We start from the raw sequence: 115,343 nt of genomic DNA, 5'->3' as shown, positions 1-115,343 counted from the left end.
GCGTAGACAGTCCTGTCTTTAAGCGCATACTGCGGCAGGATTTCCACCATTTCCCCAGACTCTAGATCTTCTTGGGCTAATTGCCTTGGCAGCATTGCAATGCCATAACCTGAACGAACGGCGACCTTTACTGCTTGCACGCTGTTTACGGTAAGGCTTGGCTTTAGGTTTACATCAAGGAAAGCCCCGTCAAACTCGAACCGCCACACACCATCATTCTTAAGGTTTGGATCTTCAATTATGCGGTGATTCACTAAATCACTAGGAGTTTCGATCTCTGAGCGATTAGCCAAATATTTGGGTGAAGCACAAACCAAATTCTGATTAACAAAGATGGTGCGCGCGATCATTCCTAAGTCTTTCGAAACCAAATCACCAGACCGAATCGCAATGTCATAGCCGACCGTTGCGAGATCTTGAACGTCATCCGAAAGCATAAGGTTCATATTCAAATCTGGGTATTTATCAGAAAATTCTAAAATGAAAGGCATTAACATGATCTCAGTGAGACCTTTGGGTGCCATTACACTCAAAGCGCCAACCATTTCAGAGCTATCAAATCTCAACGAATCATTTAAATCTTCAATTCGGTCGACCAATCCATGAGCCTCATTAAAATAGCGACGGCCTGCCTCAGTTAAAGACAGTGACTTGGTAGATCGATTCAATAAGCGGGTATTGAGATAAGTTTCCAGTTCCCTAACATGTCGACTGACCAAAGATTTTGATACTCCGATCTTCTTAGCAGCACGCGTAAAACTGCCTTCCTCAACAGTCACAATAAATGACTTAATGGACGTTAGAACGTTCATGGTCTCACCCTGCTGTTTACATATTGTCGACAGACTATCCACTAAATCGGCTCTACTCAAGACAATGGGGTTCAATTAGATTGTTTGTACTCAACAAACATAAGGATAGAAGCCATGACAAGTAAGCAAGTTCAAACTGTAAAAGACTACTTTAAGTACTGTGTAGACGGTAAACAGACTCACCGTGTTGGCGAATACTTTGCTCAAGATACAATGATCCACCGACCCGATTGCAACAAGATAATAAACGGTCTCATTGAGTTCGAAGCAATGTTAAAAGTTCATGTTACTGACCGATATGAATCACTGGAAACAACGTTTCAAAAAATCGTAGAGGACGGCTATCAAGTTGTTGTTGCGCTCACTCATCGTGCAAAAGGTGCTGATGAGTGGAAAGGTTACCAACTGAATGGCGAGAACGTTACTTGGACTAGTCTGACTTACTTCCGATTCAATGATGAAGGCAAAGTCGTTGAGGAGATTGTTGAACGAAATGAGTTAAGCATGGCACTTCAACTGGGCTTAAAGCTAACCAACTAAACAATCACGGGAATGATAGCGACTTCGCTGTTATGCCCGGTTGAATAATACTAAGACGGAGGCATCTATTAGGTGCCTTTTAAGAACTGGCGTTTTCAAAGTCATGTGATTTCCTGATGCCTTTCATACACTTTAAATTGAAAGATAGACTCCCGTTCAAACCCTAAAGAACACGGTCACAAACTCGCTACATCACAGAAACATAACCACAACCGGAGTGTGGTCACACAATTCGTTATACCCCATAGGGAGTAGATGTTCTTCCCGTTAAAGTATGCGCGTCATTATAAATAATAAAAACCGACTACCCTATGCGCTCAACAATCACCGTCAAAATCCTAGTGGCTCTCGCCATCGTATTCACATTCCTGCTCGTCATATCGACGTATTTTCAATACTCACAGCAAAAACAACTGGTTAACTCCGTTTTAAGTGAACAACTTCATGATAAAGCCAGCAACTATTTCGATAGCCTCAATATGATGATGCTCACTGGCACGATGGCACAAAAAGAAACGTTACGTCAGAAAGCATTAGCTCAAGAAGGGATTGAAAACGTACGAGTACTGCGTGCTGATGCGGTCAGTAAGCTCTACGGCCCGGGTAACGAAAATCAGAAACCGGTTGATGATATAGATAAACGGGCACTGGCTGGTGAAACCATTATTGAGCCTTTCTCTGCCGAATGGGGTAAAGGCTTAGTTATCGCCCTACCGATGAAGTCGAGTGAAAACTACCGTGGAACGAATTGTGTCGCTTGCCATATGGCACCTGAAGGTGAAGTCCTTGGCGCAATACGCCTTGAATACAACCTAAACCATGTCAATTCATTGATTAACACTCAAACCATGGCGGCCATTGGCATTATGGCGGTGATTTCCTTCGTTGGTTTTGTACTGACGATAGGGTTAATTCGTAAAATTATTGTTCGCCCTCTCCAGCAGACTTCAAACTTCATGACACAAGTCAGCAAAGATAAAAATCTATCCACTCGACTACCTCAAAAAAGTAACGATGAAATAGGTACTTTAGCGAGTTCTATAAACTCTTTTATGGGGACGGTTTCAGACAGCTTAGTCAAAGTACAAGACACCTCGCATAAGCTCAATGCTTCTGCTAATCAGTTGACCAGTGTTGCCCAAATCACAGAACAAGCCGCCAGCGATCAACAGAACGAAACCGCTGAAGTTCAACACAATGTGGAGGGGATACAAGCGCAACAAGTGAATGTAGAGCAAGCAACGTCAACAGCATCAGAGTTGATTAATCATACCGCAGATGTTGCGTGTAAAAGTGCCAATCAAGCACACGGTGCAAGCAGCGAAATTAAAAACTTGGTGACCAGTATTGAAGAGGTGAAACACAAAATACTCACGCTCAATGAACAAACGGGCGAAGTGTCTTCTATATTGAGTGTTATTCGTGGCATCGCTGAACAAACCAATTTATTGGCGCTCAATGCTGCGATCGAAGCGGCACGAGCAGGAGAGCAAGGTCGAGGTTTTGCTGTCGTTGCCGATGAAGTTCGCAACCTCGCCTCACGAACGGCTGAAGCTACGGGCAACATTGAATCGATTATTCACCAATTCCAACAAGGCAGTGAAGAGTCTCTGACTTCTGCTGACCGTGTTTGTGCGCAAGCTCATCAAAGCTCAACAGATATTGATGCCCTGTCTCACGATATGAACGGGGTGGTCGAAGAGATGAAACAAGTGCTCGCTCATGCTCAAAATATTCAACAGCAAACACAATCCACAACACTCGCGACCAAAGATGTTCAACACAAAGTCGAAACCATTACTTCTCATGCCAATGATACCTCGCAGTCGGCAGGAGAAACACGCGGGATCAGTAACGATTTAGAAGAGCTGTCTGATCATCTCGAGTCGCTGATTAATCAATTCACGCTCGCCAACACTGGAAACCGTAAAAATTAGTATTCAATTGAGACTAAAGAGGCAACTTTTGGTGTGACAAAGTAGAAAATAGAGCAAAAAATCAGCCCTTATTGGCTTTTATCCTCGATAGACAAAATATTTCTTTCGCCGAGCAAGAATAAAGGTTGAAGCTGTCTGTATGACAGGTAATATGTTCAATCGATTTAAAAAGTTTATACAACTCAATGTTTCGGCTAATTATTGTTCAAATAACGGTTTATTTGCTGCAATGCTAGAGACTTTGAGTTGAATTTGTCCCTCAATGGAGAATGAAATCAACATGACTTACGCGCCTGTAACAGACGTACTTGGCGGCAAGCTAGCGGTAGACAGTGAAGTAACTGTTCGCGGCTGGATCCGTTCACGTCGTGATTCCAAAGCTGGAATCTCTTTCCTTGCCATTTATGACGGCTCTTGTTTCGACCCGATTCAGGCCGTGGTTCCTAATAATCTTAATAATTACGAAGACGAAGTATTAAAGCTAACGACTGGCTGCTCTGTTGAAGTAACAGGTAAGATTGTTGAGTCTCCTGCGAAAGGTCAAGACTTCGAACTAGCAGCAACTGACGTTAAAGTTGTAGGTTGGGTTGAAGACGCTGACACTTACCCAATGGCTAAGACACGTCACTCTATCGAATACCTTCGTGAAGTTGCTCACCTACGCCCACGTACTAACGTGATCGGCGCAGTAGCACGTGTACGTAACTGTCTATCTCAAGCGATTCACCGTTTCTACCACGAGCAAGGTTTCTTCTGGACTTCAGCTCCGCTTATCACTGCATCTGATGCAGAAGGCGCTGGTGAAATGTTCCGCGTATCTACGCTAGACATGGAAAACCTACCTCGCACTGACGAAGGCAAAGTTGACTTCAACGAAGATTTCTTCGGTAAAGAAACTTTCCTTACAGTATCTGGCCAACTTAATGCTGAAGCTTACGCTTGTGCACTAAGCAAGGTTTACACTTTCGGTCCTACGTTCCGTGCTGAAAACTCGAACACAAGCCGTCACCTAGCTGAGTTCTGGATGGTTGAGCCTGAAGTTGCGTTTGCAGACCTTGACGATGTAGCGAAACTGGCTGAAGACATGCTTAAGTACGTTTTCGCTGCTGTTCTTGAAGAGCGCCGCGATGACCTTGAGTTCTTCGCTTCTCGCATCGACAAGCAAGCAATCACTCGTCTAGAGCAATTCGTAGACGCTGATTTCGCACAAGTTGACTACACTGACGCAATCCAAATCCTACTAGATTCTGGTAAGAAATTTGAATTCGACGTTGAGTGGGGCATCGACATGTCTTCAGAGCATGAGCGTTACCTAGCTGAAGAGCACTTCAAAGCACCTGTTATCGTTAAGAACTACCCGAAAGACATCAAAGCTTTCTACATGCGCTTAAACGACGACGGCAAAACAGTTGCAGCAATGGACGTACTTGCACCAGGCATCGGTGAAATCATCGGTGGTGCACAACGTGAAGAGCGTCTAGACATTCTAGACGAGCGCATGATTGCTATGGGTATCGACCCTGAACACATGAGCTGGTACCGCGACCTACGTAAATACGGCACAGTGCCACACGCTGGTTTCGGCCTTGGTTTTGAGCGTCTAGTATCTTACGTAACAGGTATGGGCAACGTTCGTGACGTTATCCCGTTCCCACGTACACCACGCTCTGCGAACTTCTAATTCGAACCTTAGTCGAATTTAAAAGTTAAGAACAAATAAAAACCTCCGCATTTGCGGAGGTTTTTTTATATTCGGAATAAAACGAGACGACGGATACTTCTGCTTACCACCAGCTGAGAGTCGTTATTCAAAGGCTAGTCGACATCTTGGTCGATAGCGTATTTTATCGCGAGACCGCAGATTGCCATCATAACGAATGGGATTGCGGCAGTGGTGTATTCTGCCCAAGCCATATCAGCGAATGCTTTTGCCAGTAATACGTGGCCGAGGATTAACAGAAGTGCACACACAATAGCAACGATGATCAGCTTAACTTCGTTACCCATAGTCATTTTCAACATAACGGTATCTCCAATATTTGGTCTATCGTTATTGAACCACAACTATCTGGTCAATTAGGCGTACAGTTACGCCGGAAACAATCCGTACAGTTGCAATCATTGTCTTTTTTATGAGTGACTTAAGGTTTTACGAACAACTTCGACTTTTGCTCTCTCACAGTTAAACGAGATAAGCCGTTAGAGAATCTGTTTTAAGAGTGCATCAGTTGATGCGCGAGCTTGCCAAGTAGGATCAGCGCTTGCTCTTTCTCTGCAGTGAGTTCATAAGAGAAATTCAACCGAATCGCGTTGTCTACTCTGCCCTGCTCACTAAACAAATCGCCAGATGCGACACTAATACCTTGAGCAATCGCGAGTTGATGGAATTGTTGGCTATCGAAGTGAGGAGAGAAACGTATCCACACGAAGTAACCGCCCGCAGGCTCTTCAATCTCGATAGATTGGGGGAAGTATTGCTTGATAGCGCTAATAAACTTTTCTTTTCTAACCAAGAGATTTTTACGCAATTTACGAAGGTGATTATCGTAGCTTTCATGAGTGAGAAAGTGTGCGACCCCAAGCTGAACCGGCGCACTGCTCGATAAGGTAGAAAGAAGCTGAAGCTTTTGAATGGCATCATTAAAACGAGAACTCACCACCCAACCAACACGATAGCCAGGGCATAAGCTCTTAGAGTAAGAGCCGCATAACAACACTGAGTCTGTCTTATCAAAGGCTTTTAGCGGTTTAGGTTTATGCCCTTCGAAATAAAGGTCGCCGTAAACATCATCTTCGATAATATAAGTTTTGTATTGTTCAGCAATCTCTACCACGCGGCGCTTCGCTTCTTCAGACAAACTTGTTCCAGTCGGGTTCTGAAAAGTCGTCATCAACCAACACGCTTTTACCTGTTGGCTTTTAAGTGCTTCTACAAATTGCTCAATGTTCAAACCATCAATCGGGCAAACATCGACCTCAATAGGGATTAGACCTAGCCTCTCTACCGCCTGTAACGCGCCATAGAATGCAGGAGACTCAATCACAACGTAGTCACCTGGCTTGGTTACAGTTTGAAGGCTCAAGTTAAGCGCTTCCATTGCACCAGACGTAATCACGATGTCTTGATGATTTACCGTAATACCTTGCTGCAAATAGCGCTGTGCGATTTGTCTTCTAAGTGACTCACTACCCGGAGGAAGATTATTGATAACACTGGCACCGGTCATTTTTCTACCAGCACTGGCAAGGTTTCGAGTTAAAGTCGGTAAAGGGAACAAATCTGGGTCTGGGAAGGCAGAACCAAAAGGGATCACGCCTTCAGCCGAGCTGGATTTTAAGAAATCAAACAAACGATCATTGATGGCTTTCTTTTCGCGAACTGGTGCTAATTGATGCTCAACCCCATCGACTTTAGGCGCAACAAAATACCCCGATTGAGGCTTAGCGATGATCCACCCTTCACTTTCTAGCAATTGATAAGCTTGTAGAACAGTACTATTACTGACGTTGTAATTGCGACAACTCATGCGTACCGAAGGGATCTTCTCGCCTGAACGCCACGTGTTGTTAGCGATCTGAGTTCGAATATCCTTTGCAAGCTCTTCATAACGCGCCATCTAATTGTACTACCTAGAGAAATTCTAATAAGCCGGAGATTTTATCACTAACGTTAACAACTATTGCTGCTATCCATATGAATGAGCCTAATTTCTATAATAGTGTGAATCAGTTCACAGATAACTTTGTAAGCTTTGCTAAGTTTGTAACCAAGGCGGGAGCCAAGTTCGTTCTACGCCTCTATAATTTGATGTAACCCAAAAAACATGCGAGATAACAATGAAAAAAATAGAAGCAGATCAGTTAAGTTACAAAGGAGAGTCAAACGGTGTTCATAGTTGGACAACACCGAGTGGCCAGCCATATTACTGGCACCCAGACTGGCTACACATTGCTGAAGATGCGACAGGTTCACATCCAAAGCAAAAAATCGATGTAGATCAAGACCAAGCACCAACCGAGAAACACGCGGTATCTGCTATCTTGAAGCACCTGAACCAATGGGCAGCAGACAAGCTTGCGTCTCACCCTGACATTGAAACCAGCTCTATTGAAGCTGAAATCAATCTGAAAAAGTAATTTGATTTAAAGTAAGTAGCGACCTCAATTACTCGCGACTTTGCTCAAATATATCGACTGAATAGCCTCGAACCTCATTGAGGCTATTCATGTATCTTCATAGTAACGCTGCAATAACCTCCATCCAGTTAACAAATCACTCACGCAATCCACTTTCTTGTATCAATCAACGAAAGCTATCGATAGAATTCTCAGTCTTATTCATATTAGCTATACATTTAACTCGTAATTCCAAGCTCGTGAATCAATATAAGATTTACGTAAAACAAAAAGAGTTTCTTAAATCGGGCAAAAACCTGAGAAACCGGTGTGAATTACGTGAACCTAAAAAGAACTGAACCAAGGCTTATCGATGGATACTTCAAACTATAATCAATCGCTAACTACCCAGTTATACGTTGTCGCTGGCGTGCTTTTTGGCACCTACGGCAGTCGGGTATGCCCTATGCTCGAAACCCTAACAACTTTGGAAATTTTCACTCAAGTCAGTATCGTTTTTGTCTTGATTTGGCTAACTCGCCACTTCCTATTAACGAAACACGCATTAGTTGAACAAGGTCGATTCGCACAGCTCGATACTTTGCTATTTTTTGCAGCGAGTGTCCCTTTCGCGCTCTACTACAACCTAAGCTACGACTTCACCATCGATAGCAATTTGAAAGTGCTGTTCGGCATGAGCTTATTTGGTTTCTTCACCGGAACCATTCTCCAATTGAACGCCAAGTTGACTCAAATGGATAAAATGGAAGCGTCTGGAGAGTTTGATTTCCAACTGATTGGCGAGCGAAGTTCTTTAGTTAAACAGATGATTGGTTTGGTCATCGTGCTTCTTATCACCCTGACCACAATGTTAACGATGGTTGCGGTCAAAGACATCTTCTGGCTAGAGAACAACCCAGAGCGACTATTGGATGGGTCTGGCAAGATCAGCGTGATCAAAGAGTTCATTTATTTGGCTGTAGTACTTGGCGGATACGCGATAACCATCATGGCGCTATGGAGCAGGCTCGTTAAGCGTATTCTCCTTAGCCAAGAGTGCGCATTAAATAAAGTGACCCTAGGTGAACCTGGCGTGCGTCTACCTATTTTCGGCTATAACGAGCTTGGATCAATGGCATCAATGACCAACACCATGCTTGATAGCCTCGAAACAGCACAAAACGAAGTCAAAACTACCCGTGATGTTGCGATCGTAAGCTTGTCTGCGTTGGCAGAATCTCGAGACAATGAAACTGGTGCTCACATTCTGAGAACCCAAGAGTACGTTAAGGTGCTCGCACAAGAGCTCAGTAAGTCAGAAACTCACTCAAGCTTGTTAACACCAAACTACATCGAGTTGCTTTACAAATCGGCTCCGCTGCATGATGTAGGTAAAGTCGGTGTTCCTGACAGTGTCCTACTGAAACCGGGTAAATTGACCGATGAAGAGTTTGAGATAATGAAAGGTCACCCGGCTATCGGTGCTGAAGCCTTGTCTATCGCAGAAAAACAGCTAGGAAGTAGCTCTTTCTTAAGAGTCGCAAAGGAAATATCTCTGACTCACCACGAGAAATGGAACGGCAGCGGTTATCCAAATCAGCTGTCTGGTGAAGATATTCCAATCTCGGGTCGTTTAATGGCTTTAGCGGATGTTTATGATGCATTGATTTCAAAACGTGTCTACAAGCCAGCCTTTACTCACGAGCAAGCCAAGCAAATCATTTTGGAAGGCAATGGTTCTCATTTTGATCCTCAAGTCGTGCAAGCTTTCTTAGCCGTTGAACAGCAGTTTGTTAAGATCGCTGCCACCTATAAAGATGGAAAAAATGTAGTGAGTGAACTTGAGCGAGAAAGCTTCATTACACAGCCTGCATAATCCTTTCAAAAAGCACTAACTTCTTACACCCTATAGGTTAATCCGTAGGGTGTTTTGTTATCAAATACCCTCTTTAGTCAATTAATCTGATTGAAATAGATTTTTTTTGTTCTTTCTGTTCACTTCGTATTGTCTTAAAAATTCCATACAGGTATAACTACCCATAGATACTATCCCCTCTCAATTGACATGGATGAAGATTATGTTTGAAAAAGTGTTAGCTGCTCCCGCCGATCCTATCCTCGGCCTTACTGAAGAGTTTAAAAAAGACTCTCGCGCAGAAAAAATCAACCTAGGTGTTGGTATTTACAAAAATGAAGATGGTCAAACGCCGGTTCTTAAAACAGTAAAGAAAGCAGAAGCTGCACTTCTTGAAAACGAAAAAACCAAATCTTACCTAACGATTGAAGGTACAGCTGAATACGGTCTAGCGGTTCAGAAGCTTCTTTTCGGTGCAGATGCAGAGATCGTAACATCTCAACGCGCTAAAACAGCACAAGCTCCTGGTGGTACAGGTGCCCTTCGTGTTGCGGGTGAATTCATCAAGCGTCAACTTGGCGATGTAAAAATCTGGATCAGTAACCCAACTTGGGCTAACCATAACGGCGTTTTCGCTGCTGCGGGTATCGAAACAGCTCAATACAGCTACTACAACGCTGAAACAAAAGACAAAGACTTCGCAGGCATGGTTGCTGACCTAGAGAAAGCTTCTGAAGGCGATATCGTTCTTCTTCACGGCTGCTGTCATAACCCAACAGGTATCGACCCAACAACTGACGAGTGGGAAGTACTGGCTAAGCTAGTTGCTGAGAAGAAACTGCTACCTCTATTCGATTTTGCTTACCAAGGTTTTGCAAAAGGTGTTGAAGAAGACGCAGCTGGCCTACGTATCTTTGCTCAGTACAACAAAGAAATTCTAGTGGCGAGCTCGTTCTCTAAAAACTTCGGTCTGTACAACGAACGTGTAGGTGCATTCACTCTGGTTGCTGAATCAGCAGACGTTGCAACTACAGCATTCTCTCAAGTTAAGAGCATTATCCGCTCTATCTACTCTAACCCACCAGCGCACGGCAGTGCTGTCGTTACTCACATCCTTGGTGATGCTGATCTACGTGCTGAATGGGAAGCAGAAGTAGCTGAAATGCGCGACCGTATCCAAGAGATGCGTGAATTGTTTGTAACGACACTGAAATCTGAAGGTGTAGACGCAGACTTCACATTCATCGAACGCCAAAACGGCATGTTCTCGTTCTCTGGTCTAAGCAAAGAGCAAGTAACTCGCCTGAAAGATGAATTCGCTATCTACATTGTTGGTTCTGGCCGTATCAGTGTTGCTGGTATGACTAAGTCAAACATGGGTCCTCTATGTAAAGGTCTTGCTGCGGTTCTTTAATCGTAAAGCGAAACCTGTATTTGTAGACCTGTAGATATGCAAAAGCCAGCGACTAAGCTGGCTTTTTTGTGTCTGTCTTCTTTATATATAAGCGGTTAAGACTAGTCTCTGCGTTACTGGTTAGTACTCTAAGAAGAACTCTACACCTAGCTCGTTAGTGCGCTCACTGCGAATCTTACCTTCGCCATCTCTGTGTTGATAAGAGCCACCAATCGCAAACTTGTTGGTCACGAGATAACGTAAACCCACGTGGTAAATTTCTTCATCAAACAGGTCACTGCGGTTCACCTGAACACTGCCGTTAGCAATCCAACGTTTCGCAAAACCATAGTTGAGTTCGGCTTTGACCCCTTGAATAAACTCCGTGTCTGAAGATTCAGTTCGATTAGTGTCGTTGTCTTCAACTTCACCCTTAGTAACACCAAGCAGATAGTAAGCCACCACATCTAGATCTTTCTTAATGCTGTAGCGGTAACCAACACCCGGCATAAGCGTATCAATTCGAGTTGTGGTGTCATCTGGGTGGATGAAGCGTGCGCTATAGTCTCCTAGCAACAACCAATCATCGGTCATGGCGTAACTGACACCTAATCCAAACGACGAGGCGTTATTATTACCACCAGCGTCTTCATTCAAACTGCCCGAATGAGCGGTGGCGTATATATGGTCGTAATCAAGAATATCCACACCGTCAGTGGCTGCCCACAAACTTGGAGAAAACATAAAAACTGCAGATACCAAACTAAGCTTCCACTTCGACATTCCTATCATCCTTCAACTGCCACTCCATTAATTGAAAGGTTAGTCTATCCATAAGACTTTAAAAAGGTTTTAGCTCACAGATTGATTTGTGACGGCAAAATATTATCAAATGTTGTACCATGAATTCATACAAACTAATGGATGATCATTATGGATGCTGAGTTATTAGAGATTCAAAACTTTCTGGCACAATACCCCCCTTTCACTGAACTCCCTGAGGAGATGTTGGTGAAAGTGACCAGTAGCGTGGAAATTTCTTATTACCGCCAAGACACGCCTATCATTCACTTTGGTGACCAGATTAATGATCTTTACATTGTTCGAAGCGGCGAAGTAGAAGTCTATCGTCGTAAAGGTGAGCTCTATAACCGTCTCGATGAAGGCCACTTGTTCGGCCAAATGGGACTACTCACCAACAACAAAGTTCGCTTCCCTGTTAAGGCAACAGAAGACACCCTGCTCTACTGTATCCCTGAACCTATTTTCCAAGAACTTTATGACAACTATGATTCATTCGCTGACTTTGTCGAAGTAGAAGATAACGCGCGACTGCGTCAGGCTAACTTAGACAGCAACGACGCCAACGATTTAACGACATCCAAGGTTAAAACACTGCTCACCAGTGAAGCACCGATGATCGAGAAAACGCGTACGATTCAGCAAGCTGCCACCATGATGGCCGAAGATAACGTCTCTTCCCTACTGATTATCGACCCAGATATCGTTGAAGACGAAGAGGATGATTCGACACCCGTTATCGGTATTATTACTGACCGTGATTTATGCACACGTGTACTTGCTGAAGGTCTCGACCCATCGGATGAAGTCTCCAGCGTAATGACACCAGAGGTTATCTCACTCGACCATAATGCCTATGTATACGAAGCTATGATGACCATGCTTCGCTACAACGTGCATCACCTACCAGTACTAAAAGATAAGAAGCCGATTGGTATTATCGAAGCGACCGATATCGTACGTTACGAATCTCAAAACTCGCTGTTATTGGTAAGCAGCATCTTCCAGCAACAAAGTATCGAAGACCTGAGAGTGCTTTCCGAACAAGTGAAAGACAGCTTTGTACGCTTGGTTAATGAAGATGCCAATGCCCACATGGTTGGTACCGCGATGTCAGTAATTGGCCGCAGCTTTAAACAACGTATTATCGAGTTAGGTGAAGAGAAGTTGGGTAAATCGCCAATCCCATACTGCTTCCTTGCGTTAGGTTCGATGGGACGTGATGAGCAACTGCTGGTTACCGACCAAGATAACGCCATCATTCTTGATGACACCTACGACGAGAAAAAGCACGGCAAATACTTTGAAGAACTTTCAAAGTTCATTTGTGACGGCTTAGACCAGTGTGGTTATGTTTACTGTACTGGTGACATCATGGCGACGAACCCTACTTGGCGTATGACACGTCGACAATGGGAAGAATGCTTTGCCGATTGGATTGATGATCCAAACCCGAAAGCACTGCTGAACGCCTCTATTTTCTTTGATTTAGATGGCGTGTATGGCCGCTTGAAATGGGCTGAGCAATTGAATAGCTTTATTGTTCGACGTGCACGTAAGAACAATCGCTTCTTGGCGTGTCTTGCTCGTAACGCGCTCAACCGAACACCGCCTCTTGGTTTCTTCAAAGATTTCGTAATGGAGAAAGATGGCCGTCATAACAACTCGATCAACCTTAAACGTCGTGGCACTGCGCCACTCGCAGATTTAATTCGTGTTCACTCGTTAGCGGTAGCTTCTCGTTCGAAGAACTCATTTGAGCGTTTGGACGATATTATCGATGCCGGTATTTTGCCTAAAGGCAGAGCGCAGGATTTGAAAGACGCCATGGAGTTCATCTCTTTGGTTCGTATTCGTCACCAAGCGCATGATGTTGATAACAATATCGAGCCTGATAACAACATTGAACCAGAGAACTTATCTGACTTTGAGCGACGCAATCTAAAGGACGCATTCCAAATTTTAAGTAATGCGCAAAACTTCCTTAAGTTCCGTTATCAAGCTAGCAATAAGTTTAAGTAGGGCTTATGAACAAACTATTCAGATCACCTGCGGTCGATTGGCCATTTAAGTTTGCTCAGAAACTCGAACGCGCGCGCGACGACCGTTTAAAGCACTTTTATAGCCAGCCTCTTCCTGCGCCTGATACGCCACTTTCAGAAGTGACCTTCTTGGCTGTCGACTTTGAAACCACGGGGTTAAACCCAAACAAAGACGGCATCATTACCATTGGTTTAGTGCCCTTTACGCTCAATCGCATCTACTTGCGACAAGCAAAACACTGGACGCTAAGACCAAAACAGAAGTTGGAAGAAGAGTCTGTCGTGATTCATGGCATCACTCACAATGACATCATTGATGCGCCAGATCTTAGCGAAGTGCTAGGCGAGATCTTAGAATCAATGGCGGGACATATTCCTGTGGTTCATTATCGTCGTATCGAACGTGACTTCTTGGATAATGCATTGAAAGTGCGACTCGGTGAAGGGATTGAGTTTCCAGTCCTCGATACGCTCGAGATTGAATCTCAAATCCAGAACAAACTGGCTGGCGGCTTGTGGAATAAGTTAAAAGGTAAGAAGCCTGCTTCAGTGAGATTGGGTCAGAGTCGTCGTCGATATCACCTGCCCGACTACACGCCACACCACGCGCTAACCGATGCCATAGCGACCGCTGAGCTACTCCAAGCTCAGATCGCTCACCACTTTGACTCTGAGATGCCTTTGAAGAACTTCTGGCTCTAATTGCCAATTAAGACTGACGTTAAACTTAACGTATAAACATAAAGCCCACTAACTTCCATTAGTTGGCTTTATTGCTTTTGTCATCCCGGCTTATGATGCTGCTGTAGGACCAACTAAACGCATCTCCCAATCTTCGACTTCGCCGGTTTCAAGACGTCGTGCAACGAGCGCCCCCCAAGATTCGACTAACGGAAGGTCAGCCATCTGACTTAACTCTTCTCTATCAAGACTGCCCGTAAATACCGAGCCCATGATACGAGCGAGCGACCAATCTGGGTAAGGTCTTTCACACAGGATAATCTCGTCACCTGCGCCAATATCGCCTTCTTCCAAGACTCGGAAGTACCAACCAGTTCGAAGTGTATCTTGCAGTCTTCTTGCCATATCGCTTTGATCGAATCGTACATTGAGCTTCCAACAAGGCATGCGCCCCTGTGAGACTTCCAATAAAGTTGATCCGATACGAACCTTATCTTTCAAGCAAATGGATTGTTCTGTAATACCGCTTGAGCTTAGGTTCTCGCCAAATGCGCCTGCAGATTGGAAGATGTCTTTGTCGCCCAGTTCTTGCTGCCAAACTGGGTAGTGCTCGCTCGGGTAGATATGAAGAGCTTTTTGAATGCCGCCATGAAAACGAGGATCACCTTGTTCATCATTGGTAAAACCCAGTTCTGTGGCGTGCTGGCGCTCCGACAAAACCTGCTTATCAATAGCGCTGTTTGCACCGTGCGCAAAAGTAACGGTTTTGCCAGCCAATACACTATTTACTACGCCTAACTTCTTCATATCTCTTCCTTCTTACCTGAAACTTATTTGCTGTGTTATACAAGCTAAAGCCAACTTATTGCTCGCCCAGTGATTCAAATACCGGAATCGCCGCCAGTACTTCCATGGTGTGTTCTGTGCTTTTTAAGTAACGTGTTTCGCTGTCGGAAACCAATACATGACGCTGATAACCTTCAGTTTTCGGAAACTTAGTTAACACGGTTTCGAGCGATGTTTCACACTTGTTTTGGTTAATGCCTTCAATATCAACTTTGAATAGTAGTTGGTTTTCTTTCGATATTTCAACTTGATATCGCATACGCGTGCCCTCTCTACTTCATTAGCTCTGCCGGGCATGATAGCCTAGTCCCACAGCGTCAGAATAGGGACATAAAGACACTTAACCATGCCAACCCGCCAAATTAATTCTCACTCCGGAATCATCACCTCAAATGAGATGATGGTCGCTAATCCTAATTCACCAGCGTTAGTGAAGACCATCGATATGCCCAAGGGCTACGTCGATGCAATGCACAAACATACGTGGCATCAAGTGATCTTCCCACTCAAAGGCCTATTGCAAACGAAAACCGATCACTACCAACATCTTGTGCCCCATACTTCTGCTTTGTTTGTGCCTGCAGGGATTCAACATGAATCTATCGCATTGAGCCATACGACGTTTGTCGGTATTTACCTTAATCCAGCCTTTGGTATTAAGTATGAGCCTCAAGTACGAACCATTACCCTGACGCCGTTTTTGAATGAGTTATTGCAGGAAATTCGCAGACAGTGCGAAGGATTAGTGAGTGATGAAGAGGTATCGCGATTGCTCTCGGTATTGCACGATCAGATCATGAAAGACAACGTTCAGACCTATCAATTGTTGCTACCCGAAGACCGACGATTGAAGCTTATCTTTGAAGCGCTGACAGAGACACCAACGTTGGACTTTTCGTTGAAGGAATGGGGAGAGAAAGTCGGCGCATCGGAGCGAACCTTGTCGCGCTTATTCTCAAAAGAGTTCAACACGTCATTTCAGTTATGGCGACAACAAATCCGTCTGATTTACTCGTTGTCTTTGTTGGATGAAGAGTTCTCAATCCAAAGTATTGCTGACCAAGTCGGTTATCAAAACGACTCGTCTTACATTAAAGCCTTCAAGGCGTCTTTTGATGTAACGCCGCAACAGTTTCGCTTTAATGGTCGAAGACAGTAATTAGGTCTCTATATTTTCACCTTCTATGGGAAACAAAAAGAGGAGCATTAGCTCCTCTTTTCATTGGTAAACATCGAACTCGCTTATTAAGCGTATTTCTCTTCGAAGTCTTTCATGAAGCTAACTAGCGCCTGAACACCTTCCAGAGACATCGCATTGTAAAGTGAAGCCCTCATTCCACCCACCGCTCGGTGACCTTTTAACGATTTCAGACCAGCAACATCAGCCAATTCTAAAAACTTAGCATCGAGCTCTGGCTTCGCTAATTGGAATGGCACGTTCATTCTTGAACGGTTTGCTGTATGAACGTCGTTTTTGTAGAAAGATGAACTATCAATCGCATTATAAAGCAACGCCGCTTTCTCTTTGTTCACAAGCTCCATCGCTTCAACGCCACCTTGAGCTTTCAGCCACTTGAATACAAGGCCTGATAGGTACCAAGCGTACGTTGGTGGTGTATTGAACATTGAGTCTTTTTCAGCAAGTACTTTGTAGTTAAGAATGCTCGGCAACACGTCGTTTGCGAGTTCTAGCAGATCATCACGTACGATAGCAATGCAGATACCAGCAGGACCAATGTTCTTTTGTGCGCCCGCGTAGATAACACCGTACTGAGAGACATCAATCTGGCGAGATAAGATGTTAGATGACATGTCGGCAACGATAGGCTTATCAGTTTGAGGAAGCTCACTGATTTCGATGCCATCGATGGTTTCATTTGGACAAAAGTGCACGTACGCCGCTTCAGGGTCGATTTTCCAATCTTTAGCTGGAACAACAGCCGCTTTACCATCAATTGATGTCTTGGCATTGAATACATCGATTTCACAGTACTTACTTGCTTCAGTCACTGCACTTTCAGCCCAGTAACCCGCATCAATGTAAGTCGCTTTCGTCGCGTCACCAAGAAGGTTTAGAGGAACAGCAGCGAATTGAGCACGAGCGCCCCCCTGACAGAAAAGAACTTTATAGTTGTCTGGGATGTTCAGAAGATCACGTAGGTCTTGCTCAGACTCATCGGCAACTTGAATAAACTCTTTGCTGCGATGGCTGATTTCCATAACGGAAGTGCCTAAACCATTCCAATCAATGAAGTCCGCTTGTGCTTGTTTCATTACCGGTTTAGGCAGTGCCGCTGGGCCAGCACTAAAGTTGAATACGTTATCTAATGTAAGTTCCATGGGGATGATTGCTCCTGCTAAATAATAACTATGCAAGTAATACCATGTTTTACCCAACATAAAAACAACAAAAGAGGTCTTAAGACCTCTTTTGTTTCGTACCGTACAAAATGTTTAACTTAACCCGTTAGATCGCCCTATCAGTATTAAGTCCGACTCTTTTTATTGAACAAAAGCCGGCATAAGTAGTGCAATTAATGGAATTTCTTGTCCATTTTCAAACACTAGATTTCCATTCTTTAGGTCAGCAGTGATTTCATAACCACTTTCTGTTTGCTTGATCATTTCCATCACGATCAATTCGTCGATACCTTCACGGATGAATGGGTATTCTTCGACAAGCTCATTTGAGAAGCTAGATTGAACATTACCGGTTAATGCAGGAACAATCATTGAAGGGTTGCTGCTGATGTTTTCTGTGCCTTCCGGTACGCTCACCAACCATTTAGATTCAAACTGACCTTTACCTAGTTCTAGCGACATATTGTTCATTGAAAGGTCGAAGCCTTTAGCAAACAGTACGTCGATGAACGGAATGATCTCAGCCACGTCTTCCTGCGTCAAAACAGGATTCGCCTGGTAAATTTCAAAGATTTTCTCAAACGACTGGCTGTCCAGTTTCGACATTTCAAAATCGACATTTAGATTGTTCAACTGACCTTCGTTGGTCTCGATGTTTGCGATATCCAACTTAAGACTGCTGCTCAAGCGTTTAGTCGCTTCATCTAGATGCGATTCAAAATCGTACTTAGAATTTTCGATGGTCATGAATGGCTGCATTGCAGAATCTGAAATCAAAAAGCTATCAATAGTAAAGTTCTGTGTACCTAACCAGTAGCCTTTCGCTTGCTGGCCCGAACCAATACCTTTTAGGTTAGATAGAGTCACCTCTTCACCCGTTTCAAAATCAATTTGAACCGATGGGATAGAAAGCTCGTAATCAACCTGCCCTAATACAGTGGCATGGCCAGATAGATTCGACTTCGTGATAGATACCGAGGTACCATTTTCATCCGAACCTTGATGATTGAACTGACTTAACTCGAAGTTGAAATCCGTGTTGCCGTTTAGCTCAGTGCTGGTAGTCAGAGTAAGAGGCAGAATGTCAGTATTCTCAAACGTCGAAATCGCGTTTAAGCTAACCAAACCATGGCTGACCGCACTATTAATGACAAACTCACTAGGTAAGCCATCGAGCGCGAGTTGCTCTTTCAAGTTCTCATCCATCACAGTCACGCGAGTGGTTACATTAGAAGAAAGGTAACCTCTATCATATTCCACGATCTCAGCTTGAATGCTTGAATTGTTAAGCTTTGCAACGCCATCAGTAATCGCGTTCTGTCCAATTTGCCCAACCGCTAGTGGCCAACAAAGTGCCAATGAGATTGCTCCGCCGATTGCGCCAATTTTTCTTAACTGTTCCATGAGTTCTCTTTCTACACTAGTCTGTTTTTTTTAGTCTACCCCATCAGTAGCAAACAAGAAACATTGAGTTAAATCAGTCTATTGCTCGATACTTCAATTCCCTCAACAAATTAACGGCTAGCTCTCATCCTTACCAAGCACTTCTTGGTAGGCTAGAAGCGTCGCTACTACTAAGGTTGAGCCGTGAATCAATACGCTGTTATTTGTTTGGACAATAATCCGGTTAGCATAGAAAGAATACGCTCCGAACTGGCTCCGCTGTCTTATATATTCGACATTTATACTGCCGAGAACTTAGAAGACGCGCATCACGCATTAGAAGATATCCACGACAATCACCAAACCGTCGCCTTGGTGATCTCTCACCATCATTCTGAGTTCAATGGTGTGCAATTTCTGATTGAACTGGAACAACTGCCCCACAGTAATACCGCAAGAACGATATTGGTGAGCGCCTCGTCAGACATTCAATCCATTCTAACCGCAGTCAACGAAGGTAGGCTCAACCACTGCCTAACCAAACCGGTTCAAGATCAGGTTCTCTTCAAATCAGCACAGAAAGAGCTGACTTCTTTTGTTATCGAGTACGACCCAGATAACCTGTTGTCTTACAGTGATGCGTTGGATCAACAGCGTTTATTGAGAGCACACATCGAGCAAAAGATTCATTCGTTCCAATCTGGCTTCATCCACGATTACCACCAGCTTTCTGACAATGCCCTTGCTGAGCGTGTCGTCAGTGCTCTGCAGGATGTTTTCTCTAAAGATGATAAAACCAAAGCAATTCGTGATTATTCACCAGAGCATCTGCTGACGGTTGAGGGCGAAGATAATCGCTTTCTTTGGTTAATTATTGAAGGTGAAGCCGCTCTTTATAAGAAAGATGAACTCGGGCAACAACGTGAAGTTGTGCGTCACTCTAAGGGCAACATTGTCGGAGGGATGTCATTCGTGACGGGTGAACCTTCATTCTCTACTGCGATCACCCTAACCCAGACACGAGTGATTAAGCTTGATAAAGATAGCTTTGCTCAGGTTATGCATTCCAACGATACACTGCTGCCGCTATTTACTAACCTGCTGCTACGCCACTTCAATCGCCGTTTGCAACGCAGCATCACCAATAAGATCAAGCTGCAACAAACACTGGAATCATTGGAATCAGCCCATCAACAATTGATTGAGAAAGAGAAGATGGCGATGTTGGGGCAGCTTGTAGCCGGTGTTGCTCATGAATTAAACAACCCTATTGCAGCGATCTTACGAAGTATTGAAACCTTGTCTGAACATCTCGACCAGATACTCGAAAACTCATCACTCCCAGAATCGAATAAAGGAACTGAAGTATTAGCACACTCAAAGCTGGCTAAGCCTCTATCCACGGCACAAGAGAGACAACTCGTTAAACACCTCACATCGACTATCGATGATCGTACGCTAGCCAAAAAAGCGGTGAGGCTAAACCTGAGTCAAGATTCTAAGGTTTTAGATACCTTAAAAGACTCCCCTATTGCGGGCAAAGAACTACTCAACGACTTAGAGCATTACCACTATGTAGGAAACTCTATTCGCTCGATTCAAGTGTGCAGCAAACGCATTGCCGATATGGTGAAAAGTCTAAAAAGCTACGCCCGAGAAGATGATGAAGTTCGTCACTACGCTGATATTCACGAAGGACTTGAAGACACCTTAGTGATCTTTGAAAACAGATTGAAGCATCACCAACTTGAAAAACACTATGACACCGATTTGCCACCTTTATTGTGCCAGTCGCTCGCGTTACAACAAGTGTGGACGAACCTTATCTCTAATGCACTGGATGCGCTTTCAGAGCGAGGAACAGTCTCTATCACCACCTCTCAACAAATAGAGGGAGACGACACTTTTTTAGTGGTGCAAATATCAGACACTGGCCACGGCATCGCCAAAGAAAACATCCACACCATTTTCAACCCAAACTTCACCACCAAAAAAGAAGGCAACTTTGGTTTAGGGATTGGGTTATCCATTTCTCAACAAATCGTTTCGGCTCATCAAGGGTTTATTTTGGTGGAGTCTGAGGTAGGCAGCCATACTCACATGCAGGTGTGGCTTCCATTCAAACAAGAAGGAGCACCTCATGAATAAGTACCTAATTTTATGTGTCGATGATGAACCTGAGGTTCTCAACAGTGTCCTTCAAGACTTAGCGCCATTTGAAGAGAACTTTATTGTTGAAGGAGCCGAATCGGTCGATGAAGCTAAACAAGTGATTAAAGAGATGGGACAAGATGGTATTAAGCTCGCCTTAATCTTGTGTGACCACATCATGCCTGACAAAACGGGCATCGATTTTCTCATCGAACTCAACCAACACGATTCAACGCAGCCAACACGCAAACTGCTGCTCACCGGCCAAGCCGGGCTTGAAGACACCGTAACCGCTATCAATAATGCTGCGCTTGATTTCTATATCTCTAAGCCTTGGCGAGGCGACCAACTCAGAGACACGATTACGAAACAGCTAACCGACTTTGTGATTGCCAATGACAAGCAGTTATTAAACTGGACTTCTATCCTAGATACCGAACGCATCCTTACAGCGATGGCGAATAAACGGACTAGTTTTGGCGAATAACGCTTAATTTCAGCTGAATCGCCCGAAAACATGAGATCTCAGTTACAGAGTGATACATAATTTGTTCATTTTTTGGCTAATTGACAAATGATTCGCATTTTTATGGATTACTTTTCCGTGAGTTAGATTAAACTGTCTCAATGTTTATGGTTTGCCTGATTTTTCTCAAACCAAAGGAATTAACACTAATTAAAGGTTTACGGTCGTTATGCGCAAAATTCTACTTACTACCGCTATGCTATTGGCTTCTAGCCCAGCACTAGCTGTTGATGAACAACCACAAGTAATGAGTAACTTTAACTACGATTACTTTGAAGCACGTATCGGTGCTAGCCCAGTAACATTTGGTGGCGCGTTCAGTAAGTCAATTCACCCGAATGCTCACGCTATAGCACGTATCGATTCAGAATTTGAAGGCGATTACGACTCAGCTGTAGGTCTTGGTTTCCACGCTCCATTAAACAACTGGGCTGACCTAACTGGTGAAATGCTAGCGCGTATCGTTCAGCCTGAAAACTCAAGCTCTACTGATATCGGTATGGAAATCAACGTTGGTGTTCGCCAATGGCTTGGTCCACAACTAGAAGTGGGTGGTAAAGGTGGTTACGTTTCAATCGATGACAACGATGATTGGACAGGTTCTGTTTACGCTCGTTTCCACTCTACAGAGCTATTCTCTCTAGGTGCTGAAGCTCGTATCAATGACTTCTACGGTGATCAACTTATGTTCACTGCTCGTTTCAAGTACTAATACTTAGCGAAACAGCTCCCAATGAGCACTTAGTCTTTTAATACTTAATCTTTTAAGAAATGCGACTAAGAAAAACAAAAAAACCGAGGACATTCCTCGGTTTTTATTTATTAACAGTAATCTTAAGCATAGAGGGACGACTTCTTTAGTGGCAGCTCTTCAATAATTGCTGCTTGCGTGGTTCTTGCAATAGTTTCCAGTGGATACCATCAATTGCGCCCGCAAATTTCCAAAGTAATTTTAGGTCAACATCATTGCCGTACGCTTCGCGAACCTTGTTAAATACTTCAGGAGCGCCTAACTGCATAAACATTGAAACATCATCAACACCCGCTTTTTTCACCATGCGCTCTAATGTGAGTTGCATGTTTGGAAGATCTCTCAATCTACGGCTAGCTGATGATTTTTTGAAGCTACGTTGTTGAATTGAATTATCGATCGAAGTACGAATAATACTATCCAATTCAGGGTGTTCGCATGTAAACAGATCAGTAATGTCATAGTAATTTACGGTTGCTGTTGTCTGTTTTTTTACATGACGATACTTTTCACAATCAAGATCCGTCAGTTTCTTATCTAATGACTTTCCACCTCTAATGAATAAACAACCTTCACTCAACAAAGCGAACATAGCGTCATTTTGAAAGAGGCCAATACCTCCAAACATAGAACGTTTTTGATGCTCACCAAATTGATTCACGTAATTAATAAATGCTGTCTCGGTCATATCCGTTGATCCTTAATCAAATTACCCCGATTAGGTTGATCACCAGACAAGCAGCTTTTTTATGCGAAAAATGTTAAATCTATTTTTTATTGTTTAGGTGAATATTATGATTTCGTTTTTCACCTTTAAATAAATGATACTTCGAAAAGAAAAATAAGTCTGGACTTAGTTCACATCAATCAATTGAGTATTCTGGTTTTTCATGATTGACATCACAGTAAAACATCAAAATATGAATGGTTTTTGACGATCGCTGATACATCGGTTCAAGTTTTCTAGGGTTATGAGGCCCGATGAGTATTGCCTCACAGCATCACGGCTTGTAAAATAGGTCCACATACATTTTTTACTTTTTATATGAATCATTTATCGTTTTTCTGGCTACCACAAAATAAGGCTCTTCTCTTAAAGGGTCTAGAATCAGAGTTTGCCCAACTTGTTGGCCATTCTATCTCAGCGGGAAAAATAACCCTTCCTCCTATCCCTGAAGTCGTCTTAAAAATTCAAAAATTATGTACCCAAGAAACGACCGGCATTGCCGAAGTTGCTGAGTGCTTACTCGAAGACCCGGGCCTAACCGCTATCGTGATTCGCGTCGCTAACTCTGTGGTATTCAACAGACGAAATATCACCTGTGTCGACATTATGACGGCGGTATCTCGCTTAGGGATATTAAGAGTAAGAGACATCGTTACTGCCCAAGCTATCGAACAACTTAAGCATTCTGTGAATCTAAACCACGAATGTAACCAAGTTTTGGTTCAAAGCGCTTCTATTTCAAAAGAACTTGGCGCGACGATGGTACTGGTTACCAATAGCTTCAAAGAACTGTCCCCTATCGAATATCGCTACCTAGAGCATGAGAAATCTCTACTCGTCGGGCTATTAGCCGATATTGGTTTGTTCTGCTTAGTGAGTGAGTACCACCTCTACCTTGAAAATGGCAACTACCTAGACCACGACATCGCTCTGCAAATATTCCAAGGCCAATGCTCTGCAACCAGTAAGCTGGTTCTTAGACGTTGGGGATTCGACAGTGACTTCATTGATGTGTGTAGTAACACCATCAATCAGCAAGAAGAGCGCGAAGTGTCTTACCTTGATATTGCACGAATTGCCAATCACCTTTTGATGTTTAGAAACAAGGATGAAAACATCGATGAGCATGAAGTGGAGCTTAATGTTACGGGTGCCGAAGTTCTTTATAAATTAAGCAACTTGAGTAAAAATGATTTTAATGCAAAGCTAAGCGACGTTATCAACGCTAGCGGATTCTAAGTCACCGTAAAATTGCTAAGTAGTTGTAATAGTAAGTGAATGTAAAAGGGAAAGCATGTTTACAGGGATGATCTTTATATTTGCGCCACTCGTCGTGGGGTATCTTTTTTCTATATCAAACACCCAGACGTTAGAGTTCATTAACCGCTCGACGTCTAGGCTGATCTACGTAATCCTCTCGCTTATGGGGCTGAGCCTAGCCGCGCTCGATAACTTAGGCAGCAATCTACAGACAATCCTTCTTTATACTGTCACTTTCTTTGTCTGTTTAAGCGTATGCAACCTAATGGCGCTGCCAGCAATCGATAAATTACTGCCGCTTAAAACTGACAGCAGCCAGAAAAAGCTCCCCCTGTCTTCAATGGCGATGGAATCGGCAAAGTTGATTCTGGTGGTCGGTTCTGGCCTCATTGCAGGCTTGGTTCTCCCAATCGGGCTCGATTGGGTCGATACGGCAAGCGAATGGATTCTATTCGTTCTTCTGTTCTTTATTGGCATTCAACTGCGTAATAGCGGATTAACCCTTAGACAAATCTTACTGAACAAACACGGTATGGTGATCGCCCTTACGATTATTGTGACCTCAATGATTGGTGGTGTGATTGCCGCTTACTTACTTGATATTCCCCTCTTCAAAGCCTTAGCAATGTCATCTGGATTCGGTTGGTATTCTCTCGCTGGCATTCTAATGGGTGACGCTTTTGGCCCTGTTTATGGTGGTGCTTCGTTCATGCTCGAACTGCTGAGAGAGTTGGTAGCCCTAGTACTGATCCCTGTGCTGATTCGCAGTTATCCGTGTACTTCTATTGGTTATGCAGGTGCCACCGCGATGGACTTCACTTTGCCTGTGATTCAAACAACAGGCGGAGTTCGATGTGTCCCTATCGCCATCGTCAGCGGGTTTATATTGAGTCTTCTCGTCCCTATTATGATGTTGTTCTTTGTATCTCTTGCTAACTAGATCGCAGGAATAGCGATTGTTTTAGATTAGAATGCATCTCTGAATACCAAAGCCCAAGATACCGATACAGTTACCGAAATAAAAAGACACTAAGTGTCATTGCTCAACAAATAATGATCACGGTACTCTGTAACGACAAAGTCCTAAAAAGAATAAACTTACAAAAGGAACCACTATGAAACGCCTTTGCGTCGCATTACTGCTAGCTTCAACTTCTACTTTCTCTTTTGCAGCAGATTCAATGTCTGAAACAAACCAGTGCCAAGCAACAAAATACGATGCGTACATCGACGCTTCTTTGAATTGGTATGCTGATCTTGCTGCGTTAACCTCTGAGCAATATCCAGAGCTCGAAGAAGTCAGTGAGTGGTTCCTAGAAGGCCGTAAACACCACTTTGAACTCAACCGCGCGGCGGTAAACTACTACTTAGTGAATGATCCAAGCAAAGTTGCGACAGCTCAGTCTGTTGAAGGTTGGTTACAACTAGAACAGCACGATATTAAGACGCTATCAACCCGCGATGATGAGCTTGGGAAAATTGCGAAACAGACGTTCGACGACCGTCAATCAACACCTCACGCACAAAACTACGAGCTACGTTCAGCGTTTGCTGAGCTGCTTAGCCACCCTAAGCAAATCGACACTGCACTGCAGCGTTACAACCAGTCGATTGCTAAACTTGAAGCGATCAAGTGTAAATAACCCTTGATTTACTATGCTTTTGTGGGAAGTTGGATTTCATAATTAAGACGGGACATTGTTCCCGTTTTCGTTTAAATTGTCCCGCTCGCGTCAATATAAGAAAAATAACTCGCTTGCTATGGTTACGGAACAAAAAACAGCAGATGTTAGCTTCGACAGTCTTCTACGTATCTTTACAGTACCAGAAGGCCCAGACTCAACACTCACTCAAATCGAAGACAAACTTTCACGAAACCTGAATCAATTCTTACGTGAACACATTGTGGCTGAAGAAAAGCCATTGCGTGAGATTGAGAAAGATTTTTCGAATGCTCATATCCCAGAGCAGCCTGAGTTTGTTTCAGAACATACCGAGCATCTCCTCGATTCTCTTGTATCTCATTCTGTACATACGTCGTCGCCAAGTTTTATTGGTCACATGACGTCTGCGCTACCCTATTTCCTGATGCCGCTGTCAAAAATCATGATTGCGCTCAATCAGAATCTAGTAAAAATCGAGACTTCAAAAGCTTTCACCCCTCTTGAACGCCAAGTTTTGGGGATGTTGCACCGTTTGATCTACCAAGACAACGACCAGTTTTATTCTCGTTGGATGCACAGTGCCAACCACTCTTTAGGTGCGTTTTGTTCTGGCGGTACCATCGCGAACATTACTGCGCTTTGGGTTGCTCGTAATAATGCACTAAAAGCGCAAGGTTCGTTCAAAGGTGTAGAGAAAGAAGGCTTATTCAAAGCCATGAAACACTACGACTACGAAGGCCTCGCTATCTTGGTTTCTGAACGTGGTCACTACTCTTTGAAAAAAGCGGCCGATGTACTCGGTATTGGTCAAGAAGGTCTTGTTTCAGTAAAAACGGATAACAATAACCGTATTTGCACTGACGACCTGAGACTCAAGATCGCTCAGCTTAAGCAAAACAAAATTAAGCCTTTCGCCGTCATTGGCGTAGCGGGCACGACCGAAACAGGCAATATCGACCCTCTAAGAGAAATTGCAGAGGTGTGTGCCGAATCTGACTGCCACTTCCACGTGGATGCAGCTTGGGGCGGCGCAACGCTAATGTCGAATAATCACCGCCATTTACTTGATGGTATTGAGTTAGCGGACTCTGTCACGATAGATGCACATAAACAGCTCTACATCCCTATGGGTGCGGGTATGGTTTTGTTTAAGAAGCCAGACGCGATGACAGCGATTGAACATCACGCTCAATACATATTGCGTAAGGGTTCGAAAGACCTAGGTAGCCACACTTTAGAAGGCTCTCGTTCTGGTATGGCGATGCTCGTTTATGCTTCGATGCATATCATCAGCCGCCCTGGCTATGAGCTGCTGATCGACCAAAGCATCAACAAAGCACGTTACTTCGCTGACCTGATTAAAGAACAAAGTGATTTTGAATTAGTGTCCGAGCCAGAGCTGTGCCTACTGACGTATCGCTACCTTCCTGAATCAGTAAAAGCCGCCTTGTTAAAAGCTGGCGCTCAGCAACGTGTTGAACTGAATGAGTTACTCAATGAACTCACGAAATTTATTCAGAAGAAACAGCGTGAAACCGGTAAATCTTTTGTCTCCAGAACTCGCTTGAATCCCGAGGCTTGGTCACATCAACCGATTATTGTTTTCCGCGTTGTATTGGCGAACCCGCTTACGGGCAATGAGATTCTAACCTCAGTGCTTGAGGAACAGCGCGAAATCGCTAAGCTAGCGCCAAACCTGATGGGCAAAATCAACAAACTGGTTACGCAAATCAACGCATAGTCATTCAATTTTAGTTGCATCAATTTGAAAATTTATTTCTTTTTGATGTAACTAAGCTGTCAGTTCATACTCAATTTGCATTCTTTTTGCTCAAACCCTCTTCCAATTCTGTAGTTTTCTAAAATTTTGTTGAGGTTTGTCATATTCTTAAGCATTCATGCCCTGTTTTTGTATTAGTTAATAGTATGTTGGGTTTATACTGACTCTATGGTGCTAGTTAGCTTGATATCTATTTGACGCAGCAGTAATTACAAACCTCTCATTGTTTTAGGGTCTGTTTTACTGATATTTGCTTCAGCCATACCCCCTGGTAAACGATATTAACTAGCAAGTTGTTCTCTATACCCTCGTGAACACTATGAATACATTAGAAAAAATACAAAAAAACCTGGAAAATTTCAGCAAGTCTGAGCGTAAAGTAGCCGAAGTAATTATGGCTTCCCCTCAAACTGCAATTCATTCTAGCATTGCTACCTTAGCTAAAATGGCTGACGTAAGTGAGCCTACAGTTAACCGTTTCTGTCGTCGTTTAGACACTAAAGGCTTTCCTGACTTTAAACTTCACCTAGCTCAAAGCTTGGCGAACGGTACACCTTACGTGAACCGTAATGTTGAAGAAGACGATGGCCCTGATGCTTACACACATAAGATTTTCGAATCGACTATGGCTTGTCTGGATGTTGCTAAAAACAGCCTAGACGCGATGCAAGTAAACCGAGCGGTTGACTTGCTGACTCAAGCAAAACGCATTTCGTTTTTTGGATTGGGTGCCTCTTCTGCCGTAGCGAAAGACGCTCAAAACAAGTTTATTCGTTTTAATATCCCAATCACGTGTTTTGAAGACATTGTGATGCAACGAATGAGCTGCATTAACTGCAGTGATAACGATGTTATTGTTCTTATCTCTCACACTGGCCGTACCAAAAGCCAAGTTGAGATTGCGAACCTTGCTCGTGAAAACGGTGCGACCGTCATTGCTATCACAGCAAAAGATTCACCGCTAGACAAAGCAAGCTCGCTGTCTATTTCGCTGGATGTTCCAGAAGACACTGACGTTTACATGCCAATGGCAAGCCGCGTTGTTCAGATGACGGTTATCGACGTCTTAGCGACAGGCTTTACACTTCGTCGTGGTTCTGGTTTCAGAGAGAACCTAAAGCGTGTGAAAGAGTCACTTCGTGATTCGCGTTACGAGAAGTACTCTCAGTTCTAATCTGCTTAGTCATGAACTAAAAACAGATGACCAGAGAACAAGCGAAATTAAGAAACGGAGCCTAGTGCTCCGTTTTTATTTGTCCCGAGTTAGCTTAGCTTTCTCGTTATGTGTGCTTTCTGCTTTCTGCTATTAGATCGTCCAGCTATTACCTTTCTCTACTACATTATTTTCAGACGCATAAGAGTTGATAATGGTAAAACTCGACTCCGTAACCTGTTCTGGGGCACGTTGAGCACCTTGATTCATCGAGGCTGTCTCATGGTATTCACCTCCACAGTCACACTCCTCACAAACCTGCTGAAGAATATGTACAAGCCTCTGTTGATTCAACGGTAAAGGATTTCCTTTTATTGCAACAGACTTAAGCGCGTCACTAGACACCTCATCAAACTGAGCTTCACAGACACCAAACTCCAGTAAGCTTGGAAGCTTTAGCGTGTCCAACACTTCAGATAACCAAGCAATCGCGTCTTCCTCTTTCGCCTCAGAACTTCCCGTAACAATCTGAGCAATTCGTTGATAACGAGCCAGTATGTCACCTCTCTGCTGTTCTCTCGCAACAGCGATGTTTTCCATCATCACAAATGGCGCTAAGCGCGCTGTTATAACACTGTGTGGTGCGGATATCTTGCCACCTAACGCAGAGGCCAATCCATGCGCGGCACCAAGCTTAGCATTGGTAATTGCCATTCCACCGAGCATAGAAGCAAAGGCAAGATCAGAACGAGCTTGTGGCTCATCATAAACGCACGCTTTAACCACAGAGCCACTTAACTTACGTAACCCTTCCTCACAGATCATATCGGTGAGCGAATTAGGCTCACCACACACATAAGCTTCCATTAGATGCGTAAAGGCATCCATGGCTCCACGTCCTGATAAATACAAGTTGGTGCCGTACGTTAAGGTCGGGTCGACAATCGCGACGTCAGCTAGCATGTCTGGACTTCTAAGGCTTATCTTGACTTGATCTTGTCCAGACTTAAGCACCGCATTTTTAGTTACCTCAGCGCCCGTACTCGCCGTTGTAGGAATCGCAATGAACGGCAGTGGTTTAGCCTTGAGTGGTACATTACGCCCAACCACTTCAACATAGTCGTATAAATTACCTTGATTTGGTAAAACAGCAGCTAACGCTTTTCCCATATCAATTGCACTGCCGCCACCCATTGCCACCACCATATCGGGTTTAAATCGCCGAGCAGACGTGGCAGCTTCTTCGACCATTTTGATATTGGGTTCACCGGAAACGGCAATGTGTTGATAACGCATGTTTTGCGCATCTAGGTAATCGGTGACCAGTGAAGTGCGTTCTAAAGTGTTGCCAGTAACCAATAACACGCTGTAGCCGTATTGATTAAAGAGGGACAATGAAGCCTGAAGTGCTCCATCACCAAAGATGATCTTTGTAGGTGTCATAAATTGAAACATGGTGCCTCCTGCGCCTATGACCAAACAAAACTGCGAACTCTTGGTTATTGGAATTTAGCCTTTGTATCGTGCATCACTATTAAGATGCCTCGTTCTGTAGGCGCTTTTTTTGACGAGGTGCAACTTGTGGCATTAAAGATGGATTAAAGTCGTATTTTTAGGGGTAATTCACACTCTCAATTTGTGGGTACTCAACGATGGTGACGGGCAGTTTGCGAGCCCCTTTCTATTTATGGTGAATATTTGCGCTGATAGGTAAAAGCTATCGTATTAAGAGGCAATTCCATCTTTATTTCCCCATAGCATTGAGGCATAGTTGGTTTTAAGAAATTTTGAGTGGCATTCACTAAAGAATAGTTAACATAATAGAGTTAACGAGCCTCATCCCGTATTTAGGAGAAATTAAATGTTTGTAGTTATTTTTGGTCGCCCTGCTTGCCCATTCTGTGTTCGTGCAAAAGAGCATGCTGAAACTCTTAAAGCTAAACGCGATGACTTCAACTACCGTTACGTTGACATCCACGCTGAAGGCATCAGCAAAGCTGACCTAGAGAAGACTGTTGGTAAACCAGTAGATACAGTGCCACAAATCTTCATCGATCAAGACCACATCGGCGGCTGCACAGAATTTGAAGCATACGCAAAAGAAAACCTAGGTCTTTTCGACTAAGCTAAGATTTCTCTTACGAGATCCAAGGCTAAAGCCTAAAACAGCTAACCAATTTAAGCGTTAGACTGTACGATTTATATCAAGCCCGCTCACTGTAGCGGGCTTTTTTTATGACCAGTTTTCGTACGGAATAATAATAAAGTCAAAATCAAGTAAAATAGCAAAATATCGCTTATATTTTATTTATATTTAGATACAATTCACCTCTCAAACTTACCCTGTGTTTCACGCCAATTATTGAGCGACCACTGTGAATATCGACGTTGTTTTTCTGTTAGAACAAAACCCCATTCTCCTCATCTTTGTTGTTTTATCGATTGGATTAGCCATTGGTAAAATTCGTTTCGGTAGCCTCCAACTTGGCAATTCAATCGGTGTTCTGATTACTTCCCTTATCATGGGACATCTTGGTTTTTCGTTTAACGCTGATGCGCTCACGATTGGCTTCATGCTTTTCATCTACTGTGTGGGTATTGAAGCAGGACCAAACTTCTTTGGTATCTTCTTTAGAGACGGTAAGCACTATCTCATTTTGAGCCTTGTGGTGCTCTCTACCGCAATTGCTTTAACGTATTTCAGCAGCCATTACCTCGGACTGGGCTTTGGTTTATCCGCAGGCATGATGGCGGGAGCCTTAACAGCAACGCCGATATTAGTAGGTGCTCAAGATGCTCTGAATTCTGGGCTTGCAGAATTACCAAGAAACATGGATATAGGCCTGATCATCGAAAACCTATCAGTTGGTTATGCGATGGCTTACTTAGTTGGCTTAATCAGCATGATTATGTTTGCTCGCCTTATTCCAAAGCTTCAGAAAGTTAACCTACACGATTCAGCTGAGCAAATCGCCCAAGAGCGTGGCTTAGGTGCTTCCGGGCAACGTAAGGTTTACCTTCCAATCATACGAGCTTACCGAGTAGGACAAGAGCTTATCTCTTGGACTGACGGTAAGAACCTGCGTGAACTGGGTATTTATCGCCAAACAGGCTGTTACATCGAGCGTATTCGTCGTAACGGTATTCTTGCCCACCCTGATGGTGATGCAATCCTGCAAGAAGGCGATGAAATCGCATTGGTTGGTTTCCCTGATAGCCACGCGCGTCTCGACCCAAGCTTCCGTAATGGTAAAGAGGTTTTCGACCGTAACCTCCTCGATCTACGTATCGTGGAAGAAGAGATTGTCGTTAAAAGTGACAGCATCGCAGGTAAGCGCCTGTCAGACTTAAATCTGTCTGAATACGGTTGTTTCCTTAACCGTGTAGTACGTGCTCAAATTGAAATGCCGATGGACTTAAACATCGTGCTTTCTAAAGGTGATGTACTGCAGGTCAGTGGTGAAAAGAGTCGTGTTCACGGTCTAGCTGAGAAAATTGGTTTCATCTCGATCCATAGCCAAATGGCGGATTTGATGGCCTTCTGTAGCTTCTTCATTCTGGGCATTTTGTTTGGTTTGATCACCATGACCTTTGGTCAGGTGTCATTTGGCCTGGGTAATGCAGTCGGGCTGCTTCTATCAGGCATCATGCTTGGCTTCTTAAGAGCGAACCACCCTACTTTCGGTTATGTGCCTCAGGGGGCATTGAACATGGTCAAAGACCTCGGTTTAATGTTCTTTATGGTCGGTATCGGCTTGAGCGCCGGTGGTAAGATGTTTGAACACTTAACGCAAGTAGGCCCTCAGGTCATAGGTATTGCTCTAGTAGTGAGTGTTCTGCCGGTATTCTTCGCTTACTTAGTCGGTGCTTACATATTGAAGATGAACCGTGCTCTGCTATTTGGTGCCATCATTGGCGCGCGAACCTGTGCCCCGGCGATGGACATCGTAAATGACCACGCTCGCTCAACTATCCCAGCTCTGGGTTACGCGGGCACGTACGCGATTGCCAATATATTGATGACCTTAGCAGGTACTTTCATCATCATAATTAGCTAGCTTATTCAGCGTTATCGCGCTTTAGATTAGATATTTTAAATGCACTCATTCATCTTTGGATTAGTGCATTTTTTATGACTTCTTTTCTCTCACTTGTTCTTAGAGCTCTTCGAATCCCATATCTGCTCTTAAACCTTTTCGCATCCCGCCACTCAAGTCCCGCATCCGCTCTTAAATCTCTTCGCATCTCGCGACTCGTATCCCGCACCTGCTCTTAAATCTCTTCGTATCTCGCCACTCGAATCCCGTATCTGTTTTTACTTTTCCATATCTACTTTTAAGATAAAAAAATAGGCGCTCAGTGAGCGCCTATTTCGTTTTGATTCGATTGTTTGAATTAGATGTCAGCTACATCAAATTCAACAGCTGGGTTAACGTCAGCTTCGTAATCAACGCCTTCAACACCGAAACCGAACAGCTTCAAGAACTCTTCTTTGTACTCTACGTAGTCAGTCAGTTCTTTCAGGTTTTCAGTTGTGATTTGAGGCCATAGGTTACGACAATGCTCTTGAATGTCGTCACGAAGTTCTAGGTCGTCTAGACGTAGACGGTTCACTTCGTCAACTTCTGCTGCGCTACCATCTTCTTTGTATAGACGTTGGCTGAACATACGGAAGATCTGTTCCATACAACCTTCGTGAATACCTTCTTCACGCATCTTCTTGAACACCATAGCGATGTAAAGAGGCATAACAGGGATTGCAGAACTTGCTTGAGTCACAACAGACTTAAGAACAGCAACGTTTGCAGTACCGCCAGTTTGGCCTAGTTTTTCGTTTAGCGCTGATGCTGCACGATCTAGATCCATCTTAGCTTTACCTAGCGCGCCATCCCAGTAGATTGGCCACGTTAGCTCAGTACCGATGTAGCTGTAAGCAACAGTCTTACAACCGTCAGCCAGAACACCCGCTTCAGAAAGTGCGTTGATCCAAAGTTCCCAATCTTCACCGCCCATTACAGTAACAGTGTCTTTGATCTCTTCTTCAGTAGCAGGCTCAACGCTTGCTTCGATGATCGCATCTTTGTTTGTATCTACCGCTGTAGATGTGTACGTTTCGCCGATAGGCTTAAGAGCTGAACGAATTACTTCGCCAGTCTCTGGCATTTTACGCACTGGAGACGCCAGTGAGTACACAACCATATCGATCTGACCTAGGTCTTCTTTGATCAGGTCAATTGTTTTCTGTTTTGCTTCGTTAGAGAAAGCATCGCCGTTAAGGCTTTTTGAATACAGGCCTTCTTCTTTAGCTAGCTTGTCGAACGCTGCTGAGTTGTAGAAACCAGCTGTGCCAGTTTTTTTCTCAGTACCGGCTTTCTCGAAGAAAACACCGATAGTAGAAGCGCCGCCACCAAATGCTGCCGCAATACGTGAAGACAAGCCGTAGCCACTTGAAGAGCCAACAACTAGTACACGTTTAGGTGCGTTTGCGATTGGGCCTTGAGCTTTTGTGTAAGCAATTTGTTCTTTTACATTAGCTTCACAACCGACTGGATGTGTTGTAGTACAGATGAATCCGCGAATTCGAGGTTTGATGATCATATTCAACTTCCTTAAAAAATCAGGTTAAGGATAAGAGTTTCGTGCGCAAATGGCATCTAATTTCTGTAAAAATGTGGTGAAAATGCAAGTGGTTGGAGCACTCAACTAATATTTGCTGACTAAGTCGCCATTTGTTAACGCTTCTATTGAGACTTCGACGACAAAAACAAAAAAAGGCACCTTATTAGGTGCCTTTTATCGTTTCTTTATTTAAGCAACGCTATTTAGCTTAGGTTTTAACTCTTTTCGCGTCAAAGTTTCACTAAAGTCATGACTGAAGTGGTCAACTTGAATCGCTGTATAACGAAGTTTATCAGCTGCAACAATTTGGTCGACTTCTTCTTGCGTCAGTACATCAGCAGCAAGTGCTTGTGCCAGTTTATCTGCCAGCAAGCCTTTACGAGCCACTTTGCCTTCTTTCACTGCTTGGAAGATCTTACGCTCCAGAGGCTTAATACTGTACATCGCATTGAAAGCGTTCTCCATAAGGCCAACACTATCATCCTCTTCCTTGCCGATGTAGCAAAGGTGAGTCAGACGTTCACGGTGTGCTCCCGGAGTCATCAAGCTTTCTGCTAGTTGAACTGTTAGGTTATCACTTGGTTTTTCGAAGTGGTTACCTACAGGGAATACTAGGCCTTTTAGCACTTTCCCAACCATCTTGTTCGGGAAGTTACGGTACGCTTCTTGTAGTGACTTAGCCGCATTGTGGAAACAGTGTTGAACCGCGTAGTGTACGTAGTCTAGGTCAGCTTGTTGGCGACCTTCGTCTTCATACTTCTTAAGTGCAGCAGAAGCCATGTATAGGTAACTTAGACCATCACCCAAACGCGCAGAGATAAGCTCTTTACGTTTCAGTTCACCACCTAGCGTCAGCATTGCGAAATCCGCACTGACAGCAAGCGCACGGCTTAAACGAGTCAGGTCTTGGTAGTAAGGTTTAGTTGGGCCGCTCATGTCGGCTTTAATGAACTTAGAGCCAGTCAGTGCTGCACCAAATGCGCCAAACGTGTTTTTAGTTGCGTGTGAGATGTGCTTGAACAACAAGCTATCAAAGTCTTTTGCACCTTGCTTCTCGTCTGGATTCGCTGCCGCTTCCATTTCGCTCAATACGTATGGGTGACAACGTGTCGCACCTTGACCGAAGATCATCAGGTTACGAGTTAGGATGTTCGCACCTTCTACTGTGATAGCAACTGGAATACCTAGGTAAGGCGCAGCCAAATAGTTCATTGGGCCATCTTGAATTGCACGACCTGAATGGATATCCATTGAGTCATTCAGAATAGTACGAGCCATCTCAGTCATGTGATACTTCGCGATTGCCGTTACGATACCCGGCTTCTCTTTCATATCCAGTGAAGTGGTTGTCAGTGTACGAGTCGCTTCTAATAGATACGTTAAGCCACCAATACGGCCTAGGCTCTCTGCAACACCTTCAAATTTACCAATCGACATACCGAACTGCTTACGAACATAAGCGTATGCGCCAGTCGTTTTCGCTGTTAGGTGGCCCATCGCCGTGCCAAGTGCGGGTAAGGAGATACCACGACCTGCAGACAGACATTCCACCAACATACGCCAGCCTTTACCTGCGTAATCTGCGCCACCGATTAACCATTCCATAGGAATAAATACATCGTGACCGCGTGTTGGACCATTCATAAACGCAAGACCAAGTGGATCATGACGCTCACCGATCACAACACCTTCGTGGTCAGCTGGGATAAGCGCACAAGTGATACCAATGTCTTCTTTGTCACCCAGTAGCTTTTCTGGATCGTGCAATTTGAAAGCCAGACCAAGTACCGTCGCCACTGGTGCTAACGTAATGTAACGCTTGTTCCAGTTAAGCTTGATGCCTAGTGTCTCTTTACCTTCGTGCATGCCCATACACACAGTGCCGACATCAGGGATACCACCCGCATCAGAACCCGCTTCAGGGCCTGTTAGTGCGAAACATGGGATATCTGTACCGTCAGCAAGACGTGGTAGCCAGTAGTCTTTTTGATCTTGAGTACCGTAGTGAGACAGTAGCTCACCAGGGCCAAGAGAGTTTGGAACCATTACCGAAACCGCAGTACTGATACTACGCGTTGCAATCTTAGTTACGATTGTAGAGTTGGCGTGCGCCGAAAATTCACGACCACCGTACCCTTTCGCGATAATTAGCGAGAAGAAACGCTCTTTGCGTAAGAAGTTCCAAACTTCCTCTGGGAGGTCTCGGTCTTCTTTTACAATTTTGTGGTCATCAAGCATAGCGAGCAAAGTTTCAAGTTCATTATCCATGAACGATTGCTCTTCTGCTGTCAGCTGAGGTTTTGGGTACTGGTGAAGCTTAGTGAAATCTGGTTTACCAGAAAACAGCTCTCCGTCCCACCACACGCTACCCGCTTCCATCGCTTCTTTCTCGGTGCTAGATAGTGGTGGTAGTACTTTTTTAAAGAGTTTAAAAGCTGGGTCACTTACCCATTTTTGTCTTAGAGAGCTCATAGTTCAGATCCTTTTGTTCACTATATTGTTTGTGAATATTTTGCTTTTTATTGTTTTATTCTTTTGCTGACATGCCAGCGGCCAAAAATGGAATAAGAATATCGACCACTGCCTTCGCATCTATCTTTCTGTCATAGTCATTCTCTGCAATTTCTATTAGAGCTTGGCTAGATGCCATGGTGAATACACAAGTCCCTAGGGTGAAGTGCAATCGCCAAAATAACTGTTCTTGAGTGAGGTTCGGGTTGGCTTTCATTACTGAGCTGGTAAACAGTGTCAGTACTTCGCTGTAGCGAGTTGTAATGAACCAACGCAAGTGACCTTGCACATCCGTATAACCTCGGCCGATGAGTAACATAAATCGGCTCGTACCATTTGGCCTTACATCATTCAGAGCTCTTAGCGGCTGTCTTAAAGACTCAAACACGTCACTCATAGAATACGTTTCGTTCAAGTTTAAGTTCACTAAAGCGTCTTGCAGTGCAGGCATAAATGCTTCTAAGTATCGATTTAACACGGCACGAACCAGAGTCTTCTTATCGCCAAAGTGGTAGTTCACTGAAGCAAGATTGACATTGGCTTTACCCGTAATAGTGCGTAAAGAGGTGTCATTAAAACCGTGCTCAGCAAATAAGCCTTCAGCCACATCTAAGATTTTGTCTTTGGTTGTACTTCTTGGTGCCATTTCAATCACTCGTATTAAACAACTGTTTGAAATATACGCTTAGTACATTTATTTAACAAGCAAGCAACATCACATTTTCACAAATTGGTCGTACCAGTTAATTACTTTATTCACTAACCGATTGAATCGATGCATGTTTACAAAAAAAGGAAAAATTAATGAATTTTCTGGGAACTGAAATAGAAATGTCGGGTCATAAATTAAGTAGAAAACAGAGTATTTAGAAGTTTAACAGGCCGTCAAACTTGTCTCTCCCCTGCTTTCTTAATTACTGCATTTTCCTTATTAACTCCTATACTTGTATCCGCCCAAACCGTGTTGGTTTGGGCTTTTTTTTACCTATGATTCAGACAACTTTTCTTCGGCTACTACTGGGTACAAAAAAGCCCCCGAAACCGAGGGCTTTCATTACGTTAAGTCATAGAACACTTCACGATACCGACTAAGCTGCATCGTTTTTGATAAGTTCTCCCAATATCGCGAGATCACTACCAAGATCAACCGAAGCGCCCATTTCCGTAGCAATCCCTTCTACGACGATCGTTTGAACGTCGCCTCCACCATTGATTGGAATAGACAAAGCAATGTCTTCACCATCAACCGAGACTTCAATCATATCTAGCAATTCTGCCATTTTAGTTTCGTCTTGTGGGTCTTCAATGAGATCATTGAGGTCTATTAAATCACCAGAGCCGTTAGTATAAAGCTCGAAATCTTTAATGATGTCTGTTCCGTTGTCGAGCGCGGAGTCTAACCAAGTAAAGATATTGTCCTCACTATCACCAATCAATAAATCATTGCCAGCAGCAGCAAACAGCGGTTCGTTACTGGCAGCACTGATCACGTTGTATAGCTGTGGTTCTTCAGTATCAATTGTCACCGTTTCGACCGTACTTTCGGCGCCACTTGAATCTACTGCGACATAATCAAACTGAGGATCATCGGTTACCGCCTCGTTGCCTTGGACATAACGTAACTCCCAGCTTCCTCCCGTTGATGAAAGCTCCATTCCAACTATTGGGTTATTTGGTGAGGAATAACTAAATTCATAAAGGAGTTGGCTATTACCAGTGTCACCCGGATCTTTTTGATACTGCTCTGTGTGAGTAGAACCATCAGCGAAGGTATAAAGCACTTCAACATAAACATTACTATTGGTGTTAAACGAACCGCCCAAGCCATCTAAACCAAAATCAATAACATCTAATGGGTTATCCGTAAAATCAAGTATCAACGTCTCCTGTTTGTTCATACCTCTACCATCAGTATCACCAATCCCGTAACCAACATGAGGCTGCTCACCTTGATACTGCTTAAGTGGCTTATCATTATTATCTTCGATAGTTAATGTAATGGTATTGCCGTTGGCTAAGGTGATCAGTCTTTCTGTTGGAGATACCGCCACTCCCCAGTTATAGAAGCCATCTACAAGGTCAGGCATGTCCTCAGGATCGCCACTGAAGCCCATTTCAAACAGCTCTCCAGGCCCGGCAACGAAGCTAATATTGTTTGGAACAAACAGCACACCACTATCCACATCGGACTGTACTATTTCCTTCGTGTTTCCATTTTCATCTGTATAAAGAAGCGTGCCACTGGTTGGCAAGGTATCAATACGAACATTTAGAGGTATCTCATTGTGATCATCTTCTATATCTGAGATGTAGTCAGGCATGCCGCCATCTTCAGAGTCGAACAGAATAGGAATAACGGCGTCGTCATCATTGACCACCACAAAGCTTGTTGCTTCAGGGGCATCATTGACACCATTGATCGTTATCTCGATGACATGTTCAACACCATCAATTGCAGTGACCACATAGTTCTCAATAACGGTGTCGTCGTCACCGAGATATTGAACGGCATCATTATCAACAACATAACTCCATGCGCCCTCAGGGGTGATAGTTAACATCCCCAATGCTAGTGCATAAGTTGAACCTACAGGTGTGAATACACCATTAGGTTTAAAGGCAGGCATATCACTTGTGTCAACATCGGAAATAGTGAGCGTACCCGACGTCATGAGTTCGTTTGTCTCTAAGTCGATATTCAAGTCTTCGGTCACTTCTCCCGTATCCGAATCGCCTTCACCAACGGTGATTTCAGATGGGTCATCCGCACCATTGATGGTAATGGTCACTTCACTTGTGGTTCCGTCAATGGCAGTAACAGTGTAAACCTCGGTAACGGTTTCGTTTTCATCAAGATACTGCACAGCGTCATTGTCGACGGTGTAGGTCCACTCACCGTCAGACGTAATGGTCAGTGTCCCGAGAGGTATCGAATTAGTTGAACCGGAAGGTTTGAACGCACCAGATGGATTAAAGGCAGGATTATCACTGGTATCTAGGTCAATGATAGTCAGCGAGCCTGTTGTTTCAAGAGTGTTCGACTCGTCATCGACATCCACGTCTTCCGTAACACTACCCGTGTCACTGTCACCTCCACCAACCGTAATTTCCGATGGGTCTTCCGCACCGTTGATAATAATCGTTACCTCACTGGTGGTGCCGTCTGTTGCACTCACCGTGTAGATCTCAGTAACAGTTTCGTTATCATCAAGATATTGAACGGCATCATTGTCTACAGTGTAGGTCCACTCACCATCGGACGTAATCGTCAGCTTCCCGAGAGGTATAGCATTAGTTGAGCCGTAAGGTTTGAACGCACCAGATGAATTAAAGGCAGGATTATCACTGGTATCTAGGTCACTGATAGTCAGCGAGCCTGTTGTTTCAAGCGTGTTCGACTCCTCATCGACATCCACATCTTCCGTCACCTCACCCATGTCAGAGTCACCCTCTCCGACGGTAATTTCGGATGGATCATCGGCACCGTTAATGGTGATGGTCACTTCACTGGTAGTGCCGTCTGTTGCACTCACCGTGTAGATTTCAGTAACAATTTCGTTATCATCAAGGTATTGAACGGCATCATTATCGACAGTGTAGGTCCACTCACCATTGGACGTAATAGTCAGCGCCCCGAGCGGTATCGCATTAGTTGAACCCGAGGTGTTAAAAATGCCGTTTGGGTTGAAGGCAGGTGTATCATTGTCATCAACATCGGTAATGGTTAAAGTACCTGACGTCGTTAAGTTATTGCTCTCTTGGTCAACCTCGACATCCTCAGTTACTTCACCTGTATCCGAATCACCCTCTCCTACGATTATGTCAGATGGGTCATCCGCACCGTTAATGGTGACGATCACTTCACTTGCTGTGCCATCATCTGCCGTCACGGTATAAATCTCAGTAACGAACTCATCGTCGTCTAAATACTGAACGTCATCGTTGTTAACGACGTAAGTCCAAGCACCATCAGGGTCGATGGTTAACACGCCTAGTTGTGATTCATTCGTCGAACCTTCAAGGTTAAACTCCCCGTCAGGTAAGAAGGTTGGAGTATCACTGTCTACGTCGGTGATCGTCACTTGTCCAGAGGTGACGAGTTGGTTGGTTAATTCATCGACATCTTCATTCTCAGTCACACTGCCTGTGTCATCTGTGGCTACTGCCGCATCATCAGTACCAATGATGGTAACTGTGATAACTTGCTCGCCTCCATCAGAAGTTTGTACCGTGGTTGTATCTTGAATTTGCTCACCGTCGGCAAGCTCGTCAAATGGACTGTTGGCTACAAAGGTCCAAGTTCCATCCTCATTGACGACAAAACTCCCTAGCCCATTATCCCCTTCCACACCCTTAGCGATAAAGGTTACATCTGGATCCTCAATGGTTAAGGTCCCTGCAGTTTCAATAGGCTCGTCGCTTTCAAACTCAACAACGTTGGCTTCTCCTGACACAAGCGCAAAAGCTATGATGTCAAAAAGAGCAATACTTTGAGTTTCTGACAACCCTTGAGACTCAAGTCCGTCAGTTTCAAAGTTTGTCACAGCTTGAGTTTCAGCCCCGGTACGTTCAATCCTACCGCTGTTGGTTAAACTTGAGCCTTGCTCACCCGCCGCTGTATCAAACTCATCTCCTAATTCCGTTGGATCAAATCCTTCTTCGATAGCACGTTGTACTTGAGCGATTGCATCATCAGTATCTAGCCCATTTTGTTGGCCCTGGTTATCCACAAATAGTGCAGAAACACTTGGCACACTGGTTTCACTAGTATCAAAACTGATGACTACATCACTGGTAGCTGGTTGTTCGCCCGGAGACAAACGTCTAACTTGGCCTTGAGCGTTGAGCACAACACTACCGCTAGCAAGGCCTAGTATGTTTAGGTTGAAGTTTCCCATAGCTAAGTTCCCACTTCCTCTACCCAGAACAAGCCACACACTAGCTCACTCCCAGCTCTGCGTTATGGCTGTCGCATACAGTAAATTTAGTATCGACACTATTGATAATCAACTCACTAAGGTAGGCATGCGTATATCTATTTTTAAATTAGTCAATAGCAATAGCGACTTACCATCAAAAAAAACAAACAAACTTCGCATTTTTTTACAGATGTCCTAAGCTTCTTTAATACAGTCTGTGTCTCAATAAAGCAGAAAATACTGCTACGAGATTGGTCGAAACATATAAAAGTAGAAGGAGAGCTACTTTGAAATTGTTTAAGTTATCCATAGTATGCTGCTTCATTGCAGCGGCCCCAGTCGCCTCTCAAACTTTGGAACAAGCTGTTGCTATCACTTTGGCGACCAATCCTGAGATTAAAAGCATCTTCAATGAGTATGTGAGCGTCAAAAAACGAAATGACGCTGCTGGTGGTGCTTACCGACCGAGTATCGACCTTGATGCAGGTATTGGTTACGAAGGAATAAACCCTGCACCGAACAACGGCCCAGATACAGACCTTACAAGAAAGGAAGCTACAATTTCCCTGACTCAACTGTTATGGGATGGTTCATCAACTCTAAACGACATTGATCGTACCGCCGCAGAAGCAGAATCGGTTCGCTTACAACTGTTAGCGGATGCCGAGGACAAAGCGCTAGAGGTCACCCAGATCTATTTAGACGCAGTAAAAGCCACTGAAGTTTTAGCCCTTTCGGAAAGTAACCTTGCTATCCACAAGAAAATTTATAAAGACATCAAAAAGCGCGCTGTGTCAGGCATAGGCTCAACTGCTGATGTATCGCAGGTAGAAGCTAGGATCGCAAAAGCTCACGGCAACTTGTTAGCCGCACAGAACAATCTAATCGATACCCATACCCAATTTCGAAGAGTGGTCGGTCAAGAACCACTAGGCTTGGTTTACCCAAGAGCCGATATTTCTATGATTCCTTTATCATTAACCGATGCCCTTGTTGATGCTCTAGACAAACACCCAGTCATCAAAGTCGCTGCTGCAGATGTCGATTCAGCGCATTTCCAATACAAACAATCGAAAGGTGTTAACTACCCGACATTCTCTATTGAAGCATCTCAATCATGGCGTGATGATGCCGGTGGCGATGAAGGTTCGAGCCAAGAAACACTGGCAATGCTGAGAATGCGATACAACTTGTACAACGGTGGAACAGACAGCGCTAATTCTGAAGCCGCCGCTTACCAACTGAACAAAGCGAAAGACCTGAGAGATCGTGCTTATCGCCAAGTTGAGGAAGGCCTTCGTCTTTCATGGAGTGCCTTAGATCTAACACTGCAACAAAAGAACTTCTTATCTGATCACGTTGATTCAGCTTCGGAGACCGTTATCGCTTATGAAAAACAATATCGAATAGGTAAACGTACTCTGCTTGATCTACTCAACACCGAGAACGAACTATTTGAAGCCCGTAAAGATTATCTCGATGCGCATTACTCTGAGCAGTACGCTAAATACCGTGTAATGAACGCAACAGGTTCTTTATTGAATGCTCTACTGGTCGACATTCCAGAAGAGTGGACAACGGCCGTGGAGTATTAATGATGAAAATAACTTACTTACTACTTCCCGTATTATCGATGACTTTATTTGCCTGTTCGAGTCAGCAGGAAGACGACTACATCGAGACACCTGAAGCGGAGCAAATTTCTGACCTGCAAGACGATGACAAAGATGGTGTGGTAAACGCACGAGATACCTGCCCTGGTACACCCGAAGGTTCTCAAGTGGATAACGCTGGCTGCGGGGAAACTATTCGTTCGCAAGAAGTCAGACAGTTGAAAATTCTTTTTGCAAACGACTCTTACGAAGTTAACCCGATCTTCTCTGATCAAATCAGCACAATGGCGGAATTTTTAGAAACTTACAAAAGCGCATCAATTGAGATCCAAGGTTATGCAAGTAAAGTCGGCTCCAACGATTACAACTTAGACTTGTCTAAGAAGCGAGCTCACAATGTTGAAGATGAATTATTATCAAACGGTATTGAACCAGACCGAGTAAGAATCGTCGGCTATGGGGAAGAACGTTTAGAAAGTGATGGTGATGACCCGACTTCACATGCGTTAAACCGTAAAGTAACGGCAACTGTAGTCGGTCTAAGCGAACAGATCGTCGAGGAATGGACCATCTTTACTACACTAGAGAAATAGCGTGACATTGTCACAGCAGGTCTTGTGCTTAGGTTAAAGATTGTTTAGTTGAGGATTGTTGGTATGGATATGGAAGGACCCGTTCTGCTATCAAAGAGAGAACAACAAGACTCACTGTAGAAGCACAAGATCAATAAAGCCGTGATAGGGTTACCCATCACGGCTTTTTGTTCTTTGTCATCACATGAGCCTCAGTAGTAACTCATATGATCAATTCTTGTTGTTCATTAAGTGGGCTGGCTTGTTTAAGCGAGCCCATTACTGATTACAGTTTTACTTCTTGCTGCTTAGTCTTCGGTAGAGAAATACTTAACAGGAAGTAACCCAGTATTGCTGCAGTCGTAGAGCCCATCAAGATACCTAGTCGAGCGAACGTATCAAATTCTGCGTTCGTTGGACCAAATGCCAGTGAAGAGATAAAGATAGACATCGTAAAGCCGATACCACACAACACAGAGACTGCGAAGATGTTCATGAAGTTCACGCCTTCAGGAAGCTTAGCTATACCCATTTTTACTGCGCCCCAGCTGAATAAGAATATACCCAGAGGCTTACCAACCAGTAGACCCATCGCGATACCTAAAGGTAGCATTCCGGTTAGGCTTGATAAAGAAATGCCTTCCAATGATATACCTGCGTTTGCAAATGCAAAAATTGGCAGGATGGCAAAAGCAACGTACGGGTGCAATGCATGCTCTAGGTGTTTGAGAGGAGAACGTTCTCCTTTGTTACCCTTGAGTGGAATAGCAAAACCAATCACTACACCAGCCAATGTTGCGTGAACACCAGATTTCAATACTGCGAACCACAGAATTGCACCGACGATCAAATAAACACTCAGCTTAGTCATATGTTTAGCATTCATCATAAACAGGACACCTGTTGCGATAAAACCAACCGTTAGAGCAAGCGTTGAAAGATCACCTGAGTAGAACAATGCAATGATAACAACAACACCAAGGTCATCGATAATTGCTAGAGCCAGTAGGAACACTTTTAAGCTAACTGGTACACGATTACCAAGTAGCGCCATGATACCCAATGCGAATGCGATATCTGTTGCTGCAGGGATAGCCCAGCCTTGTAATGCTTCTGGGTTACCAGAGTTGAATAGCACATAAATAAGTGCAGGAGCTAGCATACCGCCCACAGCTGCAATAGCTGGGAAGATTGCTGTTTCTTTAGACTTTAATGCGCCTTCTAAAAGTTCACGCTTAACTTCTAAGCCGATTAGAAGGAAGAAGACAGCCATGAAGCCATCATTAATCCAATGAGATACAGACATACCAAGAACGTAGCTGTGTAGAACGCCTTGATACATTTCGTTCAGTGGTGAGTTTGCTACAAACATTGCGATCGCCGCAGCGATGACTAGTATGATGCCGCCAGCAGATTCCATTTTAAAGAAGTCACGGATGACGTCGGTCATGATTTCGCCCTTATATTTATTATTTAAATAAACGAATAACAAAGAATAACCACGAGTGTATAGACAAGCCCAATCGATAGATAATCACTTCTTTGGATGTTTAACTTCGGTTTTTCCTACAAATACTAAACAATACGTCGTATATTCCATAATGTTTTTACGTATTGTGAATTAAGTATAGATGAGAACCTTAAAGCTGTATGCAGATTTAATTCAAGTATGGAGGGTGCTACAAATATAAAAAAGGCTATCAAATGATAGCCTTAGGTGTATTTAGTAACCGGTGAGTTGCATGAAGCCTGTTGCTTCATGACTGCCACTTGCCATGATTGGCCCTTCCCAATACGGAATCACAAAAGGAAGCCACATATCTCGTCGTTTGATGCGTGTCGTGAGGTTGATATCGTGTTCAGGGACGTTAATTATCCATTGAAGAGGCATTCTTCGCCCATTAAGCAACGTTGTATTCTGCAAAGGCTTAATAGAAATGTCAGATTCAGTCAGCTGAAAAACCTTGCCTGAGCGAGTGGCGAGAGTACCAAATACATAAGGCATCTGCTGATTGTGGCGGTAACGATTGACGCTTAACGCTGTCCCGTCATCTAAATTAAAGACAAACCAATCCCACCCTTGTTGACCCACGCCAAGTAAGCCACTTCCCCACTCTTTATGTACCCATGCCGTTCCTTCAACTTCCTTGGCAACGCCATCGAGTTGCAATGTACCGGTCAAAGATAAGAAAGGTGCACTAAAATTGTAAGAAGCAACAGGCAATAAGTCGTGCTTTTTCTGATAACCATTGTCGCCATTGAGCACATAAGGCCCTTTAGCAACCGTATCTAACTCAAGGCCAAAGGTATCCGTATTCACTTGAAGTCGCCCCGGAAACGGCGTGTTACCAAGCGCTCGCCAATTCCAGTTATCAATCCAGATTCTAAAGGGACTGTTGGTCATTCCCGCCTGACCAATACCGCCACGCGCTAAACGCTGCTCTTTCCATACTTTAGAGTCAGAAGAAATGACGACATTGGAAATATAGATTTGTGGGCTTTGCCATCCCGGCGTTTCGCGTTCATCTGTCGCGATGCGGAAAAAGCTCCACTGCACCGAATACTTCTTTCCATCACTCCCTTTTAAAGAAGCGAAGTAATGCCACCACTCATGTTGGAACTCAGGGTGGAACTGGAAATCATGTGGTAGAGAAACACTTCTGTCAGGCAATACAGGCTCAAACACATTAAAGTGCTCACTCACTAATACAGAATTAACTTCGTTAATACCCTTATCACCTACGTCAACAAAATAGGAATAATAAGCCCACACGCCTAGGAGTGCACCGAAGAAGCTGATCAGTAGAATAGAAGAGACAAAACGATGTCTTAGTTTTTTTGAGCCATTGCGTTGAAACATAATTAAAGGGCATCCCTCAATGACTTCATCGGCGTATTTCGGATCATTCTCATCACTGGTAAAGCACCAGCGAGCATTAATGCTGCCATCGCCCACGCAAAAGTCACTAAGTAATCCCATGGAATCACCTGTAACTCGAGTGACCACCCAAAAGATTGCTTAATAACAATATCAACGATCAAACTTGCTAACGCTAAACCTAATGGCACTGCAATCAAAGATGAAATAAGCCCGAACACAAACAACTGTAGGCTTCCGGTAAATATCAGCTCTTTGGCTGAGACCCCTAAACAGCGTTGAAGTGAGATATGCCTTTGGCGAGAGACTTCACCCGCGACGGTCGCGAAGAAGATACCAAATACAGCAATCACTAAGGTAATGTTACCCAGCGTATCAGCAATCGCAAAGGTTCTATCGAAGACACGCATTGCTTGGCTGTGAATATTGTTGTTATCAAAGATACGTTCAGACCCTAGTCTGAAGACACTTTCCAAACGACTGCGTAAACCAATGGCATTCACGTCGTCTTTTAATATAACGCCTAATCCAACATTGCCCCGGCCTGCAAACCCATATAGCCAATTGCGATGCGACATCATGACTTGATGGTATGGATTACCATAATCATAATAAACGCCGACAACCTGCCAACCAGAGCCAAGACTGTCGTGCAGATCGATATAGTCGCCCGGACGAATACCCAACTTGAGAGACATTGATTCGCTGATCAATACCCCTTTAGAATGATGTAAATGATACCAATAGTTTGGAATGCCGAGCTTGATGGTCAGCGCTTCTAGCTCGCCTTCTGAAGGCCCTGTACTGACTACTTGGATGCTACCCTTAGCTGATGAGACATCTTTTTCCCAACGCCACCACACTGAATCAACTTCAGGCTGTTCTGACAACCAGTTACTCATGCGAGCAGCCGCGTTGTTGGTCGGATAGATGTAAAGGTCTGCGGCCAAACGTTGAGTTAACCATTTATCGGTGGTGTCTCTAAAGCTACCGACCATGGTTTCAACGCCAATATTCGCTGATAACGCCAGCATAAAGGCCATGGTAGCAACGCCACGGTAACTCATACTTGATGCTGCATCAGCGAAGAACCAACGAGCACGAACCCAACGTAATGAATAGGACAAGCTATTGAACAGCTTCCACATCAAGAACGGTGTAAACAGAGCCACACTCACAAGCATCAACGCGATGATAGCAAAGCCAGACTCTTGCGTTTGTGGCGCTTGATAAACGGCTACAGCAGCGACTAAGAAGCCACAGCCAATCAATGCCTGCCAAGTAAATTCCGTACCCGCAAAGCGCATCAAAGATAAGCGTGATGACAAACGAATAGGTTGAGATTTGAGTAAGCGAACCAACGGCCAAGCGCAAGCTAGGAAGGCACCCAGTAAGGCCATCATTAAGCTATAACCGCTCCAGCGCCAATTCCAATTGATGGTCAAACCCACATTGGCGTCATAAAGGTCGCCTAAGCTTGAAGACACGGCAGGTAACAGTTGGTTAGCAAGCATGACACCGAAGATATTGCCGCACACCCAACTCACTAGCACTAAAATTAAGAGTTCTAAACATAGAGCTTTAGCCAGTTGCCAACCTGACACACCAGTCTGCCTTAATATTCCAACCAGTGGCTGACGTTGAATAAATGACAATGACATCGCTTGATAGAAGATAAACAAGCCCACGACAAACGACAGCATACCCATCGCGGTTAAGTTTAGATGGAAAGCACTGGTTAGAGATTCCAATTCAGCTTTTGAACTGCGAGAAATCGTCAGTCCATTAGGCAACATGTTCTTAAGACGTTCTAACTTCTCTGGTGGCATATCTGAACAAGCAATAACAGACAGTCCAGCGCTACGTTTCAACATTCTTAGTAGCGAGATATCTGCGATCAATCGCGTGCCGTTAATGAGGTCGTTTTGATCAACAACAACGGGCCCAAGTTCAGAGCCGTCGAGAAGAGGAATATAGTCACCATTCTTCCATTCCATATGTTCAGCAAGATCATCGCTGACAAGGATTGGATACGGCGGCTTCATTAGGTTTAATGTTGTGAGATCTTTTAGCGCAACGCCAGGATGCAACTGAAGCATAGACACTGGGTCCAAGCCAATAAGCATAAAGTTTGCGCCATTTTCATCAGTGATACGGTGGTGATCAAAAGGAGAACACTGTTGAAAGCCTTCACGGCGTAGCTGGATATAAAAACCTTGAGGGATCTTATTGGCGTTATGTTTGGGACGAATACGATATGGAAGAGGATTCGAAAACAGTTTTTCGCCGTGAGTATAGCTCTGCTTGGCGTGCTGGTTGATTGCAGTAACACCAACCAATAATGATACGCCAAGGGTTAAACCAAGCCATACCAAGATAATCTGAAGTGGGTAACGTCGATAATGACCGAGTAGCGCCTTAACTACGGGCCATAACATGCAGTTGCCCTCCCTGTAGACGAATACGTCCGTCCATATGCTGTGCCACTTTTTCACTGTGAGTAACCAGCAACAAAGTACATTCCAGTTCACGGGCTAAAGAGGTGAGCAAGCGCATTACTGCTTCAGCGTTACGTTCATCTAAACTACCTGTCGGCTCATCGGCTAATAGAATTTTAGGTTCCATGTACAAAGCGCGAGCAATGGCCGCACGTTGTTGCTGGCCACCAGAAGCTTCTTCAGGGTAACGTCCAAGCAAAGGCATAAGGTCTAAAGCAGAAAGGATTTGTCGCCAAAGCCCCTTGTCTTCAGGTAAGCCTTTTAATTGACGGCAAAAACGAATGTTGTCGGCAATATTAAGCGTTGGTAGCAAGTTGAATTGCTGGAAGATATGACCAATGTTGTTTCGACGATAAGCAGTACGATTACGTTCTGTCGAATCGTGCATATTGAAGTTTGGGAAAGCGATTTCGCCTGAGTCTGCTAGGTCTAGACCCGCAATAAGATTCAGTAATGTACTTTTACCAGAACCGCTTTCTCCCATTAATGCCAGCTGGTCACCTTGGTTTAATGTTAATTCAGCACCTTGCAAAACAGGGTGAAATTCCCCCCCGTCGACATAGCCTTTACATAGGTCTGACAGCTTTAACATTAAACAGCTCACATTAGTTAGAATTTGGAAGGAGAATCTACACTAATTCCCTGTTAGGAGGAAGTATTTTGAAAGATAGATCACATGCCAACGATAAAGTGATGCGATTGGTGCGCCCTACTTCAACTTCCTATTAAGTTTTTAATCCATTTTCTTGTTTTCATACGATAAAGCGACCCACCCCACTTCAGCACTTCTTCAGTGAGGAAAAGCAGATATACCCACTCAGGTGGAAACTTAAGATAGATAGCCGCAATCGCAGCTAGCGGAATACCGATCACCCACTGAGCAATCACATCTTGATAGAGACAGAACTTCACATCACCGCCCGCTCTCAACACACCAACAATGACAGTCAGCGGTACCGAACGAATAACAATACCCACGCTGAGAATCAGAATGAACTTCTCCGAAAGCACTCGGGTTTCTTCTGTCAAAGCGCTAAAGGCGTTCAGTATTGGCGTTTGTACGAAGTAGAGGAAAATCGCGACCACGATACTGGTCAAGAAACACAGAATCGTTAAACCTAGTGCCTGATAGTAAACCGCTTCATTGTTCTTCGCGCCAAGCTGATTACCCACCAGAACCGCCGCTGCATTCGAAAGGCCAATCAGTAAACTCAATGAGATAGACTCTACTGGCGTCATCACTGAAAGTGCAGCCAGACCTTGGACACCCGATTGCCCCATGATCGCGTGGTAAGCAAATAAGCCACCAGCCCATGCTAAGAAGTTAAACGTCGTCGGCAGCGATAACTTTAAGAAGCGAACCACTTTCTCGATCGAAGCTGCCGCTTTTATATCGCAGAACTTGAAAGCCAGTAAATGCTTAGAGAAATAAAGGTAGCCAAACAAGGTAACGACTTCGATTGCACCACTTAATACCGTCGCAATCGCTGCACCTTTGATTCCTAGGGCAGGAAAGCCCAAGTTACCAAAAATCAAAACCCAGTTTAGAAATACATTCGATAAAATTCCGATACCACTAAAGAATGTACTCAAGCCAGGCCTGTGCATCGCTCTTAGGCCAACGGCCATACTACTCACACACGATACGGCTAACATGCTAAATGAGGTGATAACGATGTAGTCAACACCAAGGCTGATAACCTCTTGTGAGTCGGTCGCCACACCCATGATTTGACTTGGGAATGATACAAAGAACACAATAGTCAGCAATGCAAACAGTGTTGAAACCAACCAAGTTAACGCCGTACTTTCTCTGACGCCCTGTTTATTGCCAGCTCCCCAATATTGCGCAGTCAATAACGCACCACCCGTGGTCACACCCACCAGCATAATGGTCGTGACAAACATGGCTCTACTCGCCACACCCACCGCAGCGATATCAGCTTCACCCAATTGGCCTAACATCAATACATCCACAAGGCCTCGACTTGAGAACATAATGCTCTGCAAGGTGATAGGCAAAGCAATCGCAATAAGCCTACGAACAAAATCACCTCGAGTGTGATGGATAATTGAAGAGAGCAACATATAGAGAGACCTAAACGGAACGTATTGATGAATAAAGATAAATATCGCGCTATTATATCAATGTTCGGTTTTTAACCACAGATATAAATGGAGTAACAATGAAGAAAGTACTGGTTTTAGGCGCTTCTGGATATGTTGGTTCGCAGCTCCTCCCTCTCCTGCTTGAACAAGGCTATCAAGTCACCGCAGCAGCAAGGCATATCGACTATTTAAAAGCACGAACCGAGCCTCACGATAACCTATCGCTCGTATATCTTGATCTTGCCGATCAAGCTGCGACTCAAGCGCTCGTCCCTGACTTTGACCTTATTTTCTTTCTCGTGCATGGAATGGCTGAAGGCCACGATTTTATTGACTACGAACTGAACCTCGCACGTAACTTTGTTTCGGCTCTTGAGCCAAATAATCAACACGTGATCTACTTAAGTTCTCTTCAGCCTCAAACTGGTGATTCAGAGCACCTTCAAGCGAGAAAACAAACCGGAGAACTGCTTCGTAAAGGACCAGTACCGGTAACCGAACTTCAAGCAGGCGTCATCATTGGCCCCGGCTCAGCAGCATTCGAAATTATGCGAGACTTTGTTTACAACCTACCCATCATGATTGCGCCAAAATGGGTTGATTCCAAAGCGAATCCAATAGCATTACAGAACCTAAACCACTACTTGCTAAAACTCGCACATGACACGCCAAGCGACAATCAAACCTTCGAGGTTGGCGGGCCTGATATTGTCTCTTATCGAAATCAATTTGCACACATTGCCAAAACAGCGGATCGCCCTCTTCGACTCTGGGCGACATCACTACTCACACCACAAATTGCGTCTTATTGGCTAGGCGTGGTGACCTCTGTCCCGTCAAATATAGGCAGAGCGCTTCTCGCGGGCTTAAAGCACGACTTTATTGCCAGTTCGACCACCATTAGAGAAAAGTACCCTCAGAAGCTTATCTCGTTCGAAAACATGGTTGAACAAGCTATTCATTCTGAAGGTAACTTCGTAAAGAGTAATGTGTGGGGCTTTGACAAAGCAGCCTTTAAGCGCTGGCAAGCTGGCTATGGTTATTACCCTAAGAAAACAGGTGCAAGTATCACGTCGACAGCATCATTAGAATCGCTCTGGCATGTTGCACAGCAGATAGGAAGCCCAAAACAGGGTTACTTCTTCGGTAACGTATTATGGCGCACACGCGAATGGATGGACGTTTTATTTGGTGGCGGCATTCCGGTTCGTCAAATGCCAGAAGGGCCGAATCTAAAAGTCGGTGACAAAATCGATTCTTGGAAAGTCATTCGTTGCGAAGAGAATCAATTTTTATCCCTGCTTTTCGGAATGAAAGGCCCCGGGTTAGGACGACTGGAGATTACTGTGTCTGACCATGGAGAGTCTCGCGAACTGAACATATCAGCTTGGTGGCATCCAAAAGGCTTTCTAGGTCTACTCTATTGGTTCGCAATGATGCCTGCTCACCTGTTTATCTTTAAAGGCATGGTGAAGGCGATTGAGAAGCAAGCTAAAGAGCAGGATTAGAGCAGATACGGGATTCGAGTGTCGAGATGCGAAAAGACTAAAAACAGATTCGGGATTCGAGTAGCGGGATGCGAAAAGACTAAAAGCAGTTGCGGGATACCCGTGACTAATGAGAAAAGATAAAAAAGATGCGAGTAAGTGGCTCTTCGTATCAGTCATCTCGCATCTCGTATCTATCCGTTAGCCGACAACGCTAATTGGGATCTCAGCTAGCTGGTTGCCTTGGTTGGCAGGGTAAACAATGTATTCACCGTGGTACTTCACCGCTGACTTGTAGTCAGTGACTTTGTGAAGCATGAAACCTGCTTCCATCGCTGCTTGAATAAACTCAGCGTGGTTACCACGAACAAACCAGTTCATTGGTTTTACCATCAATTCACCGTCGAACGAGTCATCACACTGTTTGCCACAAAGTGCAAAAGAGTGCTCACCATCAGTGAAGAACTGAATTTTGCCGCCAGTCGTCAGCTCATCTTCACTCGATACGCTCCAACCCATCTCGTACATCTTGTCCATAAACGCTTCAACGTCGCTGTCTTTCAATGCTTTTGGTTCTTCGCCTTCAGGGAAGAATTTACCGTAAAACGCAGAGATACGTTTGAACGTAAAGGTTAAATCAGAGTTGTTGCCTTTTGAACGCCCCTGCTTCTGCCAACGCACCAAATCAGGAACAATCACACGATCATAAGACTGAGCCTTAATCGCCTTCGTTACCCAACGAACTAAATAAAGGTTGTTCGCAATAGGCGCATCAATCGCTTTGCCTGCTTTATGCAGAGCGTAAAGCTCGCCCAATGCATCATTCACTAACTTCTGAATTTCAATATAGTATTTTGACATTATGCCTTCTTTCCTAATGTCCAATATAGTAATGCTGACATTACTGCACACGCAGCCATTACCATAGCCATAGACCCAGCACTGTCACTTGGCAGCATCGCAACGATAGCCCCAACGACAGAACCAGTACCAAATCTTAATGTTCCCGCAAGCGATGAAGCCGTGCCCGCCATGTTTGGATAACCACTGAGCAATAGACCCATAGAGTTACTGCCGATAGTAGAAATGGTGCCAATAAATAGCATCACAAACGGCACAATACCCCAAAGTCCTAAGTCCAACGCCCACCCGACAAGTAAGCCTAAACCCGCCAGTAATTGAATAACCAGCGCTGCTCTCAGCATCGTATGAGAACCGACCTTCTTAACAATTCGACCATTGATGGTTGTCATCAGAATCATGGCAACAATGTTCAAGCCAAACAGGTAACCGAACAAGTCAGGACGTACGCCATAGATATCAATGTAGACAAAAGAGCCTGCGGTTAAGAATGCAAACATCCCAGAGAATGAGAATGCACCTGAGAAAATCAACCCCATAACCGTCGGGTTTTTACACAAACGAGCGTAATTGTGAATCGTCGTTTTAAAGCGTAATGGCTGACGATTTTCGACAGGCAGTGTCTCGGGGATTTTGATGATAACCGCGAGAATCACGATCACCGCAAAAATAGCCAACACCCAAAAGATTGAACGCCAACCAAACCACAATGCCAAATAGCCACCAATCATAGGGGCGACTAATGGCGCAACCGTCATCACTAAGGTAACGAACGACATGGTTCTTGCGAAATCTTCACGGTCGAACATATCACGCACAACCGCTTGGATAATTACCGCTGCCGCAGCACCTGCAAAACCTTGAGCCGTACGAACTAACGTTAACGCTTCAATACCATGAGTGGTTGCACTCACGACAGAGGCTATCGCAAAGAAGAATACACCAATCAGTAGAACGGGCTTGCGACCATAACTGTCGGCTAACGGGCCATGTAACAACTGACCTAAAGCGAAGCCTGCGGTGTACGCTGTGAGTGTGATTTGCACTTCACCCGCTGTCACGCCGAGATCTTTGGCGATCGTTGGCATTGCGGGTAGGTACATATCGATGGCGAGTGGTGTCAAAGCACCAATAGCGCCCAGAACCAAAAATAGCATCCAACCTAACTGAGGCGTTTGTGGTTGTGAGCTTGGGGTCTGTGAGGTAGACGTTTGCATAACTCTCCGACTAAGTACTAAGTTCTATGTGAGCACCAGCATGCACGCAGCAATATATACATAGCAATACACGAATATGCGCACACATACATGAACATATAGTAATAATGGCTGAAACTGTCCTAGTACCAGTCAAAATAATCAGCCGACGCTATCCTTGGTCGGCCACATCTACGGTAGAAAAGATTACTTCCAGATAGAGTCGACTTCTTCTTGTGTTAGGTAACGGTATTCACCCAACTCTAAAGATTCGTCCATCTCGATTTCACCAATACGTTCACGGTGCAGTGCTTCTACCTTGTTACCAAGTGCTGCAAACATGCGTTTTACTTGGTGGTACTTGCCTTCGTGAATCGTTAGCAATACTTCTCGCTCTGCACGTACTTCAAGGTGTGCAGGAAGTGTTAGGCCATCTTCGCTCTTAAGCTGGATGCCCTCTTTGAATTTTTCAACATAATCCGCTTCAACAGGCTCAACAAGCCATACACGGTACATTTTTTCGCACTTGTGCTTTGGCGACGTAATACGATGAGACCACTTACCGTCGTCAGTCATTAAGACAAGACCAGTCGTATCAACATCTAGACGACCTGCAAAGTGCAGCTTGTCCATTTTGATTTCATCAAGCAATTCAAACGCAGTGCGATTTGAGCCATCTTCATGCGAGCAAACAAAGCCTTCTGGCTTGTAAAGCATGATGTAACGTGGGCCGTGAACATTCAGTTCATTACCTTGCCATTCCACAACGCACTCTTCAGTTATCTTGAGTGAACCGCTTTTTTGAATGACATCATTTACTGTCACTGCTTTTGATTTTAATAAGTGTGTTGCTTCTCTTCGAGTGACGCCTAACGCATCGCACAGAAATTTATCTAAACGCATGAATACCTCAACTAATCTAAGTCGGGTATTATAGTCACCTTTGCTCAATTAGTTGAGCTATTTCACACTATTTGTTTTTCATCTTACAAGACACGATATGTATACACTCCGCCCGTACCAAGCTGACTCAGTAAAATCAGTGATTCATTACTTCAGAAAACACCAAACACCGGCTGTTCTTGTGTTGCCGACAGGCGCAGGAAAAAGCCTGGTAATTGCAGAGCTAGCAAGGCTTGCTAAAGGTCGTGTTCTAGTGCTTGCACACGTAAAAGAGCTCGTTGAGCAAAACCATGAAAAGTATGAAGGTTATGGGCTAAAAGGTTCAATTTTCTCTGCCGGTTTAGGGCGAAAAGAGACAGACCAACAAGTGGTGTTTGCTTCAGTTCAATCGGTAGTTCGAAACCTCGACTCATTCTCCAATCAGTTCTCGTTATTGGTTATCGACGAATGCCACCGCGTGCCAGATGAAAAGACCAGCAGCTACCAAAAAGTGATCACTCACTTACGTGAAAATAATTCGGGTATAAAGGTGCTTGGATTGACCGCGACCCCTTATCGTCTTGGTATGGGGTGGCTTTACCAATATCACACACGTGGCCAAGTTCGCTCTGAAGAGCCACGTTTTTTCAGAGATTGTATTTTCGAACTGCCAATTCGCTATTTGTTGGACGAAGGCTTTCTCACACCAGCACGCATGATCGACGCGCCTGTATTGAGCTATGACTTTTCCCAACTGAAGCCAGCAAGCACTGGTCGATATAAAGAAGCCGAACTCGATATGGTGATCGAGCAGTCTAAACGCGCCACTCCGCAGATTGTCGACCAAATCATTGAACTGGCCAAAGACAAGCTTGGTATCATGGTATTTGCTGCCACCGTTCGACATGCACAAGAGATCCTTGGCTTACTACCGGAAGGTGAATCATCAATTGTAATCGGTGACACACCGACACTCGAACGTGACCAAATCATCAGTGACTTCAAAGAACGTAAAATCAAGTTCTTGGTCAACGTATCGGTATTAACCACAGGTTTTGATGCACCGCATGTCGATTTAATCGCGATTTTGCGCCCAACTGAATCCATTAGTTTGTACCAACAAATCGTCGGCCGTGGCCTGCGCTTGTCTCCAGGTAAAAAAGAGTGTTTAGTGCTCGACTATGCAGGCAACAGTTACGACCTTTACCAACCTGAAGTGGGTGACCCAAAACCTGATTCCGACAGTGAGATCATCACCATTCCTTGCCCTGCTTGCGGCTTCAATAATAACTTTTGGGGCAAGCTAGACAGCAACGGATTCTTACTTGAGCACTTTGGCCGCAAATGCCAAGGCTACTTTACCGATGAAGACACGGGCGAACGCGAGCACTGTAACTATCGTTTTCGCGCAAAGTATTGCGGTGAGTGCGGCGCCGATAACGACATTGCCGCACGCATTTGTCATGAGTGTGATGCAACCTTAGTTGATCCAGACAAAAAGCTGAAAGAAGCGTTAAACCTAAAAGATGCGTTGGTGTTTGAGTGTTTAGAGATGGACCTTAATGTTCTCAAGGACGACAAAGGCAAATCACAACTTAAGGTTACCTACCGAGGTGAAAACCAAGCACAAGTACATGAGTTCTGGTCATTAACCACCAAGAAACAAAAACAAAACTTCAAGGATCAGTTTGTTCGCCCTCACCTTGCCGACAGACACCGACCATTTGAAGAAGCTTCACCAAGTAAAGTGGTTGCTCACCAACATCGATTCCGACCGCCTCAATTCGTGATTGCGCGTAAAGTGGGACGCTTTTGGAAAATGAGAGACAAGATATTCGAAGACGAACTACAGCAGCGTTAAGTTTTTAGGTATCAAATTCTCATTATTTATCAGGTTCACTTTCTGTTCAGAATTACTTTTTTATACTGAACGCTATCAACCTTCTCTAGGATTCGCTATGTTTAGTAAAGCTATGATTTCTTTGTTTTCTATAAGCTTAGGCTTATTTGTTTCTGCTGGTGCATGGGCCGACTCACATCATAATGGTCATGACTTAGTGCAAGATGTTCATAAAGCAGGAACTCGTATCGAATTTGAAGAAGATCAAGACGAAGTCTACGAAGCCGTACGCGAAGGCTATATTCGCCCGTTCTCAGAAATGTATGCGGCCGTTGAGAACGATCTTCATGGTCGAATCATTAAAGTAGAACTAGAAGAAGACGATGATATTTGGGTTTATGAACTAAAAATTAATTACCAAAACAACATCATCAAAGTCGAATACAACGCCGAGACGTTAGAGATGCTCATGATTAAAGGCCGAAACTTTAAAGACGCAATTAAACACGGCGAATAATTAAGAGCCGCAACTTTAAAGACACTATTAATCACGACGAGCAATTAAGCACAACGCACAGTCATTACAAGAATTAAGAAGAACAATTATGAAAATTTTAGTCGTTGAAGACGAACCTCGCTTGGGCCAACAAATTCTAGAAACTCTTGAGGGAGCCGACTGGGTTCCAGAACTTTCTCAAGACGGTATCGACGCACTCTACCGTGCGACATCGGAGGAGTGGGATGCCATCGTTCTCGACCTAGGCTTACCGAAACTGGATGGCTTAACTGTGTTAAAAGGCATTCGAGATGAAAACATCAATACGCCAGTCGTTATCTTAAGTGCGCGTGACACTCTTACTCAACGTGTTGAAGGCTTAAACGCAGGCGCAGATGACTACCTAACAAAGCCTTTCGAAATGGTTGAGTTGATTGCTCGCATTCGTGCGCAATTACGTCGTGCGTCTGGTAGTGCTGCTCCTGTTCTTCAAATTGGTGATTTAAGCCTAGACACTCGAAGCTCTAAAGTACTTTGGCAAGGTCAGGCAGTTAGCCTAACAGCATTGGAATACAAAGTGGTTGCTTACTTCATGCATAACCAGAACAAGGTTATCTCACGTACAGAATTGGTGGAACATATCTACAAGCAAGATTTCGACCGTGACTCTAATACGGTGGAAGTTTTCATCGGGCGTATCCGTAAAAAAATCGCACCAAAGATCATCAAAACCGTTCGTGGCCTTGGCTACCAACTCAATGCTGAATAGTGCTGTCGTCAATTTAGCGCCATCACCAATAATAAGTGCAATCATCAATTAAGTGGATAGCCTGTGTTGATCATCGTAGTTCTGATAACAAGATGAGCAAAGACAGGCTGGTAACGTATGAATCTAAAAAAAAGAACACTTAAAAACATCAGTCTAAAAAGCCGCTTGCTCCTCGCTGCGGCTTTTTGGTTAGGTGCCATGATATTAGCGGCGGGTATCGGTATACCAAAACTGGTTAATGATTATCTCGTCGACGATATGAAGCAACAGCTCAGCCTCACCATGGACGAGCTAACCGCCAATATTGAAACTAACTCAAACGGCAACCTAATTATGGCAGAGCGCTTGTCTGACCCTAGGTTCAACCAACCTTACAGTGGTCTTTATTGGCGCGCGGCGACTCAAGAACAGATCATTCGTTCTCGTTCTCTGTGGGACAAAGATCTCACCATCAAGCGTTCGCCGATTCACACATCCATCAAAGGGCCAGAGAAAGAGAGACTGATTTATATCGAGCAAGATATCTACCTGCCTGAGCTCACCGACCCTATCACGATCACCATAGGTATTGATGAAGATCCATTAGAGTCGACCCTTACGGAATTGACTGGCCAAGTATGGTTAATTCTGATGCTGTTGTTTGTTGGCGTACTGATGTTGATTGGTATTCAAGTCAGTTGGTCGCTACTGCCACTGAGTAAAATGCAGCGTGAACTGGTGATGCTAAGAAAAGGCGAACAACAAGGGTTAAGCGACAACTACCCGAAAGAGGTTTCTCCATTAGTTTCTGACCTCAATGCCCTACTCTTCCATTACCAAGAATTGTTGGAACGAGCTCGTAACCACGCGGGCAACTTATCTCATGCGTTAAAAACACCGTTATCGGTTCTTAAAAACGAAATCGAAATGCTGCCAGACAACGAGAAAAAACTGTTACAGCAACCGATTCATCAAATTCAAAGCCAAATCGATTACCACCTTGGCCGCGCACGCATGGCAGGGGCGATGAACATCCTTTCAGTGAAGTCATCACCTTGTGAGCGTGTTGAAGCTATCGCGATGGCATTTGATAAAGTTTACGCGGCTAACGACGTCACCATGATCAACGAGTTGGACTCTGAACTTGAGGTCGCGGTAGAAAAAACCGACCTTGATGAGATGGTCGGAAACCTGCTCGAAAACAGCTACAAGTGGGCAGGCAGCATTATTCGCGTACACGCCAATGAACTTGCCGACGGTAATGTCGAATTGATTATTGAAGATGACGGTAAAGGCATCCCAGAAGAGAAGCTCGAACAGGTAACCAAGCGAGGCGTACGTCTTGATGAAACCACACCAGGTACAGGCTTAGGGCTTAACATCGTGAATGAGATGGCACACAGCTATCGTGGCAGCTTAACTTTGGGCAAAAGCTCAATGGGCGGCTTGAAAGCCTCTCTTGTTCTGAAGGTGTCTAAAGTCGTATAAAGCTCTTAATCGGAACATAAAAGCTAAGCGGCGCATTAAAACTAAACCAGACATAAAAGCAGGAGTTTGCACAATTTTGCAAACTCCTGCTTTTTTCTACCAATACACCATTGTATTGAACAGCTACATCTTCAACATAACCAGCGCGTCCATGGTCAGTCAGACCTTATTCAATCCGATCATAGCCAATCACAGACAACCGCCAATTATTGCATAGAGTGAAGCCCTATCATGTTGCCTTCACTATCACTCACAATACTGATAAAACCATGCTGCCCAATGGCCATTTTCGGCACTTGTAAAGCTCCACCATTTTCTTCGGCTCGACTTGCTTCTGTCGCACAATCCTCACAAGAGAAATAGACCATAGTGCTGTTGCCGCCAGCTTTGACATGAGACATATAACACAGCGCACCTGTAGCGCCGTAGCTGTCCATATCACAAGGAAACACCCACATTTCAACATCCATTTCCGCTTCAACATCTAGCTTATCGAGAGTGACATTAAACACAGCCTCATAAAAAGCCTTCGCTCGCATCATATCGTCGACGTAAATTTCAAACCAACCAATCGGATTCATTTGCATAACTTTGTCCTTAGCTTGTGCTTCTTAATAGCACCTTATTAGCATAGACAAAGGCAGAGATATTATTGCGGAATAAGGACTTTGATTTGGAGCAGAACAGTGGTGAAGCTTCCCACTGAGCATTATGTTAAGAAGTGTTTAAACAAGGCTCAATGGGATAATCTGAGGATGCGAAAAGTAGAGTGTGATGTGTTAATCCGGGTGTCTATATGTCATTGGCTGCGACTTCCAATTTCTGTTCGTCAAAACCATAGGAACTCGCCCCAATCATGAGTATGTTGCCATCAGTATAGTAGTCATTCTTATCACTCATCACCTCAGCCTTAGCAAGCGGCACATTCGCGATACCTAGACTCGGATAAAGCGATTTTATTTGTTCTGCCAACCTATCGCGCTCTTCATCCACATTAGGGTCAACCCGATGGAGAATGGTGACAATACCAGAGTACGGGGTCACTTTAAGACCATCATCGTAGCTGATCGCGCCTAACCACTTAGGTCGATTGCTATTATGATCAAGCCCTGCATTCCACCAACGAATATGGCTTCTTTTCATCAGGTTCCCCGGCAATTGAAAGGCCATATCTTGTGGCTTGTTTCGCCAATATAAATCCGACACTGGCGGCGTTTTCTCTTTCAACAACGCGAGATAACCGGTCCATTCAATCTCATTACGAGAGAAGGTTTGATTCTCTATCCAACCGAGCTGATTCATCAATTCACGCGGTGACTCCCCAACGTAAACAACATTGATCGCTTGCGCGTCATAGATTGGAGACAAGCCGGGAAATGCCTTATATGTCACTTGCTCAAGGTCTATAGAAGCGACCTCTTCTGATGCTTGCTGAGTTAAAAAATCATCCGCTTTCCAAAAGAAATGCGCGTAATTCGCATACAATACTGATGCTAACAACAAGGCACTCGATTTCAGCATCAGGTATCGCCATTTCATTCTATAACCAATGATCGTCACGACTAAAACGGCAAATGCGCCAAGTATTAAGCTTTGGTGTTCAGCGAGGAATATCTTAACGCTATTAAACAAAGGAAAGCTCTCGACGCCATGCGCCAATAACATGCCCCAAGCGATAAATTGTCCGCCGCCAAGAATAAGTCCAAACAAAGCTAATACGCTAAAACTGCGCCACGGTACACGATGAGAACCGGCAATGAATGGCACAACCCATGCAATAGGCCCTAACAGACGGGCGAATAATATGAGATAGGTTCCCTTACGAGCAATCAAGTACCGGCAACGCGCAATCAGCCTTCTGGTTTTAGGGCGAAACTTGATCAGTTTACGCTGTGCTTTCGCGCCGTATCGGTAACCAATCAAATAACTCAACTGGTCACCCAATAGCCCGCCAAGCATCACAAGCACCAACGCAGACCAAGCACCCGAATACGCTTGGTATCCTGCTGCGATGAAGAAGGGCTCACCGGGCACAAACAAGTTGGGGCCAATCAATGCATCACCTAACGCCCCTAAGAAAAGTCCTATTCCTTCAAACATTTCAACCCCAGCGCTTATTGCTCGTTATAGTGTCCGAACTTGTATTTCATTTCATTGTTACGCATCTCACCAGAGAAAAAGCGTCGTACATTGGCTTTAAAATAAGTCATGCCGGTTTTCATGATCCCATCTTGATCAAGCCTTCTAGGGTCGAATCCAAAAGTCATGTTAAGGAAGCGAAAACGCCAAGTCTTGCTGGCTCTTTTCACGTAATCACAATCTTCACAAAGGACAATAGCTTCATCAAAGCCACCTATTTCTTGATGCACTCGTTTGGTCGAGAAAATACAAGCACCAACTGCTGTAGGGAAAAAGTATTGGGTCGTAAGCAAACCAGCGTTGAACAGCCCGTAACCTAATTTATGCACTAAAGGTAACCCCTTAGAGCTCATGTACACGCCAGCCACTTCCAGCTTCCTTTCATCAAGTTCGTAGAGCGCTTTTGCTAAGAAGTTACGAGGCAAGCTAACATCGGCATCTAAAAATAGGATTCTCGAGTGCTTAGCCAAAGAAGCGCCAGTGTTTCGGCCTAAACTCACACCACGCTCTTCCATATGATGCACGGTCAGCTCTGGCAAGGCGCTTTCATAAGCTTGGGCGACATCTCTGGTGTTATCTTCACTATTGGAGTCGACGACAATTACTTCGAACTCTTGGTGGGTTTGCACACTCAACCCTTCCATCAAGCGCCCAATTCGTTTCTCTTCGTTTAGTGTAATAACGACAATGCTTACTGGTTCCATAACTTCACCTATTCATTCTGCTGTTTGATTAGCATTGAGAATAACTAACCAAGCCTTAACCAAGTCTTAGGCAAACATTCATTTTCCGTTCATTAACTTGATGATTTAGTAGCACTATAAATAGAGAAGATTGGCAATCTAAAAGGAGATAAAATGAGGGAAATAAGAGTTAGTGAACGTTTTATCTCCAAACGAATCATTTATCGAAGGAAATTCACTTTGAGATGGGCTTCTGACTTGCTCAGATTTGAATGTGATGTTAGTATCCGCGCTCGCTTAAGCATGAACTCGTTTATGCATAAGCTTTACCACATACTCAAGGTCGCATTGAGGTGTGAAGTTAATTTTTACTAATTTGAGAGTAAAACTATGAAATTTGAAGCAGTAGTACGTACTGAACTAGGTAAAGGTGCGAGCCGCCGCCTACGTCACGCTGGTAAATTCCCAGCTGTAATCTACGGTGGCGAAGCAGCAGCTGTAGCTATCGAACTTATTCACGCTGAAGTGATCAACCAAATGGATAAGCCTGAATTCTACGAAGCAATCACTCTACTGATTGACGGCGCAGAAGTTAAGGTTAAGCCGCAAGACGTTCAACGTCACGCGTTCAAGCCTAAAGTTGAGCACATGGACTTCATCCGTATCTAATTCCCTACCAAGGAATAAGATTGGATTAATCCAAGCCTTCTGCATAGAAAAGATAATCGATCTTACCAGTCGAGAAATCTAGAAATTCGAAACCCCGATGCTACCAACATCGGGGTTTCACCGTTTTTGAGCCCTCAAAAACGTCTAAAACATGTTATCAAATCCAAACTAAAGATACCTACCTACCCGCTCTACTTCTTTCAACGCAACGCAATCGGCAGTGATACCGACAGGCGCTGTATTAAGTGAATACCAAGCAATGCTGTCAGCTTCTTGTGCGATTATCTCCCCTTCCCACTGGGTCACAACAAAGTAATGAATCAACTGAAGCTCTTTCGCAGGATGGTAAAGCGAGCACAAGTATTTGTAATGAATGGGAACAACATTAAGCTCTTCATCGAGCTCACGAAACAACGCCTGTACCTGACTTTCACCGCGCTCAATATGACCGCCAGGTATGGTAATTAAGCCGGGATCCGTTTCTTTAGATTCACTGCGTTTTTCCAATAATACTTGTGATTCGTTCAGCAAGATAAAAGAAACACACTCATGTACACCCATCAAATTTTCCTTAAACCATAATTTGGAGAATCAAACTTTCTTTACGACGACAGAGCCCGCTATGAAATCATGAATCGCTCTTCTTTTGTGATTAAAAAGCATAGAGATGAATTCTAAAACAACCCAACCAATCATGATGTAACCAAAGAAGATAAGGGTTCGACCTTGCTCCAAGCTTTCCCATGTTTCACCATTAAACGAAAGCTGAGCATAAAGGTAGAGTTGGAAGGGAATCAGTATGATTGGAACAATATCTCTCATACAAGACTGTTTGAGAGTTAAGTTTCTGCTTTCAGATACATCGACTACTTTCACTCGAGTGACCATCTTACCGATCGTTTGCCCGTACTTGGCATGCATCCCCACATAATAAGTGATCCCAATTAATGAATACGCAACTCCCCAAGCAAACACACCACCCGAATTTATCACACCAGAAAGCACGTAATCGTCTATCCATTCCAATGGCAAAAATACGATTGAATCAACCAAGATAGCAAAGAAGCGTCTCCAAAAATTTGAATACTTATTGGTGTACATTTTTGTTCCTTAAGCAATTATCGGTAATAGGGCAGAGAATCTACAACACATCAGTATTTCCAACATTAAACTCGCAATGATTTATAAAACAATTGCGAAGTAGTATGCATATGCAACTATTAACCCCGCTAACTTACCGTTGAACCAGCTTCTTACTTAGCCTTTCATATAATTCAAAAGCTTCTGTTTTAGATATCAAGTTTCCGAGAGCGTATTGATGAGCTAGCTCAATATCGTCGCTATGATTGGAGTAATAGCGCTTAGCGACTGCAGCGCACTGGCTCAGATTGGTGTACCAACTGCCGTCTTTCTCAGCAACGAAGTAATATGCTGCCCTAACTAACTTCTTGCCAATAACCTTGGTGACGTCTGCATCACTCATGCGTTCAAAGCGGGGGGGCATTTGCTCAAGAAAAGTAGATAAGTCACCATTAAGAGCTTGAGCTATTTCGTTACTTGGTTTGTATAGTGGAAACCCAGCAGATAAATCGTTTCCCCAAACACAACAGCAACAATGCTTGAGCCAAAAATGCCAATGGTATTTTTCTTGAGGCAACAGAACATCCCGAAGGAAGCCAGGATCGACATCAAGCTTGCTCACTTGAGGGTATGCTTTGGGAATGGTGTTAGAAAGTCGGTTAAATACTTCCTCTTCTCTTTGACCAACAGGCGTAGCGAGGACGACAGAAACATCCAAATCAGAGCGACCAACAATGGCTGTTCCTCTTGGCACGCTTCCATACAAGTAGATGCCATCAATTTGGTTCGGAAGTTCTCTTAACAACGAGTCAATAACAGCATTCACGGCACCTTGAAATTCGGGCGCGATATTCTTAGGCGAGTAAAGGTTTTGAATAAACCCGTCTTTGTCTAGACCTCTATCTAGCTTCTGAATGCCACTTTCCATTGCTATGCCTTTTTCCATTCAGAACGTAGAACCGCCAGCACAACTGTATCCCACCACTTTCCTTTAAAAAATCGGTGTTGATTGAAATGCGCTTCTTGCCTCATTCCGAGCACCTTACACAATTTAATTGCAGCCAAGTTCTTGCTGATGGTTTCCGCGTAAATACGGTGTATGCCTAACTCTGAGAAACCGAAACTAGCTAGGGCTGCTGCAGCCTCTAAACTTAGCCCTGCTCCCTGAGCTTCTCTCGAGAAAGCACAGCCCATTGAAGCTTGTAGGTTGCCTTCAAGACGTAAACAAACGGTTCCAATAAACTTCCCTGAATCTTTGCTTTCAACCGCTAGCTGATAGGACTGTCGAGGAGCTTCTGAAGCCTGCTCAACAAACAGCTGGGTTAACTCTCGATATTTGTTAGGTTCGCAATCACTTTCATCATAGAAACGCTGATACTTAGCGTCTTGAGACATCGCAACAAAGGCACACTCGTCTTCGAAACTCATATCTCGAAGTATCAACCTGTCAGTTTCCAGCTTAAACATCAAAATTCCTTTTTATCTTATAGCCTTGAAGGGAAAAGTCTCGGGGGGGGGGTACTCATATACGTTCCCATTGTGTTTTAACCAACCGTGAGCATGACGGTTGTTAGGGTCTCTGTGAGTCCAGTGAATGACACCTCCTTTCTTGTTCCATTCATATTCGCCATAGAATTCAACTCGGTCACCTTTTCCCAATCCTTGAATACGAGGAGCCAAGTCAATATTATGCGCGACTAACACGGTTTGTTTACTGTCCAATCGTAAGATGAATTTATGATGTCTAGAGCCTTTGTTATCATCTGGAAGTATTCGAGAAACTGTACCAGAGCCACGAACTTGTACATCGCTTTGGTGACTCTCGTAAGCTTGTTTAAGACGAACATCATTAGCTTGAACATAACCAACGCCAAAGCAAAGCACTGCCAAAATTAGAGCAAAAAATTGTTTCATTCCTTTTATTCCTTTCGTTTCCATACTGATATATTCATTGGAATTGCTGGTTAAGTAAGTTCCTATTTAACGATGCTTGTATTGAGTAGGACAATACCCTCTCGACACATCTGAACGGCGAACTTTTGCGTGCTTGGTGGAACGACCAGAAACACGGGTGCGCCACAATTTAAAACTTCCAAGCTTCAGATGGCTTCGCATGAAGCGAATCACTTCTGATTCATTCAAACCAAATTGCAGCTCTATCGCCTCAAACGGGGTTCTATCTTCCCACGCCATTTCGATAATTCTTGATTCATTCTCTTTAGATAACTTCATTGCATACTCATCCATTATAAACTGGGTAAAAGTACGCTAGTTCTCACTTTTTAGATCAAAGTGTTATCGTTAAATTGAATACCAAATCACACCAAAAAAGTGTGTATTTTCAGCTATCTTCTCTCCTGCCACTCGCAGCGCAATAACCCATATTTTACCGAGTCATAATACTCGCCTTGGTAGTAACGCACTTTTCTGAGCCTCGCCTCTTGTTTAAAACCTAATTTCAAAGCCAGAGACATCATGCGAGGGTTACCTGACCAAGTGGTTAAGCCCACTCGTTCGATCTGCTTGTTTTCGAATAGGTAAGATACCCAAAGAGGAAGAGCCAATGCAGCAATACCTTTACCCCAATACTCAGAGTTATAAATAACCACACCCGCTTCCAACCATCGTGTTTCTTCGCATTCCCAATAGCAACTGACAGTCCCAACAAGAACATCATCTACAACCACCAGCTGTAAATCGAACCCATCGAGTAAGCGTTGAAACGAATGGCTTTCAAACTCGTCTAAGGATGGGGACGAATATGGGAAATAAGGGCCGTTAAACTTCGTCCACTCATCGTTTGAGGTAACCAAGGCATAAATAGCTTCTAGTTCACTTGGCATTGCGGGTCTAATAGATACTTGCATTTGCTTTCCTTGGTTTAGCTCTTGGTCTAGATTACAGAGGGATTGGTCTTAGCCATAACAGCCATAAATAATGAAGTAACTAAGTCGGATGACTACCGATCGATCTGCGAAGCAATCATGGGGTTAGATAAGCTTGTGCGAACTCTCTAAGCACTCTTGCATTATTGTGGTGTTTGCTATCTCCGCATTTTATGCCATCCACTTTGATGTCCGGGCTGGAATAAGCAGGTATAACATCTCGCTCATAAGACATCACTGTGCCTCTATCAGCACAAATGGAGCCAAAGGAATATTGAGGAGCTTTGGGATACGTTCCAGAGATGTAACTTTCGATACTACCAGAGTCTTTCAATAACGTTTTGTAGTCGTGATTAGCACCACTCAAATGGCCAATTTCATGTTCCATTGTCGAGTCTGGGCAATTTAGCGCTAAAGAAAAAAAATAGGATGCTGAAGATGAAATACCACAATAATCAGACTCAAAACTAGAATTATAATTAGAAAAGACTATCCCTGTAAAAATGGGGACACCGTCTTCTGTTGTTTCAGGAATCAGTTCTTCCATCGATAATTTTAATAACCTCTCTGCTGCGCTCAAATCTTGAAACCATAGGCTATCGATTACCGAGGTGTAGGTCACCTTGGTTACTTTTCTCGTCATAGGAATGCAGGAGTTTTTCAACACCAGATTCGAATAGCTTTCCCATGTCGCTATTTTAGAGGCAACAAATGCTTTGGAATATTCGGCTAACACCGATTCATCAACATAAAGGTGGATCTCTGTATTCAAAACCTCGCTCTGTACGCAAGTAGGAAACTCGATGCTTTGAGCATGGGTCAATCGGCTAAAATTCGACACTATAATCAAAGCGTAACCAACTAGCCGGATAAGTCTCGTTAAAAAACTCTTATTTACTCGCGTATTCATCGCCACCCTCTCCCTATGTTCAAAGTCCAAAAGACCACTATAAATGCCGTGACTTAAGATTCATTATGTTCACATTTACCAACATCGTCGCTGGCTTATAAAAGTAACCTGCTCTATCTATGTTTTTCAGAAAATAAAAAAGCTCGCCAACGAGTGACGAGCCTTGCTCATATTGAACCTAACTGATTACGACACCTTGCTTACTAAGAAACTTGGTCACGTAACGTCAATTCGACATGTTTCAAAATTTTGAACTCTTCTCGAGTACAACCGCGAGCTACGGATACCCAATGATCACCGGTTTCGTCTGCCCCTTTAAATTCTGCACGCAACTCATATTTTCGCCATGAGACAAAAGCCAAAATAAAAGTCAGCACAAGCATAGGCAGGCCAAACTGAGGAACAAACGCCCAAGTCGCAGCGGAAAGTACCAGAGCCAATGAAACGATATTGATAACGTTTTCTTTGAAGCCCAATTGACGAATTTCTAACTGTTTAATTTTACGCAAACTATAAACATCTTTCTTAACTCGTAGTTCATTAGAACTGACAAGGAAGTCCGTCTCTTTATATGGTTTACGAAATCGCAGTAAATTCGCTAACCCGTTGCGTGTTTGGTTCTTATTCATCGCCTTTCTCCATGTTATTTAAAGGTTAGTAAAAACTAATATAATCATGAAGTTATTGATGAGTAGAGAATTTATAAATCAAACAAATGTTAAAATCAAGCTTATGCAATTAATAACACTTATACCAACACGACTTTAGCATGCAATATTTCAATATAGATAAGATTCATTAGCGTTTTTCTGCATCACAAATCAATGTACTTTAGCCAAACTGGTTACCAGCCAATAATTGACCCAATCTCCCCTCTAACAAGCCAAACGGAACGCATGATTCCTTCTGCTTTGTAACCACTTATTTCAACGAAATTTTTACAATGAATCTCGCACTCTAGGAATGCTGAACCACCGTCACATAACGCTCTATATTCCATAACCAACGCAACTACACACCCTCTTGCTTATTGGATTTTTGAATACCAAAATCATTCAATTGAACATATCAACACAGCTTATCGATTAAGCAATTGATCTCATAATAAAGAGGTTGTACGCTTACATTATGCACACGGTTACCTAATGGAGATCACGATGAATGAACTACTGACATGCGCTATGGAACAGAAACAACGAACAACAGTGACGAGTTTATTCGCAAGGAATGGATTCAAGATCGCAGCCACTGATTTTGATGACGTGACTTTCGAACGAGAGAGTGTATTGGTCAATGTTCGTTTTGATGCGTCTTCAAACGTTGAATCGATTTCAATTCTAAACAACTAACGAGATCACTAGCAGGACGCTAAAATGATTGAATGGCCAACATTCGAGTCATTTTGGCGTATCTTGCGACCCGTTCTTTTCTACGTCCCCCACTCTCTTCTCTTCCAAAAAGCCTATGAGTGATAATTAGGTCAATAACTCGCAATTCCATCAGCTTGGCTTATATTTATTAATACCCTTTGAACAAAAATTCGAAATAATGCCTATGTTCCTAACTCGGTTAATTTATGTCAGTACCCTTTCCGAATGTTGTGATTCCAAAGCATTGGAGGAGATACTCGCTATCTCGCGAGATCATAATCGGCAGAGCCATTTAACGGGGCTTCTCAGCCATAACCAAAAGTACTTTCTTCAATGTATTGAAGGTTCCAGAGAGGCAGTTAACCATACATACAATCACATCCTTAATGATGAGCGGCACGAGAAAGTGGCCATACTTTATTTTAAGGAGATTGATTGTAGAGAATTTGGGGATTGGTCGATGGGTGACATTCCACAGTCCAATTTAACCGAGCTGTTGAACTTACAGTTTTCAACGTCTGATCAATTTAACCCGTACGAAATGTCTGGCGAAAGTGCTTATCGAATGCTTCTGGAGTTGAAACAGAATTTGCCGTCAGAATAATGAGTATTCCAAACCAGATCGCCAGCGAGTTGAAGGGCGAATATCACTCTGTTGCTAAGCACAAATACATTAAAGGCTAGATATGAATCTAGCCTTTTCTGTTTGGTATTAACGCTTAAGTTAGTAGTTAGTCAGTTAAATAATATGCTACAGAGGTTCAGCAGTCGGTATCGATGAGATTAGTCCAAAGTATCCTGTGGCTTCAACCTTGTTTTCGTGCATCCCCAGCCTTGGATCCTCCTCAAGCCTTCTTACAACGTATTGCCCTTGGCCATCTTGCTTAATCTTGAAGACCATCAACGTTTGATGGGAACGAAGAAACGCGTTGAGATTGTTAGGATTACCTTCCACGACTTTATCACTACGTACTGTCAGTAAGTAAATCGTATCAAATAAGGTGCCATAATAGCCTGTGCCGACAGCACGAGTACCATCGTGATAAGCGGCTTGAGCTTTGAAGCGGCCATGAGAGCCAATGATGGTCACATCACGATCGTCAAAATGACTGGTTATTTTGAAGTCGCTAAACATGGCATTAGCCCAAGGTACGAGGAGCGGTAGTACAAGTAATGCAATGATGTATAGAACTTTAGTTTTTCTCGTCAATCCCATACTTTTAACCGTCCTTGAATCACCACTTGGTCAAACTTCTTCTTAATATCGTCTTTTTGCAATAGCCCAATCACTTTTCCGTTTTGCTCGGCGATGCGTACGTGAGTTAAACCTCTAAAATAGTTTTCCAAATCACTCGCCACAACCTTAGCTGCAAATTCAGGGTCAAGGTTCATTTCATAATCACCATCCAAGGAAAAGAAGTACAAGGAATCCCCCAAAGATGCGTAGATTCCTCGATGCACTCGATACACCTGCCCTTCATAACTGTGGATAGTCTTATAAATGCCCGATTTTGCATTCAAAATAATATCGTGTTCATCGTCTTCAAAGTGAGCGTAACCAGAAAAGTAAGTACCTAAAGACAAAAACCATGGCACCAAAAACAACACCACAATGAAAAGTCCAATCCGCAGGCTAAGAGACTTAAGGCTAACCACCAGCGCCTCCCCCAAAACATTCAAAGCACTCGAAAGCTTCACGATAAACAAAGTAAAACATGATCAAACCAATAAAGAGTGCGATGGCTACCTCCCAAACAACGGGCTTCTTGATCCAACGTTGAAACACGTTAAACGCGGTGGAGTCTTGGGTAGTAATAGGTGTTTCTGCATGGTCGCCAGCTGTCTGAGAAACAGGGTCTTGAGCTGTTTCTTGTTCATGATCTAATTCATGAGAATCAGTGATAGCTTCATTATTGGCTGCAGATTCATCATGAGCAATTTCAATGCTCATAGCGTTAATGAACACATACCCTTCTCCGGGCAAGTTATTCACTTCAAACCCCAGTTCTAAACTGTCTAATTTTTTTCTCAACTTCATGATAGCGACCGCCAAAGAGTTATCACCAACCACTCTTCCTGGCCAACCTTTCTCTATCAACGCCTGCTTATCAATCACTTCTCCGTGTGATTCACAGAAAGCCAACAGTAAGTTGTATTCACTTCGGTTCAGCTCCAAGGGCTGATTCTCTTGCCCAGAGTCACTGTCTATTAAAGTGATGGTTCTTCTTACTGTATCTATAGAAAGTCTTTTAAACATTCTTTTCCCTGTATTACTGCCACCTATTAAAAGTAGCCTAAAAAAACATAAAACACTATTTATCAGGCAGTTAACCATGACAAACCTAAAAATTAAACGTTATTAACTGCGTATAAAGCACTATTAACGGGCTTTTATTTCCAATTCATACGCCATTGAAGTCAAATCAATCACCTCGAAAGTGTGCACGTAATTTCGATTCCAATGCACCCTTTATTTTTATACATACATTTCTAAACAATAGGTGAGAAACATGAAACTTAATAACTTTTTCGTGATGAGCGCAACAGCATTAACAATGGCTTCTAGCGCGGTATACGCAGCTGATGATGTAGCAACAGCAGATGCAATTTGGACTGGTGCAATTGGCAACTCAGTTCCAAGTTCAAACCTTATCATCACAGGTTTAGGCGGTGGCGATATTCAAACTGGTGAGCTGTACGTGACCTCTGAGGGTACTTTCACTTCTTCAAAAGTTGTTCTAGAAGCACGCGATTTTGACTCAACAAATTCAACAACAGGCGATAGACAGCCACTAGCAAACTGGACTTACGTGACATCACAGGTATTGGTTGGTGGTCAACTTACTCAGGATGCACAAGTAAGTGTCTTTAATGGCGGAACAGAGCTAACGGCAGCAGCACCAAACAGCTACCAAGGTTCGTATGTTGAACTAACAGTGGCAAACACTACTGACATCCAAGACATCCCAGTAGAAGGCACAGCACAAGTTATTGTTCAAATGGCTGCTAGCTACGACGGTTCACTTTAAGTCGTTTGGGGAAAACTGTGAATTACTTAACTCGCCCACTTCTCGTGCTGTTGACTACAGGCACTATGAGCCTTTATGCCAATGCAGAAACTCATACGTTCCAGTTAACGAGTGATATCGATAAGAAGCACTTTTTCTCTTATCAGATCACAGAGGTCGCGTTTTCCCCTTCTTCATTGACGCTAGCGGTCGATCCAAAAAGCGACTCTTTCCGTGATGCAACAACCCAGTTATTGGTTGAAACCGATATTCCAAGTTCAGACCAATCGACTCGGTTCCAGTTATTCATGACGGGCAATACTGCGCAATGTTTCAACATTGATAAGCAAGCATTACCAACGCCTGCTGACCTTGTTGATGTCACTGTCGCGGATCAGCCCTTAACGTCATCGAACCCAGTTTTGATGGATTTCAATACCACACCAGACGACCTAAAGGGTGGCGAATACGACGTCATCTTATCCTTTGGGGCTTTACCGACAGGCTCAAACCTGTGCCAAGGCCAATTATCTGTTTTAGCGGAGCTTTCACTGTGAAAAATAGCACGTTTATTACAACAACGATCTTAGGTTCGTTGACCTTGTCACAACTGGTTTTTGCTAATGGAGACACTTTAATCCCAGCGGGGTTTGAAGATTTTTATTCGCAACAAGATCGCGATGTCGAGATAAAAAACATTGATGGTCGTTACATGACGATTCCTATGTCGGTAACTTACGATTCAGTGCAATTCAGCAACCCTGAAGAAGCGACTGCCGTTGCAAATGAACTGATGTCATCAGGATTAAACGAACGAACAGCAAAGCAGATAGTGGCTGGGTTTACTCGCGGTCAGTCGAATACTGTCGACTGCCAAGGTGACCTGAACTTATGTAGCCTTACACCGAAAAGCTACGACACATTTTATGACTATCACTCAAACAAGCTGTACCTCTATGTAAATAAAGAACTACTTGAGGAAAGTAAGCCGAAAGCACTCAAGAAGCATTACGCGTCAACTTACAACGCAAACCCAGGCTTGATTAACAACGCGAGCTTGTACACATCGAGCGATTTTACTAATAACTTGAATGTAAATCTAAGTGACCAATTCATCTTGGGGCTGCCTTATGGCTCGGTTCATGTCGATACCTATCTGAGCAACCAAGAAGATGCGTCTGAACTGAATTACGGTTACTACAACCTAGAGTACCAAAATCTGCGTTTAACAGCGGGCTACCACCAAGATCGATTGGCGCTGAATAGTACCTCTTTCTTGCTCAACAGCACGCAATATCATGACGTAAACGTGAATTTGTCTTCGAGTAAAAACCTAAGCCGTACCGCTAAAAACGAAGACCAATCACTGTACTTCTATGCGCAATCACAAGGCGTACTCAAGATCTTCCGCGATGAGCAAATCATCGTGCAACAGTCTGTACAAGAAGGCCAAGGCAACATCAGCTACTCAGAACTACCCAACGGCGTTTATGACGTCACCGTTGAGATCTCTGTGGGTACTCAAGTGGTCTCTTCTGAATCGGTACGAATTTACAACGCGAATACAGACACGTTGAATACTGGCGAATTTGATTACTCGATCGCCGCGGGCCAATTTCAAGACAACGACACTTATCAAAGTGACGAAGACCAACCATCTGGCATGTCTTCAACTAACGAATTCGAAGGCGTGGCATTCCTTCAAGGTGGGTTGGCTTATAAATGGTCGGATACACAAACGGTCGCGATTGGTAGCACTTTGACCAGCGAACATGCGATGGGGCAATTAGGGTTTAAAGGTTACCTACCATTCGATAGCCGCTATGAAATGTTCCTTTCGAACATTGATAGCGAAGCTTGGTATTTGTCTGGCTATTGGAACCTTGGCAGCTTGGGCTTTACCTATGAGCGCCTAAACAACCCAGACCAAAACCCATTTGCAGAATACTTATACGGTGCCAGTGACAAAGAACAGCTCGGTATTTCCACCAGCTACACCATTGGTGACACGGTGCGTGGGTATAGCTCGGTGAATTACATCGAACAAAGTAATTTATACAACAGCTCGCTAAGTAACTGGTCACTGTCTTCTGGCTTAAGTGCACCTTTCATTGTCGATTCAACTCTCGACCTGAACGTCACCTTTAACAATGAGCAACTGACATCCAATTGGGACGATGGTGAACTCTCCATCTCTCTAAATTGGTCAGTACCTCTTTCATCGAAGCTTACTGGCAACACGGGTTTCACCGTCACAGAAAATGGCTTTAGCCAGTATACCAACAGCTTAGAGACACAAGATTTAGTCGAAGACCAAGATACAGATTTACGACTTACTGCCAGTAACAGTTACTACGTTAACTCCCCTAATGCGGCAGTGACGAATGTAACAGCATATGCCGCCAAACGTGATGAGCATTACCAAGCTGACGTCTTTGTCTACGCCGCGAACAATGGCGAAAAAGCGTTAAACGCGACATTACGCAGTACCCAAATTATTGGCGGAGAGAGCGTGAGTTTTACGACAGCACAAAGTGATGCTTATGTGGTTGTCGATACCCAAAACAACATTCGATTTGATGCAGATGAACGCAAAACCAAAGGGTTGGTGGTGGTAAGAACCGATGACCAAGTGATGAACAAACAATACATCTACGACGACCGCGCGGTCATTACGCTAGATGACTACCAAGCCGCAACCATCGAGCTTGATGTCGAGAGCGTCGCTTTGCACAACACTGGTCAGCAATCAGTGATGGGATATACGCACCCTGGTTCGGTCATCGAATTGAATTCAAACGTGAGTCGTGTGATCAGTTTTGTTAGCAAATTCAAAGATATTTTCGGCAACGATGTGTACGACATTGAATGTGAAGGCCCAGCTTGTTTGAACGTATCAAGCATTACGTCTGGCATTCACAAAGTGGATGTACAAGAAGGTCAACAGTTCGCACTAACCAGTAATGGTCAGCAGTGCTACTTACCGTCTGTCGATGATGCGAAACAGCTGAATTTTGGTACTAACTTCTGCCAACCAAACTTGAATCCAATGGAATCAATGATGTTGGTGAGTAACAACGAAGAAATAAACGTGATGTACATCGGTGAATTCGATGACATCAACACACTGAACGAACAATTGCATGCACTGACTGACAGCGGGATGGAGTTTATTACCACGCGTCTAGGCCGTACTTCTTTTGTTTACCTGACTGTAAATAAGGACCTTCAACTCAGTCATCAACAACGTCAACACATAGAAAATGTTGCTCGCTACGCCAATTCGGAATCGCTACGAGAGCACAACTTTGTACTTAACCGACCTGAAGGTAACTGATTATGAAAAAGCTTCCTATTTTACTGACTGCTGCTCTTACAACCTCTGTTAACGCGATGAACGTCGATACCATGTTATTGGTTGGAGACGAATACGGAAATGGCGTATTCACTTTAACTAACAGCAATAAGATCACGGAATTTATTCAATCCAACATTACTCAATTGGTGGTTGAAGATGGCGAGATCACGCGTGTTCCGTACTCAGAAAACAACTTTGAAGATTGGCACGTCACGCTGACTCATAACAAAACCATTCTAGAACCGCACCGTCAAAAGCAAATTGGCGTGCGCTCTTTGTGTGGTAACAAATGTGATTTCACTGAAGACCAGTACTACCTCGTCAGCTTTGAGCCTTCTCCATACGACCCTGAAGGCAAGTTGGATTCAGCCGTGACGATTAACTTTGGCTACCGTCCTTTATTTGTTATCCCAGCACAAGCTCAAGATATTGATTACTCGATTTCTTTAGATCAAGGCCAACTGCACATCAACAACACAGGTAACAGCTTTGTGCGTGCCTATGTCGATCAATGCACAGATGAAGTAACAGAAGATTGTGAAGTCACCATCATGTCTCTAGCTGGCCGTGAGCGTAACTACCCTCTGCCAGAAAACATCGCTCTTTCAGACCTAAAAGTCACCGTTGTTAACCACGACGAAAGTTACCGCCAAGATGTGACACTGAGCGAGAGCAAATAATGAAACGACTCGCTTTTTGGTCTCTATTGTTGTTAGCCGCACCTAGCTATGCTGCGACGCTCAACATCAATATTGAAGGACAACAAGTACGCTTTGAAAACGCCATCACACTCGGTGGAAATAGCTATACCTTGAGTGATTGGTCTATCGCGAGTGGCCTCACGACAACGAGTCAGTTTTTGCCAAGTGCGTTTGTTACAGACAAGCCAGACACCATGACATTAACCAGTAATGCTGGTCAGAGTGTGGAAGCGGCAATTGCGGTCAATGGTCTGCAATACAATACGGCATCAAACCCTTTCACGCGCGGGGATAACCTGTTCGTGACACCGGTATGCAGCCAATCTCAATTGTCGGGAAACATTGTCACGCTTCATGACAACGATACACAAAACTGCAGTGCGGATTTCTCATTGGAGTATCCGCAATCCATCACGCCGTTTTATTTCTATCGTCCGACCTTCAACATAGACACAGCCTCACTATTGAATGCACTTCAAGGTCAGGCAAAAGGTGTCTACACGGCGACAATTCCCGCAGACATCAAATACTACTACCGCTCTGCCGGTGGCGCGCTAACCTACCGAATTTTGCCTGACGTTTTTACTGTGAATATCGATTACACACCAAACAGCTTAGAAAGCATTAATGTGGTAGGCGATGGTGTATTGAGCCCGATGTATGACACAACGAATCATACTGTCTCAGCGCAGACCACGTTCAACATCACTGCGCTAGGCCAGTTCAGTACTGGCTTATCGATGACACTACTCACCAATGAATTTGAGCTGACATCAGCGTCAGGTAAGACATATATCCCCTACTCTATCCAGTGCAATGAAGCGAACTGTGAGGATACAGATTGGGTTAAAAGTGGCGTCAATCAACTCGACAATAGTCAAACCAGCTATGTGATTCAGTCACCGAGCTCAGTGATCAATTTCGATCTTAATGTTAACTACCAGAATATTCCTTCGACAGACGTTGAAACCGGTACTTATTCAGGAAACTTCACCGTGATGTTTGAGGAACTGTACTAATGAAACTATCGACTTTTTCTTTCGGTAATACTTTAGCGACGAAATGCGTTATCGCAGGAGCCTTAATGCTGCCTAGTCTATGTCTAGCCGACGCTTCGCCGTTTTACATTGGTGCTGACGTCACTAACGCAGGCAAAACAAACTCTGAGGTATCTGACACCGCCTTTGGTGGTCAAATTCTATTGGGTTACGACCTAAACAAAACATGGTCTGTCGAAGCCAGCACTGGCTTTTTCGGACACATTAAAACCATTAAAGAACCTGACTTCCCTTATTCGGAAGTTGAGGGACAGAGATTCAACAGCACGGATATTTCGTTACTCGGTACGATTCCACTGTCACGCCATTACAACCTATACGCTGGCGCGGGGTCGTTACTGGAGGGCAATACGTGGTCTCCGATCGGCCAGCTTGGCGTGGCGTATGAGTTTGATGAGCAGTTAAGCATGAAGTTCGGCTATAAGTTCATCTTCAGCGATGATTCAGAAAAAGATCTCCAAGTTCTCAATGTCGGCATACGCTACCACTTCCCAACACAAAATGAATCAGTCCCTGAACCGGTTGTGTACGACGACATTTATGTCTCTTCTACTTCAGAAGTGACGGTGTATGAACCTGAGGTTGTCGCTGAGGTAGAGCCTCAAACCTGCGAGACTGTTCGCTACATCGTTAAAAAAGACGATTGGCTGATTAAGATTGCTCACAATCACCACATTAGTTTTGAAGAGCTGAAAAAGCACAATCATAGTTTTACAGATCTTACAGACATCGATTTGATCTACTCTGGAGATGTTGTGTTTCTTCCCAACACAGACTGTGAATAAGCCATGTTGTTGTATCTAAACTCAAAACGAGACGCGCTTGAACTCTATGGTGGAAACTCGCTGACTCTTTTGCATTCAGTATCCCTCAGCACTATCGAGTTAAATGTTCTACGTGTTCTTTATGACAACAGTTATAAGCCGTGTAGCCGCCAACAATTGAAAAAAGCGGGCTGGCCAGATCGAGTGGTCGGCCCTAATTCATTGAATGTCAGCATCATGCATCTAAGGAAGAAGCTTAAGTCCATTATTACCGACTCAGAAATACGAGTCGTGCCGTCGCATGGGTACAAGTTACTCATCCCTGCATCGATTCACTTAGTCGGTGAAGGCGACGACCTGCCCAATATCAAGTTAAGCGTGAGCTCTAATCGGCTCAAAGCTTCAGATACTGACCTTATAAGATCCCCGTCAGTGGACAGAAGGGCCAAACAAAAACGTATTAAACCTAACATTGTCAATTGCAGTAATTCCCACCAGCGAATTCGTTGGGAAGACCTAATACTAACAGTAGGTATCTGGATTTATGCTTTTGCGCTTTATCACTCAATTTACAACTGAGGTATCCATGAACTTCAAAAGACCACTCATCATCATTCTCGCCATTTTGGCTGTCCCTTATATCAACGCGACCGGTGGGAAATTTTCTATATACAGTGGCCATACTCAGCAGCACGCCGAAACTCATTTACAATTTAATCACGGGCTGTACTCATCTGTTCAGTTTCTGCCATATGAGGTGGTGAGAAAAGGATATGGTATTTACGCTGTACTCAATGACACGGTATTTATGCTTGCTCTCGATCGGGATTATGAGTTTGTTAACCGCCACTTAGACGACAGCGAAGTACTTGAACTAGACGCCATTCAGCACTTATCTCGAATCAATGTCGCGCAGTTAAGTTTAGATAAAGACACCATTTATATGCGAAAACGGTTAGAAAATGAAAAAATCGAAGACATTCAATTTAAGGGCGACTTGGGCTTCTGGTAGGCTTTCATTGTGGAAAGCTTCACTGATACTCGCTAGCGTACTCGTCATTAGCCCTTGGTTAAGGCTCATGGGATCTGAATTCACACTGAAAGGTCGCCTCACAAACCCTGAACGTTCATTACATGTCTACATTAACAATGGGGTGTTTACGTTCGTTAACACCTTAACGGATGGCACGACAAGAAAGAGCTCTGGGCTAATTGGCTTTACTCAAAACACACTCTACTTTCTAATTTTGGAATCGCAGTACCTGCATGTGGCAGAGCACTTATCGCCACAGTTCAAGCGTGACCTTATCAACGCCAATAATCGCTTATTCGACATTAAATTAAAAAAAAGAGGAGAACATGAGGTTTTGATGACGTTCGATGAAGAGCTCAAGTTTGAAGGAATACAAACTCAAGTGGCAAACATTAATGGCAGCTACCCTAAGATAGATTAATTTTTCAGAAGGTCGAACACACACAAAGCCCCAACGTATGGGGCTTTTTAATGTCTGACGCTAATATTGGCTATTAGTTTCTGATTCCTGCTCGCTCTCGATGCTCATTACTTCCGATTCATTTCCAGAAAGCGCCTGTTGCTGACTACCAGAAAGCATTTGTTGCTCTGCCGTAATATCCGACTCTTTAAACACGATAAATGCTCGGCGGTTTAACGCATCAGCTTTCTCAGTGCGCTCATTGATCGCTGGCTGTAGCTTACCAAACGATTTCACTTCCCAGATGAACTGCTTAGGGTCGAGTTTAGTTTTGAGGTATTCAACCACGGTTTCAGCACGACGCTCCGCCAACTTCTCATTGTAAGAAACCGAACCCGCTTGGTCGGTGTGTCCTGCGACCATGATGCTGCCTTGCAAACCACTTAACTGTGCCGTGAAATCATCCAACTGAGTTAAGTCTTCTGGCTTAAGCACGGATTTATCAAAATCAAAGTGTGGCGTCATTGCCATGTACACCTTACGTTCGGGTTTTGGTGGCTCACAGAAAGGCATCTCTTCGTATTTCTGTGCTTCTTCAAACACGATAAATGCACGACGGTTCTCCGCTCGGTCTTTATCGGTTTTACCTAACAACAGAGGTTGAGTCTCACCAAGGTGTTTCACTTCCCAGTCGTAATTCGTTGGATCGAGGTGTTCTTTCAAATAGTCTGCGACGGATTTAGCGCGACGCTGTGAAAGACGTTGGTTATATTCCAATGAGCCTTTGTAGTCGGTGTGACCAACAATTGTGATACGTCCTTTTAGGCCTCTGATCTCTTCTACAAAGGCATCTAAGTTGATCGCATCTAAGTCGCGTATTTTATATTTATCAAACGCAAAATGCTCTGCGATAGCAACATGCACCTCACGTTCAGGCGCTAAACATTCACTGATTAAAAACTTAGACACATCTAAGCCGGCAAACTTGTTTCTGTTTTCCTGGCTCACGTAGGTGTCAGTTGCACAGCCAGCAAGAAGCAAAACGCTCATTACACCGCTGATTAGGCCAATTGTTATTTTCATCTTATTTTTAGTTCTCAACTTTCAACTCTCTACTTTCACCCTCTTTGGGGTTGGCTTAAATCTTACCGACTAAGTTAATGAACACGCCTGAAGCGTCATAATCATCATCGTTGGTTAAATCACTATCAAACGCAGAGAAGTTATAACCAATCCCCATTTTTAGGTTCTCACCAATGTGCTTGTTCACCGAAACTAACGCACCGTGCTCTAACTCATCATTGAGCGTGTCGGTTTTCCAGTGATACTCACCCGTCACGTCCCACTCTTTCATCACGCGGTAAGAAGCGCTAAGTCCGTATAAGTCGATGTCACTCTTGACCATCTCATTCGCACCAGATGCTCGCTCGAAGGCTTGCTGTTTGTCTTTATGCGCGTACTTGGTACCTACGTCCCAATGTTGGTCGATCGAGTAGATCGCTTCTACTTCAATGATCTGGCTGGTTTCATCTTGATAATCGACATCGCGATCCAATTGATCGAAATCTACAATGTAGGTGTAGCGACTCAGTAAGTTAAGTCGATCGTTATAGATCGGACGATACGCAAGTCCACCGGTAGCTTCAGTAAACTGCGCCATGGTTTCGCCCGTGGTTTCACTCTCTGTGATTGAGTAGTTGTACTTACCAAACAGCGTGTACTCTTCCGTTAAGTGGTGCGTGTAACGGTTGGTCGTCACGATTTGTTGCAGCTCACGTTGTGCTATCTCTGGATCGTCTTCACTCTTATCCACTCGGTATTCGAATTTGTGGCTTAAGGTGATGTCGTCTAGGTCAATTGACGCATTGAAGCTGATGGACTCACGCTCTGTGGTGATGTTCTCGTCATCTTCAATTTCACCAAGTTGATAACCGATGCCCATCTCGACATCTTCCGTCACGTCGTAACCAAAGCCATACGAATCGATACGACCGTGACCATCATTTTCATCAACGAACTGGTTCTCTTGGTAGAAATCGACACTGCTGGTGAGGTCTGCACGCTGACCGACAATCACGTTATTTTCGCCTTCGTAGTTATCATCAACGTAGGTCACGTATGTGGAATGGTCATCAGACACATCGTAAGTCACGGTTGCTTCGGCGACTTGGCCGCGGTCGCCATCGGTATATTCACCACCCAACGACAGATCTTCCAATACTTGGAACTCCGCACCAATCGATGCGCTATCATTCTCGTCGTAGTCATCCGATTGAGAGACTGTGGTTTGCCCTTTGATGTAGACGCTGTTGTCGCTGTCCCACATGTATTCCAAACGCACGCCAGCTAAAGTTGCATCGCTGTGCTCATCGTTTTGGTTAAGTTCTTCGGTTTGCTGCCCAGCTGCAGATACCTTGATGTGCTGGGTGATTTTGAGTTGAGTCTCGACCTCAATAGTCTCAGTATCCGTTTCTAAATTGCCGTCGACATCACGCTCTTCATTGGTCGAGAAACGAGATAGAACAGCTAAGCGATCAGTAGCCTGCAAACGAAGCTCTGCACCGTATGCCTCTTGCTCTAAATCATCGCTGCTGCTCGCGTAACTGTATCCTGCATCTTTGTCTCGATACCAAAGCTTCAGATCATTACCGACCGCACCAAAGATGGTTGGAGCAAGATCGTAAAGGCTAGTCACAGCCGTTATTTGGATACTGTCACCCTCTCGGTCTTCTAATGTGTCGCCAATCGGCGTAAAGGTTAAACCACCGTCGGTAGATACGAAATTCGACTCGGTTTGAGTACCTTCACTGTGTGCAAACTCGGCTTTAATGTAGGTGCCTTCTGTTGCACGTAGCGTTAAGTCCGTACCGTAAGACTCATAATCTTGGTTGTCCTTTTCTTGGGTCGCATACGTCACGCCAACACCAACGTAATCATTGATCCAACCTTTGGCGCGGCCGCCGTAAGACATAGCGTCCAACGAGTCTGAACCTTGAGGGACATACTCATAATCGACAACCAGAAAGTTTTCGTAATCATCGCCGTTTTCAATCACGCTACCGAAACTGTCAGACAAGATATTGTCGAGTGGCTTGGTCAGAATGATTCGACCTTGGTACGGGTCAAAGTCATAGTCGACACCCGGCTCAAGCGGGATCTCATTCTGCACTAGGCCGGATTCATCTTTTACTTTTACATAAACCTTGTCACTTCCCGGCACCGCTTCACCATGACGAAGGAAGTATAGAGAACCGCCTGTACCCAAGAACTCATCGTGTGCATATAAAGAGTCAGCTTCAGCCGTAAAACCGACCACGTTCAAGCGGTCTTCACCATATTGTGTGGTATCGCGAGTACGGTAATCGGCCTTGAAACCATAGAGGCTACGGTTGTAATCGTTGTTCTCAGTGCCTGTTAAACCCGTGTTGTAGTTACCCCACAAGTACTGTGATTTATCGTATTCCACATTGAGGTAGACCTTACCCTTAGTGTTGACCACTTTTTCGATGTTCGAACTGTCACCATAGTTGCCATAATACAGTTCATCGTCGTCTTCGAGGATATCGAATACATCCGAATCGTCTGATGCGAACGGATGTTTGAACATGTCTTTGATTTCACTTTCTCGAGTATCGAAGTGAGTGGTCACGCGAAGCTTGTCACCAAATTTACCCTGACCAAAGTAGGCTAAACGACCTTGATTATAGATATCATCTTGGTACTGGTTATCGACACTCAATGCATCACTATTGCCAGACACATTGTTCTTACCAACATAAAGATCAGCCAAACCGGTTTGTGCGTAGTACGTATCCGGGATACGAACGTACAGCTTGTAACGACGTTCATCACCGTTATCAAACACAACCTTGGTAGGGAAGATGTAAGAGTCTGTGGGTAAGTACTGCTCTGCGTATAAGTTACCGTCTTCGACATCAAATTCGTCTTCACCGATGATGACTTTATCAACGCCTTTCAAACCGGTACCAATGAACTTGGCTAAGCCCGCATTGGTCGGGATGTTGTGGCGCATCAGCTTAGCTTGACCGTAGCTTTTGTCTTTGCTCTCTTCATCGTCGTTATCGTTGCGGTCAATATCGACTTCAGAGTCCGGCTTAACCAGATCTGTCACACCAACCGTGGTCACATCCATGTTGCCATCTTTGTCCCACGCCTTTAGGCGGAACATCAGCTGCTCACCAACCTCAAACTGATAATCAACATCGGTTTGGCCATCCCAGTTTATATCAGAATCGTTTGCCAGTTTGTCGCCACCAAGTACAGCGATGGGTTCAGACAAACCAAAATCACCCACACGGTACACTTCCAATTGGTACTTTTTGATGTAATAACCATAGTTGGTGGTGATGGTGAAACCGACACTGTCGCGCAGAGTGCCCTGCTCCACTTCCAACTCATCACTAACACTCACGTCAAGCACAGGGTCAAAGCGAGTGATGTCGCGACTTGCCCAAATAGCGCCTTGTTCAAGGTAAATACGCGAGCTGTCTTGGTCTTGGTTCGGTTTGGTGATTTCAATGCCAGTCGTCTCAGAACCGAGTTTTTCAAGCTTACCGGTGTCTTTCGCTACCGCCATCACAGGGATGGCAGTCAACACACACGTTGCTACACGAGACTTACTAAATACTTTCATACAATTTCCAGATACGGTTCCAATGGCTTACTTCTGTTCACTTTCTTGATCTTTGCGATGAACGCTAAAGTTGAACTTGGTGAGCTTGTTCGGGGTAATTCGCAACACTTTCGGGTTTTCGCTCACCACTTCCATGGAGGTGGATAGCGAATCAGTGTCCAACTTCACTAGGAAGTTCTTACCTTTCTTATTGAGTACCCATTGGTCGGGCACGTGGTAACGACCGTACTGGTCTGTGTAAATAACGATTCCCTCAACCGTCATCAACTTAACGCCCGGAATACCATCTTCGTAAATACCTTTATTTTCGATAACGATTTCCCACAGGTAATCCTCGCCATCGCGATATAGGTTTCTGGTTACGTTGAGGTTTTCCGCGCTCAGTCCCTTCTTCTTATCGGATTCATGCTTAAATTGAATCTGGCCTTCTGTATCAAACTCGATACGAGAACCCGAATCGGTCGTGACATAGAAGTCAAAGCTCTGCTGCGTGCGAGTTTTAAATTGAATAACCACTTTGCTGGTTTCTGGCAGTGTTCGGTTCACTGAGTGACCCCAAAGATCGCCAAGATCCAAGCCTTGCTCAAGCCCAGTGGTTATCGCACCATCTTGAACAGCGACATCTTGACCATCACGGATGATATGTGTCGAGTCGGCGATGTAGCCTTGCGTTGCTAGGTTCGCCGTTAACTCAACATCAAAAGCCGTTGCATCCGCTTGGAATCCATCTTTGTTGTGATCTTCAAAGACTTTACCGATGATCGATGAGGTATCGAACACCTTGTCCGGTTCTACAGTCACTTTGGCGGTGTCTTCATTCGAAACCGTCGAGCCATCCACTTTCGCGACTGCAGTGTTAATGTAGTCACCAAAAGTGGCTCCTACTGATACACGCAATAGATAACGAATACGCAGTTTCTCGCCCGGATCAAAGTTCAACGAAGTGAACATAAGCTTGCCAGTATCTGATGGCTCTTGAGAGATAACCTGATCATCTTCCGTACCAAACTCACCATCAATACCGCTCAACACGATTTCCGACGTGTCCACGATATACTTCAAGCCACCTGGATAACGGTCTTCTACAGTGACGTTCTTAAAGTACGATTCATTGTTGTTCTCAACGATGATCTCGTACTCAACCGCATCACCGACTTGCGCGGTATCTTGCAACGCAGACTTGGTCAGCTCCAACTCACCAGAGTTATCAGGAATCTTCTTGATGTGATTGGTTACACTATCGCTAGTTTCGGTACCGTCAGATTCGGTCGCCGTAAAGGTATTGGTAATGTCGTCATCCAAACCTTTACCTAACGTACCAACAACTTCGAAGGCGTAGGCATTTCTCTTTTGGGACTTCAAGTTAACGGTGGTGTCTAGGTCTTTACTCGTCGGGAAGCTATGACGTTGAATCACCGCGCCCGCGTCATCAACTTCCACGCCTTCAATTGTCCAATCAGTAAATACTTTGTTGCCAACGCTATTTTGCAGTTCACTGATTTCATCAGTTAGACGCACGTTTGCCGCGTTACCTAGACCATTATTGGTCACAGCCAAGTAGTAAGTGACACTGTCGTCGTCTTCAGTGTATTCAGGTTTATCAGAACGCTTTTCAACAACCAGATCGGCACCTACAGGAGGGAGATCCAAAGCTGAAACCTGATTGCCTGTTATCTGCACCGAGGCTTCAGGAGCCGACCTACCTTTAGAACGAGCGCGCGCCGTTGAACTCCCAGTCAAATCAAGGTAATAACCAAAGACGTCGATGTTAGTCAACATGTCTTCGTTAACCTTCAAAACGAAGGTGTAATCAATCTTGCCGCCCGGCGCTATATCAACAACAGTGGATAAGTCTCTATTGTCGTCAAACGTGCCCGGTTGGGTTTCTGCTCCCTCCCAAGTGGCAGTTAGCTTACCTTCATCAAATGAGTTTCCAGTCACACCATCAATGTAATCACCCATTGATTCTGAGAACTGCGTATACACAGCAACATCTTTCGCGATACCACGACCAATATTTTGTACCACTAAGTGATACTCAACTTGTTCACCCGGTACATAATAAGGAGCATCAGTAAAGAGCTCAGCTTGAACGACCGCCGCTACGGTGTTTACCGGAGGGCTGACCACATCGCCACCGTCTACTTGCGCAGTATTAACGATACGCCCAGTCGCGGTATCTACGACCGTACCTTTTGAACGGAAAACGACCTTGCCATGTGGAGCAATATCGACACTGTATTCCGTTGGGCTGACCTGTTCAGCAGTCGAACCCATCGTGGTTGACTCCACCACCATTGAAGTTGTGCCAGAAACAAAAGCAGGGCCTGTTGTGTCATTGTAATATTCAACTTCAATAGCACTCATGTCATCGACAACACTTAGGTCATTGATGTTGTTATTTGAGGTGTTTTCAATCGTGACGAGAAACTCCAGTTCACCACCCGGCACATACTCGGTTTGTACATTGGTTTTCGTTGCGACAAACTCAGAATCTTTCGGCGTCATCACAACCGTAGAATCTTGTTGTGTGCCGTTGTAAGTGATAGATGCCGTGTTACTGATATCGCCAACCGCAGTAGTACGAATCAAGGCTTCAACATGAAACGTCACGGTACTTTGTGGAGCGATATCCATCTTAACGTCGATATCTTCATTCAACTCAAAGCTTTCCGGAGTCACAACCGAACGATCATCCGTCGTTTCAAAGCTCACTTCCCACATTAGGAATGCCGATTCTTTTTTGTCTGTCGTGGTATCTACTTCAATGTCGCTGATGATGTCTTGAAGTTGAACGCCAGAAGCAAAGGCATCAGAGGTGTTCGCTACCTTAATCTCGTAGTGACTCAACTTGGTCACTTCATACGATGGTGCATCGACCGTTTTCTCGATAGAAACCGTTGCCAACACAGGTGTACTGGTTGCCGAGTCATCAAAGGTCGTGCCGTCAAAAGCCGCTGATGCCATATTAGTAATATCACCAGTCGCAAGCGTATTCGTCGTCACTTGAATCGTAAAAACAATGCTATCTTCGGGTGCTATGTCTAACGTCGTATTGAGGTTTTCGCCCGTGGTTAGGATTGGAACAGGTGTTTCACCGGTGGTTGACGTCGCTGATATTTGTATTGAAGCAGGAGCAAACGCTTCTTCTGTCATCCCACCCGCAATAGAAGTCTCAATCGATTTCAGATCATCTTCGATCACGACATCTTCAGCCCAGCCTAAGCCGTTATTCTTAACAGTCACTGTATATTGAAGTGTATCTCCCGGAAGGTACTCGGGCTTATCAACCTCTTTAGTAATCTCAATCTGCGCATCTTCTGGAATGTAAGTCGCGTCTGCTGTGTACTGACCGTCATCACCTTCGACTTTGACGACGTTGGTGATCTCACCTTTGGCCTTGTCATTTACCGTGTTGGTTGCGACAAATGAATAGCTATCGCCAGGGTGAATACTGTAAGTCGCACTGTAACCTTGGCTCGTGTTTGCTACATCTTTACGATCATTCAGTGCTGGGTCGCCGCTACCATCAAGCTGTTCGTCGCTGATGATCCAGTTGCCGGTTAGTGCTTGCTCTTGATCTGGGCTGTTAGCCACTTCAGTCATGATGGTATCAATACGATCCGTCAAGACTTGATCGACAAGATAACCTTCACCGGTATTAGCCACAGTGATCTTGTATGAGATAGGTTGACCCGGTTGATACTTAGCATCAGGCTCAGCTATCGGTGTGGTTTCTTTAGTTACTACCAGTTGCCCCGACTTCGGAGTGATATAACCTTCTCGTAAACGAATCACTTTCGAGTCATCCAAGCCATGTCGCAGATAGGCGGTATTGGTAAAACGACCAATAGCGTCATCACGAACTTTACCTTGTAGGTGAATTCGAACAGCCGTGTGCTTGTCACCACCACCGGTGCCAGCATCATCACGCCCTGCTATCTTGAGAGACTTAGCTGGTAAATCGATGTCTGGGCTGTTTTGCCCTACCAGCTTGTCTAGCTCTGAGAAGTCATTCGCGTTTGGATCTGACGGCGCAGAGTTGGCAAGAACATCATAATCAAAAGTCCATTCCGTCAACGCTGTTTGCATTGAGCCGTCAACGGTTTCGACTTCAAAACCGCTGATGATGTCTCGGATTGAGAACAGACCAGTATCCACATCATCATTAGTGATATCGATGTAGTAATTGACAGTACCACCCGGCACGTACTCAGGTGTATCCGTCCACTTATCAGCTAGGATGTTCGAACGCCCAGGGTTGAGTACAATATCGTTGGTGTCATCACCATTCACTTGCGCCGTGTTAGTGATAGTTCCTGTCGCTGATGTAGAAACTCTGCCTTTCACATCGAACACGATACGCTCGCCAGGGCGAAGGTCGACAGTCGCATCCAATGGCACACTACCGTTGTAATTGCCTTGTACGTCATAAGAACCAACAGGTTCCACAGCTATCGCGGTTGTCCATTCAGAGAATGCTTCGTCGCCATCTTCGGTTTTGATGGTATGAATAGCATCGACAATACTCACGTCATTGGCGATGCTGTCACCCGTATTATCTAGCGTGACTTGATATTCAACATCACCACGAGGTGCGTAGTTACAACTGTTGCCATCGCTTGAAGGGAGAGAGCACCCTGTCGATTCACCATCGGTATAAACCAAGGTTTTGAAGTAGTTGAGCTCAGCCTGTTGAGGTGGAATGGTTTCTGATTCCGCTGACTTATCTTCTGCCGTTACTCGGTTGGCTTCGATAGTACCTAAAGCGTCATCACGGATAACACCCGTTAGGTTGAACGTCAGCACTTCACCTGCAGCAATATCAGTTTCAATATTCAGGTTACTGTTTGGGTTATAGCTAGGAACATAGGTATCGGCGTTAGCATCAATACCATTGCCGACTTCGTGAGTGATATCGCCAGAAACAAATGCAGATTCCATTGTTCCGCCAATAACCTCAACTTGAATATCCTCTACCGTATCTTTGATCTGAATATCATTTGCCCAACCGTTTTCGGGGTTAGTAACGACAAACTCATACTCAACTTCGTCGCCCGGCAGATAAGTATCTCCATCGTTAAACGAATTACCATTAATCGACACCACGCGTTTTTCAACACTGATATTGTTTCCAAGCGGTGTTAATTTGGCACTACGAACACTACCGTCGTAACTTGCCTTGTTGATGATTTCACCCAATGCATCCTCACGAATCACAGCATGGATGGTGAACGTTAGGCTTTCCTGAGGCGCGATAACAATGTCGTTATCAATATCGACGTTGTTACCAGAAGCAAAATCAATCGCGTCGGTAATCGAATCAACCGCTGCCGTCTTTTCTAACTGCACTTCCCAACCAGACAAAAATGGCTGCTCGACTGGGTCAGTACCTGTCGTCGAACTGTCTTCTGCAATGCGAGTTTGAATCGCCGAAATGGTATCTTCTAAACGATTGCCATATTCGGTGCCGTTACCTGTGTTCTTAATCTGAACTCGGTAGTAAACCTCACTCTCACCTGTGGCTTGAGAGTACTCAGATTTGTCCGAAGAGAAACCAGCGTCATAAAACGCCTTTTTCGAAAACGAGATCTCGGGATCCGACATCGACGCAGGTGGAGAAACGGCTATCAGTTGGTTCCCAGCATCTTCGTCAATGTAAGCGCGGTTAGTAAACGAACCTACCGCTTTCGGACTGATTTTGGCTTTAATGACATAACGCACAAATGCCGACGACGTTGCACGACCAAAATTATCAGCCGAGACATCAAAGTGCGTATCAATCGGTTCATTATCTTGAATCGAGTTATCAACATCAGGGTTAGAAATGCCCGAACTATCTGTCGATGTTTCAATGGTCCAGCTCTCAAATGCAGGGCCACGAGTTCCATCGTAGTATTGAGTGTTTATTTGGTCGATATCATCACGCAAGCTCATATCATCAACATGGGCGTTGGCGATATTCTCGATTAAGATTTCATACTCGATGTACCCCCCAGGCATGTAGTTTGTCGCCCCAGGGATAGAGTTACCATCGGTATCGTAATAAGCCAGAATGTTTTTTTCGAAATCGACTTTGCGTGCTTCTTGCTGAATATTGTGAGAAATCGTGTCGCCATCAACGGTCAATACGTTAACGACACCGCCATTCGCTTTATCATTAATGGTCGCAACTACCTGATACTCGAGTGTGGCTCCCATTGGAATATCCGCTTCTAGATCTAGATTGCTGTCTGTTGATGTATACACGTTACCAGCACCCGCACCGGCATCGACATACTCAGAGTCGGTACCAGACGCGATAGAGGTAATGGCCCACGTTGAATACGCAGGCCCAGTTGTACCATCAACCAGATCTACCGTGATATCCTTTAAATTATCGACGATTGGGATGTCGTGAGCATTACCTTTACCATCATTCTTCACCACCAAATGATAGGTGACCCTTTTACCAGGTTCATAAACAACTTCATCGGTTGTCTTATCAAAATCTAGGTGATAATCATCAGGCAGCACCACGGTATCACGATAATGAATATCACCGGTCGCATCAGGTCTAACGATGCCTGTGACGGTGTAAGTCACGTCCTCTCCAGCATCGATATCAATAGAAGTTACGATATTGGTGTCATCCACAACGTCACCGTCTTTCGTGCCATCGGTTGTGCCCGCATTTGCAGGTTCGCTCTTAGCGACAGCAACTGTAAACTTATTGCTACCGGTTGTATCATCAAAGAAAGGATTGCCTGATGTACCATCTTGAAGCTCAACCGAGATATCGTTGATCAACTCATTGACGTCAACATTATTCCTGTAACCATGTCCATCTTGGGAATTGTACTTTATGGTATACGTCAGCTCATCGCCCGGAGAGTAACGGTTGATGTTGGTTGTGCGAACCACAGTGCCGTTATTGTGTACTTGATGGTTTTCAGCCACAGCGCGTTTTGCATATTCACAATCATCAGTACAACCTAGATTGTCGTCGTGAATAAGTAACGCTTCATTGCGAATGATTCCACTGTCTCTATCAGTCACACCGTTCGACACCGCATTATCTTTAACTCGCGCTTTTATTCGAACCGTAACAAAACTATGTGCATCGATAGAGAGAGGTAATTCAACATCTTCGGTTGTTTCAGAGCCAAAACCTGAGCCAGTATCAACCGACCAGAATTCAAACGGATTTTGATCAAGATAGTCTTCTACCTCACCATCTTTATCGTTCGCTAATGTCGTGGTGATCTCACTCAATCGATCTATCAAAATAAGGTTGTTGACTCGAGTTTCGCCATTGTTACCAATCACGATGGTATACGTCAGGTCTTCACCCGGCGTATAGCGAACAACATCGGTCGTTTTAGCGAGTGATACATTGATATCATAAGTACTGTTTGAATTATCTATTTGCGCAGAAGAGCTATGTTCACGGTCTGTGATTGGGTCATAAACATCAACACGGTTCGATACTTGATCTTCTTCGTAATCAGACTTAACCACACCACTCACCTCGTAGTGCACCCACCCTCCTGGGGTAATATCTACGTCAGTATCAATATCTGCATTATCAGAAACATCACCGTATCGAGAGCCAGGTTTATCACTGTCGGTAGAACCTACCACTGTCCAACTATCAAAGAAGTTAAGTGCTGAAATACTATCTTTTACGGTTGCATCATTTGCGTATCCAACACCTCGGTTATAGATATAGATATCAAATGTCGTGTACTCTCCTCCCACAAAGTCAGAGTTTTGAGCCGTCTTATCAACAATAAGATTAGGTTCATTTGGGTAGGTGTGAACGGTATCCGATAGGTTGGTATCAATACCCGTGACCGTTGCAGTATTGCTGAAGTCTCCCCAGAGGATTTCAGTATCATCACTTCGATCCAATTTACCGACAATGGTATACGTAATAGTTGCGCCCGGCGGGATTTGTGCAACAGCATCCAAGTCCTCACCGTCTAAGAATTCACCAGGATCAGTAACTGCTTCTGCCCAAGGAGAGGTTGCTTCTTTTTCAGCACTGATCGTCCACGAAGAGAACACCTGCTTGGTTGCACCCGGAACATGCAGTAGCTCAGCCTTTATCGTGCTGATTTCATCTTTAACATTAATGTTAGACGCAAAACCATTCCCTTCAGGGTTGGTAATGCTGATCGTGTAAGTCACTTCCTTTGTCGTGTCAGTGTAAGCGCTTTGCTCATTGTTACCATCGACACGTTTATCCAAGACTAGGTAATAGTCCCTCGGGTATGAACCTCTGTCGGAATAAAGCACGCTGTCTACCGTCACTTGATTTCGAATCTCATCATCTGCAATCGGATTTACAACCGCTGCAATGCTGTAGATGATTTTATCGTGAGGGGCTAATTTAGCCTTTACATCAAGGATCTTTTTATTACTCTGATCACCTTCAATCTCACCAATGAATCCGGGATCACTGTTTGTTGATACTAAGTTATCTGAACCATAAGATTTCGCCGTCACTTCCCAGCTCAAATACGCGTTAATTTGCGTACCATCGATTGAATTGGTCACGACTGACACTAAATCATCATAGACAGGTACATCGATCGCGTAACCATCACCGTTATTTTCGACTGTGATTTCATAGTTGAGAGTGCCACCCGCTGAGTAGTAACGAGAGTCCACTTCCTTCTGTACTTTTAGCTTAGAGTTAGGCATTTGCACGCCAGATCCTGACTCACCTAGGTTGTCTCCCAGACACAAACCAGCATCGGTACCATCATCGACAATCTGACCAACACTGGTATCCGCTACTTTTGCTGTCAGCTTGTAGTGAACAAACCCCTCAGGTGCTAGATCGACTTTTAGGTTGATGTCGTTCGTAGTCCAAGCCCCATAATTAAATGAGCCATAGTTAGAACCCTCACCGCTGCTTTCATCCACTTCCAGTTTCCACTCAGAGAATGCAGAACCAGTCGTGCCATCGGCTTGCTCTGTCACGATACAAGCGAACTTGTCGATCACTTCAACATCGTTCGCAAAAAATTCAGTGTCTTTGTTGGAAATAACAATGTCGTAGACCACTTCATTTTCACCCGATATTCCAGGCACATAAGTGGTATCCGTTGTGTTCTTGTTGCGGGTAATTTGGCTTGATGAAGAGTTCAGAACTTCTTGCGTATCTAAAGGGGTAGTCAACACGTCAGCAGAATCGGCCGTGCCTTCAGCATCCAAAACACGCGCTACAACTTTAGGAATTTCACCAATTGAAACTGGGCTTACATCAACCGCTACCGAGTAAAGGATCTCCTCGCCAGGGTAAACAGAGACAATATCGTTCAACGATTTATTCGATTCAACGCCACTGGTGGCCAGTTCGGACGTGCTGTTAGGTCCAATAGTAATAACTTGATTCGACCAAGATTCGTAGGGGTTGCCTGTCGTGTCGTCAGCATTTTTGTTGTTGCTGATCTTGTTACCTAACTCTGTCTCAAGATCGGCAAGTAGCTGCTGAACAGAATAGTGGTAAGCGATACCCGAATTTTCTTGGTTGGAGACAGTAATCGTATAAGAGAACTCATCATCAACAAGGTAGTTCTCAGATTGGTTCAAGGTGTGCGTCAGAGTGATATTAGGTTGTGTTGGTGGCGTGATAACTTCTTTTGCCGTCACCAAAGCATCACGTGTTTCTGCCGTGATACCATCATTAACAATGTCGCCGACGAGTTTATCAGCAACAGTCGCTCGAATTTTGTAGGTGATGGATCCACCGATATCAATCGACGCATCATGGACAACCAAGTCCCCTGTGGAGTTAAAGGTACCCGCATCACTCTCTCTACCTTCAACCTCGGCAGAATTTTCATTATTAACGAACGCGAGCTGAAGATTCCCATCAACGTTGAGTGTCTTGATGTCTGAAATCGCATCTTGAACATCGATCGTCTGAATGACCGTACCCCCAGTGTTCGATACCTTAATGGAGTACGTGAGTTCACTCTTCAGTTGGTAATTTGTCTTATCTACTGATACTGCAACATCATGTTCATAAAAACCTCGTTGAATAGATTCCGTATTTGATTCAACAGAATAGAGGGGCCCAGAGCTCGCACTTGCGACATTATCAATCGTACCCGCGGCATCATTAGAGACTGTGGCAGTCATCGTATAAGTCACCGACCCGCCCGCCGTAACACGCACGTCAGTCGCTTCTAAATTGCCAAAACGATTGTAAGTACCGGACGACGAAAGAAGGGTCGACTGAGCTTGAATCGATGCTTGAGTAAAGGCGCTAACGTCATTCCCTTGGTCGTCTGTCGTTAAGATATCTAATAGCTCATCTTTAACATCAAAGTCATGGATGGTTCTATCCGACTCATTCGTTAGAACAAGCGTGTAAACCACTTTTTGGTCATTGTCATAAGACGCACTATCGACAGAAAGGTCCATGACTAGGCCTGTTGTGTCCGCATAGGAAGCGAATGGAATCAATAAAATGGATAAGAAAAAGGCAAGGTTGTATCTGAACATTAACGCGCACTTCACAGTAGATTGACAAGTCTCTAGGCGGATTGCCATAGATTTGACGTCACTAATTTGGCTTTTCGCCTTCTAGGGACATGCGCAACATACAGTTCAAACATCCAGAACAATTAACATCTATAAAAAACAATTTACAGCCGATGTTAAATGGCAGCCAAATGTCTAAATTAAAATTCGATTCAATCGAGACAATGATCAAAGGGTAAGTGTTTATAATGAGTGAATTTTCACAGTTGCTACGTAGCTTAAGAAAGGAACTTGAATTTACGCAAAAAGAATTTGCAACCTACCTAAACCACTTAGATGATGACTTTAATTCTATCGACGTGGTGACAATAAATCGCTGGGAAAACAACAAGGTAAAACCAACCACTTATAAAGTTCTGAAAATCCTGCAGTACTTTGGTGTTGATCTATACGACACAGTAAAAAGCTTTAATACTAAGCCAAAAGACTCTCTAATTGATGGTTTTTTAAGCGAAGCTTTTGAATCATTTCAAAGTAGAATCTCGGCTGTTCAGGGGCTAAAAAAGCAATCAAACAGTGACTATTTTAAGTCACAACCTTTGATGTCAGAGCCCAGAGATATTGGTGTACTCAAAAGAATCCAACTACTTTCTAAATTCACTAAAGTTGATATTTCACCGCTAAACCTCATCGACCTATTTCTATATTACACAGAGAAAAAGGCTTACGGCCAAAAACTGATTAATATCGATGGTGATATAGTTAGCCACAATTTGGGTTTTTTCTTCGAAGAGCGTAAGTTTGATACCTTCAAGGCTAATGAATTAGATCTTAGAATCGCTTGCCCTCTGGATTCAAACAAAAACCTGAACTATTTGAATGTAAGCTCACACTCAGAAACAAAATATCATGCTATTGAAAATATAATTTCAGATATAAAACTGTTATCTCAGAGCAGTAACATAAAAACATACTCTGTTTTAGTAAAAGATCCAAATGCGATAAAACTATTCAAGAAAATTGGCTTTGAAGTATTCAGTTTTTCAAAGCCATCGCCTGAAAAATCTAATATTATATTTAAACGAAAATACTATTATTATTGTATAATGAGCATAGATAAAATAGATTTTCTCGCTAATCGACACGTAAGATCATTAATCAAAGATGAGCTCCCTACTATGAAAGCATTTCCACTTTTACTGAAAGAGGTAAGAAAGGAACTGAAACTGACGCAGAAAAATTTTGCGGCATACATAAATCAACTAGATGATGAGTTTAATTCTGTCGATGTGGTCACTATCAATCGGTGGGAAAACAATAAAGTAAGGCCTAGCAACTACAAAGCGTTGAAACTATTAGATTGCCTCAACGTAGACCTCTACGCCACATTACAATCTTTTGATTCAGAGGAAGGTGATGATGGATCCTTACTTGATGACTTTCTAATTGAACGCTTCTTCTCTTTTCAGAGCCGAATAGCCTCTGTAGCGAAGGCTGAAGGAAGTAAAGAAAATGACAGTTTTGATATTCAACCGTTAATGACAGACCAAAATGACAAAAAAGTGGTCGATAGAATCAAGCTCATCTCTCAATACACAAAAGTTGATCCATCAGCTCTGGACACCATTGATCTATATCTTTATTACCTAGAGAAAAAAGCTCACGGTAGAAAAATGGTCAACGAAAATGGCGATATAGTCAGTCATAGCCTTGGATTCTTTTTTAACCAAGACTTATTCGACGAACACCAGACAGAAGTATTGTCGGTTAAGCAGGCCTGTTCTCTAGATTCCAATCAGAATTTGAATTACCTTGTGGTAAGTTCGCATTCTGAAAAGCAAGAACACTCAATCGCCAATATTCTTTCAGATATGAAGCTTCTCGCGAGAAACAATAAAATAAAAAAATTCTCGATGTTGATAAAAAACCCGAATGCATTAGATTTGATGAAGAGTATTGGATTTGAAATTTACAAATTTTCCGAACCAACGGAAGAAATATCAAATATTACATTTAAGAACAAATCATATCGATATTGCATCATGACGATTGATAAAATCGATCTGCTTAGTAATAAGCATGTTATATCATTCATTAATAAGTATGGTTGATTTTACATAAGCACTAATTATAAAAAGCCACCGTATAAATGGTGGCTTATTTTATAACAGGTAGTTAACCAACTATAACGACCTAATTTTAAAATCTTAAAAATACTAATTAACGTTGTTACCCTCCTGTTCCAATCCAAAGTGCGTTCGCGTAAATTGACACGGATTCTGGAGCCCCCTTACCTGGGGTTCCTCCAAAACCAATCCAGTAAGGTTTCGAAGGATCAATATCTCTCCAAACATTTGGAATTGAAAAAGTTGACGCAGCGGGTCTTTCTTCAGAAGTATTTATATATAAAGATAGTTCGTCACCTTCTATAGTAATCCAAACATACCAGTACTCATATCTTGTTGGCATACTAACGGAAAATGATTCTGCACCTCCTATATAGCTATTACCCAGGGTAGTAGTAATATTTTGTGAGTAATAATTTATTTCATTACTAATCACAGCAGAAGAGTGTGGCAACCCTTCTTGGTAAGCGTTAGAGTACCCCCAATCAACCGTATTTGGTGAATTATCAAATTGCTGTAACACCCAGTTCAATTTACCATTAGTTATTGATGCAACATCATTAGCCTTAAGTCGATATCGAGCAACTACATTTCGCCCGATAAACGCGTTTTTATAAACGGCAGTAACCTCAGACAATTGATTGGCCTTGTAGTGAAGAGGAATTCCTTGTTCATCAATTGACCTAAAGCTATTTCCTTCCAAAACTTCTGCTATATTCCATAAACTGTCATCTTTTGTATCAATGAACATCTCATCTATAGCCGACTTTATTACAGTTGCATCTTCACTATTTGAACTTACCTGTGTTGATAACACAGCGTTATTAAATGAAGTATCTTGATAAATTTCTGAAGCTTCACCTGCAGAGTCAGTTACCAACGTAATATTTGACAAACCATTGCTAAAGACTCCCTTAGCCCCCCCAATTTCAGTCCTTAAGTCTTGATAAGGTGCCGGGCTTCCATCTGGGTCTAATACATAAAAAGACAAAAAGTGTTCTAAATAAGCATTTTGGTTACTCTCGGATTGAATGTTTGTAGAGAAGTCCTTAATGAGTGGATTATCTAATAAAATACAGGCTGCAAAACCTTCACCTTTCGTCTTTGTTAAATCTGAAACGTTTCCATCTACAGTATTAATGGTTTTACCCGAGGTTTCAGAGACCATATCTGAACTCCAAAACAGCGTCCCTGCAGGCCAATTATTGGATTTGAAGAGGCTTCCTTTGTTAGCTAGTAACAGCTCCCACTCGCGGCTAATAGGCAAACGCCCATTTCTCGACGCACAATAATTTTGTGCTTGTTCGAGATTCATTGTGACAACTTCTGAGTACTTGGGCCCTGTAACGCCGTCTTGCTCTTGAGAGCTAGTGTAAGCAGTATTTGTATAGTCCGCTAACACCTTACTTACAGGCGCCGTAAAAGTAATATCAGTATCTATCGTTGGATCATAAATCGTAATGTCTTCCCAATCTTGCACGAGACTAAAATCAGGCTCTACTTCGATATAAACTTGCCCAACGGCATACCCACCACGACCGTCTTTGATCGTATAAGCAACTTCATGCGGCCCCGCTTCTGATGATTGAAACGTAAAAGAGTGCTCGATTGCTGAGGTAATTTCCGTTTCTGCGTTATAGGCACGTACAGAATCTAACACCACACTGTCTTCAGCGTCTGATACATAGTCTGTTAAATCGATTTCAACCGACATATCTTTGGCAAGCTTACCTTCTCGAATATAGTCATTCGCAACTGGTGGTGTATTTCCAGTATCAGAAACGGCTAGGTCAATATTCCCAAGTTTGGTTGAAGAACCGTCACTCATTGAGTACATAATGCGTGTCACACCAGTGTCTACCGGTGTATATGTGATCGTATTATTTAGAGAGTCGACTTCAACTGAACCAGCTCCCAATAAAGTCACCTCTTCCGATACAATATATGTCAACGTATCTAATTCACTCTCTAGCTCTGAAGACAAATTAATAGTGATTGGCGAATTAACATCGGTCGTTTCTGACAAATTCGGCAATGTATTATTATCAGCAGTTTCAGAAACAGATACCCTTGCTAGCGATGAAGCTTCCCCTACGTAAACATCTTGCTCGACAGGCTCTATGGTATATTCAAATTGGCATTCACCAACTTGGTTAGACAAGGTTGTGAACGACATACCTTCGACTAAAGTTACCTCGCAGACATTCCCATTACTAACTTGCTTTACTGAAGTTAAATGAAAATCAATATCTGAATCTACTTTGACAACAGTTTGAGATTCAATATCGACCAACGCTTTTGATTGTATGACTGAAGCTTGAGCAGGTACCTCTAATGGAGAAGATGGTTGTTCCGGCTGAGAACTTGAACCAGAATCACCAGAGCTTCCACCACAACCAAATAAGACTGAAGTACCGACCGTTATTAAGACGTATTTAAATAATTTCAACACAAACACTCCTATAGATATGCGGCAAAGTTAGCTGTTACAACATAAGCTTCAACATCTTCATAATTCGTTGAGCCACCAGCCCCAACCCAATAAGGCTTGTTTGGATCAATCGCCCCCCAATCAAAAGGAGCGATAAAGTCAGGTTCTGCAGGTCTTACAGCTGTATGTGATGAATAGTGATAGAGACGGTCTCCTTTCTTTTGAAACCATAAGTATCTATCGACATATTGAACATCAGCATCTGTAGCCCCTACGAAATTGTTAAACCCCAAGTAAAAATTGAATTCATTCTTAAAAAAGTGAGTAACAATATTGAAGGTGTCATCAGTCAAAGGCGCTCCAGGCTGCGCTCTAGTTACGTCATACCAATTCGTATTAGGTATATTTCCCTGCTGTTGTATGAAAAAGGAAGTAGCACCATGAGTAACGTTGCCGAGGTTTCGGATGTACAACGACATAATGAAATCGTTGCCGTAGAAACTATCTTTATATACCGAACTACTGCCCATTCCATCAGGTGAGTTATATGAAAACAGAACAGGGAGACCATTTGAGCCTATTTCAGGTAGTGACAAGCCATATCTGATATCAACATGATTCCACTTGGTTGGCTCTTTGGTATCAAGAGAGGATGCGCCCTCTTCAGGTAAAAATGGGTATAACTCGTTAATTGAGCTAACTTTTATAGATATCACCGACTTATTGAAGGCGGTATCAAAGTAACTTGCTTGTGTCAAACCACTTTCGTTTAGAGTGAGTTGCTCTGAAGATAACCCAGAATCAAAAACACCATTTTCGTCCATAGCTTCCAGCTCTATATCCTGAAAGGCGCCTACTCCACCATCAGGATGGGTTACGGTGATTTGGTATTTATACTCATTTCCAGAAGCTGAGATTAATTGAACGACTGATGAAAAATCACTCACACTCGGATTACTCAAATCAACACAAGTCGTGTACATACCAACAGTCTTTGACTGGTTGCCGATTGTTCCATCATTTAAGTGAACAGTGGCAGCGTTTGTTTCACTGACATTTTCTGCTGTCCAATACTTCTTACTTGTAGGCCAATTGTGGTTGGTGAATGCACTGGTTTCGTTGGTGACGAGCGTTTCAAGTTCTCGTTGTAGAGGCAGGCGACCGCCTCGCACTTTACAGTATTGGCGCGCTTGGCTAAGGGTTTGAGTGGTAATTTCAGAGTCTTTCAAACCTTGTGTGCCATTCTCAACATACGTGCCTGTATAAGGGGCATTGACGTAGTCCGCATACACTTTTGTCATTGGCGCGAAAAAGCGGATGTCTGAACTGATCACAGGATCATGAGTGACAATATCTTCCCAATCCTGAATCAACGAGAAATCTGGTTCGACTTCGATACGCGCCACTCCAGTGGTGTAGCCACCCATGTGGTCGCTTACGGTGTACGCCACATCGTGCGGACCAGGTTGTGTAGACGAGAACTCAAACTTGGTGTTGGAGATACTAGCTGGATCGTAAAGTGATGTTGTTGAATTGAAGTCCTGCACGCCGACCAGCTGTACATCATCGAAATCCACATCTGAGATATAATTGGTTACATCCACCATAATGTTTTCACCCAATAACGCTAAATCACTAAAGGCGAAATCTTCCGCTGTGGGTGCGGTATTGTAAGTATCTTCTGAAGTCGCAATTGACAGTGAGCCTTGTTGAATCGACTCACCGTTTTGGTAGCTGTAATACACCTCAGTTTGACCTTTGGCCGTTGGCGTAAATTCAATCTGATGTTCGCCAGAGACGCGAGCTGTACCTGAACCTAGGCTAATAACACTGTCCTGCAGGGTGAAGTCATCACTCGGTAACGATGAACCTAGCTCGCTCTCTAGATCAACAACAATCACCTGTGATTCGATAGTTGATGCTGTAATACGAGGAAGTGTGGTAGAAGCATAACTCTGCCCCATCGCAACACGAGCGTATGAGGTTGCCATTGAGGTGCGGGCAGCAGTCGTTACTTCATACTCGAACAAACAGTCGTTAACGTCAGACGAATAGACATTGAAACTACCTTCACTAATACCTTGAACTTGGCAAGTATCACCAGATAGAGAGCGGGCGCTGGTTACAACAAAGTCTTGGTTATTCGATGTATGAACATGCTCAGTCAGATCAATAGTGAAGCTTTGTTCCACCAGCGAGTTATCTTGAATATCTTGCGCACTAATAGAGGCTGATTCTGTTGGAGATGCAATAATACCTTGCTCTCCATCGGAGTTAGACTCACTACCACAGCCTGTTAGCAATACCGCTAAACTGACTGAAGTAAACACATTTAGTGTTGAATTCCGTTTCAACAAATCACTGTTGAATAGGTACATTAAAAGCACTCTGATTAATGAAGTAGAGCTGTATTGTGGACTTTGTCTCACTTCTACTCCATTAAATAGCTATGATTCATTATTAAAAATTAAACCATTGAAAATTAAGACTATTAATTAAAAATTCATTTCCTTTCAAACATCTAAATTTTTCTAAACCTCGGTATTAAATTTGAGAAAGACTGTTTAATAAACATTCAATCACATTTAGTTCATTCCCTCGTTGTCCCAAACCATACTTCGCACTCTCTCATCAACAGCGAGTCACACATCATGTACAGCACTGAAATTGAAAAAGTCTATGCGCTGGCGTTTGAACATCAACACTCCTTCGAAGCTCTAGAACTTTTACAACCTATGGTTGAACATTCAAGAGAAACCTTTGAGCATACAATTCGAGTTTGTTCATTGTCATACGAATTTGGAAAACACCTTGGACTCGCTCCACAACAGCTGGAGCTTATTTTTGATGCTGCGTTAGTTCATGATTTAGGTAAGCTAAAAACACCACCCGCAATCTTACATAAATCAGGGAAACTGACACCGTTAGAACGTCAAGTAATGAACCAACACGTTCAATGTTCTTACTTCATGACACAAGACATACCACACCTAGAATACGCCTCTATTTTAGGCTCGTTACATCATGAACGATGGGATGGGAACGGCTATCCCTTGCGGCTGAAAGGTGACGAGACACCTTTTGAAGCACAAATAATTGCAATTGCAGATACATGGGATGCGATGACATCGACACGATCTTATCGAGAAGGGATGCCAATTAAAAAGGCATTGAGAATTTTGTTTTCTGAACGTCAGAAGGGGCAATTTAATCCAATGTTGCTCGACAAATTTATTACTTTTATCACAACGCGTTGATCAGACCATGATTAATATACCGAGGATCATACTCAAACCTCTGAGATGTTTATATGAAAATGTTGCACAGTTAGGCCTTCAACAAGATCGCCTTGGTACACTAAGGAGCGCTTCAATCTACAAGCGCAATTTATCGTTCTCAATCGTGCCGATACGATTAAATTTATCAGCACGGAAAACAGAATCCCTCGTTAACGTACCTCTGTTTGGATATAGAGTAGCACCTCATCAAGCCCTTCACCCAAAGCTTGGACCAACGCTTCATAGCCATCCGCTTTTAAGGGAACCTTGATGTCGAAGGTGCTTCGTGAGATTTCAGTGTCATCTTCCCCCATTAACACCCAAGTCCCTTTCACTTCAGCGTTGCCAGTATAAGAACCATTGAACTGCTCAAAGATAATCGTCAGCTCTTTATCTGCAGCGCCCGTAGCATTTGAACTGATGATCCTCTCTTCAAGCAACCCTTCAAGGTTCTCGGCCCAAACATGTTTACGGGCAGACACTAATTCATTTTCAGATTTTCGATACGCGATGCCAATCGTGTCCAAATAATCAGGTAGCTCTACCCGAGTTTGTACCTTAAAGATGGGCCTATCCAGTGTGCTTTCAGGCAAGAGATAGGAGTTAGTGCCATCTGAAGGAGTCGCACATCCCAAGAGTCCGACCGACATAACCAGTGATATAAATAGCTTTCTCATTACTCCACTCCCTTAACTGGAATCGGGTCTTCTTCCACATCGTTGCCAAACACCAACGCATTCGGTTTATCATTCAATACTTTGATCAGTGGGCGAAGCTCTTTAAGCACATGTTCTAACTCTTCAGATGCACTGATCAATTGCTTATAAGCGTCAGAATCATCGTCGTAACTTTCTAATGTCGCCTCTAGTTGCTTCATAGTTTCACTGAGGTCTTGAGGTAATGCTTTTGCGCCCTCGCTATCGAGTAATTCATCCATACTCTTCAAGGTGGTATCTAAAGAGGCAAGTGAGCCATTTAAGTTAGTAACAGTCGCATCCAGCGGAAGCTCGTTCATCTTGGTTAGGAAATCGGTGATCTGCTTCTGAATCTCGGTGAAACCACCTGGCACGACGGGGAATACAGGATAACCATCAAATTCTGTCGGTTCGTAAGGAGCTTCATCTTCATAAAAATTAATATCGACAAACAACGCGCCCGTGAGCAAGTTACCTGTTTTCAACGTCGCTCTGAGCCCTTCTCCCATTTGAAGAACGACTCGTTTAGCAAAGCTATCCGCGTTCAATCCTTTAAACACTTCGGAAACACGCTCGATTTCGAGCTTAATTAGGATTGGAATACGATTCGACACCTTGCCATCTTTATCCATACTAATCTGAAGCGGCACCGTATCCACCGTACCAATCCGGACACCACGATATTCGACTGGTGCACCTTTCCTTAAACCTCGAACCGACTCTTCAAACAGCAACACGTAATCAATTGAAGTGGTGTATTTGCCTTGTAGTACCGCATCATAATTATCGTAAAGCGTATACTCGTGTAGGTTTTCTTTGATCTGTAACCCCGGTTTAATGCTCTCTGCGACATCAAAGCTCACACCGCCAGTCAATATACTTTCTATCGATGCAAAGTTAACGTCTAAGCCATTCGCACCAAACTTCACATCAATTCCAGAAGATAACCAAAACTGAGTCTTTTCGAAAATCAATCCATCGTAAGGAGCAAAGATAAACAATTGGTATTTGCCCTCTTTCTTTTGATAGTCGAAACTCGTTTTTTCAACACGGCCAACAACAAAACCATGGTGTAATACAGGCTCACCAACATTGAGTTGATTCGCCTTGTTGTGTGAAACCACCACTCGTATTCCTTTGGTATCAGGCCCTGCCACTGGAGGCGTTTCTAGCACATCGAACTTCGATTGAGATTCTCTCGATTTACCCGGCTTCAACTCGATGTACGACCCGGACAAAATGGTCTCTAACCCACTAATACCATCGGTACCGACATGGGGCTCAACCACCCAGAATTGAGTTTCTGTATTAATCATGCGGGTGGCTTTCTTGTCTATCTGAGCTTTCGCTATGATGTATTCATAGTTTTCACTTAGCGCCACGTCAGTGATGGTTCCCACATGAACATTTTTAGACTTAATCGCTGTTTTTCCCGCTTCAATGCCCGAGGCATCCGGTAAGATCAGCGTTATCTCCGGCCCACGATTATTGAAGTACTGAAACAACATCCAGCACCCGACCAATACCGCGATAATCGGCACAATCCAAACGGGTGAAATCTCACTTTTTTTGGCTACTTCTGCATCTGAAACGTTTTGTTTATCCATATTTCCCACACCTCTTAGGGGAGATTACTTCCATATAATTCGAGAATCGAAAATCATCGCTGACAACATGGTAAAGATGACTACCGATGCGAAAGACAACACTGCTGGCCCCGGGTAAATGGCCATGACCCCGTCGAGTTGAACCAACGCAACCAAGATAGCGACAACGAAAATATCTATCATCGACCAACGGCCAATGAACTCAGTGACACGGTATATTTTGAGAAAACGATTTGCCTCATGCGGTGGAAGCCCTTTAACCCTTTTGGCGTTCCAATACAAATAAGCTAGGGCGACCATTTTGGCCATTGGAATAAACACACTCGCAAGAAGAATGACCATAGCGACCGGGTATGAACCCATGTTCCACAATATAATCACCCCCTCGATGATGGTTGAACCTTCACTCGTTCCGAACGCAGACGTATACATCATTGGGTATAGATTTGCTGGGATATAGAAAATGATGGCTGTGAACAATAGAGCCCATACTATCTGAAGGTTTTTGGTTGGATTAAATCGATGCAGATGAACATGACAACGAGAACATTGAGTTAAGTTGTCATCATAGAGGTGGACTTGCCCGCAAACATGACAGACCAAATGATCATGCTGTTGAAAAAGGCCACCAGCGGTGGTGCTATTCAAAGCTTTGAGTGGTATTAATTTATCCCAAATCCAATCAAAATCGACTAATGACATCGTCTTAACCACTAACATAGCGTAGATAGCAAATGCCCAAAAAGAGATGCCCATAGAGACATCGGCTAAAGCGGATATTTTAATCAAACTGACGAGAACACCAATCAAAAATACATCCACCATCAACCACGGTTTAACCCAACTCAATGTTTTTAATACAAAGATAGCCAAACGGCTCGGCGCGTAAGCGTGTTTTGATTTCCTTTCTGTTAATGCATAAAACCAGATAACACTAATAAGAAAATAAGCAGGAAGGAAAATAACCGCGAGAAACAATAACGCGGCAATCGAAGTATTATCGAGGCGGTTCATCATTTCGACGGCTTGATACAAGGTTATTTGTTGACTGATACCTTGCACACTAAAAGACATATAAGGGAAGATTAGGCTCATCACCAACGTTATCAAACTGGCTGATGCGTAAGCCATCACACCCTGCCCTTTACTTGCTCCAATACTGCATAAAGTATGTTTACAGCGAGGGCACGATGCCTCACTTCCCGGAGCTAATTCGTGGAACTGGCTGACTAACCCACACTCGATACATGATTTGGTACAAAGATCAGACAATAATTAAACCTCTTAGCATTTGATAAGCAACTAGACACTAAGATTAACTATAAGTAAGGGTTTGATTTTTCGCCAATATCTACACAATTAAACGAACACGATAGGGTAGAAATGAGAGATAGAAAGGAGATGACTGCTTAGCCATCCCTTCAGAGTAGTCAGGGTATTCAGATAAAAGCCTTACGCCAATTAAACAAAACTCTGTTTCAACTTCTCTTCCAACGCTTGAATACAAAGTTTAATGGCGATAGGTGTGTTCGAAGCAAATGGGTTCAACGCATAAACCGTGTTAGTGGGTAATTGAAAACCTGGCATGATGTCGACCACTTCATCGGATAGCTGATGAAGGTAGAAGTCTGGAATCACACCGATGCCAACACCTGATTTGATTAAGGCAAGGCAACTGTGAAAAGAGTTAGTGGTACAACTGGCTTGTTGTTGGTAGACAAAGTCTTGTTCACCTTTAGAACTAAACTGATGAGTCACCTGTTTTCCCTGCCAAGAGTTAGCAATATAAGGGATAGATTCAAGCTCTCTATCTCGCATGCCTTCGACGCCACACAACACGTCTTTAAACTCGCCCAAGCGTTTCTGCTTTAAGTTACTGTCACGAGAACTGCCCACTCGTACTGCGAGATCAATATCGTGCTCCATGAAATCTAAGTGCTGATCATCGCTTATCAGTTCTGGTTTTAACTTCGGGTATTGCTTCATCAAGTCTGCAATAACAGGCGCGACCAATAAATCCATCAACGCATTCGGAGCCGTGATTCGAATTCGACCTTGTGGCTCTTCTAGCTCAGCTTTGGCCATATCCCAAGCTGAGTCAGCAATCACGTTAATGTCTTTGCAACTCAAATAAAAACGTTCACCCATACTAGTCAGAGTTTGTCTGCGTGTTGTGCGCTTGAGAAGTGAAGCCCCTAACTCTTGTTCCAGAATTTTGAGGTGCTGACTGACGACGGACTTAGACAACTCAAGTTTTTCAGCCGCAGCTGATACAGAACCCTGCTCTACGATGTGAGCGAAAATCGACATCTGCTTTAGCTTACTCATTCAATTGTTCTCTTTTTACATACAGTATTTTCTATTATCTCTGTTTTTCAATTTAATTTCCAAGACTAAACTTAATCCAACTTATCGAGACACCCAAATCGAAGACGCAGTGTTTGAAAGAAAACTGCTATGGAGAAAAGCAATGTTAAACAACCAAGTATTAGAAGCATGTAAGCAAGGCATTAACGCATGGCAGAAAGCATTCAACAGCCAAGATGCAAAAGGTTGTGCAGATCAGTACACTGAAACGTGTGTGATGGAAGCTCGTCCATTTGGTACCTTTGAAGGTCGTGAAGCGATTCAAGCATTTTGGCAAAACATCATCGACCAAGGCTTCAAAGACGTCGACTACACCGATGTAAAATGGGAAGAACACCCAGAAGGCGGCTACATTCTGACGGCAAGCTGGACAATGAACAAAGCGTTTGGTGTTGTGCATCGTGAACATTGGGCGTTAGAAGCCGATGGCTGCGCTCGTCTAGTAAGTGATGATTTTGAAGTTCAAGGCGAACGCTAGAGCTATAACTAAAAGCTAGAAGCTAGAAGCTAGAAGCTAGAAGCTCAAAATAAAAACAGATAACAAAAAGCCAGCAATCCAAATTGGACTGCTGGCTTTTTTAATGTTCACTCTTGTCGCCTTATCACTTTATTTGAAAGCAATTTAGTAGATCTACACAATCACTAAACACGCTCATAGTATCCAATTAAAGTGTTAGGCTAGCTAGACCAAGTGTGAGTGACCGTTATAGTGAAGCTTGCTTTGCTTCAGCAATCCAAGCATCAAACGTATTTTGGTTCGCTTTAATCCAACCGTTAACGTGTGCTTCGATATCTGCAGAGCTGTTTTTACCTTTGCTCATCATCATGTTCTGAGCACTTACATCATTGATGTTAAGTTTGATGATTTCGAAAAGTTTAGCCGCTGAAGGGTTGTTCTTAGCAAACTCTTTGTTCGCAATAATGCGCATTGAGTTCATTTCGAAGCCGTAGTTTTTACCGTTAGATAACGTCGTATCCACGTTCGCACGCTCACCAGGTAGTGAAGAGAATGGAACTTCTAGCCATACTACATCTTCGTTAGGCACCAATACGCCACTCACCCAGTATGGTGTCCACGTGTAGTAAAGAATTGATTCACCCTTTTGGTAACGTGAAATTGTGTCAGCAATAATCGCCGCATAGTTACCTTGATTATGAGTTACCGTATCGTCCAGTTTGAATGCCGATAGTTGGTGTTCGATAACCATTTCACAGCCCCAACCTGGGTTACAGCCTGTTAGGTCTGCTTTGCCATCACCGTCTGCGTCAAACAGCTTCGCAATTTTTGGATCGGTTAACTGACCAATATTAGTGATGTTGTACTTTTCTGCCGTTTTCTTATCAATTAGGTAACCTTGAGCGGCACCACTAACATACTGACCTTCGCGGTAGAATTTGTCATCGCCACCTGCCATTTTGTATTTATCAGCGTGTAGTGGGAACCAACCTACGGTTAGGAACGTTGCATCACCTTTTGCAATTGAGGTGTAAGCTACGTTGTAGTCCACTTCTTGTGTTGATTTCACGTCGTAGCCAAGCTCTTCTAGAGCACGGTTAACAATCAGTGTTTGGAACGTTTCTTCAGCAACTGAAGATTGAACAGGCTGAACTGATACACCTTCACCTGGCAAGCTTGCTGCCCACACGTTCGTTGATACAGCCAGTGTCGAAACGATGCTAACGGCTAGTTTGCTCTTCCATGAATTATTCATTGGTGTTTTTCCTTAGTTGTAGTTCTGATTGTTTACCGCGATTTAAAGCTTTTAGCACAAGGGAAACAGGCCCCATGTGATACCAGCGTAATTTTGTATTACCTGCATTTACCCCAAGAACTTGGGTAATGCGGTCAAGTAGGATTGCCAAAATAACAATGCCTAGACCACCAACAGCGGCCAGCCCCATATCTAAACGGCCGATACCTCTCAGTACCATTTGACCTAAACCGCCTACCGCGATCATTGATGCGATAACCACCATAGATAGCGACAACATTAGTGTTTGGTTTACGCCTGCCATAATGGTTGGCAATGCTAATGGCAGTTGAATTCGATATAGCATCTGCTTTTTGCTTGCGCCGAATGAGTGACCCGCTTCGATCAGATCTTCCGGTACTTGCTGAATACCCAAGATGGTTAAACGTACCACTGGTGGCAATGCGAATATGATGGTTACCACGACGCCCGGAACGTTACCGATACCAAACAACATTACGATGGGTACGAGATAAACGAAGGCTGGCGTCGTTTGCATGGCATCGAGAATTGGGCGCACGAATTTAGCCGCAGTATTGCTGCGGGCGAGCCATATCCCCATGGGTAAACCAATCAACAGGCAGAAGAAGACCGACGTCATAACCAGTGACAGTGTGGTCATCGCTTCAGACCAAGCGCCAATCAAGCCAATGAACGTCAACGATACTGCAGTAGCCATACCAAGCTTCAGATTTGAAAACTGCCATGCGACGAGAAACAAGATGATCAACATGAACGGAGCTGGTGTAGACACCAATGCCGTTTCAAATGAACTCAAAATGAAATCGATAGGCACACGTATTGCCTGAAATAACGGGCGTCCGTGCTCAACTAGCCAATTCAATCCAGACTCAACCCAAGTATCAACAGGCAGAACGGCTTCTGCAAAAGGATTAAGTGGATCAAAAGGAATGGTTTCTACAGTTTCGCTGCTTAGCCAATCTGCAGATGGTGAAGTATCAGCGGCTTGACCCCAAGGATCACTTGCAGGTTGAGCTGCAGGTGCCGATTGCGACCATGGGTCATTATTTGTTTGTTCCGACGACATGATCTATCCCTTATCCAATGTTTGTAGCAGTCGTGATTTCGTCACAACGCCGAAGTAATTACCTTTATCGTCCACAACAGGAACGGAATAAGGCACGCCACCCACAAGGCCAAGTACATCATTGATTGGTAAATCTGGATTGAGAGTTAAGCCATCATCTAGCTGTGCGCTAACTAATGATTTGTTCTCTTTATGGGCTTTACGAAGGGATTCGATAGACACAATGCCTGAGTAGTGACTGCTCTTCTCAACAACGATGCCGTATTCGCGGTCATTATCCATCAAGATTTGTAGGGCGGACGCTGGGCCGTCATGCTCTGACTTCTTAAATACCGCAGCAGGCTTCTTACGTGCAATGTCTTTCACAGTAAGAACACTTGCTACATTCACGCCACGGAAAAAGGCTTCAACGTAGTCGTTCGCTGGGTTATTTAAGATCTCGTCAGGAGTACCCACTTGAACCACTTCGCCATTTTGCATAATCGCAATTCGATCACCGATACGCATCGCTTCATCCAAATCATGCGAGATGAAAACAATCGTTCGTTTATCGTCATTTTGAAGTCGAATTAGCTCGTCTTGCATTTCAGTACGAATCAAAGGATCGAGCGCAGAAAATGCTTCGTCCATTAACAGAATATCAGGGTCGCAAGCTAGAGCACGAGCCAAACCTACACGCTGCTTCATACCACCAGACAACTCATCAGGGTAAGATTCCGAATACGCGCCAAGACCTACTCGCTCTAACGCTTCAAATGCTGACTGCTTTCGCTTATCGACTTCAACACCCGCTAGCTCAAGACCAAACGCAGCGTTTTCAATTACTGTCATGTGAGGCATCAATGCGAAGTTTTGGAAAACCATAGAGATGTTGTTGCGGCGGACTTCGCGGAGTTCATCTTCTGAGATGTGGGCAATGTCTTTGCCTCGAAGAAGCACATTACCTTTGGTAGGTTCAATCAAGCGGTTAAGAAGGCGTACTAGGGTTGATTTGCCAGATCCTGACAGTCCCATTATTACGAAAATCTCGCCTTCTTGAATGCTAAGAGAAACATCGTTAACGCCGATCGTTAAACCTGTTTCTTCGAAAACTTTATCTTTGTTCGCGCCTTCATTAATCATTGTAAAAGCACGGTCGGTGTCTTCACCAAACACCTTGTACAGTCCCTTAACTTCCAGTATGGGATCCATGTAATCTAATCCTTTCTTAGTTATTTAAACTAACAGTTATTTAAACTTAAAAACGGTTATTTAAGCTTTAAAATGGTTATTTAAACCCGAAAAACGATTAGCACTCTAAGCAATTCGACCCTGTAAATCAAGGGGGCGCGTTCTGTAAACATGGAATAAAACCACTAAACCACCAACCAAAACAAAGGTTAAATTTCAAGCGAAATTACAGCAAAATACTGATAATAAAAGACTTTAAATCGACAACATCATCTACAATATTATGTATTACTTACTGATAGATTATTGAATATTTATTTCACATCAGAACAATTAATAAGCTAAATAGACCACGAATACGTACAAATAGTTCGTGCACAAATAATTCGAATACAAACTATTTGACGCCGATTTTGGTGTCATTTACAAACTGGTGATTGGCTCTGTTACGAAGGTCAAATACCCCCTGAGCCTTTGTCTGTATAACACGAGGGTTCTGCATGAAATCAACGAGGAAAGAGAGGCATTCAAAATTACAAATAAAAACGAATAGAGGGGATGAAAAATCACCAAAAAAAGTAGAAACAACCGATAAAATAGAACCCAATTAGGCACGGTTAAAATTGATAGAATTGTCTTTAATATCCAGAACATAACGCCGACTGTGACGCTTGCTGCAAACTATTGAATGTCGATTACCTAAGCCAAAAGACAACTTGTACAGTAATCATTGCTGAGCCATTATTTATAGAAGAAATGGAGATACTTTCCGCGATGATTAAAGAAAAGGACAAGGCACTCGAATGATAAAAATGTTGGTGTGTGACTTTGATGGGACGCTTGATGGAGGTTCATCTCATGGGGTTAATCAATTATTTGACTACTTAACTGAGCAATCTGATATCCGATTTATCATTGCGACGGGAAGAACTCTACCCTCTATTAGGGTGGGTTTGGCGTCGGATAACTACCCGAAACCACACAGTATTATCAGCGATGTGGGCACCAGAATTCACCACGACCACTCCCAAAAGCCCGATCATATTTGGCATAACCAATTAGAAGCGTCGTGGAACAAATCAAAGGTAGAGTCAGCACTTGCGCCACTCGATTTCATGGGAGAACGCTTAGAGAACCATCAAGGCGACTACAAGATTACCTTTGAAGGAAAGTTGTCTAAGCCTCAACACGAGCTGATCGAATCGAGCTTGAAGTCACACGGATTGGATGTACACCTCACCTACTCTCACGATTGGTATTTGGACATCACACCGAAGGGCGTCAACAAGGCGACTGCTATTCATCACCTGCTCAAACAACATGATTTGAGCGTTGATGAAGTGTGCGTAGCGGGTGATTCTGCTAACGACACCTCTATGCTGACCATAGAGGGCGTAAACTCGATCTTGGTGGCTAATCATTACCCTGAGGTCGCTCACCTATCGGATAGAGACAACGTGTATACCAGCAGAGCAACACACGCTGAGGGTGTGTTAGAGGGGCTCAAGTACTGGCAATTACGCACGGTATCGGGCAGTTAAAACTGGCGGATCTGGGCTTTCTTGTCCTTAATTCAGGTGCTAACTTCACATCTTTATTTCCAACCAGGAAGCCAATGATCTTTGTCTGTCAAATCCCGCCAATTGATGGCTTCCTCTCGTTTAGTCATCACCGCTTCTATTAAGCAACGAATCACCTCCCCTTCTTCGAATTCAACCTCAGTAATCATGAAGTGTTTCTCCTTCTTTACTGGGCTAACCGCTGTCCATTTACTACGAAGTAACTTCTTTGGGTTGATCCGATTCATGATCTTTCCTGCACAGTTTATTTATTTTTAATCTATAGGCCTCAAAAAGTTAAAAGGATCACTTCAAGTTGAAAAAGCCCACGACTAAAATCTGGATAAGTCATAACTAAAGTCAATAAAACAATTCTTTGACTCGGTACAATAGCTGCGGCCATTTCAGAAACGACTCCCCATGAACCAAACAGAATTCCAACAAAAAATAGCGAGTTTCACTTCGATTGAACAAGCGCTTGATTACTTTGAAATTGGATTTGATAGCAAGTTCATCGACCAAAATAGAATAGAGCTTGTAAAGCGCTTCAATGGTTATCTGATCCTGTCAAAGCCGGATGATTGGTTTTCTGGAAGAAGAGCGCTGAAAAATGCCTATTGTAAGGTGCAACGCAGTAAGCTGGATCGCTACACACGATCAGCCTGTCGTGGTTGTACTACTTGCCAGCGTCGATAGCTCAAAGTTAACAGTTAAACAGCTGACGATTTAAAAGTAGGCAGCTAAAAACAGATAGCTGAAATAACATCTCATTACGATTTAGTTAGTGGTTTGCTCGAAAAAAAGTGTGCTAATCTTACGGCAACTCAACTACGAGATAAAAACTACAATGAAAATTTTCAGCAACTTCGAAAGCGGCAACATTCACGTCGTTTCAGCAGATTCACCACAAAACATTCAACTGACGATCCCAGCAGACAACCAGACTGAAATCTCTCAGTGGTTCCACTTCCGTTTAGAGAGTGAAGCTCAACAAGCTCATCACTTTGAAATCGGTCAATTGGCAACTTCTGCTTATCCTGAAGGTTGGAAAGATTACGATGTGGTTGCATCTTATGACCGTGAAGAATGGTTCCGTATCCCATCCCAGTTCGATGGCGACACACTAAGTTTCGACATCATTCCTGAACACGATTCAATGTACTTCGCGTACTTCGCGCCGTACTCATACGATCGTCATCAAGATCTTCTGCACAGCGCTCAAACGCACCCTGCTTGTAAGCTAGAAACTCTGGGTCACACATTAGACAACAATGACATCACTTTGCTAACTATCGGTGAGCCAAGTGAAGAGAAGAAAAATATCTGGGTTATTGGTCGCCAACACCCTGGCGAGACCATGGCTGAATGGCTAATCGAAGGCTTGCTTCAACGTCTACTCGATGAGACAGACACAGTAGGCCGCTCACTGCTAGACAGCGTTGTATTCCGTGTTGTGCCTAACATGAACCCAGATGGCAGCATCCGTGGCCACCTGCGCACCAACGGTATTGGCGTTAACCTAAACCGTGAATGGCAATCACCTTCTATGGAACGCAGCCCTGAAGTTTTCCTTGTACGTGAACGCATGCTAGAAACTGGCGTTGACCTTTGTCTAGACATTCAC

At 43.8% G+C, this 115,343-nt stretch carries 93 protein-coding genes and 1 pseudogene (2 of these 94 cut by a window edge); 44 read left to right on the top strand and 50 right to left on the bottom strand.

What is annotated here, in order from left to right; genetic code table 11:
• Positions 1-812, bottom strand: the 5' portion of a protein-coding gene (locus OW495_RS00755; RefSeq protein ID WP_289884401.1) for a LysR family transcriptional regulator. It extends 82 nt beyond the left edge of the window; 812 of the gene's 894 nt are visible here — the first part of the coding sequence; it begins with the start codon at positions 810-812; the stop codon falls past the left edge of the window.
• 114 nt (positions 813-926) lie between these two features.
• On the opposite strand from OW495_RS00755, the gene OW495_RS00750 reads away from it, so the two are divergent.
• From OW495_RS00750 to asnS, 3 genes are all read left to right on the top strand, one after another.
• The gene (locus OW495_RS00750; protein ID WP_289884400.1) at positions 927-1,352 is read left to right on the top strand and encodes an ester cyclase; all 426 of its coding nucleotides are present in this window, start codon (positions 927-929) and stop codon (positions 1,350-1,352) included.
• A gap of 311 nt (positions 1,353-1,663) precedes the next feature.
• Entirely contained in the window at positions 1,664-3,289 is a 1,626-nt protein-coding gene (locus OW495_RS00745) for a methyl-accepting chemotaxis protein (RefSeq protein ID WP_289884399.1), read from the top strand.
• A gap of 280 nt (positions 3,290-3,569) precedes the next feature.
• Positions 3,570-4,970, top strand: coding sequence for an asparagine--tRNA ligase (gene asnS, locus OW495_RS00740; RefSeq protein ID WP_012604218.1), 1,401 nt, complete (start codon positions 3,570-3,572; stop codon positions 4,968-4,970).
• Positions 4,971-5,104: 134 nt separating this feature from the next.
• Here asnS and OW495_RS00735 read toward each other — a convergent pair whose 3' ends face one another.
• Positions 5,105-5,311, bottom strand: coding sequence for a hypothetical protein (locus OW495_RS00735; RefSeq protein WP_004734707.1), 207 nt, complete (start codon positions 5,309-5,311; stop codon positions 5,105-5,107).
• A 191-nt stretch (positions 5,312-5,502) separates the two neighbouring features.
• On the bottom strand, positions 5,503-6,906 hold the full coding sequence (locus OW495_RS00730; protein WP_102512864.1) for a PLP-dependent aminotransferase family protein: 1,404 nt from the start codon (positions 6,904-6,906) through the stop codon (positions 5,503-5,505).
• Positions 6,907-7,126: 220 nt separating this feature from the next.
• On the opposite strand from OW495_RS00730, the gene OW495_RS00725 reads away from it, so the two are divergent.
• The 3 genes from OW495_RS00725 (at position 7,127) to OW495_RS00715 (ending at position 10,674) form a co-directional block, all read left to right on the top strand.
• Entirely contained in the window at positions 7,127-7,426 is a 300-nt protein-coding gene (locus tag OW495_RS00725) for a hypothetical protein (RefSeq protein ID WP_017111655.1), read from the top strand.
• A 352-nt stretch (positions 7,427-7,778) separates the two neighbouring features.
• Entirely contained in the window at positions 7,779-9,281 is a 1,503-nt protein-coding gene (locus OW495_RS00720) for an HD domain-containing phosphohydrolase (RefSeq protein WP_102512865.1), read from the top strand.
• 202 nt (positions 9,282-9,483) lie between these two features.
• Positions 9,484-10,674 carry an amino acid aminotransferase gene (locus OW495_RS00715; RefSeq protein WP_099166743.1) on the top strand — a complete coding sequence of 397 codons (1,191 nt, stop codon included), beginning with the start codon at positions 9,484-9,486 and terminating at the stop codon, positions 10,672-10,674.
• Positions 10,675-10,794: 120 nt separating this feature from the next.
• On the opposite strand, the gene OW495_RS00710 is transcribed toward OW495_RS00715, so the two are convergent.
• Positions 10,795-11,436, bottom strand: coding sequence for an outer membrane beta-barrel protein (locus tag OW495_RS00710; RefSeq protein ID WP_102512866.1), 642 nt, complete (start codon positions 11,434-11,436; stop codon positions 10,795-10,797).
• Between the two features lie 150 nt (positions 11,437-11,586).
• Here OW495_RS00710 and OW495_RS00705 point away from each other — a divergent pair, with 150 nt between their 5' ends.
• Positions 11,587-13,476, top strand: a complete 1,890-nt coding sequence (locus tag OW495_RS00705) for a DUF294 nucleotidyltransferase-like domain-containing protein (protein ID WP_289884398.1) — start codon at positions 11,587-11,589, stop codon at positions 13,474-13,476.
• 5 nt (positions 13,477-13,481) lie between these two features.
• Complete coding sequence (locus tag OW495_RS00700; RefSeq protein ID WP_017108213.1) at positions 13,482-14,198, top strand: 3'-5' exonuclease; 717 nt, start codon at positions 13,482-13,484, stop codon at positions 14,196-14,198.
• 90 nt (positions 14,199-14,288) lie between these two features.
• Here the strand turns inward: OW495_RS00700 and OW495_RS00695 are convergent, their stop codons facing one another.
• Entirely contained in the window at positions 14,289-14,984 is a 696-nt protein-coding gene (locus tag OW495_RS00695) for an MOSC domain-containing protein (protein ID WP_102512867.1), read from the bottom strand.
• Between the two features lie 55 nt (positions 14,985-15,039).
• Complete coding sequence (locus tag OW495_RS00690) at positions 15,040-15,282, bottom strand: hypothetical protein (protein WP_017111649.1); 243 nt, start codon at positions 15,280-15,282, stop codon at positions 15,040-15,042.
• A gap of 87 nt (positions 15,283-15,369) precedes the next feature.
• Here OW495_RS00690 and OW495_RS00685 point away from each other — a divergent pair, with 87 nt between their 5' ends.
• Complete coding sequence (locus tag OW495_RS00685; RefSeq protein ID WP_102512868.1) at positions 15,370-16,182, top strand: helix-turn-helix transcriptional regulator; 813 nt, start codon at positions 15,370-15,372, stop codon at positions 16,180-16,182.
• Positions 16,183-16,268: 86 nt separating this feature from the next.
• Here the strand turns inward: OW495_RS00685 and serC are convergent, their stop codons facing one another.
• Both serC and OW495_RS00675 read right to left on the bottom strand, forming a co-directional pair.
• Positions 16,269-17,363, bottom strand: a complete 1,095-nt coding sequence (gene serC, locus OW495_RS00680) for a 3-phosphoserine/phosphohydroxythreonine transaminase (RefSeq protein ID WP_102512869.1) — start codon at positions 17,361-17,363, stop codon at positions 16,269-16,271.
• A 162-nt stretch (positions 17,364-17,525) separates the two neighbouring features.
• A complete protein-coding gene (locus OW495_RS00675; RefSeq protein WP_017111646.1) occupies positions 17,526-18,788 on the bottom strand; it encodes a DUF945 family protein in 1,263 nt (420 codons plus the stop codon).
• A gap of 183 nt (positions 18,789-18,971) precedes the next feature.
• Between OW495_RS00675 and OW495_RS00670 the strand changes: the two genes are divergently transcribed.
• The 3 genes from OW495_RS00670 (at position 18,972) to OW495_RS00660 (ending at position 22,156) form a co-directional block, all read left to right on the top strand.
• A complete protein-coding gene (locus OW495_RS00670; protein WP_102512870.1) occupies positions 18,972-20,915 on the top strand; it encodes an ATP-binding protein in 1,944 nt (647 codons plus the stop codon).
• Positions 20,908-21,405: a response regulator gene (locus OW495_RS00665; protein ID WP_017108220.1), complete on the top strand. Its 498-nt coding sequence runs from the start codon at positions 20,908-20,910 to the stop codon at positions 21,403-21,405. Before OW495_RS00670 ends, OW495_RS00665 begins: the two co-directional genes overlap by 8 nt.
• Before the next feature lie 208 nt (positions 21,406-21,613).
• Positions 21,614-22,156, top strand: a complete 543-nt coding sequence (locus OW495_RS00660) for a hypothetical protein (protein ID WP_017108221.1) — start codon at positions 21,614-21,616, stop codon at positions 22,154-22,156.
• A gap of 145 nt (positions 22,157-22,301) precedes the next feature.
• Here the strand turns inward: OW495_RS00660 and OW495_RS00655 are convergent, their stop codons facing one another.
• Positions 22,302-22,883 (bottom strand): TfoX/Sxy family DNA transformation protein, encoded by a 582-nt coding sequence (locus OW495_RS00655; protein WP_017060401.1) that lies wholly within the window; start codon positions 22,881-22,883, stop codon positions 22,302-22,304.
• A 357-nt stretch (positions 22,884-23,240) separates the two neighbouring features.
• On the opposite strand from OW495_RS00655, the gene OW495_RS00650 reads away from it, so the two are divergent.
• The 5 genes from OW495_RS00650 to OW495_RS00630 all read left to right on the top strand — a co-directional run bounded on the left by OW495_RS00650 (position 23,241) and on the right by OW495_RS00630 (position 28,800).
• Positions 23,241-24,161: an HDOD domain-containing protein gene (locus OW495_RS00650; protein ID WP_017108222.1), complete on the top strand. Its 921-nt coding sequence runs from the start codon at positions 23,241-23,243 to the stop codon at positions 24,159-24,161.
• A 55-nt stretch (positions 24,162-24,216) separates the two neighbouring features.
• Entirely contained in the window at positions 24,217-25,122 is a 906-nt protein-coding gene (locus OW495_RS00645; protein WP_017111641.1) for a lysine exporter LysO family protein, read from the top strand.
• A gap of 175 nt (positions 25,123-25,297) precedes the next feature.
• Positions 25,298-25,825 (top strand): hypothetical protein, encoded by a 528-nt coding sequence (locus tag OW495_RS00640; RefSeq protein WP_017111640.1) that lies wholly within the window; start codon positions 25,298-25,300, stop codon positions 25,823-25,825.
• A gap of 118 nt (positions 25,826-25,943) precedes the next feature.
• On the top strand, positions 25,944-27,587 hold the full coding sequence (panP, locus tag OW495_RS00635; protein ID WP_017108225.1) for a pyridoxal-dependent aspartate 1-decarboxylase PanP: 1,644 nt from the start codon (positions 25,944-25,946) through the stop codon (positions 27,585-27,587).
• A gap of 358 nt (positions 27,588-27,945) precedes the next feature.
• A complete protein-coding gene (locus OW495_RS00630; protein WP_004734686.1) occupies positions 27,946-28,800 on the top strand; it encodes a MurR/RpiR family transcriptional regulator in 855 nt (284 codons plus the stop codon).
• A 132-nt stretch (positions 28,801-28,932) separates the two neighbouring features.
• Here OW495_RS00630 and OW495_RS00625 read toward each other — a convergent pair whose 3' ends face one another.
• Positions 28,933-30,234 (bottom strand): iron-containing alcohol dehydrogenase, encoded by a 1,302-nt coding sequence (locus tag OW495_RS00625; protein ID WP_102512871.1) that lies wholly within the window; start codon positions 30,232-30,234, stop codon positions 28,933-28,935.
• Positions 30,235-30,640: 406 nt separating this feature from the next.
• On the opposite strand from OW495_RS00625, the gene OW495_RS00620 reads away from it, so the two are divergent.
• Together OW495_RS00620 and OW495_RS00615 are read left to right on the top strand one after the other, a co-directional pair.
• The gene (locus OW495_RS00620; RefSeq protein ID WP_009847069.1) at positions 30,641-30,904 is read left to right on the top strand and encodes a GrxA family glutaredoxin; all 264 of its coding nucleotides are present in this window, start codon (positions 30,641-30,643) and stop codon (positions 30,902-30,904) included.
• A gap of 250 nt (positions 30,905-31,154) precedes the next feature.
• Positions 31,155-32,837, top strand: coding sequence for an aspartate:alanine antiporter (locus OW495_RS00615; RefSeq protein ID WP_017111638.1), 1,683 nt, complete (start codon positions 31,155-31,157; stop codon positions 32,835-32,837).
• Positions 32,838-33,174: 337 nt separating this feature from the next.
• Here OW495_RS00615 and fabV read toward each other — a convergent pair whose 3' ends face one another.
• The 4 genes from fabV to OW495_RS00595 all read right to left on the bottom strand — a co-directional run bounded on the left by fabV (position 33,175) and on the right by OW495_RS00595 (position 41,807).
• Positions 33,175-34,377 (bottom strand): enoyl-ACP reductase FabV, encoded by a 1,203-nt coding sequence (fabV, locus tag OW495_RS00610; RefSeq protein WP_029223635.1) that lies wholly within the window; start codon positions 34,375-34,377, stop codon positions 33,175-33,177.
• A 210-nt stretch (positions 34,378-34,587) separates the two neighbouring features.
• On the bottom strand, positions 34,588-36,870 hold the full coding sequence (locus OW495_RS00605; protein WP_017111637.1) for an acyl-CoA dehydrogenase: 2,283 nt from the start codon (positions 36,868-36,870) through the stop codon (positions 34,588-34,590).
• A 55-nt stretch (positions 36,871-36,925) separates the two neighbouring features.
• Positions 36,926-37,555 (bottom strand): TetR/AcrR family transcriptional regulator, encoded by a 630-nt coding sequence (locus tag OW495_RS00600; protein ID WP_029223634.1) that lies wholly within the window; start codon positions 37,553-37,555, stop codon positions 36,926-36,928.
• Positions 37,556-37,997: 442 nt separating this feature from the next.
• Positions 37,998-41,807 (bottom strand): VCBS domain-containing protein, encoded by a 3,810-nt coding sequence (locus OW495_RS00595; protein ID WP_289884394.1) that lies wholly within the window; start codon positions 41,805-41,807, stop codon positions 37,998-38,000.
• A gap of 308 nt (positions 41,808-42,115) precedes the next feature.
• Between OW495_RS00595 and OW495_RS00590 the strand changes: the two genes are divergently transcribed.
• Positions 42,116-43,423 (top strand): TolC family outer membrane protein, encoded by a 1,308-nt coding sequence (locus OW495_RS00590; RefSeq protein ID WP_017111634.1) that lies wholly within the window; start codon positions 42,116-42,118, stop codon positions 43,421-43,423.
• A complete protein-coding gene (locus tag OW495_RS00585) occupies positions 43,423-44,034 on the top strand; it encodes an OmpA family protein (protein ID WP_289884391.1) in 612 nt (203 codons plus the stop codon). The genes OW495_RS00590 and OW495_RS00585 overlap by 1 nt, the downstream gene beginning before the upstream one ends.
• A 265-nt stretch (positions 44,035-44,299) precedes the next feature.
• On the opposite strand, the gene nhaA is transcribed toward OW495_RS00585, so the two are convergent.
• From nhaA to OW495_RS00560, 5 genes are all read right to left on the bottom strand, one after another.
• A complete protein-coding gene (gene nhaA / locus OW495_RS00580) occupies positions 44,300-45,463 on the bottom strand; it encodes a Na+/H+ antiporter NhaA (protein WP_029223633.1) in 1,164 nt (387 codons plus the stop codon).
• A gap of 273 nt (positions 45,464-45,736) precedes the next feature.
• The gene (locus tag OW495_RS00575) at positions 45,737-46,873 is read right to left on the bottom strand and encodes a lipocalin-like domain-containing protein (RefSeq protein ID WP_102338765.1); all 1,137 of its coding nucleotides are present in this window, start codon (positions 46,871-46,873) and stop codon (positions 45,737-45,739) included.
• Positions 46,874-46,875: 2 nt separating this feature from the next.
• The gene (locus OW495_RS00570; RefSeq protein WP_102278421.1) at positions 46,876-49,329 is read right to left on the bottom strand and encodes an ABC transporter permease; all 2,454 of its coding nucleotides are present in this window, start codon (positions 49,327-49,329) and stop codon (positions 46,876-46,878) included.
• Positions 49,310-49,981: an ABC transporter ATP-binding protein gene (locus OW495_RS00565; protein WP_017108235.1), complete on the bottom strand. Its 672-nt coding sequence runs from the start codon at positions 49,979-49,981 to the stop codon at positions 49,310-49,312. The genes OW495_RS00570 and OW495_RS00565 overlap by 20 nt, the downstream gene beginning before the upstream one ends.
• 122 nt (positions 49,982-50,103) lie before the next feature.
• A complete protein-coding gene (locus OW495_RS00560) occupies positions 50,104-51,477 on the bottom strand; it encodes an MATE family efflux transporter (RefSeq protein WP_289884389.1) in 1,374 nt (457 codons plus the stop codon).
• Between the two features lie 98 nt (positions 51,478-51,575).
• Here OW495_RS00560 and OW495_RS00555 point away from each other — a divergent pair.
• A pseudogene (locus OW495_RS00555) lies at positions 51,576-53,047 on the top strand (DUF2867 domain-containing protein).
• Between the two features lie 139 nt (positions 53,048-53,186).
• Here OW495_RS00555 and OW495_RS00550 read toward each other — a convergent pair.
• The 3 genes from OW495_RS00550 to rsuA all read right to left on the bottom strand — a co-directional run bounded on the left by OW495_RS00550 (position 53,187) and on the right by rsuA (position 55,945).
• Complete coding sequence (locus OW495_RS00550; protein ID WP_017108238.1) at positions 53,187-53,846, bottom strand: DUF2913 family protein; 660 nt, start codon at positions 53,844-53,846, stop codon at positions 53,187-53,189.
• Positions 53,846-55,063 (bottom strand): Bcr/CflA family multidrug efflux MFS transporter, encoded by a 1,218-nt coding sequence (locus OW495_RS00545; RefSeq protein WP_289884382.1) that lies wholly within the window; start codon positions 55,061-55,063, stop codon positions 53,846-53,848. Before OW495_RS00545 ends, OW495_RS00550 begins: the two co-directional genes overlap by 1 nt.
• Before the next feature lie 186 nt (positions 55,064-55,249).
• Complete coding sequence (gene rsuA / locus OW495_RS00540; protein ID WP_289884381.1) at positions 55,250-55,945, bottom strand: 16S rRNA pseudouridine(516) synthase RsuA; 696 nt, start codon at positions 55,943-55,945, stop codon at positions 55,250-55,252.
• Between the two features lie 97 nt (positions 55,946-56,042).
• On the opposite strand from rsuA, the gene OW495_RS00535 reads away from it, so the two are divergent.
• The 4 genes from OW495_RS00535 to OW495_RS00520 all read left to right on the top strand — a co-directional run bounded on the left by OW495_RS00535 (position 56,043) and on the right by OW495_RS00520 (position 60,496).
• Positions 56,043-57,785 carry a DEAD/DEAH box helicase gene (locus OW495_RS00535; RefSeq protein ID WP_017111627.1) on the top strand — a complete coding sequence of 581 codons (1,743 nt, stop codon included), beginning with the start codon at positions 56,043-56,045 and terminating at the stop codon, positions 57,783-57,785.
• Between the two features lie 97 nt (positions 57,786-57,882).
• Positions 57,883-58,281, top strand: a complete 399-nt coding sequence (locus OW495_RS00530) for a membrane protein (RefSeq protein WP_017108242.1) — start codon at positions 57,883-57,885, stop codon at positions 58,279-58,281.
• Between the two features lie 88 nt (positions 58,282-58,369).
• Complete coding sequence (locus OW495_RS00525) at positions 58,370-59,029, top strand: response regulator transcription factor (protein WP_017111626.1); 660 nt, start codon at positions 58,370-58,372, stop codon at positions 59,027-59,029.
• Between the two features lie 117 nt (positions 59,030-59,146).
• Positions 59,147-60,496: an ATP-binding protein gene (locus OW495_RS00520; protein WP_065103766.1), complete on the top strand. Its 1,350-nt coding sequence runs from the start codon at positions 59,147-59,149 to the stop codon at positions 60,494-60,496.
• 206 nt (positions 60,497-60,702) lie between these two features.
• Here OW495_RS00520 and OW495_RS00515 read toward each other — a convergent pair whose 3' ends face one another.
• The 3 genes from OW495_RS00515 to OW495_RS00505 form a co-directional block, all read right to left on the bottom strand.
• Positions 60,703-61,083, bottom strand: a complete 381-nt coding sequence (locus OW495_RS00515; RefSeq protein ID WP_289884379.1) for a VOC family protein — start codon at positions 61,081-61,083, stop codon at positions 60,703-60,705.
• A gap of 205 nt (positions 61,084-61,288) precedes the next feature.
• Positions 61,289-62,596 (bottom strand): LssY C-terminal domain-containing protein, encoded by a 1,308-nt coding sequence (locus OW495_RS00510; protein ID WP_289884377.1) that lies wholly within the window; start codon positions 62,594-62,596, stop codon positions 61,289-61,291.
• 14 nt (positions 62,597-62,610) lie between these two features.
• Complete coding sequence (locus tag OW495_RS00505; protein ID WP_289884375.1) at positions 62,611-63,339, bottom strand: glycosyltransferase; 729 nt, start codon at positions 63,337-63,339, stop codon at positions 62,611-62,613.
• A 369-nt stretch (positions 63,340-63,708) separates the two neighbouring features.
• Between OW495_RS00505 and rplY the strand changes: the two genes are divergently transcribed.
• A complete protein-coding gene (rplY, locus tag OW495_RS00500; RefSeq protein ID WP_289884374.1) occupies positions 63,709-63,987 on the top strand; it encodes a 50S ribosomal protein L25 in 279 nt (92 codons plus the stop codon).
• A gap of 168 nt (positions 63,988-64,155) precedes the next feature.
• Here rplY and OW495_RS00495 read toward each other — a convergent pair whose 3' ends face one another.
• From OW495_RS00495 to OW495_RS00455, 9 genes are all read right to left on the bottom strand, one after another.
• On the bottom strand, positions 64,156-64,548 hold the full coding sequence (locus tag OW495_RS00495) for an NUDIX domain-containing protein (protein ID WP_289884373.1): 393 nt from the start codon (positions 64,546-64,548) through the stop codon (positions 64,156-64,158).
• A 30-nt stretch (positions 64,549-64,578) separates the two neighbouring features.
• Positions 64,579-65,088, bottom strand: coding sequence for an RDD family protein (locus tag OW495_RS00490; protein ID WP_289884372.1), 510 nt, complete (start codon positions 65,086-65,088; stop codon positions 64,579-64,581).
• A 133-nt stretch (positions 65,089-65,221) separates the two neighbouring features.
• Positions 65,222-65,983 carry a nucleotidyltransferase domain-containing protein gene (locus tag OW495_RS00485; protein WP_289884767.1) on the bottom strand — a complete coding sequence of 254 codons (762 nt, stop codon included), beginning with the start codon at positions 65,981-65,983 and terminating at the stop codon, positions 65,222-65,224.
• Positions 65,984-65,997: 14 nt separating this feature from the next.
• Positions 65,998-66,534 carry a GNAT family protein gene (locus OW495_RS00480; protein WP_289884371.1) on the bottom strand — a complete coding sequence of 179 codons (537 nt, stop codon included), beginning with the start codon at positions 66,532-66,534 and terminating at the stop codon, positions 65,998-66,000.
• 12 nt (positions 66,535-66,546) lie between these two features.
• Positions 66,547-66,981, bottom strand: a complete 435-nt coding sequence (locus OW495_RS00475; RefSeq protein ID WP_289884370.1) for a DUF3465 domain-containing protein — start codon at positions 66,979-66,981, stop codon at positions 66,547-66,549.
• A gap of 66 nt (positions 66,982-67,047) precedes the next feature.
• Positions 67,048-67,299, bottom strand: coding sequence for a TIGR03643 family protein (locus tag OW495_RS00470; protein ID WP_076655480.1), 252 nt, complete (start codon positions 67,297-67,299; stop codon positions 67,048-67,050).
• A 113-nt stretch (positions 67,300-67,412) separates the two neighbouring features.
• Positions 67,413-67,934 carry a GNAT family protein gene (locus OW495_RS00465; RefSeq protein WP_289884369.1) on the bottom strand — a complete coding sequence of 174 codons (522 nt, stop codon included), beginning with the start codon at positions 67,932-67,934 and terminating at the stop codon, positions 67,413-67,415.
• A gap of 115 nt (positions 67,935-68,049) precedes the next feature.
• Positions 68,050-68,862, bottom strand: coding sequence for a hypothetical protein (locus OW495_RS00460; protein ID WP_289884368.1), 813 nt, complete (start codon positions 68,860-68,862; stop codon positions 68,050-68,052).
• Positions 68,863-69,065: 203 nt separating this feature from the next.
• The gene (locus tag OW495_RS00455; protein ID WP_289884367.1) at positions 69,066-69,491 is read right to left on the bottom strand and encodes a hypothetical protein; all 426 of its coding nucleotides are present in this window, start codon (positions 69,489-69,491) and stop codon (positions 69,066-69,068) included.
• 528 nt (positions 69,492-70,019) lie between these two features.
• Here OW495_RS00455 and OW495_RS00450 point away from each other — a divergent pair.
• A complete protein-coding gene (locus OW495_RS00450) occupies positions 70,020-70,211 on the top strand; it encodes a hypothetical protein (RefSeq protein ID WP_004734640.1) in 192 nt (63 codons plus the stop codon).
• A 205-nt stretch (positions 70,212-70,416) separates the two neighbouring features.
• The gene (locus OW495_RS00445; protein ID WP_102310818.1) at positions 70,417-70,836 is read left to right on the top strand and encodes a BLUF domain-containing protein; all 420 of its coding nucleotides are present in this window, start codon (positions 70,417-70,419) and stop codon (positions 70,834-70,836) included.
• A gap of 147 nt (positions 70,837-70,983) precedes the next feature.
• On the opposite strand, the gene OW495_RS00440 is transcribed toward OW495_RS00445, so the two are convergent.
• From OW495_RS00440 to OW495_RS00430, 3 genes are read right to left on the bottom strand one after another with little or no spacing between them, the layout of a single operon-like run.
• Positions 70,984-71,448, bottom strand: a complete 465-nt coding sequence (locus tag OW495_RS00440) for a hypothetical protein (protein WP_065103775.1) — start codon at positions 71,446-71,448, stop codon at positions 70,984-70,986.
• Positions 71,439-71,888, bottom strand: coding sequence for a hypothetical protein (locus OW495_RS00435; protein ID WP_065103776.1), 450 nt, complete (start codon positions 71,886-71,888; stop codon positions 71,439-71,441). The genes OW495_RS00440 and OW495_RS00435 overlap by 10 nt, the downstream gene beginning before the upstream one ends.
• Positions 71,881-72,489 (bottom strand): winged helix family transcriptional regulator, encoded by a 609-nt coding sequence (locus OW495_RS00430; RefSeq protein ID WP_102327716.1) that lies wholly within the window; start codon positions 72,487-72,489, stop codon positions 71,881-71,883. The genes OW495_RS00435 and OW495_RS00430 overlap by 8 nt, the downstream gene beginning before the upstream one ends.
• Before the next feature lie 253 nt (positions 72,490-72,742).
• Here OW495_RS00430 and OW495_RS00425 point away from each other — a divergent pair, with 253 nt between their 5' ends.
• The 9 genes from OW495_RS00425 to OW495_RS00385 all read left to right on the top strand — a co-directional run bounded on the left by OW495_RS00425 (position 72,743) and on the right by OW495_RS00385 (position 80,575).
• Entirely contained in the window at positions 72,743-73,261 is a 519-nt protein-coding gene (locus OW495_RS00425) for a hypothetical protein (protein ID WP_289884366.1), read from the top strand.
• A 17-nt stretch (positions 73,262-73,278) separates the two neighbouring features.
• Positions 73,279-73,797 carry a hypothetical protein gene (locus tag OW495_RS00420; protein WP_102362461.1) on the top strand — a complete coding sequence of 173 codons (519 nt, stop codon included), beginning with the start codon at positions 73,279-73,281 and terminating at the stop codon, positions 73,795-73,797.
• Entirely contained in the window at positions 73,794-76,577 is a 2,784-nt protein-coding gene (locus tag OW495_RS00415; RefSeq protein ID WP_102514231.1) for a TcfC E-set like domain-containing protein, read from the top strand. The genes OW495_RS00420 and OW495_RS00415 overlap by 4 nt, the downstream gene beginning before the upstream one ends.
• A gap of 2 nt (positions 76,578-76,579) precedes the next feature.
• Positions 76,580-77,278, top strand: a complete 699-nt coding sequence (locus tag OW495_RS00410; protein ID WP_102362463.1) for a hypothetical protein — start codon at positions 76,580-76,582, stop codon at positions 77,276-77,278.
• Positions 77,278-78,318: a hypothetical protein gene (locus OW495_RS00405; RefSeq protein ID WP_102362464.1), complete on the top strand. Its 1,041-nt coding sequence runs from the start codon at positions 77,278-77,280 to the stop codon at positions 78,316-78,318. Before OW495_RS00410 ends, OW495_RS00405 begins: the two co-directional genes overlap by 1 nt.
• A complete protein-coding gene (locus tag OW495_RS00400; protein WP_102514230.1) occupies positions 78,318-79,142 on the top strand; it encodes an outer membrane beta-barrel protein in 825 nt (274 codons plus the stop codon). Before OW495_RS00405 ends, OW495_RS00400 begins: the two co-directional genes overlap by 1 nt.
• Before the next feature lie 3 nt (positions 79,143-79,145).
• Positions 79,146-79,700 carry a helix-turn-helix domain-containing protein gene (locus OW495_RS00395; RefSeq protein ID WP_102514229.1) on the top strand — a complete coding sequence of 185 codons (555 nt, stop codon included), beginning with the start codon at positions 79,146-79,148 and terminating at the stop codon, positions 79,698-79,700.
• A 7-nt stretch (positions 79,701-79,707) separates the two neighbouring features.
• A complete protein-coding gene (locus OW495_RS00390; RefSeq protein ID WP_065112224.1) occupies positions 79,708-80,133 on the top strand; it encodes a hypothetical protein in 426 nt (141 codons plus the stop codon).
• Between the two features lie 67 nt (positions 80,134-80,200).
• Entirely contained in the window at positions 80,201-80,575 is a 375-nt protein-coding gene (locus OW495_RS00385) for a hypothetical protein (protein WP_065103786.1), read from the top strand.
• A 60-nt stretch (positions 80,576-80,635) separates the two neighbouring features.
• Here the strand turns inward: OW495_RS00385 and OW495_RS00380 are convergent, their stop codons facing one another.
• From OW495_RS00380 to OW495_RS00370, 3 genes are read right to left on the bottom strand one after another with little or no spacing between them, the layout of a single operon-like run.
• Positions 80,636-81,637, bottom strand: a complete 1,002-nt coding sequence (locus OW495_RS00380) for an OmpA family protein (RefSeq protein ID WP_102514228.1) — start codon at positions 81,635-81,637, stop codon at positions 80,636-80,638.
• 55 nt (positions 81,638-81,692) lie between these two features.
• Complete coding sequence (locus OW495_RS00375; protein WP_102514227.1) at positions 81,693-85,208, bottom strand: hypothetical protein; 3,516 nt, start codon at positions 85,206-85,208, stop codon at positions 81,693-81,695.
• Between the two features lie 27 nt (positions 85,209-85,235).
• Positions 85,236-95,627: a hypothetical protein gene (locus tag OW495_RS00370; RefSeq protein ID WP_289884760.1), complete on the bottom strand. Its 10,392-nt coding sequence runs from the start codon at positions 95,625-95,627 to the stop codon at positions 85,236-85,238.
• Between the two features lie 308 nt (positions 95,628-95,935).
• Between OW495_RS00370 and OW495_RS00365 the strand changes: the two genes are divergently transcribed.
• Entirely contained in the window at positions 95,936-97,798 is a 1,863-nt protein-coding gene (locus OW495_RS00365; protein ID WP_289884365.1) for a helix-turn-helix transcriptional regulator, read from the top strand.
• 118 nt (positions 97,799-97,916) lie between these two features.
• On the opposite strand, the gene OW495_RS00360 is transcribed toward OW495_RS00365, so the two are convergent.
• Together OW495_RS00360 and OW495_RS00355 are read right to left on the bottom strand one after the other, a co-directional pair.
• The gene (locus tag OW495_RS00360) at positions 97,917-100,265 is read right to left on the bottom strand and encodes a hypothetical protein (protein WP_102514225.1); all 2,349 of its coding nucleotides are present in this window, start codon (positions 100,263-100,265) and stop codon (positions 97,917-97,919) included.
• Between the two features lie 8 nt (positions 100,266-100,273).
• Positions 100,274-102,673, bottom strand: a complete 2,400-nt coding sequence (locus OW495_RS00355) for a hypothetical protein (RefSeq protein WP_241910197.1) — start codon at positions 102,671-102,673, stop codon at positions 100,274-100,276.
• A gap of 222 nt (positions 102,674-102,895) precedes the next feature.
• Here OW495_RS00355 and OW495_RS00350 point away from each other — a divergent pair, with 222 nt between their 5' ends.
• Positions 102,896-103,501 carry an HD domain-containing phosphohydrolase gene (locus OW495_RS00350; protein WP_065103792.1) on the top strand — a complete coding sequence of 202 codons (606 nt, stop codon included), beginning with the start codon at positions 102,896-102,898 and terminating at the stop codon, positions 103,499-103,501.
• A 191-nt stretch (positions 103,502-103,692) separates the two neighbouring features.
• On the opposite strand, the gene OW495_RS00345 is transcribed toward OW495_RS00350, so the two are convergent.
• The 4 genes from OW495_RS00345 to OW495_RS00330 all read right to left on the bottom strand — a co-directional run bounded on the left by OW495_RS00345 (position 103,693) and on the right by OW495_RS00330 (position 108,152).
• A complete protein-coding gene (locus OW495_RS00345; protein ID WP_102514223.1) occupies positions 103,693-104,199 on the bottom strand; it encodes an ABC-type transport auxiliary lipoprotein family protein in 507 nt (168 codons plus the stop codon).
• Entirely contained in the window at positions 104,199-105,824 is a 1,626-nt protein-coding gene (gene pqiB, locus OW495_RS00340) for an intermembrane transport protein PqiB (protein ID WP_102514222.1), read from the bottom strand. The genes OW495_RS00345 and pqiB overlap by 1 nt, the downstream gene beginning before the upstream one ends.
• 24 nt (positions 105,825-105,848) lie before the next feature.
• Positions 105,849-107,096, bottom strand: coding sequence for a paraquat-inducible protein A (locus OW495_RS00335; RefSeq protein WP_133153984.1), 1,248 nt, complete (start codon positions 107,094-107,096; stop codon positions 105,849-105,851).
• Between the two features lie 189 nt (positions 107,097-107,285).
• Positions 107,286-108,152 (bottom strand): LysR family transcriptional regulator, encoded by an 867-nt coding sequence (locus tag OW495_RS00330; RefSeq protein ID WP_099166401.1) that lies wholly within the window; start codon positions 108,150-108,152, stop codon positions 107,286-107,288.
• A 142-nt stretch (positions 108,153-108,294) separates the two neighbouring features.
• On the opposite strand from OW495_RS00330, the gene OW495_RS00325 reads away from it, so the two are divergent.
• On the top strand, positions 108,295-108,669 hold the full coding sequence (locus OW495_RS00325; protein WP_029223405.1) for a nuclear transport factor 2 family protein: 375 nt from the start codon (positions 108,295-108,297) through the stop codon (positions 108,667-108,669).
• Between the two features lie 226 nt (positions 108,670-108,895).
• Here the strand turns inward: OW495_RS00325 and proX are convergent, their stop codons facing one another.
• The 3 genes from proX to proV are packed head-to-tail and all read right to left on the bottom strand — an operon-like array spanning position 108,896 to position 112,181.
• Positions 108,896-109,903 (bottom strand): glycine betaine/L-proline ABC transporter substrate-binding protein ProX, encoded by a 1,008-nt coding sequence (proX, locus tag OW495_RS00320; RefSeq protein ID WP_065103796.1) that lies wholly within the window; start codon positions 109,901-109,903, stop codon positions 108,896-108,898.
• Positions 109,896-110,990 (bottom strand): glycine betaine/L-proline ABC transporter permease ProW, encoded by a 1,095-nt coding sequence (gene proW, locus OW495_RS00315; RefSeq protein ID WP_102514221.1) that lies wholly within the window; start codon positions 110,988-110,990, stop codon positions 109,896-109,898. The genes proX and proW overlap by 8 nt, the downstream gene beginning before the upstream one ends.
• Positions 110,991-110,993: 3 nt before the next feature.
• Positions 110,994-112,181 (bottom strand): glycine betaine/L-proline ABC transporter ATP-binding protein ProV, encoded by a 1,188-nt coding sequence (proV, locus tag OW495_RS00310; RefSeq protein ID WP_065112212.1) that lies wholly within the window; start codon positions 112,179-112,181, stop codon positions 110,994-110,996.
• Positions 112,182-112,963: 782 nt separating this feature from the next.
• Here proV and OW495_RS00305 point away from each other — a divergent pair.
• On the top strand, positions 112,964-113,701 hold the full coding sequence (locus tag OW495_RS00305; RefSeq protein WP_102300188.1) for an HAD-IIB family hydrolase: 738 nt from the start codon (positions 112,964-112,966) through the stop codon (positions 113,699-113,701).
• Between the two features lie 53 nt (positions 113,702-113,754).
• Here OW495_RS00305 and OW495_RS00300 read toward each other — a convergent pair whose 3' ends face one another.
• Entirely contained in the window at positions 113,755-113,967 is a 213-nt protein-coding gene (locus tag OW495_RS00300; protein ID WP_017105704.1) for a TIGR02450 family Trp-rich protein, read from the bottom strand.
• A gap of 172 nt (positions 113,968-114,139) precedes the next feature.
• Here OW495_RS00300 and OW495_RS00295 point away from each other — a divergent pair, with 172 nt between their 5' ends.
• Together OW495_RS00295 and OW495_RS00290 are read left to right on the top strand one after the other, a co-directional pair.
• On the top strand, positions 114,140-114,415 hold the full coding sequence (locus OW495_RS00295; protein ID WP_065112208.1) for a nitrogenase-stabilizing/protective protein NifW: 276 nt from the start codon (positions 114,140-114,142) through the stop codon (positions 114,413-114,415).
• Between the two features lie 151 nt (positions 114,416-114,566).
• On the top strand, positions 114,567-115,343 hold the 5' portion of the coding sequence (locus OW495_RS00290) for a M14-type cytosolic carboxypeptidase (protein WP_029225770.1). It continues 348 nt past the right edge of the window; 777 of the gene's 1,125 nt are visible here — the first part of the coding sequence; the start codon lies at positions 114,567-114,569; the stop codon falls past the right edge of the window.

The organism is Vibrio sp. 14N.309.X.WAT.E.F5, assembly GCF_030397615.1.
Lineage (GTDB): Bacteria > Pseudomonadota > Gammaproteobacteria > Enterobacterales > Vibrionaceae > Vibrio > Vibrio lentus.
The sequence above is the reverse complement of the archived record's forward strand: the minus strand, read 5'-3'. Positions and strand labels throughout refer to the sequence as shown.

Bases quoted from the DNA above. Each gene is read 5' to 3' on its own strand.
- OW495_RS00330 (WP_099166401.1), bottom strand. From the start codon at position 108,152: ATGAGTAAGCTAAAGCAGATGTCGATTTTCGCTCACATCGTAGAGCAG.
- OW495_RS00385 (WP_065103786.1), top strand. From the start codon at position 80,201: ATGGGATCTGAATTCACACTGAAAGGTCGCCTCACAAACCCTGAACGT.
- OW495_RS00675 (WP_017111646.1), bottom strand. From the start codon at position 18,788: ATGGAACAGTTAAGAAAAATTGGCGCAATCGGCGGAGCAATCTCATTG.
- OW495_RS00375 (WP_102514227.1), bottom strand. From the start codon at position 85,208: ATGAAAGTATTTAGTAAGTCTCGTGTAGCAACGTGTGTGTTGACTGCC.
- OW495_RS00365 (WP_289884365.1), top strand. From the start codon at position 95,936: ATGAGTGAATTTTCACAGTTGCTACGTAGCTTAAGAAAGGAACTTGAA.
- asnS (WP_012604218.1), top strand. From the start codon at position 3,570: ATGACTTACGCGCCTGTAACAGACGTACTTGGCGGCAAGCTAGCGGTA.
- OW495_RS00660 (WP_017108221.1), top strand. From the start codon at position 21,614: ATGCGCAAAATTCTACTTACTACCGCTATGCTATTGGCTTCTAGCCCA.
- OW495_RS00650 (WP_017108222.1), top strand. From the start codon at position 23,241: ATGAATCATTTATCGTTTTTCTGGCTACCACAAAATAAGGCTCTTCTC.
- OW495_RS00455 (WP_289884367.1), bottom strand. From the start codon at position 69,491: ATGAATAAGAACCAAACACGCAACGGGTTAGCGAATTTACTGCGATTT.
- OW495_RS00745 (WP_289884399.1), top strand. From the start codon at position 1,664: ATGCGCTCAACAATCACCGTCAAAATCCTAGTGGCTCTCGCCATCGTA.
- OW495_RS00665 (WP_017108220.1), top strand. From the start codon at position 20,908: ATGAATAAGTACCTAATTTTATGTGTCGATGATGAACCTGAGGTTCTC.
- OW495_RS00325 (WP_029223405.1), top strand. From the start codon at position 108,295: ATGTTAAACAACCAAGTATTAGAAGCATGTAAGCAAGGCATTAACGCA.
- OW495_RS00390 (WP_065112224.1), top strand. From the start codon at position 79,708: ATGAACTTCAAAAGACCACTCATCATCATTCTCGCCATTTTGGCTGTC.
- OW495_RS00380 (WP_102514228.1), bottom strand. From the start codon at position 81,637: ATGAAAATAACAATTGGCCTAATCAGCGGTGTAATGAGCGTTTTGCTT.
- OW495_RS00520 (WP_065103766.1), top strand. From the start codon at position 59,147: ATGAATCTAAAAAAAAGAACACTTAAAAACATCAGTCTAAAAAGCCGC.
- pqiB (WP_102514222.1), bottom strand. From the start codon at position 105,824: ATGGATAAACAAAACGTTTCAGATGCAGAAGTAGCCAAAAAAAGTGAG.
- proV (WP_065112212.1), bottom strand. From the start codon at position 112,181: ATGGATCCCATACTGGAAGTTAAGGGACTGTACAAGGTGTTTGGTGAA.
- rplY (WP_289884374.1), top strand. From the start codon at position 63,709: ATGAAATTTGAAGCAGTAGTACGTACTGAACTAGGTAAAGGTGCGAGC.
- OW495_RS00525 (WP_017111626.1), top strand. From the start codon at position 58,370: ATGAAAATTTTAGTCGTTGAAGACGAACCTCGCTTGGGCCAACAAATT.
- serC (WP_102512869.1), bottom strand. From the start codon at position 17,363: ATGGAACTTACATTAGATAACGTATTCAACTTTAGTGCTGGCCCAGCG.
- OW495_RS00725 (WP_017111655.1), top strand. From the start codon at position 7,127: ATGAAAAAAATAGAAGCAGATCAGTTAAGTTACAAAGGAGAGTCAAAC.
- nhaA (WP_029223633.1), bottom strand. From the start codon at position 45,463: ATGACCGACGTCATCCGTGACTTCTTTAAAATGGAATCTGCTGGCGGC.
- proW (WP_102514221.1), bottom strand. From the start codon at position 110,990: ATGTCGTCGGAACAAACAAATAATGACCCATGGTCGCAATCGGCACCT.
- OW495_RS00605 (WP_017111637.1), bottom strand. From the start codon at position 36,870: ATGAGCTCTCTAAGACAAAAATGGGTAAGTGACCCAGCTTTTAAACTC.
- OW495_RS00505 (WP_289884375.1), bottom strand. From the start codon at position 63,339: ATGGAACCAGTAAGCATTGTCGTTATTACACTAAACGAAGAGAAACGA.
- OW495_RS00460 (WP_289884368.1), bottom strand. From the start codon at position 68,862: ATGAATACGCGAGTAAATAAGAGTTTTTTAACGAGACTTATCCGGCTA.
- OW495_RS00575 (WP_102338765.1), bottom strand. From the start codon at position 46,873: ATGTTTCAACGCAATGGCTCAAAAAAACTAAGACATCGTTTTGTCTCT.
- OW495_RS00645 (WP_017111641.1), top strand. From the start codon at position 24,217: ATGTTTACAGGGATGATCTTTATATTTGCGCCACTCGTCGTGGGGTAT.
- OW495_RS00440 (WP_065103775.1), bottom strand. From the start codon at position 71,448: ATGGGATTGACGAGAAAAACTAAAGTTCTATACATCATTGCATTACTT.
- OW495_RS00690 (WP_017111649.1), bottom strand. From the start codon at position 15,282: ATGCGATATCAAGTTGAAATATCGAAAGAAAACCAACTACTATTCAAA.
- OW495_RS00465 (WP_289884369.1), bottom strand. From the start codon at position 67,934: ATGCAAGTATCTATTAGACCCGCAATGCCAAGTGAACTAGAAGCTATT.
- OW495_RS00495 (WP_289884373.1), bottom strand. From the start codon at position 64,548: ATGGGTGTACATGAGTGTGTTTCTTTTATCTTGCTGAACGAATCACAA.
- OW495_RS00715 (WP_099166743.1), top strand. From the start codon at position 9,484: ATGTTTGAAAAAGTGTTAGCTGCTCCCGCCGATCCTATCCTCGGCCTT.
- fabV (WP_029223635.1), bottom strand. From the start codon at position 34,377: ATGATCATCAAACCTCGAATTCGCGGATTCATCTGTACTACAACACAT.
- OW495_RS00565 (WP_017108235.1), bottom strand. From the start codon at position 49,981: ATGTTAAAGCTGTCAGACCTATGTAAAGGCTATGTCGACGGGGGGGAA.
- OW495_RS00560 (WP_289884389.1), bottom strand. From the start codon at position 51,477: ATGTTGCTCTCTTCAATTATCCATCACACTCGAGGTGATTTTGTTCGT.
- OW495_RS00620 (WP_009847069.1), top strand. From the start codon at position 30,641: ATGTTTGTAGTTATTTTTGGTCGCCCTGCTTGCCCATTCTGTGTTCGT.
- OW495_RS00295 (WP_065112208.1), top strand. From the start codon at position 114,140: ATGAACCAAACAGAATTCCAACAAAAAATAGCGAGTTTCACTTCGATT.
- OW495_RS00630 (WP_004734686.1), top strand. From the start codon at position 27,946: ATGAATACATTAGAAAAAATACAAAAAAACCTGGAAAATTTCAGCAAG.
- OW495_RS00475 (WP_289884370.1), bottom strand. From the start codon at position 66,981: ATGAAACAATTTTTTGCTCTAATTTTGGCAGTGCTTTGCTTTGGCGTT.
- OW495_RS00535 (WP_017111627.1), top strand. From the start codon at position 56,043: ATGTATACACTCCGCCCGTACCAAGCTGACTCAGTAAAATCAGTGATT.
- OW495_RS00585 (WP_289884391.1), top strand. From the start codon at position 43,423: ATGATGAAAATAACTTACTTACTACTTCCCGTATTATCGATGACTTTA.
- OW495_RS00445 (WP_102310818.1), top strand. From the start codon at position 70,417: ATGTTCCTAACTCGGTTAATTTATGTCAGTACCCTTTCCGAATGTTGT.
- OW495_RS00640 (WP_017111640.1), top strand. From the start codon at position 25,298: ATGAAACGCCTTTGCGTCGCATTACTGCTAGCTTCAACTTCTACTTTC.
- OW495_RS00450 (WP_004734640.1), top strand. From the start codon at position 70,020: ATGAATGAACTACTGACATGCGCTATGGAACAGAAACAACGAACAACA.
- OW495_RS00720 (WP_102512865.1), top strand. From the start codon at position 7,779: ATGGATACTTCAAACTATAATCAATCGCTAACTACCCAGTTATACGTT.
- proX (WP_065103796.1), bottom strand. From the start codon at position 109,903: ATGAATAATTCATGGAAGAGCAAACTAGCCGTTAGCATCGTTTCGACA.
- OW495_RS00300 (WP_017105704.1), bottom strand. From the start codon at position 113,967: ATGAATCGGATCAACCCAAAGAAGTTACTTCGTAGTAAATGGACAGCG.
- OW495_RS00490 (WP_289884372.1), bottom strand. From the start codon at position 65,088: ATGTACACCAATAAGTATTCAAATTTTTGGAGACGCTTCTTTGCTATC.
- OW495_RS00655 (WP_017060401.1), bottom strand. From the start codon at position 22,883: ATGACCGAGACAGCATTTATTAATTACGTGAATCAATTTGGTGAGCAT.
- OW495_RS00570 (WP_102278421.1), bottom strand. From the start codon at position 49,329: ATGTTATGGCCCGTAGTTAAGGCGCTACTCGGTCATTATCGACGTTAC.
- OW495_RS00400 (WP_102514230.1), top strand. From the start codon at position 78,318: ATGAAACTATCGACTTTTTCTTTCGGTAATACTTTAGCGACGAAATGC.
- OW495_RS00350 (WP_065103792.1), top strand. From the start codon at position 102,896: ATGTACAGCACTGAAATTGAAAAAGTCTATGCGCTGGCGTTTGAACAT.
- OW495_RS00600 (WP_029223634.1), bottom strand. From the start codon at position 37,555: ATGGCACCAAGAAGTACAACCAAAGACAAAATCTTAGATGTGGCTGAA.
- OW495_RS00705 (WP_289884398.1), top strand. From the start codon at position 11,587: ATGGATGCTGAGTTATTAGAGATTCAAAACTTTCTGGCACAATACCCC.
- rsuA (WP_289884381.1), bottom strand. From the start codon at position 55,945: ATGCGTTTAGATAAATTTCTGTGCGATGCGTTAGGCGTCACTCGAAGA.
- OW495_RS00545 (WP_289884382.1), bottom strand. From the start codon at position 55,063: ATGCAAACGTCTACCTCACAGACCCCAAGCTCACAACCACAAACGCCT.
- OW495_RS00700 (WP_017108213.1), top strand. From the start codon at position 13,482: ATGAACAAACTATTCAGATCACCTGCGGTCGATTGGCCATTTAAGTTT.
- OW495_RS00370 (WP_289884760.1), bottom strand. From the start codon at position 95,627: ATGGACCTTTCTGTCGATAGTGCGTCTTATGACAATGACCAAAAAGTG.
- OW495_RS00735 (WP_004734707.1), bottom strand. From the start codon at position 5,311: ATGTTGAAAATGACTATGGGTAACGAAGTTAAGCTGATCATCGTTGCT.
- OW495_RS00405 (WP_102362464.1), top strand. From the start codon at position 77,278: ATGAAACGACTCGCTTTTTGGTCTCTATTGTTGTTAGCCGCACCTAGC.
- OW495_RS00625 (WP_102512871.1), bottom strand. From the start codon at position 30,234: ATGTTTCAATTTATGACACCTACAAAGATCATCTTTGGTGATGGAGCA.
- OW495_RS00515 (WP_289884379.1), bottom strand. From the start codon at position 61,083: ATGCAAATGAATCCGATTGGTTGGTTTGAAATTTACGTCGACGATATG.
- OW495_RS00395 (WP_102514229.1), top strand. From the start codon at position 79,146: ATGTTGTTGTATCTAAACTCAAAACGAGACGCGCTTGAACTCTATGGT.
- OW495_RS00550 (WP_017108238.1), bottom strand. From the start codon at position 53,846: ATGTCAAAATACTATATTGAAATTCAGAAGTTAGTGAATGATGCATTG.
- panP (WP_017108225.1), top strand. From the start codon at position 25,944: ATGGTTACGGAACAAAAAACAGCAGATGTTAGCTTCGACAGTCTTCTA.
- OW495_RS00685 (WP_102512868.1), top strand. From the start codon at position 15,370: ATGCCAACCCGCCAAATTAATTCTCACTCCGGAATCATCACCTCAAAT.
- OW495_RS00410 (WP_102362463.1), top strand. From the start codon at position 76,580: ATGAAAAAGCTTCCTATTTTACTGACTGCTGCTCTTACAACCTCTGTT.
- OW495_RS00695 (WP_102512867.1), bottom strand. From the start codon at position 14,984: ATGAAGAAGTTAGGCGTAGTAAATAGTGTATTGGCTGGCAAAACCGTT.
- OW495_RS00480 (WP_289884371.1), bottom strand. From the start codon at position 66,534: ATGTTTAAGCTGGAAACTGACAGGTTGATACTTCGAGATATGAGTTTC.
- OW495_RS00730 (WP_102512864.1), bottom strand. From the start codon at position 6,906: ATGGCGCGTTATGAAGAGCTTGCAAAGGATATTCGAACTCAGATCGCT.
- OW495_RS00510 (WP_289884377.1), bottom strand. From the start codon at position 62,596: ATGTTTGAAGGAATAGGACTTTTCTTAGGGGCGTTAGGTGATGCATTG.
- OW495_RS00425 (WP_289884366.1), top strand. From the start codon at position 72,743: ATGAAACTTAATAACTTTTTCGTGATGAGCGCAACAGCATTAACAATG.
- OW495_RS00710 (WP_102512866.1), bottom strand. From the start codon at position 11,436: ATGTCGAAGTGGAAGCTTAGTTTGGTATCTGCAGTTTTTATGTTTTCT.
- OW495_RS00305 (WP_102300188.1), top strand. From the start codon at position 112,964: ATGATAAAAATGTTGGTGTGTGACTTTGATGGGACGCTTGATGGAGGT.
- OW495_RS00345 (WP_102514223.1), bottom strand. From the start codon at position 104,199: ATGAGAAAGCTATTTATATCACTGGTTATGTCGGTCGGACTCTTGGGA.
- OW495_RS00530 (WP_017108242.1), top strand. From the start codon at position 57,883: ATGTTTAGTAAAGCTATGATTTCTTTGTTTTCTATAAGCTTAGGCTTA.
- OW495_RS00470 (WP_076655480.1), bottom strand. From the start codon at position 67,299: ATGAAGTTATCTAAAGAGAATGAATCAAGAATTATCGAAATGGCGTGG.
- OW495_RS00430 (WP_102327716.1), bottom strand. From the start codon at position 72,489: ATGTTTAAAAGACTTTCTATAGATACAGTAAGAAGAACCATCACTTTA.
- OW495_RS00750 (WP_289884400.1), top strand. From the start codon at position 927: ATGACAAGTAAGCAAGTTCAAACTGTAAAAGACTACTTTAAGTACTGT.
- OW495_RS00595 (WP_289884394.1), bottom strand. From the start codon at position 41,807: ATGGGAAACTTCAACCTAAACATACTAGGCCTTGCTAGCGGTAGTGTT.